The organism is Paenibacillus oryzisoli, from assembly GCF_001653565.1.
GTDB classification, from domain to species: Bacteria; Bacillota; Bacilli; order Paenibacillales; family NBRC-103111; genus Paenibacillus_E; species Paenibacillus_E oryzisoli.
The window spans coordinates 173,015-288,357 of record NZ_LYPB01000092.1 but is presented as its reverse complement, the minus strand read 5'-3'; the positions used below and the strand labels follow the sequence as shown (position 1 = coordinate 288,357).

The following is a 115,343-nucleotide window of genomic DNA, read 5'->3' as shown; positions in this document are numbered from 1 at the left end:
CTACTAGGATAGCGACTACTGCTGCATACATCGCATACCGCCAGCCGTAATCAGAAGTCACCTTTGCTATTAAAGGGAGGAATAACAGCTGCCCCGTTGCTGCGCTTGCTGTTAGTATGCCAACTACGAGTCCCTTGCGTTTGACGAACCATAGATTGCTGACCGTAATTCCAAGTACATTGGCCATCATTCCACTTGCAAGACCTGAAACGACTCCCCATAGCAAATCGAATTGCCATAAGGAAGTAATTAGCGGTGTGACGGCAAGGCTGGCACCTAAGACGGATAATGCGAGCAAAACAACCTTGCGGATTCCAAAACGTAATAACAGTGCTGCAGAAAACGGACCTACAAGTCCATATAACAAAATTCCGATAGAAGCAACACTGGATATCGCCCCGCGGCTCCAACCGAATTCTTCTTGGAAAGGGATCATTAAGACGCTGGGCATGGAACGGATGCCTGCTGACACAAGTAATGTGACAAACGTCAGCAATACAATGATCCAGCCGTAATGTATCTTGCTTTTTGTTTGATTCATCATCTACACCTCAACTTATATTTCTAATTTCTCACTGGCTGATTCCAAAGATTGCGTCAATATCGTCGCGACTTCATCTCCAAGAATAGCTTTATATGAACGAAGAAGTTCCTTCGAAGCTGCGCGAAGGGATGGCTCGAGTTCTAGCGCTTTTTCCGTAGGAAAGACGAGCACAGTTTTGCCCTTCACTTGGCGCTCTACGAGCCGTTTGTTTTCAAGCTTATCGATAAATCTGGTGAGCGTGGACGGTGTGATATAGAGCTTTTCTGAAAGTTCTTTCTGAGGAATGCCAGGTTTGGCGACAACCAGTCTGAGTAAATAACCGTAAGCAGGCGCAAGTCCTGTTGTTGCAAAGGCATCGTCAGCCATACGGCTAATTGCCCGACTAAGCCGATTCGTCGTGAAGTAGAGGCATTGATGCAAGAAAGCTTCATTGTCATTGGTTTCTGTTACTTGAGGTTTGTCAGTCATATGATTCCTCCGATTGTATTTTGTATGTACAACGAATATAAAGCAAGTTCATTTACCTGTCAATTGAATTTATTAAACAAGATTCGTGATCAGGGAAGAGAATGAGGAAATTTGAAGGATCCAGCACTTTTAACTAAATGATTGTAGGTAGGAGGAAGAACCTCTTTCTTGTGCAGCTATTATGGTGCGCGAGGGAGAGGTTCTTTGTATGGATTGTAAGAACATGAAAATGAAAATGAAAAAAGAAGGAGAGATTAAAGAGTGAAAAGACCGGTTGTTCAAGGTTGCTGTCTGTGGATAAGTGGCTATGTGCTCGCGATCTATACTGAGATCGCGTGGCTGACATGGATGACCAGCGCGCTGCTGCTAGCCGCGCTTTTAGTTATTTACGCGCTGCGGCTGCCTGGCCGCCAGCCGCTGGGCGCTCTGCTGCTGGTCTTAATAGCCTACGGCTATTATCAAGGGAACGACCAGCGCAATATCACTGCCCTGCCGCTGGCGCAGCAGGGGCAGGTGGGCGAGGCGGGCAGCGAGGTCACGCTGCTCGGTCGGTTTGCTAGCCCTGTCACCATTGACGGTGACAGGGCTAGCTTCACCCTGGAAGCGGAGTCCGTCCGCTTCCCAGAGGGCACCGCTTTCCCGCTTCGCGGGGAAAGCGTGCAGGTGTCGCTGCGCCTGATGGAGCAGGCGCAGCAGACCGTGGCGTCGGGCTGGCGCCGCGGCGACGCCCTGACGCTAACGGGGACGCTGCGCAGCCCGTCCCCGGCACGCAACTTCGGCGGCTTCGACTACCGCCGATACCTGCGCCTTCACCACACCCATTGGCTGCTTTCAGCCAAAGGGGTGGATCAGGCGCAGGTGCAGCCTGCGGCGGCGCACTTCAGCGTCGTCCAGCTGCTGCGCTGGAACGACGAGCTGCGCGCTGCGCTCAGCAGGCGAATGGACGTGATCTTTCCCGCGTCGCAAGCGGGATTCATGAAAAGCATGTTGATCGGCCTCACGGACGATCTGGATCCTGACCGTTTCCAGCAATTTTCGGAGCTGGGACTAACGCATATTTTAGCAATCTCAGGATTAAATATCGCTGTTTTCTTAGGTGTATGCATCTGGGTTTTGCGGCGATTTCAAGTGACGAAGGAAACCTATTTGCTCATATGCATGTGCCTGCTCCCGTTCTACGTTCTCGTCACTGGGGCATCACCGTCCATCGTTAGGGCAGGTCTCATGTCGATGATTGCGTTATATGCTGCGCGCCGAGGAGGAATGAAAGAAGTGCTGCACATCTTAGCACTGGCCGCTTGGTCGATGCTTGTATGGGACCCGTACTTCTTACTTGACGTCAGCTTCCAGCTTTCCTTCCTAGTCACACTCGGACTTATCCTTGGGGTACAGAGAGTAACGATCTTAATATCCCCATGGATGACTTCATCCACACTCAAAAACACCCTCGCCATCACACTCGTCTCCCAATCTGTTTCTTTTCCAGTTTCGATTTACTATTTCAATCAATTTTCATTGTTATCTTGGCTGGCGAATGCCGTGTTAGTCCCTGTCATCAGTATGATTGTGTTTCCAGCAGGGTTAGTCGCATTAGCACTTGGGTTAGTTTACATTCCGTTAGGTCAAAGAATTGGTCAACTCATCACATGGCTGAATCAAGCGATATTCTGGATTACGGATCAACTTCAGCAGATTCCTCATCTCACTATGATTTGGCCATCGCCAAGTATGGCATGGATCTGTTTTTACTATGGATTTCTCGTTATTATCTATCTACTCTGGCATCGCAGTTACCTAAGCTCGAAGGATGAGATACCAATCCAATTGGAGGTTGATCTGAAGGGAAGTGCACAGCGAATGCCGATTAAACTGAGTCTCTTTCTTGCAATAGCTGGCTTTCTTATCCTGTTATGGATGGGATATTCACCAAATCGGTTTCAGCGAACAGGTCTAGTCCAATTTATTGATGTTGGGCAAGGGGATGCGATTCTGATTCGAACGCCGTACGGTCGTCATATTTTAATTGATGGAGGAGGGACACTTACATTCCGTAAGGCGGGGGATGAGTGGAAAATTCGTAAGGATCCATTTGAAGTCGGGCAAAAACTGCTAGTTCCTCTGCTCAAAAAAAGAGGCATTCAAAGTCTTGTTCTTCTCGTACTTACGCATGAGGATGCGGACCACAGTGGTGGTTTACAGGCTGTTATTGAACAGATTCCCGTGAAGCAGTTTCTATTTAATGGCACATTTAAAGAGAGTAGCGCCATGACGACCTTTTTTTCCACATTGGTTCAAAAGAAAGTCCCCTTATTACCTGCGCAAGTAGAAGATTGGATTCCCATTGATCCCGTTACGAAATTGCAGGTGATTTACCCGCTTGAAACAAATTCAACGACGGTTGAAATTGTCAAAGAGCAGAATGCGAGATCCGTTGTCTTCTTGCTCGAAATGCAAGGAACTCGTTGGCTTTTTACAGGAGACATGGAGAAAGAATCCGAAGCGGCAGTACTGGAATATCTGCGTGATCCGCGCAATTCCCCTAGCACAGCCTCTGTCACTTAACCGATAAAATTGCCATCATTTATACCATAAGCTTGCCAAAATTGTAACTAAAACGGCGATTTCGATTAGCATGACCATTAGCCTTTGAACCATATAATTGCCAAAGTATAAAAATGGAAGCATAAGTACTTCGATATCATCAAAAAAGAAAACAAATTGGAACAAAAAAATAAGGATGGATAGTCCATCCTTATTTTTTATATCAACGTATTAAAAGTTATTTCGCTATTTGATGCAATGACTTCTTCATGTGGGTACAAATTTTAGCGATCGTTTCTAACCGTGGGGTTTGACCCTCACAAAAAATATTGATTACTTCTCTTTCTGGAACTCGTATCGCTTTTGAAAATTCTGATAGGTTACTCTTGTAATTTTTCTTTATATATCGACCTACTTTTTCGATGAAAGTTGTGCTGTTAGGTTGTGCTCCTTTTTTTTCATATGTTATTAATCTACCGATACAATTCGAAAGATCAAGATCGTTATTATTTTGAACTGCAATTAGATTTCTACTATCGCCAACGAACGCATTGCAGTTAACACAAAAAGCATATGGGCTTTTGCAATGGAAATATGGAGTTTGTTTTTTACAGATGGGACAATGATCCTCTAATTTAACATTATGAATAGTACAAACTCGTACACCTTCTAACGTCCACAGTAACGGTTCATAGGGGAGAGGGTACTTAGTGAGCTGGTCATGTATACATAAAGGACACCAGGCTCTAAACTCTCGAAAAAGTTTTTTTGCACTAATGATATTACACCAATAAATCATTGTCATTTGTTCAATATCTTCACGACGAGAGATTTGGCTTAAAGTGGCACATAGTCCAGATACAAAATCATGGCTTGTAACGTTAAGATTTATCAGGCGCTGTTTTGAACTAACTTTTCTTAGTTCAGGGTATAGAAGCTTTGATGCAAAAGTTGGCCATGACAAGCAGTGTGCATTAGTTAGTCTCTCTAAGTAGTTTGGTAAGCTCTCCACAAAGAGAGAGCCAGTTCCGAAAGGAGCGAGTGGATAAATTTTAGTTCTTTCGCATATTAACGTATCAGTTTCTGTGTAGGAGTTTATTGCAAATCAGCTCACCTTCAAAAGTTACATTCATAATCGTACGATTTATGCAAATTCAAATACCTACTTTATCTCTTTTTTTCTTCCGTTGATATGGTTTTCTTCCAGTACTCTTGAGGGCTTCTTTTGTGGTACTCTGTTCGGTGTTTGACTTTTCAAGATTCAATCTTTTCAGTAATTTAACTCTGTCATCAAGTGCATCATATAAGAGTCCTTCGCCTCGTTCGATCTCGTCCATCATAATCTCACACTGTTTAACTGAGTAAGCTGTGTTCTCAAAATGCTTTCCTGTAATTTCTGTTCCCAAATTATTCGGCTCATCGATGCATTCGTTTAGTGCCATTTCGAACCATTTTTTTAACACACCAACAAGGCCGAGACTTCTTTCATATATGAATTTCCACTGGTGTATTAAGTCATCTTTTTTTTGAACTGGAAGGTGGTCTATAAATGTTCTAAACACATGGGCAAAAGCTTCTCTTTCTTTTACGACCTCATATCTATATCGTGAAAGGTGCACGTCTTCGCTTCTATTACTAAGTTGGGCACTTAGATTTCTAAATACCAAGTTTTCATATGTCCCAGCTAAAATATGTGGTGTTCTCGTGATATTGGCTAAAGATTTTATAACATCCATCTGGTCTTGTAACTTACTGCCTCTTGCAACCCTTGCAAAATGTTGAGCTTCATCTACGATTACAGCCAACGTTTTTCTATGTTGTAACGCTAATTCGTAAGACCAACGAAGTGCAGAATGTGTTTTCCGAGACGATGAAGTTATTTCAAATGCTCCTAGTTGGGAGGGGACGATTTTATGTTCTATTAGTGGCTCATATAAGGCAATAAGAGCACTTCTAAAATAATCTCCCCAATTAAATTTGTCTGTAGCTTTAGCTTCCACGTAGATTGCTGGGATGAATCCTTTATTTATTTCCATCTCTTGCTGATTCATTGTTGTTATGTTTTCTAGTAATTTCTTAAGTAAGGTCGATTTTCCTACACCACTTGGTCCGAATAATAATACTATTGGAGTCCGATTGGTAAGGATTTTTTTAGTTACTTCATTTAGTGCGTTATTTAATTTTGGATGCTGAATAAACAAATTTTTGAAGTAAGTCTTTCGTTCATCACTAGATGCATAAAGCAATTCATTAGTGAATATGTAGGTTTTTCCATCTTGAGTCATGGCAATTTTTGCTCCCTTTAATGTATTTACATGATAGAAATATAGATTTCAGTTATCCATTATCTATACTTTCTTAAAAAAACTCTCCATATCGTACTCCACTATCTGTTGGAATCTCATCATCATGATCAATTTCAGCGATGGGAACTTGTTGTTCTATCGAATTTGAGTAGGAGGTTGTGTTATTGGTTTTTTTTCCACGGTTTACTTTAGAAGCATTTTGAACTTCACGATCCTTTGCCTCTTGTAATATAACTTCATCCGATTCACATTTTCTTAAGAATTCGGAGAGTTTTGTTTGATCCAATTTGAAGTTATGTGTATGGTTTTGGAATTTTTTCTTTATTTCTACTGAAGCAATTTTAATTTGTTTTTCGGTTTTACCATCGAATAGAAAGTTAGATCTACATTTGATCCATCTTTTATTCACATATGCGTAGCCTATTCCTATGTTATACGGATCATATCTTACTGGAATCTTCGTGTTTTCAATTTCGGGGTGTCTAAATTCATCGTTCCAATAATACAAATAATTGATTTTAAATCCCTTTCCTGGTTCGACCTTTGATTCTCCCTTGTTGGAAGTAGGTAAAGTTAAAATATAAAAGGTTTCATCGTATGGAATCATTGTGAAATTTCGTTCGCCAGTGTTTTGCATAGCAATGGTAAATGCATCCAATGGGGAATTCCCATCTAAAGCTGGATGTTTTATTTGATCATAAATCTGATAAGCATATTGGCTTAAACGATCAACAAACATTTCATATGTCCATATAGCTAAATTTTTAGGGTTATTCTTCTGCGTGATTTGTCGTACATTTTTAGTTATTTGAGTATTCCCAAGTAGGTTGTTAACAAAACGAGTATTTGTTGTTCCAAAAAGTCTCTCTAAGACAGAACCGAATCTCGGTTTACTTGCGGGTCGTTGTTTTTTTATTGATTTAAAAGCTGATAACACAGTTTCAAAGTAAACGCTCGAAAATTCTTTTCCTCCATCAACTACTATACATTCAGGTAATCGAGACCATTTTTTCACACATTCTCTTAAAACCATCATACAGGAACGATAAGATGGAGGATCAAATGTCACGTATAAAGCAAGTATTCTTCTTGTACAGCCATCAGTCATGAAAGTGAGCCAGGGTTTGCCCAAATTTTTTCTATTAGATGAATCAATTAATTCTATATCCAATAGGGTATGGTCTATATGGGCAATTTCAAAGGGGCGCTCCCCATGTCGAGTTGATGTCAATTGATATTCAAGGTAAAAAGATTCAAATGGGTAGGCCGCTTTTTCACCTTGTCGTTTCTTTACCTTTTCATACCTTGGACGTGCGTGTATTCTTTCAACAAATGTTTTATAGCTACATTCTTGAATGGTCTGATTCTTACATTCGAGAAGAAAGTCTCCATAGACGTGAAGTATCTTTTTTTGTTTGAACGTCTCATAATTATTTGAAATCCATGTTTCGACTAATTTTTCGGTTTCAGGATTTAGTTTCTTTGTTCGATTTCCCTTTTCATGATCCTTTGGAAAGAGACCTATAAATCCATTGCCATATATCTTTTCTGCTCTAAGAAAATTCTGCATCCACAATCTAATAGTTCGAGCGGAAACTGACTGAGCTGATTCGTTTACTGATTTATTACTCTTTAGAATTGGCTCAATAATTTCGTAACGTTCTCTTGCAATTCGAGACTGTATATTGTTGGCTTTTTTGAATGCCTCAAGTACATATGGGTGTTTTTGGCTGGAAAAGTCTATACCACTAATTTTTCCTACTTTGACGAGTGAGTTGATTTGTTCATAAGTAAGGTTGATGATATTTGCATTGGATAGTAAGGAAACTGCAGATTCCCCTAAGTTGATAATCTCCCAAAGCGTTCCATCCCAACTCACACTTTTTCCAATAATAAGCTCAAGCCCAACGATATTGTTAGAAGACCAATCCTTACTCGTGGATTCAAGATGAACGTAAGCTCTGGCTTTTTCAATATTTGCGAATACATGAGTGTATTGAGTTTCGCTCAAGTTGTACAGATTAAGATCAACATAGATCTCTCCTGTAGAGATTAATTTGTATATATAGTCTGATTTAATTTGTATTTCCTTAGCGTTATTCAAAAGGTCTTGTAATAATATGCCTGGTTCTTTCGTTACTATTGAGAGAATCTTTTCTTTGAAAAAAACATCGATTTCAAACTCATTATTGTAATAGTGCTCTAAGAATTTTGTGTTTCTTAGTAGTACCCAGTTGATTTCAGAACTACAAAATACTGAAAATTCAAGATTATGTTGTTTAGCATACACTTCCCCAGGTGGGCAACGCCAAATGCCATGACCATCTAGGTAATATCGATTTGGATCTTTATTGAAAAGTTTTATCAGGTCTTTTTCGCTTTTACACTCTACCCAACCCGCACGATCTTTTCTAATAACAAAATAGTCTGGGGTGTAATTGAAAGTTTTTCTTTTCTGTTTACCATCCGAAATACCAATATAATCGATCCTAATCTGACTTGGCTGACAATAAAATTCAAGGACATCGGAATCAAATTCTAATTGGTAAATAAAAGGTAGTTCTACTGTGTGGCTTTCGAATTGAATAGACTGGCCCATCTTTTTACTAGGATATTTTCCGCTAACATTGTTACTTCCACTTTGGACCCTGCGAACAGGTGGTGAGGTTCTTATTTGTTCTATTACTTTTTTTGTTTGTTCAGTAATTTGGTTTTCAATACACCAACCATCAAAATGTTGTTTTGACAACACGAATCTATCACCTCACGTTTTCATTTAGGATATGATTGCCCTAATGTATGGGAAATTATACCTACATAACATTTGAATTTTGATATATTTTATCATTTTCTCAATTCTCTCCAGATGCTTTTGTAGATTGGCTTCTGTAAGATACCAGGGCGTTTTAAGTGATCTTCAACTCGTTTTCTACTTGGATAAATGCCTTGATTGAGTAAATCTTGTATTGTGTTTCTTAAGTCTTGGCATGTATTCTCGGTTTTTTGTTTTGCATAAATACTTTTGAAAGAACTGTGCTGATGCTTTATTTGGGAAGTTAAATCTGGGAAGTTTTTTTTCAATGTTTTGGTTGTATATCCTAACCTTCGGGATAATTCCTGTAATGAAAGTGGAGGGGAAACTTTTTGTAGTAATTTTATTTTAGTTTTTATTTCTTCAATTTTGATTTTTTGATTTCTTAATTTATTGGCATAATGAATGACTGGAACGTCACGAAAAGTGGGGGAGAACTCTGTATCTGTTAAAAAATCGACTAATGATATGTTGAAATGAAAACAGATCATTAATATCGTGTGAAGTGGAGGAATAAAAGTACCATTACAATATTGCCACACATTTGACTTATGTAAAGTAAGCTCTTTAGCAAGTTGGTTCATGTTGTAACCAGTTGTGCTAAGTAATCTAAGAAAGCTCTTTTGCAAATTTTGTTCAGATAATTGTTTATGTGTTATATAGTGGTTTGTTTCAACCAATTTGTATAGTGAATTTGAAACCCACAGTAGTTTTTCCCAGCACACATTGATCTTCTGATTTGTTCCGTGAATGCCTAACCAGGTTAAACAAAAAGGGCAATATCCAATTATTGAATTCCGTTTTAAGAACGGTACTCTATTCCCGCATTGCGGATTAGGACATTTATTGTCTAAAAGTATGTTATGTATCGGACAAACCGCCATATCTCTAAAAGACCAAATAAGCGGTTCATATAACGGTTTATTAGAGGTTTTCCAATATTCAAAACAAAATGAACACCAAGCTTTTGATTGGTTAAGTAGATACTTGTTCACGATAACCTTTTTCCATGGTAATAATGTTAGTTGTTCGAGTGAAGCAAATGTTGTTAAATCATGAAGTGCTTCAACAATCTCCTGACTGAATTCTCCTACACCATTAATTGATATTGAACGTTCAAAAAATCTGCTTCCCCCTCGGTTCAGATCTTGTAAAAGGTATTTTTTGCCCAATAACGGTGCTACAACATGTTTAATCAGAGTATGCGGTAATACCTGATGTTCTTGAGCCAAGCGAGTTAAATACCCAGTCAGTCCTTCGCACTGTCCAGTGTTTATTCCTATAGGTTCAAGTCGGTAAAGTACGCTAACATTACTTTTGATAGGAGATAGTTCTTGTTGATTCTCCATGTTTATCCCTTCCTAATAAGTAGAAAAATTTATGCGGTGCCTCTTTTTTCTTTTCAATAATTCTTTGAATTGTTGCAAGCGTTGTTGATATTTGATTAATTCTGCTTGATCTAAAATTGGTGGAGGATTTAAAGCGTATGCATTAATTAAATATTCTTCATTTATTGGGATATAGATCTCTTTAAGGTTTGCTGGAGAATAATATACCAAAAGTTTAAATTTTCCTTTGATGAACCATTCCTTTTGTATTGCATATCCACAGGAATAATAAGTTCCGTTTAGAGGTATTCCTTGATTTGTTACTAGAACGATCTCAGAGAATAGTTGCTCTTTTTGATTTTTTCCAGACATTGATCTCCCTCCATGTATTCGGTGTTTATCTAAATGGAAGCATTTCCAAAAAACATAAAATGAATACATAATGATATCGCTTTGTGTTCATAAATGATCACAAAAATGCGTAGACCTCATCTTTAATTAGAGAGGTCTACGCATTTTTATCATTTTTCTCAGCAATGCTATTTAATGTTTTTGTCATTAGCTGATTTTATAAATTTAGCATTCTTTAGTGCATATTCAAGAGCAAGATTAATAAGTTCATTCCGTGAACGGTTACTTTTCTTGGCCAATTGATCAAATTGCCCTTGCATCGTTTTTTCAATCCGAATTGAAATTGTGACTGATTTATCTTCTTTAGGAGTAATGATAAAGTCGTCGTTACTCAATAATATCACCTCTATACTACAGTATAGAGGTATTCATAGTGTTAATAATATAACACAAATTGTGTTAATTTATGAATACATTTTGTGTTATATGGAAATGAATGAAGGTATATCGACTCGGAGGGTGTTCAAATTGAGTATTGAATTAATGAAAACATTCATAATAGACGGAAAGTATCTTGAAATGAAAACAATTGAAAAGGAGTTGACTTTAGTAAAAGATTTTATTAAAAAATCTTTAGATGATAAGGAATTAGAGTTTAGTCGATATGAGTGGAAAAGTTTGGGAATCGTAGCAAAATACACGAGGGTGTACAAATATGAGTGGAATAAAGAGGAACTACAGGAATTGCTTTATGATCTGGGTATTCTACCGCATGTTAGTAAAATTGATGAGAAACTGTTAACTCCAGATCAAAAAATATTACTAACCCCATTTGTATTAAATGATCGCAAAACAATTCGCTACTTCCCTAACAATCAGAGTAAATCAGTAGATGTGGTTTTAACTACTGTAGTTCAGGATTCTAAAGATTGTAGTTTGGAATTTTTCTTGTTATGGTGGAAAAAACTTAATGGGAAATATCATATTCTTTTGGCTGAGTGGAAGAAATTAAAAAGCATTGCGGCCATATCGCAATCATTTAGTGTGGAAACCAAAATTCATTGGGAGCTAGGAGTGTTTTGCTTACAATCGAAGTTGGAATACGATACGCTAAGAATATTCAAAAGTGATTTACATGATTTATTAATTAAGTGTTGCAAAGTTGAAATTTCAGAATTGGATAGATTTTTAGCAAAAGGACTAATTAATAAAAGAGAGATTGATAACTTTCGAAAAATTCAAGATATTTTTGTTAGGTTTACTCTTATTGAAAAAAGCAGAGAGAATAAAATTTTTGAATATCTTTCTAAAAGACGAAGCAAGATATTAAATTTTAATTTGTGAGAACGCTCTTCAATTTATTTTGAATTTTTGGGATATATACGTTCTAACTTTCTTTGCTCGAAAATAATAAATGCCAACTATTTACAAAAAATAATACCAATGATATGATAGAGACAAATCCGAAAGCATCGGTGAAAAAGATCTGTGGAAAAGCATTCCATAGATCTTTTTTTTGTCTCGATTCCCTTACTTAATTTTTGCTCTGTTAAATTTTATTGTTAATTTCATCAACTATCGAGTACTCTAGTGTAATTGTTTGGAAAAACAAAATGATTGAAAATGATTTAATAACTATCGAACTTACATGTGCTAGCAGAGGGAGAAAATCATGTTCAATGGAGGAATAAAATGATTTCTCAAAGATATGTCGGAATAGATTATTCTGGGGCAGATTTGCCAAATAAAAAGCTATCTGGGATTCAAGTGTATGAGGCAGTGGGATCAAATCAACCCATTCGCAAACAAAGTGATGGGAAAAGAATTATGTGGTCTAGGGAAGATGTATACCATTATGTAGAAAATATTACGAAAGAAAATGTAAAAACTATCATAGGAATTGATCACGGTTTTTCGTTTCCGAAGGAGTACTTTGAATCCCCCAAAAACAACTTAACTACTTGGGGTCAGTTTCTGACTCACTTTGAAAATCTTTGGAACACAAGATTTAATTCAGTTGATACATGTAAAAACAAAATTAATCCAGACTATGATAATTTAATTGAAAATAAATTTAGATTGATCGAGAAATACAATTCATCTGCAAAACATGTTTTAGATATTTCTGAAAAAAGAGTAGGACAAGGTAATGTTTCATATTCGACTCACGCAGGAATTCCCTGGATTGCAGAACTACGAAAAAATTGCGATTCGAAAATACACTTTTGGCCATTTGATGGATATGAAATTAGTGAAGAAAAAAATGTTGTAATTGCAGAAGTTTATCCTGCAATTTTTCACAAAAGATTCGAGTCTTTAACCGTTAATTTGACCGAACATGCTAGAGATGCTTTGGTTATTGCGTGTTGGTTACAAGAAAGAGATAACAATAATACACTCGCTCAGTACCTATTGTTAAAAACCTTAGATGCAACTGAAAAAAAACAAATTGCACTTGAAGGATGGGTACTTGGTGTCCTCTAGTATCAAGACTAGATTTTATTTATTATTGCACGAAAATGTTATTTCGATTAATCGCCTTATTTGGGCGGAACGAATGTTACCACTTGATAAAATCACAGGGCGTTTTGCTTGATCAATCTTTTCGATAACCAATTGCAAGTTCGAAGTGATTTTTTTTGGAAATAAAGGGAGAGGAATAAGGGTTAGATTGTTCCAGTGGTTATTGTTGTTATAACAAAAAGACATGGGGCTTGTTTACTTCACACCATGTCTTTAGTATTTAGTATAAATTTTATTTTTTGATGAAATCAATTTTCTTGTTTGAACAGTGAATATTAATCCCAAATGTCTCCAAAATAGTGTAACTTTATGCCTAGCCTTGTACAAAGCCCTTTTACAGAACTTTTCTTTTCCTTATCTAACCGATCAAATACAACATCCGTAATTTCCCTTTGCTTTTTATTCCGCTCAATTACTGCTTTGATCTCTTCAAAGGATAGATTTACTTCATCAATACAATATAGTGAAACCTCACCGTTTTCCTCTACATGATTTTTGAATTCTTCAAGTTTCTCCACGGTTACATCATTCATGTTAATTTTAAGCTTGTGCGATGTTAGGATTTTGTACAAAACCGTTTTGTTTTTTTCAAAGTGAAATAATAATGTCGCATTTCCTTGTTCTGCTAATTCTAATGCTTTCAGGTACATTTCTTCTTCTTTTTCGCCATATCCGAACGTAGCCATCGAATATCCCCCATTCATTTTGTCATTTCACTCAACTATCATCCCTATTTTTGGAATAAAAATCAAGTCCCCCTTCTCAGTATCCTCCTTTAATAATTCTTTCGAGGTATCTTCTTGCAGAAAAGTACCCCCTTCCAAAATTGTTTATGTCTAAAATGAATTATTTGTTATTTTATTCTCTTTTTCAAAACTTAAATTGTGCTGTATACTGATTAGATTAATTAATACGACATAGAAAACTTATGAGACTATCCAGGAGGAACAATAATGAATGAAAATGTTACATCACAACAAATAAATGCTGTTTTATGGCAGGCCGCTGATACATTCAGAGGGAAAATCGATTCCAGTACATATAAGGATTACATCCTCACAATGTTGTTTATCAAGTATTTGAGTGATGCATATAAAGAGCATGTAGAGGAATATACAATACGATACGATGGAGATCAGCAACGAATTGAACGTGCGTTATCCAGGGAGCGTTTTGTATTAGATGAGCTTTCTACATTTGATTATTTATATAGCAAACGGACTGATTCTGAAATTGGTGAAATCATCAATAAAGTATTGGAGCGATTGGAGAACGAGAACACAGGGAAACTGCGAGGCGTTTTCCGAAATATCGACTTTAACAGTGAAGCTACACTGGGTAAGGCAAAAGAAAGAAATGCGATGCTCCGTGCATTGCTGGAAGACTTCAATAAGCTCACTCTGAAACCTTCGGTTGTAGGTAGTGAAGATGTCATTGGTGATGCCTATCAGTTTATGATCGAACGGTTTGCTTCGGATGCTGGTAAAAAAGGTGGGGAATTTTTTACTCCTTCGATGGTGTCGGAACTGCTGGCTCGATTGGTTAAGCCAATAGAAAATGATCGCATTTATGACCCGACATGTGGATCTGGTTCATTGCTTATTAAAGTGGCGAACCAAGTGTCAAGCAAGAAAGTTGCGATCTATGGTCAAGAACGGAATGGACAAACGCATTCGTTGGCACTTATGAACATGTATTTGCATGGTATTGATGATGCGAAGATTGAGTGGGGCGACACGTTATCGAATCCACTTAATTTAGAAGATGGTAAGTTAATGAAGTTTTCGGTAATTGTAGCAAATCCCCCCTTTTCTTTGGACAAATGGGCGATAGGGTTTGCGGGTGAAGGGAACACAGATGAGAAGTTTAAAATGGATGCGAGCCTTGATCAGCATAGAAGGTTCGAATGGGGAGTACCACCTACATCTAAAGGTGACTACGCATTTGTTCAACATATGCTGTATTCATTAGCCGAAAATGGTCGCATGGCGACAATTCTTCCTCATGGGGTTTTATTCCGAGGGGCAAGTGAAGAGAAAATTCGTCAGCAAATTATCGAAATGAATTTTTTGGATGCTGTTATAGGGCTACCAGAAGGGCTATTCTTTGGCACAAGTATTCCAGCGTGTATTATGGTCTTCAAGAAGAATCGCAAGCGTAAAGACTTATTGTTTATTGATGCTTCGGGTAAAGGAAACTATGAAAAAGCTAAGAACCAGAACAAGTTGCTGGAAGAAGACTTGCAACGAATTATGGAAACATATGAGAAATATGAAGTAGTAGATAAGTATTCATATGTAGCTACAATAGAAGAGATTACGGAGAATGACTTCAACTTAAATATTCCACGATATGTGGATACCTTTGTGGAAGAAGAGCAAGTTGATATGGAGCAAGCGAAAGAGAAGATCATGAGTATTAAACAGGAAATTATAGAAGTAGAAGCACGAATGGAACAATACCTTAAAGAGCTTGGATTGTAGGTGAGTAAAATATGAACGAGATTACTAAGGAAAGATTACAATTGCTAAATACAGGTATACCACCTCAAGGATATATAGAAACTGGCTATGGGCTTTTTCCTGAAGATTGGAGAAATGTCCAGATTTCAGAAGTAGTTCGAGTTTTTCGGGGAGCAAGTCCGAGACCAAAAGGAGATCCAAAATATTACGGAGGAAGTATACCAAGGTTATTAATAGAAGATGTAAGCAGGGATGGTAAATACGTAATTCCATCCGTTGATAGTTTAACTGAAGAGGGAGCGAAAAAAAGTAGGTATGTACCTGAAGGTACTGTAGTATTAAGTTGCTCTGGAACAAGGGTTGCAATACCAGGAATACTCGGCGTACCTGCATGTATACACGATGGATTCTTTGGTTTTGATAATTACAAAGATTTATTACCTGAGTACCTATACTATTTTTTTGAACTCTTGCATGACAAGATGCAGTCTTCTGCTACTACAGGAGGCGTATTTAATAATTTAACAACGCAGATTATGAAAGAAATGCATATTCAGTTACCAGGTATTAAAGAGCAAGGGAAAATTATTGAGACAATCAACTCCTGGGATAAAGCAATCGAGTTAAAAGTAAAGCTGATCGAGCAGAAGAAAGAGCAGAAAAAAGGTCTAATGCAGAAGTTGCTAACGGGGAAGGTCAGAATTCCAGGATTTAATGGGGAATGGGTAGAATCAAGGTTAGGGGATTTATTCAAAGAAAGAAAAGAAGTTGCTTTTAATGAACTTGAGTTGTTGGCTATTACTTCTCAGAAAGGGATAGTACGACGTACTGAAGTCGAAATTAAAGATAATTCGAGTGAAGATAAATCAAAGTATAAACGCATAATGCCATTGGACATTGGTTATAACACTATGCGAATGTGGCAAGGTGTATCAGGTGTTTCCAAGTATGAGGGAATAGTAAGTCCTGCATATACTATTTTGAAGCCTACTAAACGAGTAGATTCAATTTTCATGAGTTTTTTATTCAAACTTCCCCATACAGTCAACCTATTTAGAAGGTATTCACAGGGTTTAGTTGACGATACTTTGAATCTAAAATATGAAAAATTTAAGGTAATCAAAGTGTTAGTGCCACAAGATGTTAGTGAGCAAAAGGCGATTGCAGGAGTATTACTCTCTCTGGATAACCAGATAGAACTCATGGGAATTGAACTTGAATATATTAAACAGCAAAAAAAAGGTCTTATGCAACTCTTACTAACAGGGAAAGTGCGGGTAAAGGTCTAACCTTTGCCCTTTTCTTCTAATCCTTATCTTGGAGGTGTGAATGTGGAACGACAGAATAGTTATGATGAGCGACTTATTAGCCAACAGCCAGCACTTGAGTTGTTACAGGGTTTGAAATATAAGCTTCTTAGTCCTGAGCAGGCTGAATCAATGCGTGGAAATTTCTATGACGTTTTGTTGAAAACGGTATTGGAAGAGAAATTGAAAGAGTTCAACTCATACGAATACAAGGGCGTTACGTATAAGTTCAGTCAGAAGAATATTGAGCAAGCGATTCGTGATTTGGATGAGCCTTTAACAGATGGACTTGTGAAGACGAATGAGAAGATCTTCGAGACGCTGATGTTAAAGCGAAGCTACACTGAATTTTTACCTGATGGCTCAAAGAAGTCATTTACAATTCAGTATATCGATTGGGATAAATTCGAGAATAACGTTTTTCACGTGGTTGAAGAATTTGCTGTAGAACGAATGGATGGACGAGGTACAATACGTCCCGATGTTGTATTGTTCGTGAATGGTATCCCGTTTGCGATTATTGAATGCAAGAAAGCATCAATCTCAATCGAACAGGGTATTGAGCAAATGATTCGTAATCAAGGGAAAAACTATGCCCCACAACTTTTTAAGTATGTGCAAATCGTCTTGTCAACGAACAAAAATGAGACGAAATATGCAACATGCAATACACCAAAGAAGTTCTGGTCGGTGTGGAAGGAAGAAAAAGAAGAATGGTTGCAGGCTATTTTGAATGAAACAGTTGATGGCCGCTTGCCAACGATGCAGGACAAGAATATCATTTCTCTGTTTCATCCAGAGAGGTTCCTGGAGTTGACGCACTTCTTTACTTTATTCGATAAAGACGTGAAAAAGGTCACTCGTTACCAGCAATACTTTGCTATCAAGGAAATCATCAAGACCATCCAGGATCGTGATGAAAACGGAAATCGTCAATCTGGTGTCATTTGGCATACACAGGGTTCGGGTAAGAGCCTAACGATGGTGATGCTGGCGAAATATATCCTCTCTGAGATGAATGAGCATAATCCAAAAGTTGTTATTGTAACGGATCGAGTTGAGCTGGATAAACAAATACAAAAGACGTTTAAACATACTAGGTTAAAGGCGAGCAGAGCAACATCAGGCTCACACTTAGTGGATCTCATTAATGACAATAATGCGGATATTGTAACGACACTGGTTCACAAGTTCGAGTCCGCTTCAACAAAGCAAAAGCCTATAGAATCCAGAGATATCTTTATCTTAGTTGATGAGTCACATCGCTCACAATATGGTGAACTTCATATTAAAATGAAAAAGGTTTTCCCTAATGCCTGTTATCTGGGGTTTACAGGCACACCTCTTATGAAGAAAGAAAAAAGCACTATGATTAAGTTCGGTAAATTGATTCATACTTACACGATTGCTGATGGTGTTAGAGACAAAGCGATTGTTCCTCTTTTATATGAAGGGAAGATGGTTGATCAGACCGTCAATCAAAAGGCGATTGATACCCGCCTGGAGATGATCACTCGTAACTTGAATGAAAAGCAAAAAGATGAGGTCATGAAAAAGTGGAGTCAGTTCGAACGAATTGCATCATCCAATCAACGGATTAGCATGATTGCCTTCGATATTAATCAGCATTTTCTTAATAATTATAAAACGCAAGGAAGTCAGTTTAAAGCAATGCTTGCAACCAACAGCAAGAACGAAGCAATTCGTTATCTGGAGGCTTTCGAAGAGCTTGGTGATTTTACCTGTGCAGTTGTAATATCTCCGCCTGATCAAAGAGAAGGGCATGAGGCTGTTGATGAGGTTTCCAGAGACAAGGTGCTTAATTTTTGGAATCGCATGATGAATCGCTACGGTGATGATCAGTCCTATGAAGATGCAATAAAAGAGGATTTCATCGATGGTGATGAGATCGAGCTGTTAATCGTTGTTGATAAGCTACTTACAGGTTTTGATGCACCGAGAGCTACTGTTCTATATATTGATAAGCCCATGAAAGAGCATACATTGTTACAGGCGATTGCAAGGGTAAATCGATTGTATGACGGTAAGGATTATGGATTAATTATTGACTACAGAGGATTGCTTGATAGACTAGATCAGGCATTAGAAATGTATTCTGGTGCGGGCCTTGAAAACTTTGATCCAAAAGACTTACAAGGGGCCATTTATGATGTGATTAGCATTATTGGTTCGTTAAGACAATATCATTCTGATTTACTACAAATTTTTTCTCCAATCAGGAACAAACAGGATACGGAAGAATATGAAGTGTGGTTAGAGGATGAAGAGCGTAGGCAAGAATTTTACGGAGTTCTATCTAAATTCGGAAAAAATCTTGGCATTGCTTTAGAATCTGAGAAAATCTATAACGCCTTGCCATTTGATGAATTGAAAAATTATAAAAAAGATTTGAAGTTTTTTCAGGAACTTCGCAAAGCAGTAAAGCTTAGGTATTCGGATACCATCGACCATAAAGAATATGAAGCAAAGATGCAAACTCTAATGGATCATTACATCTCTGCAGAAGAAGTTATTCGAATAACAAACCCTGTTGATATTCTCAACGAAAAAGCATTTGAAGATGAATTGGAGCGGTTAGAATCTAAACGTGCTAAAGCGGATGCCATTCGTACTCGCCTCACAAAAAGTGTAAATACTAAATGGGATGAGAATCCTGCCTATTATAAGAAGTTTTCCGAACGGATCAAGGAAGCAATTGATGCTTATAAGCAACAACGCATTTCCGAAGCTGAATATTTGCAGAGAATGAATGATCTCAAAAAGGAATATCAGAAAGGTGAACCTGTTGAAGATTATCACGATAGTATCAAGAAAAATGCAAATGCTCAGGCTTTCTATGGTGTGACGAATGACATCATGAAAGAGCATAAGATGGGCGACGAATTATTAGCCAAACTAGCATTGAAAATGGAGGATATTATTCGTGCTTACACTAAGGTGGATTGGCATGAAAACATTGAAGTCCACAATCGGATTGCTCAAGAGTTAGATGACCTTATATTTGATTTTACAAAAGAGCATAACGTGAAGCTGGGTTTTGATCAAGTGGATATGATTATTGAGCAAATAAAGACAGTAGCTTTACGTCGCTATTAAGGTAGTGGTAACATGGATAAACATCAGATCGTATACGCCGATCGAACAATTGAGTTTGTAATTGAACGAAAGAGTGTTAAGAATGTGAATCTTAACATTAAGCCAGATATGACGATTATGGTATCGGCTTCGGAGAAAGTCCCATTAAGTTTTATTTATGATTTCGTCAAAAGCAAGGGTGCATGGATCACTAAAAATGTAAAGATGTTTGAGAACGTTCAGCCTTATAAACAAAGTGAACGAGAATATGTAAGTGGAGAGTCCATTAAATATCTAGGTAAACAATATAGGTTACGTGTTCAGGATACAATTGAAGAAGAGAAAGTGAAATATTATCGTGGATTTATAGTCTTAATGGTAAGAGAACCAAATAATTTCGCTCGAAAAGCAGAACTTATTGAGGAATGGTATCAGGAGAAGGTACGAATTGTATTCGAAAAATCGTTGGATAAAATATATTCTTTGGTTCAGAAATATGGGATAGTACGACCATCTATTGATTTTCGAGTGATGAAGGCAAGGTGGGGGTCAGCTCTTATTGACTCCCAAACAATTCTCCTTAATTCCGAACTTATTAAGGCCCCAAAGCACTGCATCGAATATGTGATTTTGCATGAACTAATACACTTTAAGTACAATGATCATAGTGATAGCTTTTATAATATGCTGTATTCGCTAATGCCAGATTGGGAAAAACGAAAAACATTATTGGATGATGAGATTGTTCGGGACCTATAGGTAAGTATTCTATTACTACATACTCATCTCAAGTAATAAAAATAACCGCGGCCGCGGTTATTTTTATTATGCCAACTATTTAAATATCTCAAGTATTTCAAATTTTTGCATAAAGGCGATTTTTCTTCAATTTTAATTGTATGATTAGAATCATCAATTAATAAGAAATGAAGATTTAGATATATATGAAGATGTTGAGGTTTTTTTTATTGACTTACAAATTCATTCGTATGAGGTACTGCAATAGAATAACGACGATTTATGTTTGTTAATGAGGGTTGTTCCATTGATAACAACAATTGTCCATATGCTGAGTGAACCTTTTCACTTGCTTGTTTTGAGGATTCTCCTTCTTTTTCTCTTTTTTTACGTCTCATTATCAAGTATATATAAATGCCAATACTTGAGCGTATGAAGTAACATTTCCCTTGATTTTTCTTCAGGATTGATAAAATATTCTCATATCAATTGAGAAAATTCTCCATGTAATTCATATATTTCGAAAAATTATCACTCTTGATATCGCCATCCTCATTAATAAAGTTAGGCAATAATAAGTAGTATTCATCCCCGATCGGTGGGAATCCTGCGAGATGGAGTATGGAGTTTATTAGGTTTGATTCATTCCCATAATACCTTTTAATAAAATCTCCATCTTCGTACATGACCGCATTCTCATAGATCGGAATTTGACGACGTTCTACTCCTATATCAAGCAAAGTATTAATGACATCCCAACTATCTTTAAATATCATAAATTTCTCCTTAACCCCCGAACAACCGCTTCCAAACCGACTTATTCGCCATTATATTCTGTAATATGTTTAGGAATCGAATCAACACCTCGCTCGATTATTTCAAGTGCTTTACGTTCTGCATCCCGAATTTCCCGTTCGACTATCAGCACCATATCAATCGGCTGATTAACAATTCTTACGATTAGATTATAAGGAACCTCGTCCACTAACATGTCATGGATCGCACGGACAATAACTGCGGATCTATGTTTTTCGCCTATGTTCTCCACTCTTTTCTTCAAAACATAATCCCAATGAGAACCCATGTCAGCAATATTTTTGAATTCGGCTCGTATGACTGACTGTTCAGTTTTCACTTCACGAAGCGGTATTCCCATATATGCAACAACCTCGTCCTCATCCATCCCTCCTTCAAGAAGGTAGGACGCTACTCTTAGCCTCCCTTGAGGTGTATCATATTTTTCTTGGATAGTCGGAAGAGGTGGTATCGAATCTTCAACTGGTATGCCATTCTCCAGCTTCTCCTCAATTTTATCAACGACCTTCCAATAAGTGTCGTATTTTTCCTTTACCTCTTGTTTTGATTTACCCTCCTGTAAATCCTTACCTATCAAATAAAAGTTGACTCTCACCGATAAAGCTAACTTTTCTAGTTCCATGGTAAAGGACTCTTCACTCAACCTTGCAATAACCACATTTATATCCCCCTTACAAGTAAACCAGAGTCTCTTCCTTATCCGTCCAATACAGTGGGTGAATGAAGTTTTCTACCGATAAATTATGTCCCCTACATATTTATCAATTAGTGTATGATCGTGTGTATTAACATCATAAGAAAACTTAATCCAATATCCATTTCATTTTTCCCAAAAAAAAAAATTCATACATAAAAATATGTAATTCTTCGGAAAACTCTATTTTCCTGCCACTGTTAGCTCTCTTTTCAGAATGTCAGGGTATAAATAGGAAGGATTTTCCTCGAATTTGTCGAATTAATACGCCAAAAGGAGATGGGGAAATTGGCAACAAAGAGTAAAAACTTCTATGCATACCAGATTGATTTGCATTACTTAGATGGGCAAAGACAGGTGGACACGATTAAATGGGATCATACGATCATAAGTGACCTTTTTGATTATATTTCACAATTAACAGATACTGCAAAGACAAGGAGATTCCACGATTCATGGTTAATATATTTAGATCACTTTTCAATTGAGACAAATTATTTGTTTGGACGTTTTGCTTATGCCGAATACGGTACAACAGGAGAATTAATACATGCGGATAATCTTACAAGACGACCAAATCCGAAGAATCTGAGAGAGGGAGAAACCATATACACATATTTCTTGATTAGAAAAAGTGATGGTTTACTTCTTCTTCAGTCTCACATAAAATTAAATCGTCCTCGTATTGAGGAATATTTGGAGCAACTTGGTGATCCTGTCATTAGGCAAAACCAACTCACATATATACAGATATGCACTTTGTTAGATAATTCTTTTTTTGAAAATATAGAAGCTCTAAATTCAGTTAATAAAATTTCGATTGAGGTAACTACTGCTCACCCAGCGGCCGATGAAAATGTCGCTGTAAGAGCTTTACAGGATGAGGCGGGACTTACTGATGCAACAAGTGTTAAACTGGACTTTTCTGCTAAATTTAGAAGAAGTGGACTTGTGGGTGCAGTACCTTTTTTAAGGAGGTACAAAGATAAGCCAGGAGTATCGAAAATTGTTGTAAAAGGTAAGCTTGCAGGAGCAGAGAAGGTTATAAGGATGGATGAGTCACAGGAAAAATACAAGCGAAGTGTTGAAGTAGATGGAACTGGGCAACCTACTTTACGGTCTGCGGAGACCGTTCTTTTTGAGATTGCACAAAGAAGGGATCTACTAAGGGGAGAATAGGATGCAGAAGCTTAAAGCTTTTTATAAAGCAAACAACTTTCCAATTGTTACATTCGGTAAGTATTGGAGATATTCTTCCATTTCGGAACTAATAATCGATTTTTTCTTGCCGATGTTGATATCAATATTGTTATTATGGTTTACATCATTCTCAGTTGATAAGCTATCGACCTTGATTGAAAAGTTTCAACAGGTCAGTGGGCAAGTTATCGCCTCAATCTCGATACTTGCTGGTTTCAATATTGCGAGTATAACAATACTCTCTACGATTATTGGAGGTCCTACAGGTGTACTAAGGAGTATACGAACCAGTGATGGAGCAATGAATCTATATGATATTTTAATCTGCTTTTTTACGTGGGCGGTTATTATACAACTTATTGTAGTTTTTTTAAGTATTATCCTTTTTTACATCGGCTCATTCATTCCTCAGAATCTTAAAGAGTGGCAAATTTCATGGTGGGCATGGGTATTGGCAGGTTCTTGGCTTACGATAACAATTCATTCGGTACTTCTTTCGATTAGGAACATGAAAACACTTTTCCTATATGTAACTTATAAAGAGCCGAATAATAGTAATTCGGGTAACAATTAAAGAACAAGTCGCATTTAAAGCGACTTGCTCTTTGTGTAATTCATTGAAAATCAATTAATCAAATGTGAATTTTCAAAGGAAAAATCATCTGACGTTGGAAAAAATGACTATATTTAGTGGGGTTTTTACCGTTTTCCTCCTCAGATATCTTCTGAATTAATTAACCTTCCAACGAATTTACTATTTCTCATCTGATCATGTAGATGTTTTAATTTTGCTTTAAACTGGTCATGTTCCGAAATTAATTGGATATCATCTTCTGTTAAGAAGGTATTAATCCACTGAACTGTCCCGATAAGAATTCCAATATTAAGTGATCTCTTCAGTTCTGATTTCACATAATTGTCAACTCCAACTCTATTTATGTCTTTTCTAAATGTACCTATGCTGTTTACAGAATTTCCAAAAGAAATCCATTTGCTGTGCCATGTTGTTTTAGCTACACTTGATAAGAACTGAACAATTTTATCAATATACCTACTGTATAATTGATGCGTTGCGTTTTCAGCCCAAACCTTAAACTCTTCGTTCGATTTATTATATGCACCTAATTTATCTTTTTTAACCCATTCATGAAACCATAGGGAGTAGATTATCGCACACTTTTCACAATCCATAGTGCAGAAGGTTTCACAATTTTTATTGAAGTAATCATTCATGTAAGTAACATGGTCTTCATGGTAAGATGATTCCCCACAAGGACATTTAAAAGTCCTCCTACTTCTGAAATGTTCCTCATATTTATTTCCCATTTTACGCCTCCAGTTTTAGATCACTTCACTATTCTTTTCACTTTTATATATTGCGGTTTGAGCCTTTATATGTTCTGCATGTTTTTCTCTAAATGTAAGTAATAATTTGTTACACAATATGGTGTGATTGTAGAGGCCGCTACTAATTATTTCTAAATCAGGATTCCCTGATATTTGGCCTTTGAAAACATTGACGTGGTTCATTAAATTGTTTTCGATCCTGGAGAGTAGACCTAGAACATCAGAGTTTATGCTTTCCTTGAATAATAATGTGTCATGAATCAATTCTTTGTTAATTAAGTAGAAATGTTCGAGTGCTTCAAACCAGTTTTCGAAAATTACACGTTTACCGTGGTAGTATAGTTCGGCAGTATTGTGTGGATTGATTTGTTGTAGTGCGTTTTTAAAGTTATCCACGGTGAATTTATTTGGAAGTGTGATTGAAAGTTCTGTTAACAGGTTTAAGTTATTACTATAAATCGGAACAATTTTGTTGTTAACGTATATCATAACCTTGCTTTTAAGTCTTTCCGAGTGAATATGTACGTTTATGTAGAAGAATATAAACGAAGTAATGTATGCAAGACATACCTTATACCATAAGTTGGCTAATTTATTTGCATATGGGAACCATTCTGGTACATCGAATAACCAAAAGTCTAAAAGAAAAATAGAAATTACGGTAAAGTATAAAATAAGTTTTAGTTCTTTTCTTACTGTTTTGATCCAACTAAACAAATCCTTCATTGTAGGTCCCCCATTAGCTGTTGCATTAAATAAGCTAATAAATTATATCAGGTATTTATTGGTATGGAAATAAAAATACTATTAATTTCCACCTCGAAGACGCTAATGGATCGAGGTATTCCTTAAGACCTTAATTGAATCAGGGATGCGATAAAATTAAGCTCACGGATAAGGCTGGAATTCTATCGAAACTGTCAACCGAATTGGCATGTCTTAGAATAGATAAAAGAGTGGCATTTTGCCACTCTTTTATTTCAACTTCTGTTCTAAATAAAACTGTTTAAGTGCTTTATACTCCCGAATCAATTTTTCCATTCGCCAATCGTATATTCTTGTTGGCTGTTCATATTGATTACCTCCGTGAAATCCACATACTTCTTCGCTATGTTCGAACAGTAGTTCATCTAATTCATCGTTTGTATATAATTCATCCTCGTTCATTATTTTACACTCCATTTTTACGATCATTTTATATTATGATACCATAGTTTGAAGGAATACTATTAATAATAACTTCAGGTTGGACTTCTAAATAAAACAATTTATTTACAAAAAGAGGAAAAAAAGATTTAGTGAAATGATACAATTTTCAGAAAAGAGCAAACATAGTATATCTGCTTACGAAGCAAGAACTAATCCGAATATAAATGCATCTTTTTACAGACTTCAATATATATTTCTGAATATGGTGACATATGAGTTTTTCAAGATGGGATTAGAATTTTTAAAAGTTAGATGAAATTGTGGATTTATGAGGGCAAAATTGTAGAAACCTTGTAAACTTAGAATTTGAAAAACGTAAGTTATCAAGGGATTCAAAGTGCCAATAAAGTCTTTATGACTTTATCGGCACTTTATTTTTATTTTTACTAACTGGCAGTTAAGTGGAATAAAATGTATGTTATAATGGGTTCTGGTGGTTTTCTTTTGGTTTAAAACAATTTTAAGATCTATTATGGCTAATTTATAGAGTATTTATTGTTAATTCACTTAATTAAAGGTGTGTTGGGGTGGTATTGTTTGGATAAGGCAAAATATCAAGAACTTCTTATCTCTTTTGTAACTGATTTGAAAGCGGAGAGAGAAACTTCTTTCAAAAGAAAAATAAATAGTGTTTACGAAGGGAATAAAATTCGTGGAAATAACCCGACTTTTTCGTATATTTTTGAAGATATGTTTACTGATTTTTTGTGTGATTTATTTAAAAGGTCTGATTACAAGTACCTCGTAGATATGAATTTAACGACATGTTTAGACGGTAATATTCAATATTTCCGCCCTGATATTATCGTAGTAGAGCGGGAATCTAACGTTATTCTTGGTGTTTTTGAATTAAAGATTGATGATGCCAGGGCTGAGGATGATTGGGTATTAAAATCTCAATTAAAATTGGCAAGAATGAAAGATATCTATCAAAACATTAATCAGAAACAATCAGAAAGTGATAATTATATTAGATATAGTACACTATCATTGGATATAAATGGAGAGCCAATAAAAAATAAGAATGGAAAAATGAAGACGGAGAAACATTTTTTATATTGCGATATCGATGCTAAAATTGCTTGTTTAGCATTATGTGAAGAGAACAGTCGAATGAAAAAAGACAAAAAAGTGTATAGAACCACAGGTGAACTAGCAATGTACATATCGAAAAAACACTTCAATAATGCAAATCACTCTTTAGAACAATTATTGCAATCGAATAATTTAAACTCAGAAGAATTATTTAATCTTCTTGAAAAGATGCAGTTGGGTTAATTGTGGTAAGACTGATAAAAGAAGAATTATATTTTCCTTGTCAGTTCTTTCGATTTTTCCCAGGTTGTTCTTATTAAGAAGGAAGTAATTTCCTTGAAAAGTAGTAGATGATCCAGTGACGGCTCATTTATAAATGACTTGAGCATTATGTAAAACATTTTTGGAGGGATCGGTATGAAAAACTACTTTGAATATACACCACCTGAAATTTATGAGTTACAAGGGCTATTAAGACATGTCTCAGAAGAGAAATTAGTTTTGGACCTAGAATCATTCTCTAGTAAATCAAAAAAATACACTAAATTTTTATATATGATCTATAAGGAATGGTTCCCTAGTTCGAAGTCTTATTCAGATATTCATATCTCGGAGTGTCTATTTCAGTCAGATCTTGAGACTCCAACTTGGGTCAATATGAACCTGATTTCTCTTATAAAATCAGTAAAGAGAGTTCAAGAAAAAGTAATTTATTGCTTGAAAAATAACCAACCAGTAAGAGAAGGTGAAATTTTACTATTAGGAGAGATGATTATAGACTCAATCGAGTTTTTGAATTTAGGTTATGAATGTATTACAGGAATCAGCACAGGGAATGGAACCCATAGAAGAAGAAATATCATGAGCTATGAGATATTTAATGCATCGAAAAGTCTTCTTAGAAAAGAAGCTTATCTAAGTGATATCATTACATTCCCAAGTGCTGTTTTCTTTATAAGGCAGGCAATAGAAATAAGACTAAAAAATGCTTTTGGGATAGTATCGATAATAGATGAAAATGGGAAATTAATGAAAATTACTGGAGAGAATTTTTTAGCTTTAGTTGATGAAAACTCTTCTGATTTAGTGTTTCCAATAAAAAAGTCAATAGTAAAAAAAATACATAGTTGGACGAATTATTACATTCATGGGGCAATTATTAATTACACTTGGCAAATAGAATGGGCACATTATATGTTGCAACCTCTATTTGTTCCTGGTGAAGTCGAAGGGGTAGGATGGAATATTTCTGGATCAATAAAAATGAAAAGAAATTACTACAATAGCGTTGAACAAAAAATTACGAAATTCTTCAATTGTGAGAACGGAATAAAGGTCATTAGGATGAGACATCCAGAAGCGATAATAATCGAAGATTAATTTTTATAAAGATTATTTAAGACTCGAGGCTACTGAAAAAGTTTTCAAGAGTAATCTTTATATATGGTTTTACTGAATATAAAAATCCGTATTAAGCCTGTGAGATGGTTTTTACGGATTTTTTATTTTTTATTAGAATTCACAAATAAAAATCGACGATCTTCCAAACAAACAAGTTTATTAGTGGCGTCTAATATTCTTAGGAGTATTTATGTGCTCACACATTATGGATATTTATTGTTTTAAGAAGCATAAGCTTGCCAGAATAAATTGGAAGCATAACCTTACATTTAAGCAATCTTATAGGTTAAGTCACAGCCTCGAACAACAAGATCGATGTTCTTAAAGTTGCCCACCACGGCAGTAAAACTTCAACAACTTCGGAGTGGCTGACATATTGGAAACCTTCCGCAGCAGTTATCTCGGTAGGTGCAATGAATACTTACGGACATCCTTCACCAGAAATTATGGACCGCTTGTTAAATGCGGACGTTGCCATTTTTCGCACTGATCGAATGGGGGAAGTGCAGATGGAGGTACGGAATTCGGGGATTTTCACACGATTGAAATTATGGAACTAGTAATGACGTATTTCATAGATAGACACTGGTTAGTTGTTTGAAGATGGTTTTGGAGCAGGCCTTAGCAGCATTATTTCCTGAAGGAAATGGCTTCTAGGGCATTTTCTTTTGTGAAAATCGACGATTTTGAAACTAATTTTCATTTTTTACGTCTAAAAGATGTTATATCGCTTATTATTTGTTATTCTGATAGATGCAAGTTATTAATATATTTATTCTAAAAAAATGCAACCTTATGAGACGCGCTCACGTCTGTAAGAATGCAAGGGGGAGGGATCCCAGTGATAGCACCCGAACTGGTAAGATCAGCACAAGCCGGTGACCGTGATGCGCTCATTACCCTATTGCGAGAAATTGAGTCTCACGTTTATCGAACGGCTTTTTATATTTTGAATAATGAACAGGATGCGCTTGATGCTTCTCAGGAAGCTCTTCTTCGAATTTATACCAAAATTAATTCCTATGAAGAAAAAGCTTTGTTCAAAACGTGGGTTCAGCGGATAGTTACGAACATCTGCATCGATAAATTTCGCAGAGCGAAGCCGACGGTTTCAATGGATGAGCATGAGATGACTTTTACAGCTGATAATGATGTAGAACAAGAAATATTAACAGGCTACCTAGCTCAGGATATTAGAGAGGCCATTGAAAAGCTTCCCGAACACCATCGCACTGTAGTTGTTCTACGTTATTTGCAAGACTTTTCGTATCATGAAATTGCAGAATCGCTTAACTTACCACTCAATACGGTGAAGTCTTACTTATTCCGAGCTAGACACACCTTACAGTCGTTACTCCAAGATTATCAGAAAGGAGGTGTTCGGGGATGAAATGTCAAGAGGTGATGATGTACATGCAAAGACAGCTAGATGGAGATTTAGCTCCAGAAGAAGAAAATGAGCTGCATGCTCACCTACTGCATTGTTCGGACTGTGCACAGATGTTTGAGCGTCTAAGTGCATTGTCGAACGAATTGTCCCAGCTTCCTAAGGTTATGCCGCCTTTTAGTTTGGTTGATGCTATTATGCCACAACTGCTCCAATTGGATAAGCAAAATGAGACGAAAGTGGCAGACAATGTCGTTGTCTTCCCATCGATGGTTGCTAGGACAGAAGTAGAAGAAGACATGCCTAAGCTTACAGGCTTGAGCCGATTTAAAGAACAGTTCTCTTGGAAATTCGCAAGCGGCGTCGTTGCCGCGGGATTGATTATCGGATTCTTCGCATTTAACATGGGGAATCCTGTTATCGACAATGCGGACGGAATTATGTCGCGTTCAAGCTCTGATAGTAAAGCCGCACCTGAGAAGCGTGCAACGGCAACTTCACAAGAGAATCAAAGTATAGAGAACAATCATATCGCTAAAAACCAGGAAAACGCTGGTTCTAGTGTAGGATCATCTGTTGCCCCAACAACGGATGTGTTTGTAAAAGGAACAGACACAGCTAACACGCCTAGGGATAATGGTGGTAATTCGGCGCAAGCTACTTCCAATGCGCAATTAGAAAAACCAGGTGCTTATAGTTCACCAGCTAGTGGTGGTGAGGTAAAGACTAACAAGATTTTACCATCTACATCGGCTCCCGAGCGATTGAAAGATCCCGAAGTTTCGGTTCCAAAGTCAGATAAGGTTGACTCAACTTCAGAAGGCACAAGTCCTCCTGCGAGCTTAAACGTTCCGAAATCGTCGTTAGAACCGAAGCCGACAGAGTCATCTACCAAGAAACTAAGTCCGGTACCTTCCGTTGACCCATCCAATTCAGATCGAATAAGTGCAAGTCAAGGTATACTTTCATTTACAGTGCCTCAAGGGGATGTTAAATTGAAGTCACCGACGGGTATTTATGAGGCAACAATTGAAGATGCGCATGTGGTCATTCGACATACCCAAACACTTGAGCTTGTATATGCTTCCAAGCATGTTTGGCAGGCAGAGGATCAAATCAAGTTGTTGGAATGGTCGAAGGATGACAAGCTATTTTATGAGGTAACTAGCAAGGGATTGCTTCAAACGATTCTAATTGATCTCAAAGAGAAAACCGAAGCCAATAAATAAGTGAAAATACTATGCACCAATTTGGCTGACTTGCGTAAACTATCTTAGGGAACATGGAACAGTTCATTCATCCACACGAGTTAAGGTTTCTAGGGCCTTAAGTCGGTGTTTAAATAGACTGGCGAAGGGATTGCTTCAAAGTCTTCGGGCTTTGACGTAATCCCTTTGTTGTTGTTAAAATAAACAGGAGGGGTGAATGCAAGTCATGGATGCCAAAAGAGCATTGAAAGATATACAAGCAGGTCGCCCAGCACCTGTCTATCTGTGCTACGGACCTGAGAAATATAAAATGCGCGAATTTATTCAGATATTAACGGATTCACTCATGGGGCCAGAGGATCGGGAATTTGCAGTGAGTAAATTCGATTTGAGTGAAATGTCACTTTCCTCTGCGTTAGATGATGCCGAAACGTTACCTTTTATGGTGCCGAAGAAATTGGTTATTGCTAAAAATGCCTTGTTTTTCACAGGCGCTAAGGAAAATACGAAGATAGAGCACAATATGGATCGTTTGACTGCCTACTTAAAATCACCTGCAGAACATACGATTGTGGTGTTTACGGTAGATGCCGATAAGTTGGACGAGCGCAAGAAAATTGTAAAAGCGTTAAAAGACATGGAAGCCGCGGTGCCATTCCTTTCTTTGAGCCCAGAGGAATTGACACATTGGGTTGCTAAACAAGCGAGTGCGCTAGGCTTTGCCTTCTCAGGCGGCGCGGCTGATCAGTTGATCTTGTACACCGGCGGGAATTTGCAATCGTTATCTGCTGAACTCGAGAAAATTTCATTATTCATCGGTGCCGAAGGCGTAGCGTCGCCTGACGTTATTGATCAGTTGGTCGCTCGGAGCACGGAGCAGAACGTATTCATCCTTATTGAAGATATCGTGAATGTGAGGTTGGAGCGGGCTTTTGTGATCTTAGAGGAGCTTCTGAAGCAGCGTGAGGAGCCGATCAAAATCGCTTCACTTATCGCTAGGCAATTTCGGATCATGTTGCAGGTGAAGGAGCTTGGAAAACAAGGCTATTCACAGCAACAGATGGCTTCACAGATTGGTTTGCATCCTTTTGCAGTCAAAGTTGCCGAAGGACAGGCGCGAAAGTACGATGGGGAGAAGCTGAGTCGGATTATGGGCGAGCTGGCTGATCTTGATTTGCAGATGAAAACGGGGAAAATCGATAAAGTGTTAGGATTGGAATTATTTCTTCTTAGGCTCGCTGCCTAGGAAGACATTGTTTCATGTACCGTTACGCCGAAAAGTATAGGTCAAATGGAAAAAAGACTAATTCTCGTACGAGGATTAGTCTTCTGCTTTATGTCCGTTAATTACGCTTGAGCCGAAAGAGCGTTTAGCTTTTTAGCTAGACGGGACTTCTTGCGGTTAGCGGCATTTTTATGAATTAAACCTTTAGAAGCAGCTTTGTCTAATTTCTTAGAAGCAGAAACTAAAGCTTCAGGGGTCAAAGCTGTTTCGAAAGCTTTCACAGCAGTACGCAAAGCGGACTTGTGGGAAGCGTTACGAAGACGACGCTTTTCGCTAACTTTTACTCGTTTAATAGCGGATTTAATGTTTGGCATGAAATTCACCTCCTACTTACAAAACACGTTCAACGTTACATTTGTATGTTTGCTGACAACTTTAAGTATTCTACCACGCAATATTTCAAATTGCAAGAGCTGTCAATAGGTTTTCAGTGGTCATCAGTCGCTGCTCAGGGCCTCGCTGTCACATTAAGCTCATCCCTCTTTCACTTTCAGGCTTATGCTCTCCCCAGAATCTCCAATAGTCCGATTTTCCCGAACTAATTCAAGGATTCTTCCCTCAAAATGATGAATTGTCAGGTTTTGCCGAACTAAAATGCCATTTTTCACGCGTGGAGGTAGTTTGAGCTGATTTAGTTGTGTTTTTTCTGACTAATTGTAATTTGATGAGCTAGAAAGGTGATTTAAGTGGGCAAATTCGGACTAAATGGAGCAATTGCAGTAAGTGGAACATGTGCAGAAGTAGGAGTGAGTGCAGTAAGGGTAGCATGTGCATGTGCAGGAGTAGTGTGTGCAGTGGGGGAGTAAGTACAGAAGAAGTAGTGAGTGCAGTGGGGGAGTAGGTGCAGAAGAAGTAGTGAGTGCAGCGGGAGGAGCGAATGCAGAAGCAGGAGCAAGTGCAGAGGGTGATGTGGGGTCATGAGCGGGAATATAATGATTAAGCCTCAGGGAGCGCCGAAAAAGTTCCCCACACCGTCACAACAATGGCGGCCTGCGAGTCGTATCGACTATCCAAGTATGTATCCTAGCGGCGCCTTTGACTTCGGGAAGAAGCCATTTCTTTTCTTCTAAGCGTTTAATATACTTTCTGGCAGTATCATAACCGCAACACAACACGTCTTTCACATCGGCGAGCTTAATCGGACGATCCATTCGGAGCGCTAACCGCAGAATATCTCTTTCTTGGCCACTTAAGTGACTTGCAGTAGATTCGTGTTCCCCGAACAATCGACCAATTAGCTGCTGGAGCAACGCTTGCCATAGACGAGGACGCTCTCTTATGTCATCTAAACTGATTCGGATGATGATCCAACCGTCATTCACAAGGTGCATATGACGTACCCATTGATTCGAGTATTGTCTTCGATCCAATTTATCATAGTGAGTGCCATAGGGATCGATCTCAAGGGCAATGCGGATACCCGCACGAATATATGCGAAATCGAGATATCTTTTGCCATCCGCGAAGTCAACAATCTCATATTCCGGATGTAAATAATGAAAATGCCCAAATGCGATCCACCATAGTGAACGTAGAAACTCTTTTTCAGCAAAAGCATGTCCGGTTTGTAATTTCCTTAGCGCTTCGCCTTTCCTCTTGGCCATATGGGCATTCAGCCAAAGTTGGTGTTCGCAGTCAAATTGATTCAAGGTCATTCCAACACTCTCCTTCGAAATAAAAATAGCGCCGCTTCCACAACTCTAGTGAGAAGTAGAAACGGCGCATGCTTTGCGTGAGAATATCTAGTATTTTCAGTTGCAACGAGCATAACATTTCCATGCCATTTTAACAATCATTAACAATTTCCTTGTATTCACGGGTTGACAGCAATCTCACAAGTTAGAACGGTTTCACACAAGTTTTACATCTATCTCATAGGTTTGACCGCTATCACATAGATTCGGCATGCTATCACGCTGGTAGACAGCTACCACTTGGCACCCAGCACCCTGTGGAAGTTGTGCGCGATGTAGACAAATCTACTCCTTTTCAAGGGTTCCCATCTCTGAATAACGCCGAGGGATCTGTCACACAATATGCAATACAGCGCAAGTATGAAAGGGGACCTCCAATGGATTTAGGCATGTTTAACACACAGACCGATCTTGCACTTGATGCAAGGGATATGGCCCATGCAGCCAATCAGGGGCAGCCGATTCCTGGTATTGAACAGGAGTTCACACGGGAAAACGGGATTCGCGTAACCAAAATAAATGTCTTGAATGAAGAAGGCTCCAAAGCGCTTGGTAAGCTGCTGGGTCATTATATAACAATTGAAGTACCTGCATTGCGGGAGAAGGACAGTCAGCTTCAAGATCGTGTTGCCACGAAGCTAGCTCAGGAGTTTGAGCAGTTTCTAAGGCAAGTTGGAATTCCGAAAAATGCGAAAGCTCTGATCATCGGGCTGGGCAATGGGAATGTGACACCCGATGCGTTGGGACCTCTCGTCGTTGAGAATGTCATGGTGACTCGTCATTACTTTGAACTGGTACCTGAAGATGTGAGTCCAGGCTATCGAGCCGTGAGTGCTGTTGCGCCTGGTGTTCTTGGTACGACAGGGATAGAAAGCAGCGATATTGTACAAGGGATTGTGGATAAATCTAAACCTGATTTCATCATCGCCATAGATGCGCTTGCCTCTAGATCCTTGGATCGTGTCAACACGACGATACAGATCGCGGATACCGGTATCCATCCAGGTTCAGGCATCGGCAATAAGCGCAAAGGCTTGACGAAGGAGCAGCTAGGCATTCCCGTTATTGCAATTGGTGTTCCTACCGTCGTATATGCCTCGACTATTGTGAATAATGCCTTTGATCTTATGCAGAAGCATTTCAGCGGTCAGACGAGCAATACGGGGCAGATCTTTGGACTTCTGGATAATATCAACGAAGATGAGCGGCTTCAACTAGTGAAAGAAGTACTAAACCCCGTAGGACATGATCTGCTCGTTACACCGAAGGAAATTGACCAGTTTATTGAGGATATTGCCAATATCATCGCCAGTGGCTTAAATGCGGCCTTACATGACGCGGTAGATGTAGATAACGTGGCTGCCTATACCCATTAATGAAACGAAAGAACTGAGCCTACTAATGTGGGGCAGTTCTTTTTGGCGTTCGCATCTTCCCACATCGGGCAGCTCGGTTTCCTCTCCTTTTCTATTAAAAAAATCTAGCGAAAACTAGTTCTATCGTTCGGGCTCGTTTCATAGATTGAATTAAGATAGTTTAGGAGGATGGGTAACTATGAAATGGACATCAGCCACATGGAATTTCAGCCAAGTTCGCAAAACCTTTCAGAGCGCCAGTTCCGTCGGGAAAACGTTTATTGTTCTCAGCACCTCGACCTTAGCTCTATTCGTACTCATTGGTCTGGGTGGCGTCCTACAAAGCCGATTAATGTCTTCATCGCCTGTTTCATCCATGAAAGGTCTCGCCGCATCTGTCACGAATCAATTTTTTATCGATATGTTGGGTATGGAAGTCCCTCATTTAAATAAGGATCAGAAAAAGTTCACTTTCTCCCAACACAATGTGTTTCATTTCGCTTTTCAAATGATGACGGATATTAATCCCAGTGATCCAAAGAGCTTAGTCGCAAGTGAAGTGCCTGGTATGGAGTTAAATAAGTCGACGGTATTGGTAAGAGGGAGCGAAACGAATCCGAGTGCCCCCTACGATCTCAATCCAATATCCAAAGATTTGGAAGCAGAAGCTAAGAATCCACAGCCAACTGCGGCAGCGACCTTGGAGCCAACGCCAATTAACTCGCCTTCCCCATCGCCGAATGCCGTTGCACAACCACCCAAGACAGCTGGCGATAATATTGCTTTTATTTATCAAACGCACAGTAATGAATCCTTCCTACCAGAGCTTAAAGGTGTAACAGATCCAGATAAAGCCTACAGTGATAAAGTGAACATCATCTCCGTCGGGCAACGTTTAGCTCAGAACCTCGAGAGAGATGGCATCGGTGCAGTGCATAATTCAACGGTGTATCCAAGCACAGTTAAAGGTTTTGAATATCCATACTCCTACAAATATTCGGCCAAAACGCTTCAGGAAGCAATGGCCTCCCATAAGGATTTGCAGTATTTCTTCGATATTCATCGCGATTCAGCAGCCCGTAGCAAAACAACAGCCACAATCGAAGGCAAGGATGTTGCACAGGTGTATTTTATAATCGGTGGAAAAAACCCAAACTGGAAGAAGAATGAGGAATTTGCAAGAAAAATTCATCAAGTGTTGGAAGAGAAGCACCCTGGGGTCTCGAAAGGGATCCATGCGAAAGAAGCTAGCGAAGGCAATGGTTTGTATAACCAGAACATATCGCCAAATAGTATTTTGATCGAGGTGGGAGGGCCTTACAATACCCTCGAGGAATGCTACCGAACGACAGATTGGCTGGCAGAAGCGATTTCCGAAGTGATTTTGAATGCGAAAAAAGTAGATGCACCGATAACCACACCTAAAAGTTCGTAAGTGAGTTGAAATTAAGGAGGGGAATGAAATGAGGCTGAGGCACTTTTATATCAAGGTTGGTTTGTTCGGACTCTTGCTGTTGTTCTGTATCTTGTTCGGCGTCAGTCTGGCATCCAGCGGTATGGAACGAATAGAAGGTCCTCAGCCTTCCTCCAAAGCAACAGTACAAGCGGCGCCAACCAAAGCACCTGGCAAAGTAACATCTACAACAACGACAGGGACTGCGTCTAATTTGGCAAAAGCAACACCGACTCCTTCAGTTAAAGACACGGCAGCTAAAGCTAAACAACCCCCTGAGCAGCATACAGATCCAGTTGCCATTCAAGACCATTCGTTAAACCGTGTAGGGAATAAATTAGGTGATCTTTTACAAATAACCGCGCACCACGGCATTAAATTGTTTATTTCTTTGTTTGATGCGGTTTTAGGCAAAGGTTAGGTGTGCATTGCTCCGACTTCCCACAACTGCTATAATGAAAATTATTTGCATGTAGTGGGGGTTAGTCTTTAGCATGACGGACATTCGAGAAAGACAACAAAGAATTCGCAACTTTTCAATTATCGCTCATATCGATCACGGTAAATCAACACTAGCTGATCGTATTCTGGAATATACAGGTGCATTGTCTTCACGTGAGATGCAAGAGCAAGTTCTCGACCAGATGGATCTTGAGCGTGAACGGGGAATTACGATTAAACTTCAAGCGGTGCGATTAGGTTACCGCGCTGACGATGGTGTGGATTATATCCTTAACTTGATTGATACACCAGGACACGTAGACTTTACGTATGAGGTTTCACGAAGCCTAGCGGCTTGTGAAGGTGCATTGTTAGTTGTGGATGCGGCTCAAGGAATTGAAGCTCAAACACTAGCAAACGTATATCTTGCATTGGAAAATAACTTAGAAATTTTACCTGTTATCAATAAAATTGATTTACCAAGTGCGGACCCTGATAAAGTAAAGCAAGAGATCGAAGACGTGATTGGGCTTGACGCAAGCGATGCTGTACATGCTTCAGCTAAAGCAGGGATCGGAATTAAAGAAATTATTGAGCAAATTTGTTTGAAGGTACCAGCTCCACAAGGTAATCCTGACGCACCACTGAAAGCTTTGATTTTCGATTCACATTACGATAGCTACAAAGGTGTTATCGTGTACGTGCGTGTCGTCGATGGTTCAATTAAGGCTGGTTCCAAAATTAAAATGATGGCGACGAATAAGGTTTTCGAAGTAATTGAAGTTGGTGCGTTCAAGCCAAGAATGTCATCAGTTCCTTCTCTAGAGGTCGGAGATGTTGGTTTTATCGTTGCTGGTATTAAAAATGTTGGAGACACACGTGTCGGTGACACAGTAACGGAAGCAGATCGCCCTTCACCAGAGGCGTTGCCAGGTTACCGTCGCATTAATCCAATGGTCTTCTGTGGATTGTATCCAATCGAAACGACCGATTACAACGATTTGCGCGAAGCGCTGCAAAAGCTGGAATTGAACGACGCGTCCTTGCGTTTTGAGCCTGAAACCTCCACAGCGCTAGGGTTTGGATTCCGTTGTGGATTCTTAGGACTCCTACATATGGAAATCATTCAAGAACGTATTGAACGTGAGTTTAACATTCCGTTGATTACAACGGCACCGAGTGTTATCTACCGGATTACGTTAACGAATGGTGATGTCATGGAGATTGACAACCCATCGAACTATCCGGATCCGCAACGTATTGACTTCGTGGAAGAGCCTTATGTAAAAGCTTCCGTTATCGTACCGAATGATTATGTAGGTACAATTATGGAGCTATGCCAAGGCAAGCGCGGCGAATATTTGAACATGGAGTACTTGGACACGAACCGTGTGACATTGACGTATGAGATTCCGCTTTCGGAGATCGTTTATGATTTCTTCGATATGCTGAAATCACGAACGAAGGGCTACGCTTCCTTTGACTATGAAGTGAGCGGCTACAAGAAATCCAATCTTGTTAAGATGGATATCTTGCTTAATTCGGAACAAGTCGATGCGCTTTCCTTTATCGTTCATCGGGATACGGCGTATCACCGTGGTAAAATCATTTGTGACAAGCTCAAGGAACTTATCCCGCGGCAAATGTTTGAAGTGCCGATTCAAGCGGCAATCGGACAGAAGATTGTGGCGCGTGAGACGGTTAAGGCGATGCGTAAGAACGTACTTGCGAAGTGTTACGGTGGTGACATTTCGCGTAAGCGTAAATTGTTAGACAAGCAAAAAGAAGGTAAAAAACGCATGAAGCAAGTCGGTAGTGTAGAAGTGCCGCAAGAAGCGTTCATGGCGGTTTTGAAAATCGACGAATAGATGTTAGAACTCAAAGCTGGGGTGGCAGCGTACGCTGTCCCTTGGCTTTTTCCAATTCGCAAGCAAGTAGAAAGGAATACCCTTATGTTAGTTAACTATGCAACGCCTACAGCGGTGTACATCCATATCCCTTTTTGTACGAATAAATGTCATTATTGTGACTTCAACTCTTATGTGCTAAAGGGCCAACCTGTGATGGAATATTTAGACGCACTTGAGCGTGAAATGGAGCTTACCGTGCGGAGCCATCCACCACAGAAGGTGGAGACGATCTTCGTTGGTGGGGGAACACCTACGGTGCTTCTTCCTGATCAAATGGAACGCTTCTTACGCATCGTGCGGACGTATTTCCCAGCGGACAGTAAGGAAGTGGAATTCTCCATGGAAGCAAATCCTGGAACAACGGATGAGGATAAGCTAGCTGTGATGAAAGCAGGCGGTGTGAACCGCATTAGCTTCGGTGTGCAATCCTTTAACAATGATATCCTTGCGGCAATCGGCCGTATTCATAATACAGATGATGTGCATCGAAGCATCGCGAATGCCAAGAAGCTCGGCTTTGATAACTTATCCATTGACCTTATGTTCGGGTTACCCAAGCAAACGGTGGATATTATGCAGGCAACATTAGATGAGGCACTGTCACTCGACTTGCAGCATTACTCCATTTATAGCTTGAAAGTAGAAGAAAACACGTTATTCCATACCTTATTTAATAAAAATCAATTGCCGCTTCCCAGTGAAGATGAAGAAGTCGATATGTATGAGCTCATCATGAAAAGGTTGGAGGGTGCAGGTTACAAGCAATATGAGATCAGTAACTTCGCTAAACCTGGACGAGAAAGCAGGCACAACACGATGTATTGGCGTAATCGTTCCTATTACGGTTTAGGAGCTGGTGCTCATGGGTATATGAATGGGCAGAGACATGTCAACGTAAAGGGCATTCAACCTTACATCGATGCAACCAAAAACGGTCTGCCAATCATGGAACAATTTGAAGTAACGCCTCAGGAAGCAATGGAAGACTTCATGATGGTCGGATTACGACTACTAGAAGGTGTGCGAAAACAAGATTTCATCGACCAGTTTGGAGAGACCATTGAATCCCACTTTGGAGAGACGTTACAAGGCTGGATCAATAAGAAGCTGATCGAACAAACACCAGAAGGTTACCGTTTATCCAAACACGGGATTTTATTAGGAAATGAAGTCTTTGCCTCGTTCTTAAGCTAAACTGAATGAACACAAAAAACGCTTGTGCATTTATACGTTTCGTTGTATATTTATTCATGAATCCACAAGCGAAACAGCGGAAAGCCGCAGGGCGCTAGCGTGGCTTTTATGCATTTTTGTGTGATTGGTGGGTGAGAGAAGCATGAATACATCAACTACGGTGTCTGTAAGAAAAGCTTCGGTGGGTGATATCGATAAGCTTTATGAAATTATACAAGGGTATGCCAAGCAAGGCATCATGCTGCCGCGGAGCAGGGAAATGCTCCAAGATCAGATTGATACGTTTGTTGTCGCCGAATTGGATGGCTTGTTAATAGGCTGCGGTTCATTGACAAGGCTGGGGCCAGATCTTGTTGAGATTCGCTCACTTGGAATGACGCCTGGTTACAAGGGTCAAGGGATTGGTGGCAAGCTGGTTAATTTCTTAGTTGAAGAGGCTAGAAGCCAAGGAATCATTAAAGTTATGGCACTTACTTATGAAGTGGCTTTCTTCCAAAAAAACGGGTTTACACTCGTTCCGAAGGAGATTTTCCCAGAGAAGGTTTGGAGAGACTGCATGCATTGCAAAAAACAGTATTGTTGCGACGAAATCGCCGTACTTAAACGTTTGGATTGACTTGACAACAGACCTTAGGGTCTGTTATTTTTGTATTAGGATTTAGCACTCACTAAATACGAGTGCTAACGAAGGTGGCAAATAGTGAGAAGTGAGGAGGAGGGGTACTCATGTTGACAGAGCGCCAACGCATGATTTTAAGTGCAATCATTGATGATTACGTTCGTTCAGCGGAGCCAATTGGTTCGCGAAGTATTTCGAAGCGTGGGAATGTTGGGTTTAGCCCAGCAACCATACGGAACGAAATGTCTGATCTCGAAGAAATGGGTTATCTAGAGCAGCCCCATACGTCCGCAGGTCGTATTCCTTCACACAAAGGTTATCGCTATTATGTCGATCATTTGCTCCAGCACGGTTCCTTGCATAGTCATGATTTGGACTCGATGAAAGGGGCATTCGCAGAACGTATTCAAGAGATGGAAGGTGTTATTCAGCACGTTGCTGGCATGCTTTCCAGCCTTACGAATTACACCTCTATCGTGCTCGGTCCTGAGGTTTTTAGTACGACATTGAAGCATATCCAAATCATTCCGATCTCGGATACAACAGCTGTTGCGATTCTAGTGATGAATACGGGTCATGTTGAAAATAAGACAGTAACGATACCCGAAGGAATGCCGATGTCGGAAATCGAGAAGGTCGTTAACATACTGAACACTAGGCTTAAGAATGTGCCACTGGTTCAGTTTAAATCGAAGCTTTACAATGAGATTTCTAATGAGTTAAGCAAATATGTCACTGGCTATCAAGAGCTTCTCGGTTTGGTGGAGAGCGTGCTTCAAAGTGATGAGAAGGACCGTGTTTTCCTTAGTGGGATGACGAATATGCTCACACAACCTGAATTCAAGGATGTGGAGAAAGTGAAGAGCATTTTTGACCTGTTAGAAGAAGCACCAACCCTTATCAAGTTATTTACCCCGTCAAATGAAGGCATTGAGATTAAAATTGGTGCTGAGAATAGCATTGAAGCGATATCGAATTGCAGTTTAATTACAGCTTCCTATTCCATTGGCGGTACACCGCTTGGAACGATTGGTATTTTGGGACCTACTCGCATGGAATATGGCAGAGTCATAGGCTTAATGGAGCATCTATCGAAGCATATGGAATTGGTCCTAGGGCGATGGTATGGCAAATGACAGGAGTCAAACCCATGCACAGTGAAAGCGAAGAACGGTACTCAACGTTAGTTAATAATGCAGCAGCCGTCAGAGCGATTTGTTCGGCTGTCGAAGGAACCTTAGGACCTAAAGGTCTAGATACCATGTTAGTTGGTGGCCAAGGTGATGTTATTATAACTAATGATGGAGTGACCATTTTGGAAAAGATGGATGTTACCCATCCGGCTGCAAGGCTAATGATTCAGGTCGCTCGTAGTCAACAACGCCAGATTGGCGATGGGACGACGACAGCGACAGTACTTGCCGGAGCGATGGTGCAAGAGGGTGTCGCGCAAGTTACACGCGGCGTTCCTGTTGCCAAGGTAGTCACTGGCATGCTGCAGGGCATTGAATTGGCTGTAGCAAGTCTAGAGGGACGAAGTCGTAAGATCGCTGGCCTTACAGATCGCGCGCTACAGCGAATAGCTTATACGGCTGGGCGCGAGCAAACCGATATTGCTAAGCTCATCATTCAAGCGGCTGAAGCGGTGGGTGAAGGGAAATTGCGCGAAGAGGGCTATCGCTTCGCGGACAGCGTGCTCGCACATGAAGAAGCGAGCAGCGAAGTTTGGACCGGTATTCTGCTGAATGGGAAGCCGATGAACTTGCATCCGGTGCAGGAGCGCCACAATGCCCGTATTCTTGTGCTGCATGATGCCTTGGAGCCTGAAGTGGTCAGCGAGGAGTCGCTGGTCACCGAGGCAGGCTTCCAGCGCTACATGCAGCTCCGTGAGATCTTCCGCGGCTCCCTCGGCTCGCTGCTGGATCTCGGCGTCGGTCTGATTGCTTCAGACCGCGGGGTTGACCCTGAGGCGGAGCAGTTCTGCTCCGACCATGGCATCCTCGTGCTGCAGCGGCTGTCCCGCAGGGACTTGCAGCTGCTCAGCGAGCATACCGGCGCTAGGCCGGTGAGGCGCACGGCGCTGCGCAAGAGCGCGCCGGAGCTCAGCGCTGCGCTCGGTCACGCGGGCTATGCCGGGTATGACGAGCGGCTGGAGCGCGTGCGCGTGGCGCAGGGTCACGGCGAAGGCCACGTGACCGTGATCGTCGGCGCCGCGACGCGAGAAGCGGCGCATGAGCGCTCGCGCATCGCGAAGGACGCTGCGTCAGCCGTCCAAGCCGCGGTGCGCGGCGGGTACTTGCCTGGCGGCGGCGCAGCGGAGATGGCCGTTGCGCATGATCTGGAACGTGTGCGCGAGACGATGAAGGGCATGGAGGGCTTTGGTGTGGCTGCTGTCGCAGGCGCACTGCGCAAGCCGTTGTCCCAAATCGTTGTGAATGCAGGCTACAATCCGCTCGAGAAGGTTGAAGAACTGAAAGCGGCCCAGCTTGCGCAGGATACGGACAGCCTAGGTATCGATTGTGATACAGGGATGATCACGGATTTTGTGGAAGCGGGAATCATGGATCCGACAGATGTGAAAATTCACGCTCTGCAAGCGGCTGGTGAAGTAGCTGCCGCGGTGCTGCGTATCCATACAGTGATTAAGATGAAACAGCCTTTTGAAGAGAACTAAAGATGGGTAAACTAAGCGCATTTGAGTAGATTGGTCGTATGATGGTTTAATACATGTGTATTATGTTTAGGAGGTGAAGGACAATTGAGTACTGGAGATAACAAAACAGTCGAACAAGACATTGACACTACATACGCAGCCGACAACGAAGCAACAACTGAAGAAGCTGGTGCAGAAGTTTCTGAGGATGCTACAGTAACAAGCGAATTGGAACAGGCGCGTGTGCAAGCAGAAGAAAACTATCAGCGTTTATTACGCGTTCAAGCGGACTTCGACAACTTCCGTCGCCGTGCAAGAGCGGAGAAGGAAGATTTTGCGAAATATGCTTCGGTTAAATTAATTGAACAGCTATTACCGATTGTGGATAACTTTGATCGCGCGCTGTCTTCTAGCAAAGAGACAAAGGATTTCGATGCATTGGTGAAGGGCTTGGATATGACATACCGCGGGTTGGATCAAGTGTTATCTGCTGAAGGGCTTAAGCCAATCGAGGCAGTAGGTCAACCGTTCAATCCTGAATTCCATCAAGCCGTGATGCAAGTGGAATCTGAGGAGCATGAAGAAGGTATTGTCGTAGAAGAATTGCAAAAAGGCTATATTCTCAAAGACAAGGTCATCCGACCAGCAATGGTTAAAGTTAGCGTATAAGTCTAATTTCTTCTAAAAAAACAATGAAGTCCCTGTGGGACATAAGGAGGCATCTTTACAATGAGTAAAGTAATTGGTATTGACTTAGGTACTACGAATTCATGCGTTGCCGTTATGGAAGGCGGAGAAGCTGTTGTAATTCCAAATCCAGAAGGTAACCGCACAACGCCATCCGTTGTAGGTTTCAAAAAAGATGGCGAGCGTGTTGTTGGTGAAACAGCAAAGCGTCAAGCGATCACAAACCCAGACAAAACAATCTCCTCAATCAAGCGTCACATTGGTACGAACCACAAAGAGAACATCGACGGCAAAGACTACACGCCACAAGAAATCTCGGCAATCATCCTGCAAAAGCTAAAAGCGGATGCGGAAGCTTACCTTGGTCAAACGGTTACACAAGCGGTAATTACGGTTCCTGCTTACTTCAATGACAGCCAACGTCAAGCGACGAAGGATGCTGGTAAAATCGCTGGTCTTGAAGTTCTTCGTATCGTCAATGAGCCAACTGCAGCAGCACTTGCTTACGGTTTGGAAAAAACAGAAGACCAAACGATTCTCGTTTATGACCTTGGTGGCGGTACATTTGACGTATCCATCCTTGAGCTTGGCGATGGTTTCTTCGAAGTTAAAGCAACAAGCGGCGACAACAAACTGGGCGGAGATGACTTTGACCAAGTTGTAATGGATTACCTCGTTGCTGAGTTCAAAAAAGAACAAGGCATTGACCTTTCCAAAGATAAAGCAGCTGTTCAACGTTTGAAAGATGCTGCAGAAAAAGCGAAAAAGGAACTTTCCGGTGTTTTGACTACAACAGTTTCCCTTCCGTTTATCACGGTAGCAGACGGCGTTCCTCAACATTTGGAGTTGAACTTGACTCGTGCGAAGTTCGAAGAATTGTCAGCTAGCCTTGTTGAAAGAACACTAGGACCAACTCGTCAAGCACTTCAAGATTCCGGTTTGTCCACAAGCCAAATTGACAAAGTTGTTCTTGTTGGTGGATCCACACGTATTCCAGCGGTTGTTGAAGCGATCAAAAAATTGATCGGTAAAGAGCCACACAAAGGCGTTAACCCGGATGAAGTTGTTGCGCTTGGCGCAGCTGTTCAAGCTGGTGTCTTGACTGGTGAAGTGAAAGACGTTGTTCTTCTAGACGTAACACCACTTTCCCTTGGTATCGAAACAGCAGGCGGCGTATTCACCAAAATGATCGACCGCAACACAACAATTCCAACTACAAAATCACAAGTGTACTCCACTTATGCAGATAACCAAACTAGCGTTGAGATTCACGTACTTCAAGGTGAGCGCTCCATGGCTAGCGGCAACAAAACACTTGGCCGTTTCATGCTAGGTGACATTCCTCCAGCTCCACGCGGCGTTCCACAAATCGAAGTTAGCTTCGATATCGATGCGAATGGTATCGTTAACGTGTCTGCTTTGGATAAAGGAACAGGCAAAAGCCAAAAAATCACCATCACTTCCTCCAGCGGTTTAAGCGACGCGGAAGTTGAACAAATGGTGAAAGACGCGGAAGCACACGCGGAAGAAGACCGTGCACGTAAAGAGCTTGTAGAAGCTCGTAACGAAGCGGATCAATTGGTATACTCCGTTGACAAAACGATCAAAGATCTTGGTGATAAAGTAGATCAAGGCGAGATCGACAAAGCGAATGCAGCGAAAGAGAAAGTAACAGCAGCTCTTGCTGGAAACGATTTGGAAACGATTAAAGCTGCAACTGCAGAATTGACAGAAGTGATTCAACAACTTTCTGTTAAATTATATGAGCAAGCTTCGCAAGATCAAGGCCAAGGTCCTGATGCTGGCGCAGGTGAAGCTCCTAAAGGCAGAGAAAATGTTGTCGATGCTGACTACGAAGTGGTTGACGAACCTAAAAAATAAACATATTCTAACTAAATAGAAGTTTAAAGAAGTTTATTTAAACGCTGTTTGTTTAGTATGTATGGAACGTAAGAGTCAAAGCCAAGGGGAAATCTCCGTGGCTTTGACTTTCCGTTTGTAGTCTTGAACATGGGAGTGGAACAAGTGAGTAAACGTGATTATTACGAGGTATTAGGTCTCGGTAAAGATGCTTCACAGGATGAGATCAAGAAAGCTTACCGTAAAATGGCACGACAATATCACCCTGACGTGAATAAAGCCGCAGACGCTGAAGATAAGTTCAAAGAAGCGAAGGATGCGTACGATGTTCTGAGTGATGATCAGAAAAAAGCTCAGTATGATCAGTTTGGTCACGTTGATCCGAATCAAGGATTTGGCGGTGGTCAAGACTTCGGTGGCGGCTTCGGAGATATCTTTGATATGTTCTTCGGTGGCGGCGGCGGTGGTAATCGTCGTAATCCGAATGCCCCGCAACGTGGTAACGATTTGCAATACACAATGACAGTGGAATTTAAAGAAGCCATTTTCGGTAAAGAAATGGATATCAACATTCCACGAACTGAAAATTGCGATACTTGTAATGGTTCAGGTGCCAAAGCAGGAACTAAACCGGAAACATGTGGCGGATGTCATGGCAGCGGGCAGCAAGAAGTCGTTCAGAATACAGCATTTGGCCGTATTGTGAATCGCCGCGTGTGTACGTCATGTAATGGTTCTGGTAAAATCATCAAAGAAAAATGCGGAACTTGTCATGGCGCTGGTAAAGTGAAAAAGACGCGCACGATTCACATCAAGATTCCAGCTGGTGTAGATGATGGCGCTCAACTTCGCGTATCTGGCGAAGGTGAAGGCGGAACACGTGGAGGCCCTTCTGGCGACCTTTACGTAGTGATTCGCGTGAAAAACCATGAATTCTTCCAACGTGAAGGTAATGATGTGTACTGTGAAGTACCATTAACGTTCATGCAAGCGGCTCTGGGAGATGAAATCGAAATCCCGACGCTGACTGAGAAGGTGAAGCTCAAGATTCCAGCAGGTACGCAGACAGATACGTACTTCCGTCTCAAAGGCAAAGGCGTTCCGCATCTTCGCGGCTTCGGTCAAGGGGATCAACACGTGAAAGTCATCGTGATGACACCAACGAACTTGTCAGAAGATCAGAAGGATTTGCTGCGTCAGTTCGGCAAGCAAAGTGGCGAGCATACGCATGAGCAAAGTCAGTCTATTTTTGAACGTATGAAAAGAGCCTTCTTAGGCGACTAGCTCTCTATGGCACCTTGTGTGTGTGAAGGATAGATGCAATCTATCCATTCATGCGTATGAGGTGCTTTTTCTTTCAATAAATTGAATTAAGCCTATCCCCGAACATGAAACCAAAGTCTCCAGTTCAAATCAGCTTAGATGAGGTTAGGTAAATGCATGGCATTCCAGCAGTTGAGATATTAAGCGGAATACTGTTGGCGTGGGGTGAGGGAGGCATTGGGTTGATTTCTCTCAGTTGCGCCTTTTAGAAATGCAGAAATACAACCTTTTCTACCGTTTTATAGCTGATAAAGGTAAATAAGTGCAAAAAGGCAACTATTTTAACGTATTTCAACATAATCTCCTGAGATCATTCCCAAAAGATGCCTATTTGCATCAATTTCCACTAATTGCGAGTGAAACCCATGCGAGAAGTGCTCATTTGCATTTTTGACAGTTGGAGCGGACATAACTGGAATATTATTGGGAAAGTTGCAACCGTACTCCATTGGGCAATTCATTTGTTGCCTCTTTGACAGCAGCCAAGTGGCATATCTGGCAGATGAGGTAGTGATGCCGCCTCTGTTTATCATCTCTTAATAAATCCCGCCATTTTTACAAAACCTCCATATAACTTTGACGTTCTCCAAATCTATGAGCTTTATGCTAATAAAGTGAAATACTATTTTTGGAGGGAAAACATTTGAAAAAAGCGTTGAAGCAAATAATGGGTTCAGGAATGGCCGTTTCCTTATTAACACTAAGTTTAGCGGGAACAGTATCCGCTGCAGATTCAACAACACCAGCAACCGTTTCAGCGACCCCTGCATCTAAAAATTTGATTGTTCTCATCGGTGATGGGATGGGGCCGGCTGAAGTAACAGCTGCTCGTTACTACGCCAAGAAGTTCCTTAATAAAGATCGCCTTGAATTGGATGGCGGTTATTATGTCGGTAAAGCAACTACATACTCGCAAGCGAGTCCTTACACAACAGAGTCAGGTGCGGTTACGGATTCAGCCGCAGCGGCTACTGCTTTTTCTACTGGAAATAAAACGTATAACAATGCGATCAGTGTATCCAATGGGGATGTAGCTAAGCCATATGCATCCGTTATCGAAGCCGCGATGAAGCAAGGTAAAGCAACGGGTTTAGTATCAACGGATAATATTACGGGTGCAACTCCGGCCGTATGGGCGTCACATGTTCGCCAACGCAGCAACCAAAACGCAATTGCTTCCCAATATTTAAACAGTGGTGTAGATGTTATCTTCGGTGGAGGGAAAGTAAACTTTACAACCAAAGAGGATAAAGGTAAACGTACTGACAAGAATATCATTCCCGATTTTCAAGCAAAGGGCTACCAAACAGCTTTTGATAAAAAAGGTTTAGATGCGATCCCTGTAACAGCAGGCAAAGCACTTGGTCTTTTCGCAGATGCCGAAATTCCTTATGTACTTGACCGTGCGGATACGGTACCGTCATTACCACAATTATCCCAAAAAGCACTCGATATTTTATCCCAAAATAAAAATGGCTTCGTCTTGCTAGTTGAGCAAGGTCGTATTGATCACGCGGGTCATGCGAACGATCTTCCTGCGAATATTCAAGAAATGCTAGAGTTGGATGCCACTTTCAAAACGCTAGTGGATTGGGCCAAAAAAGATGGTAATACATCCGTTGTTGTTTCGGCTGATCATGAAACAGGCGGCTTGTCCCTCGCAAGAGATAATGTTTATGAATTGAATATTGATTTGTTTAACAAACAGAAGCATTCATACGAGTACATTGATGGTATCTTGAAAAAAGCTCAAACGGCAGATGATATTCGCAAAATCGTAGCAGACAACATTGGCTTCACAGATCTATCTGATGAGGAAGTACAATTGATTCTGAACGGCGATGGTTCATCTTATGGTCGTGGCGGCGGTTATAATGCAGTCGTGTCGAAGCGTCTAGCAGTAGGCTGGACAGGGCATGGTCATACAGGGGTTGATGTTGGTGTTTGGGCGTACGGTCCGATCGCTGGGCTTGTCAAAGGTGATATAGACAATACCGATATTGCTAAAAGTGGTGCGAAAGTGATCGGCGCCGATTTAACGGCGGCAACGAAAGAGCTTCAAGATAAATATCTGTATCCTATGTTCAAAGTAACGCGTGATTCCAAAACGTTGTTTACGGCAAGATCATTAGCAGAATCCCTCGACATTCAAGTAGCATGGGATGAAGCGACAGGTTCAGTAACTTTTACGAAGGATAGTCAGAAGGTGTCCGTGCTAGTATCATCAGGAGCAATCACTGTGAATGGTACAGCAAGTGCATGGGTTGGCAATGTGGATAATGGTAAGTTGTATTTGCCACTAGAAGCCTTTAACCAACTAACAGGTAAAACGTACACATGGGATTCCTTTAATGAGCGTATCGTGAAAAATTAATCAGTGGAGCAGACGGACATGGGGAGCTCCTTCCCTGTGTCCTCTTTTCTTTTGGAGTCGAATGGAAGCGAGGGGCATATGGATGATAACTCTACAAGGAATATCGAAATCTTTTCATCTGCATGGTCAACACTTACCTATCTTGCAGGTAGCCCAGTGGCAAATTCAAAAAGGGGAAAGAATTGCTCTGATGGGTGCGAGCGGCTGTGGAAAAAGCACACTTTTACATCTGCTTAGTGGTGTCATAACGGCTGATCAAGGAGAGATTTGGGTCGCTGGACGCCCCGTTCATCTCCTCAATGAAAGTAAACGTGATCGCTTTCGAGCGGAGAACATCGGTTATATTTTTCAAGATTTCCATCTCATTGCTTCACTGACTGTTAGGCAAAATATTGAACTAGTTATGCCTAACACCGGTACGAAGCAGGAGAGTAAGAGGTTGCTTGACGATTGGTTGGAGCGTGTAGGCTTACAGAATCGTGGAAATCATCTACCTTCTCAGCTATCTCGAGGTCAACAGCAAAGAGCGGCCATCGTTCGAGCGTTAATTACCAAGCCTCCTCTGCTTTTGGCGGATGAACCTACGGGAAGTTTGGATTGGGAGACGGCGAGCGAAATGATGACGTTGCTGCTTGATATTTGTAGAGAAGAAAAATTGACATTGCTGACAGTAACGCATGATCGACATATCGCTGAGATGTTCCCTAAACGTGTGTATATGCAAGAATTGAATGAACTTCTTAGGAGTGTTTCCGTATGAAAGTAATTTCCTTGCTGTGGAGTCACATCTGGCATCGCAAAACGCTGTCACTCTTAACCATTAGCTCTGTAGCAATTACAGCAGCACTTGTTGTCTTTCTTCTGTTATGCAGTCAAGGCGTGGAGCAAGGAGCTGAGAAAGGCTACGGCCCTTTCGAAGTCACGATTGGCGCAAAAGGAAGCGCGTCACAACTTGCGCTGAATACCTACTACCATATTGGTGCGCCGACGGGCAATATTCCGATTACTGTTCTGGAAGATGTTAGCAAAAATGAATTCGTCGATTCGGCCTATGCGATGACGACCGGCGATAATTATAATGGGTTTCCGATTGTTGGGATGGAACCCGGTTATTTCTTAACACGTTATGGTGCTGCCAAACAAATGGCACAAGGGAAGCTCTATAGTAAGCTAGGGGAAGCCATTGTTGGTTCCTATGTGGCAAGCTCAAAGGGTCTTCGTGTAGGAGACACTTTTGCTGGTGCACATGGGCTTATTCAAGGTTTGGAAGAAGAGGAAGACGGAGAAGAAGAGGAACATCATCATGCCTTCACCTATACGGTAGTGGGTATATTGCCACCCCTCCACACATCAGATGATCGGGCTGTATTCACAACGTTGGACTATGCGTGGGCTATCCACGAAAGTCAGCCTGACAAGGCGAAAGAAATTACGTCGATCGTCGTAAAACCGAAATCACTACTAGGTGCCCAGTCAGTCAAAACAGTATTCGCACAATACAACAATGTGCAGGCTGTTTATACAAGCAAGGCGATTGCCGATGTGGTTAATGTGGTTGATCAAGGGACACAGGCTGTGAAGTTCGTGACGATGATCTGTATTCTGCTTGCTGCAGGATCCATTCTACTATCTTTGACAGCTGCGGTACATGAACGCAAGAGAGACGTCGCACTGTTAAGACTCATAGGGAAATCCAAGTATTTCATCTGGCTTTCGCTTATTGGTGAAGGTGTTATTTTGACCTGTATTGGTTTAATGTTGGGTCTTGTCGCTGGACATCTTGGAGGCTATGTGAGCCGAGATGTGGTGTTTGCGAATACAGGGCTACAAATACAGGCGGGGGCTTTCGTTCCCGGTGAATCCTTACTAATTATCTTTACTTTGTTGATCGCGATTATCGCATCCGTTGGCCCCGCCATTCAAGCATATCGTGTGGATTCCTTGCAATTATTCCGTTCTTGAGGTGAGATGAAGATGAAAAGTACATATACAATGACTGGGCTGGGCTTGTTAGCCTTCGTCATTATCCTATCGAGCTGTGGTCAAAAGGAGGCCATGCTCCAAGGGCAAGCATTCGGTAGCATCGCCTCGAATGTAGCGACTGTCACACCCGCGATACCGAAGGCTACTATCTCCTCCAAGGAGACAGCGGAAGCAAGACCTACTGAGACAGCTTCCCAGACACCTGATGTAACACCTGTAACACCCATAGCAACACCCATTCCAACACCAATTGTGACCCCAAGCTCAAGCGCTGTTGTTCAAAAAGAGACATCTACAGCTACGTCATCCCTAACTCCAACGCCAGCTCCGCAGACGCAGATCGAGAGTAGTAAGACAACACCTGTAGTGAACATTACGAAGCCTGCAGAGAGTGTAGTGGCGTCTCCTACGAAACAACCACAACAGTCGAATGAACTCACATGGGATGAGTTTTTCGATTCGGATAAACAAGATACACCCTCTAATAAGTTTTGGGATTTAAATGGGAAAACGGTCCACATCAAGGGCTTTATGGGGGAAGTACTTTCTTTCGATAAACACTGGTTTCTCCTAATTCCTAAACCTGGTGCCGAGTGTCCCTTTGATAATGGAGATGAAACGTACTGGAATAAAATTATGATTGTTTATGTGCCTGATACCATTAAACTCAGGTATACGTCTGGCCCGTTGCAACTAACGGGGCGGCTAGATGTTGGCATAAAACTGGATGAATCGGGTTACAAGACGATGTTCCGTTTATATGATGCTTCTTTTGAGAAAATAAAGGAATAGACGAGATCTGTCTCTTGCATAGAACGATGATCTTTCGCAAATGATAAATGGGGCTATCATGAAAGAAATTAGGAATATCTGGAGGCATGACAACATGAATCAGAAGAACAACAGCCAAGGAAGAAATAATTTACCTGTTGCAAAGCAAGAGGATGTAGAATTTTCAGCGGAAGTAGCAGATAGAGATGATTTCGAGGCTGCTGAGCGCGCGAAAGCGGCGGATGATCGTCAGGAAGATCAGTAATGGCTGAACGAGGGATTCTTGCCTATTTTCATTCCCCCGAACAAGCGGAAGGCGTTGCTTCCAAACTGAGAGCTTTGCGTGCCTTGGATGTGCAGGTGGAACGTTTCACGAATGATATCGGTACTGGGATTGAAATGTCCATGGCGGATAGCATGATAAGTAAAGATCTTGAGGTTGATACAGTGGGACTTGATATAGTATTAGCCGCAGTCATTGACGAGCAATGTTATGAGCAGGCTATCCGCGTGATCGAAACAGCAGGCGGTTCAGTTTAAATAAGAAGCACCTATTCCATCGAACTCCAATAGTGGGGTCCGACGGGGCAGGTGCTTTTTACCATTGTGCACAAGAACCTATTTATTCAACGCTCATCAATTTGACGAGCTTATCTGGATAGTTTGTAATAATACTGGTCACACCTAGAGCTAACATGCGTCTCATCATTCTCGTATCGTTAACAGTCCAAACATAGACTTCTTTACGGTGGGACTCAGCAAGCCGCATGAAAGCGTCATTTACTAGAGGGTAAGCTGCAGAAATGACGTCATAATCAGAACTTTTCATAAGTTGTTCGAGATCTTCAGTTTTTTGACCAACAATGAGGCCAGTTTTGATGGAATTGTTGAGTGTTTTCACTTTATGCAATAGATCTGCATCGAAAGAGGTCACCGTGCATTCCTTTACAAAATTATGCGATTGAATGATATCTACTGTTTTTTTGGCAAGGTCCACAGTGTGGCCGTTATTTTTCAACTCGATATTCAGCTTCATATGACCTTTGGCGAGTGTAATCACTTCATCTAGCGTAGGGACGCGCTCTTTTTGAAAATCCTTATGATACCAACTTCCAGCACTTGCTTGTTGGAGTTCCGTAGAGGTGACTTCCCACATATTCTTGGAGATGCCTGTTGTTCTATTGGCATTGTCATCATGCATAACCATGACGACTCCATCAGCGGATTCTTGAATATCTAACTCGGCGTAACCAGCATGATCAAGTATAGCTTGTTGAAACGCAGCAAGTGTATTCTCAGGTGTACTCCCAGAACTTCCGCGATGTGCGGTAACCTGACTGTAATTATCAGCCATCATAGTTTGGGTCGTCAGAGGTGCGATAAGTGCCATCGCTAGGAAAATAGGAAGAACCATAAGTATTTTGCGCATAAGATGTCTCCGTTCTTACGATACATAATGATGATGACCAATTCAATGTAGCATGCAAGTGTTAGGACTGTGTTAAGAAAATAAAAAAGCGCTTACATTTATGGCTCCATTTTACCCCAGAAGCGAAGTGTAGTACAATACTCTTTGTGAAAATAGACCTATAAGGGTCATTTTACATAGGGAATAACCGACAGGAGGAGCAATACCGATGCTTTGGCAAGAATTAACTGTACATACGACAGAAGAAGCAATTGAAATGATAACCAACTTTGTTCATGAATTGGGAGCCGGAGGTGTTTCCATTGAAGAATCAGGAACTTTAAATAAAGAGCGAGATACTTCATTTGGTCAATTATACGAAACGCCATTTAACGATATCCCGGAAGGAAGAGCTGTGATTAAGGGATACTTCTATCATGGCACCGACATGGAGCCTGTGCTGGCGAATTTGAAGGCTTCCGTGGAACAATTGACAGACTTCGATATTGATACGGGGAACCCGACTTTTGAAGTCGTTGAAGTCGATGATGAAGACTGGGCGCATGCTTGGAAAACATATTTTAAACCAATTCGTGTATCGGACCGCTTGACGATTAAACCTACTTGGGAAGAATACACGGCTTCACCAGGTGAGTTGATTTTGGAACTCGACCCAGGTATGGCGTTCGGAACAGGTACGCATGCAACCACTTCACTTTGCTTGAAAACGTTAGAGAAGGTACTTCAACCTGGCGACGATGTCATCGATGTAGGGACCGGCTCAGGTATTTTGTCCATTGCAGCAGCTAAGCTTGGCGCGAAGCATGTACTTGCTGTGGATCTGGATCCCGTAGCGGTTACAAGTGCGTTGGATAATACGAAGCAGAACCAACTTGAAGATCAAATTACAGTGAAACTTAGCGATCTTCTTGGCGTACTTAAAGAAAGCGAGTCCGAAGGGGATGCGGGATTAGGTGTTTCCATTCCTGTTCAGCTTGTAGTTGCGAATATTTTGGCTGAGGTTATTGTTATGTTCGTTGATGATGTATACGAGGTGTTGCAGCCCGGCGGTTATTACATAACTTCAGGAATCATAACGAACAAGGAAGCGGATGTAGAAAAAGCGCTGGTTGCAGCCCAATTCACGATCGTAGAGAAAAACTATGATTCGAATTGGGTTGTGATCGTAGCTAGAAAGCTGTAGGTGTAGCTCATGGGAGGCTTATTATTTTACGATTGGAATACGTTGCCGTTTGTTATCCTCGTACTCGTGCTTTCATTTACGATACATGAGTGGGCTCACGCGTATAGTGCCTATAAATTAGGAGATGATACGGCATATAAATTTGGGCGTGTCTCTTTAAATCCAATGGTCCATCTGGACCTATTCGGGACGATTATGCTGTTGATCGCTGGTTTTGGTTGGGCGAAGCCCGTGCCTGTTAACCGTGGCAATTTCAAGCGTCCTCGCTTGTTTGGGATTATTGTGACCGCGGCGGGGCCGATTAGTAACTTGGTTATGGCCTTTATTACATTATTTATTTTTGCGCTTTTCCAGAAGTATGGTTGGCTGGATGGGATGAGTAAAGGCAGTAGTGACGCAATTAACATTTTTTTTCAACTGATGGTCACGATTAATCTTAGATTATTCTTGTTTAACTTAATTCCAATTCCACCTTTAGATGGGTACAGAATTATTCAAGATGTAGTTAATTTAAGATATACAGATAAGCTTGTAAAATTTGAACAATGGTCTTCAGTAATTTTCCTTTTAGTAGTTTTCATTTCTCCAATTAGAAGAGTTACATTAGATCCGTATTTAAGGCTAATTTACGATATTGCCGACGCTCTTGCGAAACCTATATTTTGGATTTTGGGCATGTAGCACTGTCCAGATAGTACCATATAGATTTTCAGGTTCAAACGAGGTATGATGGTGTGTGGAAGTTCTACTTGCAACGCTGTTTAAATGAAGTTCACATGAGCGAAGATAGAGAGGCTTGACTATGCAACGTTATTTTTTACCGCCCCAGCAGTTCCATGCTGCTACACAATCAGTCACCATTGAGGGTGACGATGCTCATCATCTTGGTCGTGTCATGCGAGCAGAAGTCGGGGATCAGGTGATTTGCAGCAATGGCGTGGATCGCGAGGTTCTCGTTCGCATCACTCACTTGGATAAAGGAGCTGTTACAGCGGAAATCGTGGAGGAACTTGCGATGGATGCGGAAGCAGCTGTTGACGTGTGGATTGCACAGAGCTTGCCCAAAGGCGATAAGATGGAGCTTATCATTCAAAAAGGTACCGAGATCGGGGCAGCCCGGTTTCTTCCTTTTTTATCGGAACGAACTATTGTACAATACGATGCGAAGAAGGAAGCTAAGCGCACAGAGCGTTGGCAGAAAATCGCGAAAGAAGCAGCAGAACAAGCCCATCGAAATCGTGTTCCGCAGATTGAATCCGTCTACTCGTGGAAGCAACTTCTGCAGCGGGCGAAGGAAGCGGACGTGGCTTGGATTTGTTATGAGAAAGAAGATGGTCAACAACTGAAACCTGCGATTCAGTCGGCGATTGCAGCTGGGCAGATCGAACCAGGCAAGCAAGTGTTGATTGCGGTTGGCCCCGAGGGCGGATTCACGGAGCAAGAAATTAAGCAAGCTGAAGAAGCTGGCTTTCGCTCGGTTTCGCTGGGGAATCGTATTCTACGAACGGAGACGGCAGCTATGGTAGGTCTTACGTGTCTGTTCTATGAAACCGGAGAAATGGGAGGATAAGCGATAATGGCAACGGTAGCGTTTCATACACTAGGATGTAAAGTAAACTTTTATGATACAGAAGCAATTTGGCAGCTTTTCAAAAATGAGGGCTATGAGCAAGTTGATTTCGAACATACAGCGGATGTCTATGTAATCAACACATGTACGGTTACGAATACCGGAGATAAGAAAAGTCGCCAAATGATTCGTCGTGCGATTCGTCGTAATCCAGAAGCGATCGTCGCAGTAACCGGTTGTTACGCACAAACATCACCAGCTGAAATTATGGCTATTCCAGGTGTAGATATGGTAATCGGGACGCAGGATCGTGACAAAATCATTCCGATTGTGAAGCAATTTGAGTCGGATCGTCAACCGATTAACGCAGTTCGTAACATTATGAAAACCCGTACTTTTGAAGAATTGGACGTGCCAGATTTTGCTGATCGTACTAGAGCTTTTCTGAAAATTCAAGAGGGCTGCAACAACTTCTGTACGTTCTGCATTATTCCTTGGTCTCGTGGACTTATGCGTAGTCGGGAACCGCAAAGCGTAATTGCACAAGCAGAGCAGCTGGTAGCAGCAGGCTATCAAGAAATCGTGCTTACAGGTATTCATACTGGGGGCTATGGCGAAGATATTGAAGACTACAGCTTAGCGAAGCTTCTCAAAGATTTGGATAAAGTGGAAGGCTTGAAGCGTATTCGTATTTCTTCCATTGAAGCGAGCCAAATTACAGATGAAGTGATTGATGTTCTGAAATCTTCGGACAAAATGTGCCGTCATTTGCATATCCCGTTGCAAGCGGGCGATGACCAAGTACTTGCGCGGATGCGTCGGAAATATACGACTGCTGAGTTCGCTCGTAAAATTGAGCGTCTGCACGAAATTATGCCCGATGTCGCCATCACAACAGATGTGATCGTTGGTTTCCCAGGTGAAACAGAAGAGATGTTCCGTGACGGATATAAGTTCATGGAGCAAATGAAATTCTCCGAAATGCACGTATTCCCTTATTCCAAGCGGACAGGTACACCTGCTGCGCGGATGGAAGATCAAGTAGATGAAGAAATCAAAAACGCACGTGTTCACGAACTCATTGACCTATCCGAGAAAATGCAATTGGCGTATGCGCAGAAATTTGTTGGGCAAGTGCTGGAAGTCATTCCAGAACGAACGTACAAAGGCGCTCCAGACAGCGGGTTGTATAGTGGTTATTCGGATAACTATGTGCAGTTAGTTTTTGAAGGCTCGGAAGAAATGATCGGTCAAGTATGCCGTGTGAAGGTTACGGAAGCCGGTGTAAATGAAAGTAAAGGTCAACTTGTACGCATTCTTGAAGGCGTAGTGAATTTGTAAGTGAAGGAGTAAGGCATCTACCTACCTCTACGCGTGGTCGTTCCTTAGAATGACCGCGATAGAGGTTTTCTCCATTACACGGAGCTTAGAACTATGAGTGAAATAATTTAATCTGATGAGGTGCTTCATAATGACATTGAACGCGAAAGAAATTGCTAGTTATATTGACCATACGTTATTGAAAGCAGATGCGAGCACAGCGGCGATTCACAAATTGTGTGAGGAAGCTGCGCAGCATCAATTTTTCAGTGTGTGCGTGAATTCGCAGTTTGTAGCAACAGCTGCCAAAGCATTGGAAGGAACAGGTGTTAAAGTTGCAGCAGTCGTTGGTTTTCCACTTGGCGCGAGCTTGAGTGAAGTTAAAGCCTTTGAAGCGGCTAAAGCTGTTGAAAACGGTGCCGCTGAAATCGATACCGTTTTGCCGATTGGTTTACTGCTTGAAGGACAACTGGATGCGGTTCGTTCAGATATTAAGCAAGTCGTAGACGCGGTCCAAGGGAAAGCTATCGTCAAAGTAATCATGGAAACAGGGTTCCTAAATGATGAGCAGAAAGCAACAGCTTGTCGTCTTTCCGAAGAAGCGGGTGCTCATTTCGTGAAAACATCGACGGGCTTTGGTCCTGGTGGAGCTACGGTAGAAGATGTTCGCCTAATGCGTCAAAATGTATCAAGTGCGATTGGTGTGAAAGCTTCTGGCGGGGTTCGCGACGCAGCAACGGCAATTGCGATGATTGAAGCGGGAGCAACGAGACTAGGGACAAGCTCTGGTGTAGCTATTGTGAACGGAACTCAAGGCGCTTCCACATACTAAGATAGCAGAGCGGCAGAGCGACAAGGGATCCTACGATATTGAAAATGGTTTGGGAACGAGCAATTTGTGAAGCTGCGTCATCAGCGAGTAGTGCTGAAAGACTTACGAGCGCATGGATAATCGGGTAAAAGAGGATCGCTCCTCCGACATTCAGCAGCACATGTGACCAAGCGACGTATCGCCCTGCGCGAGAACTGCTCATGCCGGCAATCAGGGCGGTGACACAGGTGCCGACATTGGCACCGATTGTGATCGCAACCCCGAGTTCGACGGGGATGGCGCCCGTGGCGGCGAGGCTCATCGCCATCGCAATGACGGCTGCGCTGCTATGCACGAGCGCAGCAACTGCAGCGCCTGCGAGGATGCCCCAGAGCAGGCTCGTTTGCGCTTGGTGCACGAACCAGGCGAACAGGCCGCGGGACTGCAGCGCAGGCCCGATGGTTTGCATGATCTCGATGCCGAGCAGCACGAGAGAGAAACCAGCCACCGCGAGCGATCCGTAGCGGACGCTGCGCAGCCATTGGCGACCGCCGTGCTGTGCGGCGGTCTGAGGTTGTGCCGCGGCGGCCCAGCGCGCGGCTGTGTTGTGGGGGCCGCCAGCCTGCGGCAGCGGCCCGGCTAGCCAGCTCGCCAGCCAGACGCTGGCGCTGGCGATCAGAATCGGCACGCCGATGCCACCCAAGCTGAGCCCGATCAGCTCAGTGGTGAGGCACGTGCCAATGTTCGTTCCGAGAATTACGCCAAGTGTTCTCGGGAAGGACAAGACGCCAGCGCCGACGAGGCCGATGGCGATGACTGTGATGGCGGTGCTGCTCTGCAGCGCCGCGGTGAGCACGGTGCCGGTGATAAGGCCGCGCACCGGTGTTCGGGTGAACCGCTCCAGCCACAGCTGGAGGCGGGGGCCCGCCCAGGTCTGAAGGGAATTTTCCATAAGCTTCATCCCAAGCAGAAATAAGATAAAGCCTGTAGCAACAGGCAGTATAATAGCATGAATCATGAGAAGATCTCCTTTTCGTGAGTGCACGACGTTTTCAACCAATATATGTGACCGTAAAGACAAGCATGACAAGCCAGATGGTATAGGTGAACGGTTTCACGCAAAGGACGGCTAAAATAATGGCAGCAGTAGTACTACATAAGAAACGCAAACCACGCTTGGAGCAAGGACATCCATGGGTGTATAAGAGTGAAATTGAGCGCACGGACGGAGACATTGAACCTGGACAGCTTGTATCTGTTCAAAATCACCTAGGCAAATATCTAGCAACTGGCTATTACAACGAAGCATCGCAGCTTACGGTGCGCATTGTATCGTATAGCCCCATTGAGGCGATGACGACGGAGTTTTTCATTGAACGATTTACACGTTGCTTCCTACATCGTCAGCGTTTTGTGAAAGGTGCGCAGTCGTATCGTCTGGTTTATGGAGAAGCTGACTTCTTGCCTGGACTTATTGTTGATAAATTCGAGAACACGTTGGTAGTTCAGCTATTGACCTTGGGGATGGACCTCTGCCGAGACAATATCGTAGAAGCCCTGGTACATGTGATGAAGCCGGTAGGGATTTATGAACGAAGTGATGTTTCTATTCGTGAACTGGAAGGTCTGAAGCAGACGAAGGGACTTCTGTATGGCGATTGTGCGAAGCATGTTGATATTTTGGAAAATGGCCTTCGCATCCGCGTTGATATTGAAGAAGGTCAGAAGACGGGGTACTTCTTCGACCAACGGGAGAATCGCGCGGCGATCGCTCCGTTGATGACTGGCTGGGGTCACCGCAGCGGCATCAACTTGACGGAAATCGAAGAGAATGGCGTAACGCAAATCCTCCCTGTGAACGCGAATGGCAAAGTAGTAACATTTCCTCTGTGGGATGGTGCTTCCGTGCTGGAATGCTTCTCACATACGGGGAGTTTTACACTAAATGCTTGCCAATTTGGCGCGAAAAAAGTAACGTGTCTCGATATCTCCGAGCATGCGATTGAAAGTGCACGCATGAACGTTGCATTGAATGGCTTCGAGGATCGCGTTGAATTCGTCGTCGCAGATGCCTTCGAGTACTTGCGTACGCAAGTGAAGGGATTGGATGAGCGCAAGCTTCGCGCTGTGGCTGGTGCAGCAGGACAAGCCAAGATCGACACCTCGAAGCCTGTAGGCACGGGCGGACGTACATGGGACGTCGTCATCCTCGATCCACCTGCCTTCGCCAAGACCAAAAGTGCGGTGGAAGGAGCTTGCCGCGGCTACAAAGACATCAATTTACATGGCATGAAGTTAGTGAATGAAGGTGGTTATCTCGTCACAGCAAGCTGTTCATACCACATGCACCCTGAACTATTCCTTGAAACGATTCATGCAGCAGCAACCGATGCAGGTAAACTGTTACGCCTAATTGAGTTCCGCGGAGCAGGTATGGATCACCCGCGTATACTAGGTGTAGATGAAGGACATTATTTAAAATTTGCGATTTTTGAAGTTCGCAGCAAATAAATTGAGTACAGAAAGCAAAGCTGGTTAATTTGGCTTTGTTTTTTTGTTGTGTTTGCTGGTGTTGATTGGAAGAGGTTACGGGGCAATGTAACTAAATTACTAACTTGTATTAGGAGGACGAGTACCTGTTCTGTAAGTCCAATAAATAGAGTTACAGTAGAGAATTAGTGTGTTTACATCTCCGTAAGTCGAAAAAATCGAGTTACGGGAGAGAATCAGTGTGTCTTCATCTCCGTAAGTCTAATAAATCGAGTTACAGTAAAGAATCAGCATGGCTTCAGCTCCGTTAGTCGTATCATTCGAGTATCAGCAGAAATTGTAGTGTGCATACAACTATTACAACCTTATAAAAATATTAAGCTATGAAACCCCTAGCCTGAATAGTTTTCAACGCTTACTCCTTTTTGTTTTTTGCTATCCATGCTATAATAATAGAATATACGTTCGTATATCAAACTCCAATTAAACGCCTCCGATCCTCCTCCATCATCTACCACGCCGACTCATTACTAGAAATATGATAGAATAGAGAGATAGAAAAAGAGAATTGCTTACGAAGCAAGCTTTCCGACGGAAAGTGTTAGGAGGCCATGAATGACCATTCGATTCGTGATTGGTAGAGCCGGAAGCGGCAAGAGTGAACGTTGTCTGACTGAAATGAAACAACAGCTGGCAATGGCGCCAGAAGGTGATCCGTTGATTTTGCTTGTTCCTGAACAGGCTACTTTTCAAGCTGAGCACGCACTTGTATCGGATCCAAGTATTCGGGGAATGATTCGCGCGCAAGTCTTAAGTTTTCATCGTTTAGCATGGCGTGTTATGCAAGAAGAAGGCGGGACAGCGCGTCTGCCGATTGATGATACAGGCAAGAAGCTGCTGTTAACGAGCATTTTACATAAATATAAGGATAAACTCCGATTATTTGGCCACTCTGCTGAGCAAATGGGTTTTGTGGATCGACTGAACCAGCTCTTTACAGAAATGAAACGTTATTGCGTGACGGCAGAACAGTTGGAAACGCATGAAAATAAACGAGTAACTCTCCTTGGTGAACATGGTTTGCTTAGGGATAAAATGCATGATATTCAACTGGTGTATCGTCAATTTGAGGAGGAGCTTGCGAGACAGTATTTGGACGGCGAAGATTACTTAACACTGCTCGCAGAGCAAGTTAAGAACTCGGTTTATTTGCGTTCAGCATCCCTCTGGATTGATGGATTTCATGGCTTTACACCACAAGAATTCAATGTACTTGGTGCATTGTTTGCTGCTTGCAAACAAGTGACGATTACGTTGTGCTTGGATCGCGAACTGCAAGCAGGGGATAGTCCGGATGAATTGGATTTGTTTCATCCTACAGCTACGACGATGGTACGTCTGCAAGATATGATATGGCAGCTTGGACTTGGTGCGGCTGAAGTGATTCATCTCTCCCCCGAGCGTTCGCCTCGATATGAAGATAGCCCTGCACTAGCTTATTTAGAGCAGAATTTTGACCGTCGAATCGGTGGTGGGGCACCTAAGTACAAGACTTTGCCTGGAGAAAAGATCGAAGATCAGCTCGTTATTAGGGAAGCGGTTCATCGTCGTGCAGAAGTTGAAGGCGCAGTGCGTGATATGCTTCAGCTAGTTCGAGAGCATGGCGTGCGTTGGCGTGAAATGGCCATCATGGTGCGGAACATGGAAGGGTACCAAGACTTGTTAAACATGGTACTTACGGATTATGAGATACCGCACTTTTTTGATCAGAAGCGTTCGGTGCTTCATCATCCACTCGTGGAATTCATTAGGTCTGCACTCGAGGTTATTCAGCATAATTGGCATTACGATGCGGTGTTCCGGTGTATTAAAACGGATTTACTTTTGCCTGCTGGAGCGACAACGCTACGGACTGAACTAGATAAATTAGAGAATTATGTACTTGCATTTGGAATTCAAGGCTATAGATGGACGGATGGCAAGCCATGGACGTATAAATTTCGTGCCAATTTGGAGCAAGCAGATGTTGAGGTAAATGAACAATCCACTGAGCTTCAAGCGCTGAATACGAGTAAATCGTGGGTCGTTGGTCCATTATTGGCGTTATCCAATCGCCTTGCTCAAGCGCGTACGGTCAAAGCTCAGGTCGAAGCGATTTATGAATTATTGGTGACTGTACAGGCACCAGAGAAGTTAGAAGCATGGACACAGCAAGCAACTAGGGATGGAAAGCCAGAAAAGGCTCGCGAACACGGTCAAATGTGGAACAGTGTGATGGATATGCTGGATCAATTAGTGGAAACCATGGGCGATGATGAACTATCTTTGGAGTTGTTTAACGGTCTAATTGAAACAGGGATGGAAAGCATGAAACTGAGGTTAGTTCCACCATCCATGGATCAATTACTGATTGGTAGTATGGACCGAACACGCTCAAGCGGGATTCGGTATGCGTATATTTTGGGAGTAAATGACGGGGTTATTCCTGCCCAAATGGCTGAAAAAGGTGTGCTCACAGAAGCAGAACGCAGTGTTCTCATGGACTCTGGACTGCCAATGGCGGATGGAAGCCGTCGAAAGCTGTTAGATGAGCAATTTATTGTGTATACATCATTAACTGTTCCAGGCAAGCGGCTTTGGATGAGTTATTCGTTAGCAGATGAAGAAGGGAAATCGTTATTGCCTTCGGAGTTGATTAGACAGATGCGACAGCTTTTTCCAAGTACGGATCAGTCGCTGCTTCTAGCAGAACCTTCTGCGGAAGCCTCTGAGAGTGAGCAAGCTGCTTATCTGGCGCATCCAACACAGGCGATCTCTTATTTGGCTGTGCGTATGAAGCATTGGATGCTAGGGGGGCGCATGTCGGAATTATGGTGGGATGCTTACAATTGGTACGCGGAACGACCGGACTGGCAGTTGAAACTGCAATCGGTTGTGCAGGCATTGCAGTATACGAACAAAGAGAAGGGGCTGTCCATCCCTACTAGCCAGATGCTATATGGGCAACACTTACGTGCCAGTGTTTCACGAATGGAGAAGTATGTGGCTTGTCCGTTCTCGCATTTCATTTCTCATGGTCTAAGGCTGCAAGAACGTCGCGTCTATCGCTTAGATGCTCCGGATATTGGACAGTTATTCCACGCAGCGTTGAATCAATTCGTCCAGAAGCTGCAGCAGGATCAGTTAGATTGGGGTTCACTTTCTGCTGAGCAATGTATGGAGAGATCTGCACAAGTTGTAGACGAGCTTGCACCCAGATTACAAGGAGAAATTCTACTGAGTTCGAGCCGCTATGCTTATATAGCTAGAAAACTAAAACAAGTGGTCGGCAGAGCAGCAGTCATTTTAGGAGAACATGCGAAACATGGTCAATTTCAACCACTCGGTTTGGAGATAGATTTTGGGCCAGGCAAGGATTTACCGTCACTTACATTTGAATTGGAAAACGGTTGTACCATGGAGATTATCGGCCGAATCGACCGTGTGGATCGAGCGGATGGCGAGAATGGCGTGCTTTTACGAGTAATTGATTATAAATCCTCTCAAACAGCTCTGCAGCTTTCGGAAGTGTACTATGGATTATCCCTGCAAATGCTGACTTACTTGGACGTTATTCTTACACATGCAGAGACATGGCTTGGTGTCCAAGCGAAGCCTGCAGGTGTGCTCTATTTCCATGTGCATAATCCAATGTTACAGCAAAAAAATGCGCTTGATCCGGCTTCCATCGAGAAGGAGCTACGTAAACGTTTCAAAATGAAGGGGTTAATTACCGCTGATGCTGAAGTAGCTGGATTGATGGATGATGAGCTCATCCATAGTTCAGGCCATTCACAACTTATCCCAGTTGCTCTAAAGAAAGATGGGAGTTTTTACTCGACTTCATCTGTAGCGACGGACGAGCAGTGGGACACGCTGCGCACTTATGTACGCAAACAAGTAAAACAAATTGGTACGAACATTACAGATGGGCATGTGGATATCGCTCCTTATCGGTTGGGGAAAAAATCAGCCTGTCAGCACTGCTCGTATTCATCGATTTGTCAAATAGATCCCTTATTTGAAGGGAATGACATCCAAGTCTTTCGACCGCGTGCGAAGGATCAAATTTGGACGGATTTGGCTGAGCAGGTTAGCCAGTCTTGAAGGTAGAAAGGAGCGTACAAGGTGACACAACAGCAAGAACCTAAGCCTATTGGAAGTACATGGACGGATGATCAATGGGACGCGATAACCCTCAAGGGTCAGAACATGCTAGTTGCCGCTGCTGCGGGCTCTGGTAAGACAGCGGTACTCGTCGAACGTATCATTCGACGGATTTCCAATGAGTGGGAGCCCATCGATGTTGATCGACTACTCGTTGCTACCTTTACGAAGGCTGCAGCTTCCGAAATGAAGCATCGGATTCGAGAAGCGCTTGAGAAAGAACTTATGAAACAACCTCATTCGCAACATCTGCGTAAACAGCTAGCACTTATGGGGAAAGCATCTATCACGACACTGCATTCCTTTTGTTTAGAAGTTGTACAACGATATTTTAGTCTAATCCAATTAGATCCTGGTTTTCGGATTGCGAATGAAACTGAAGCTGATTTGCTGCGTCAAGATCTGCTTGGAGAGATGCTTGAGGAATATTATGCGGCGAGTACTGAGAACAGTGCTTTTTGGCAGTTAGTGGACTCATTCAGTGGTGAACGCAATGATAGTGCGATTATGCAGCTCATCCAGAAGTTATACGATGTATCGCGCAGTCATCCTTGGCCAGAGCACTGGTTAAGAGGCACGGCATCTATGTTCGGGTCACGCGTACAAGAAACTAATCATGTGAGTATGGGTGAATCAACCGAGGTGGTGGAAGAAGCATTGCCTTATGTTGCTGCGACATCTGCACCTGTGGACTATTCACTGTGGGAACAAAGTCTTATTCGAGATCTTTCCCTCGAACTTGAGGGAGCCGCGGACTTGCTAAGGCAAGCCCTGCATATTGCTGAATCACCGGGAGGCCCTGCTCCTTATCTCGATAATTTACGGGAAGATTTATTGCTCGTTCAGAACCTGCTGGAAACAACGACATATCCATGGTCTGTCTTGTATCTTGGTTTTCAAACAGTCGAATTCGGCAAGCTCAAAGCTTGCAAAGGCGATGATTTTGATAAAGGACTGCAGGAAGAAGTAAAAGAGCTACGGAACAAGGCCAAAGACCAAATAAATAAATTAAAAGAAGAATTGTTTGGCCGGACACCAGAGCAATTTCATCTGGAAGTTGCCCAAATGGCGCCTTTGTTGCATGTTCTTGTTGATCTCATCGTTGATTTTGGTCAAAGATACCAAGCGGCTAAAGCGGCAAAGGGTCTGATTGACTTTGCTGATTTGGAGCATTACTGTTTACAAATTCTTAGTGCACCTGGTTCTATGCCAGGCGAATTATATCCTTCGGAAGCAGCGCAAGCGTATAGGAAGCAATTTGCTGAAGTCCTCCTGGACGAATATCAGGATACGAATCGTGTCCAAGAAGCTATAGTTGAGTTGATTTCGACAGCCAAACCTGGGAATCGATTCATGGTCGGCGATGTAAAGCAAAGTATTTATCGGTTTCGACTGGCAGAGCCAGGGTTATTTCTAGAGAAATACAAAGCGTATCGTTCTAATAAAGAATCAGCGTCTGATGGAGAAATGAACGGTGGAAGAATTGACTTAGCTCGAAATTTCCGCAGTCGACTTCAAGTCGTCCATGCAGTTAACTTTATTTTCAAACAAATGATGAATGAGACAGTTGGTGAAATTGCTTACGATGAGCGGGCAGAACTGGTGTACGGGGCTGGGTATCCGCCTTCGGAATCAGATTGTTCGGTTGAAATGCTAATCATAGACCGTGCGAAAGACGGAGCCGATAAAACTGAAGCGTTTATGGATGATTCTGATGAAAACGGGGACGAATCGAACCCTGATGTCACCGGAAGCGGGACTGATCCCGCTATCGAAGCAGAAGAACTGGAAACTGCACAGCTAGAAGCACGTACCATTGCGCGTCAAATCAAGGGCTTGTTAGGTGCTGATAATCAAGAAGCTTTCCAAGTATTTGATAAAAGAACGGGAGGCAATCGGCCAGCAACGTATCGAGATATTGTGATCCTACTGAGAGCAACTCAAGCATGGTCTCCGATCATAATCGATGAACTCAAGAAACAGGGAATTCCGGCTTACGCTGAGCTCAGCACGGGGTACTTCTCGGCAACTGAAGTCGAGACGATGCTTTCTTTATTGAAAGTTATTGACAATCCGTATCAGGACGTACCTTTGGCTGCTGTACTGAGATCGCCAATAGTGGCGCTATCTGCTGAAGAATTGGCACAAATTCGAGTTGCGGATAAAGCTGTCGCTTTCTATGAGTCTGTACTGCGAACCGCTGGGCCAAATATCCCTAATGAGAACGAGCAGTTGTCCTTGAAATTGGCTGCTTTTCTCGAACATTTGGAACAATGGCGAAATGATGCGAGGCAAGGCTCTCTCGCAGACTTGATCTGGCGTATCTTTAGACAAACCGGTTATTACGATTTTGCTGGGGGTTTGCCTGGTGGTATGCAAAGACAAGCCAATTTAAGAGCGCTATATGATAGAGCTAGACAATACGAAAGTACTTCCTTACGTGGCTTATTCCGTTTTTTACGATTTATTGAGCGGATGAAAGAGAGTGGAGGAGATCTTGGAACCGCTCGTGCGTTGGGTGAACAGGAAGACGTTGTACGAATTATGTCTATTCATAAGAGTAAAGGACTGGAATTTCCAGTCGTATTCGTTGCAGGTATGGCCAAAATGTTTAATCAACGGGATTTGAATGAAGCTTTTTTGTTGCATAAAGAGCTTGGCTTTGGACCGAGATTTGTAGATACGACGCTGCGTGTCAGTTATCCGACACTACCTTCTCTTGCCATAAAAAAGAGACTGAAATTAGAACTTTTAGCAGAAGAAATGCGTGTCCTCTATGTAGCACTTACAAGAGCACGCGAGAAACTATATTTGTTAGGTACTGTGAAATCTCTCGACAAGCTCCTGCGTGGATGGGGGCGTCATTTATCAAGGGAGGCTTGGTATTTACCCGATTTTGAGTTGGCTAAAGCGAAGAGCTATCTGGATTGGGTAGGACCGGCGTTACTTCGTCATCCTGATGCTGTATTATGGCGAGAAAAAATTGGCATAAGCGAGATATCTTCTGATATACGTTTACTGAGGGATGCCTCGCAATGGAAGCTGTCTGTCATTACGCCAGAAAACTTGCAGCAATTGGAGGTACTAGAGGATTCCACTTTCGTGCCGGATCAAGATCGATTTATGGCGATTCAGCAACGTGAGGTTATTACTACATCGGGGAAATGGAAAGATGTTTTAAGTGAGCGCTTATCTTGGCAATACAAGTTCCAAGATGCACCTAAATATTTTGCCAAGACGACAGTTTCTGAGATGAAACGTTTATCTGAGGTCAATCGCATCGCGGATGAGTTAGAGTTACCTTACGCTATGGAAACTGTGCCAACTCTGGGGGAAGCAGCAGTAACTCAGCAACCGGCTCCTTTAATTTGGCGTCGACCAAGATTTATGGAAGAGAAGAAGCTAACGGCGGCAGAGAAAGGGACAGTTGTTCATGCCGTTATGCAAAATATGTCTCTAGCAGAGTTGCCTACTGAGGCAAGTATTCAAGGCACTCTTCAAGAAATGATAGACAAACAGACCATGACGCAAGAGCAGCGTGATGTCGTAGATATTCCGGTTATTTTGAAGTTTTTTGAGACATCCGTTGGCAAAAGATTAATTCAGTCACACCATGTTCAGCGCGAGGTTCCATTTAGCTATGGGCTCCCTGCAGTTGAGGTATACTCGGAGACGGACTCATCTACGCTTGGTGAGACCGTACTCATTCAGGGTGTAATTGATTGTTTATTTGAAGATGAGCTAGGTCTCGTTCTCGTGGATTATAAAACGGATGCGGTTCGTGGCAGCTCGGATTCCGAACTTCAACTTCGGTATGAGAAACAAATAGGTTTGTATGCACGAGCTGTGGAACACATTTGGAAACGTCAGATACACGGGAAGTACCTCTATTTCTTTGATGGAGCCAAGTTAGTAGAGATGTAGTTAAATCATAGGCAAGTGAGGCCAGAACAGGAAGGAGATGGGACATGCGAATTTTGCACACAGCGGATTGGCATTTTGGACGAGCTTTGGAAGGTCGAAGCCGGATGGAAGAACAGGTCGCTTTTATGGATGAACTCGTACGTATCGTGGAAGATCAAGCGATTGATCTGGTGTTGATTGCAGGAGATATTTACGATAGTGTGAATCCTCCTGCTGCAGCGGAACAGTTGTTTTATGAGGGCATTGCGAGATTAGCTGATGGCGGGAAAAGGTATGTGGCGATAATTTCTGGCAATCATGATCATCCTGATCGGCTAGCAGCTTCAGGTCCTCTAGCAGCAACCCAAGGAATTACATTGATAGGTTTACCAATTCAAGAGATTCAGTCGATTGGCATAGCTCGTACAGGTGAGCTTGCGCGTCTAATCGCATTGCCTTATCCCTCGGAATCACGTTTGAAAGAGTTGTTGTCGGAAGTCGCTGAGGAAGAAGTGCTGCGCAGCAAATATTCGGAACGGGTTGGGGCACTTATTCGGAAACAGGCTGCTTTATTTGAATCGAGCACGGTGAATTTAATTATGAGTCACTTATATGTCCTTGGAGGTCAAGAAACGGAATCTGAACGACCTATTCAGGTTGGGGGTGCTTATACAGTCGATACAACGGCTTTGGCAGCAGGTGCGCAATACGTGGCACTTGGTCATTTGCATCGTCCACAAAATGTGAAAGGGGCATCACCCATTCGTTATAGTGGATCCCCACTAGCTTATAGCTTCTCAGAAGCAGGTCAAGCCAAATCGGTTACGATACTTGATCTTGCCCCAGGACAAGCAGCTGAGCCCGAGGAGATTTTCTTGACATCTGGACGCCCGTTAGTGAGTTGGAAAGCGAAGGAAGGCATTGGTCAAGTCCATCAATGGTTAGATGAGCAAAGGGATAGCACGGCATGGATTGATTTGGAGATTACAATGACCTCGGCCATGTCGATTGAACAAATACAATCGTTGCGCAAGTCGTATGAAGGTTTCATTCACATTCGCCCAATTTATCCGGAAATGGAAGTTGTCCGCTCGACGATGCCCAGAGCAGCAATTTCGATGGAAGAGCATTTCACGCGCTTCTATGCGCGCCAAACAGGAGGAGCCCAGCCAGAGCCTGCACTAATTCAATTATTTTTGGAGCTGCTGCAAGAGAAAGATCTTGGAGATACAACTGGCGGCGAGTAATTGGGCTGGGATGCATGAACATACGTGAGAGGGTGGCAGGCAAAGTATTTTCCCCAGCGAATACTTGTGGATAACTTTGCAGTGAATGAAAGGAGTACATTAGAATGCGTCCAATTCAGTTACAAATGTCTGGTTTGCAAAGCTATCGAGAACTGCAAACGATTGATTTTAGCCAACTCGTGGATGCAGGCGTGTTTGGTATCTTTGGACCAACGGGCAGCGGGAAATCATCCATCTTAGATGCGATAACGTTATCCCTCTATGGCAAAGTGGAAAGAGCAAGCGGCGGCACGCAAGCGATTATGAATCATGCGGAGCAAACGCTGTTCGTTTCTTTTACATTTGAACTGACGAACGCCTCAAGCACAGCTCGCTACCGAGTAGAGAGGCAATTCAAGCGCGGATCTGAAATGTCAATTAACGGAACGATTTCACGTCTCTTACATATTCGAGATCAAGAAACCATTGTGCTTGCGGATAAGGCTGGCGAAGTCAATCTCCAGATTCAGAACATTTTGGGTCTGTCGATGCAGGATTTTACAAGAGCGGTCGTGCTTCCGCAAGGAAAGTTTGCTGAGTTCCTAACTTTGACAGGTAAAGATCGTAGGCAAATGCTACAGAGGCTGTTTCATCTTGAAGCCTATGGGGATCAATTAAGTGCAAAAGTAAGTTCTAAAGTAAAGGAAACGGACAGTGTCATTAAACAGCTCGCTGCTGAGCAGCAAGGCTTGGGTGATGCGACCGCAGTAGCTTTGGAAGAGGCGAACAGAAGACTTCTTGAAGCGGAACAAGAAGCTGTTCGAAGCCGACTTCATTTGGAGGCGCAGGAGAAGGCCTATGAAGAAAACAAACAAGTCTACCAATGGATAAAAGAATCAGAAAGTCTTGAACATGAGCAGGGGAAGCATCATGAACAAGAAGGGTTTATTACGGAGAAAGAACAGGTTCTGAAACTTGCGGAACAAGCGGAGCGGGTTATTCCTTACTTGGATCAACATCAACTAGCTGCTACGGATGTGACGGCAACCGAAACACTTCTAGTAAACGCAACGTCTTCCTTAGCACTTGCAGAAACAGATTATAAGCGAGCATCGCTTGCTTTTGATAAAGCAGGGCAGGATCTTCTAGAGCAAGAAGGGCCGTTGTTGCTGCGATTGGATCAATTGGAACAAGCGCTTGTGATTGGGCAAGAGCTTGAACAAGTACAGTCGCAAATTCAAAAGGCACAAACACAAGAAGCTGAAGTGAAATCAGCATTATTGACTTTGCAAGGAGATCTGTTTAAAGCGAACGAAACGAAACAGAAAGCAGTAGCCAAACAAACAGAACTGAAAGCCCAATTAAAACAGGTTGAAACGGATACTGCGAAGAGGCACCAGCTGCAAAGGGCTGTGCAGGAGAAAAAAGCCATACTTCTTCTTCAAGCCCAAGAGCTAGAAGCACAAAGAAATAAAGAGGATAAAATAAAGAAATGTAAATCTGTGGAGCACTCGAGAGAACTGATTAGGGATAAACAGAGGGTGTTGTATGCCCAGGTTTTAAGTTGGATTGAAGTTAATGCTTCGAGTGAAGGGCAATTGCAGAATCAACAAGATCTATTTACAGCTTTTTCGACGGGGCTGCAGGGGTGGTTGGAGGAGCAAAGAAAGCAATTGAAGCATCAAGAACGTCATGCCTTGGCTGCATTGTTGGCTGCTGATTTAGAGATGGGGGAATCGTGCCCCGTTTGCGGTTCCCTAGAGCATCCAGCTATTACTAAGAATGGTGAGAACGCAGCGAATGTGGATACAGGGGAAGTTTCCGAAAGTGAATTGCAACGTATCGAACCTTTCTTGCAGGGAGCAAAAGAACGACAGTATCTAGGGGTGCAACTCATTCGAAGAATGAGCGATCAGCGAAAGCAAGCAGCGCAATTAAGTTTCCCTGAAGAAGTCATAAGTAGGCAACAGGTTGATAAGATTGAAAATAATCTAGGGCTTCAAGAAGCTGCGGCTGCTCAAGAAGTAGCAACTCAAGTAAGTTCATTTAACGATTGTATCGGCATGAGCTTGGCAGATTGGCAGAAGGCTTGGCACAATGTGAATTCAGATTCACAAGTCGTAGTTACTCAAGTGGAAGAGTCTGAGAAGGCTTATGAACAATTGCTCAAAGATCACGTACAATTAACACAACAGGATCTAGTCTTGGGTGCGCAAGTGGAAGCGGCGGCTAGTTTGGTTGTGGAAGCTGAAGCTAGACTAAGGAGTTTAAAGGATGGAATTCAAGATCAGGTTCGTCAGTGGCAAGAGGGATTCGCAGAGCTGAGTTGGGATACTGTTGAAGCACAACTACAACAGCTCTTAGAAAATGAACGAATAGCCGATGAGCTGCGCGGTCGTATTGAGAAGAGTGTTCCTTTCCTCGAAGAACTTCTCGTCAACATTGAGAAGCTTCAGCTTGCTGCGCAAGAGCACGATCGAACAGCCTTGCAGCTCCATGAGCGGCTGCAAGGGCTCGCGCAGCTCGCCGCCGACAAGTCGCGGCAGCTCGCTCTGCGCGCGCCTGGCGCGGCGGTGCCGCAGCTCATCGCGGAGGCGACCTCCGCGCTAGCGCAGCTGCGGCAGCTCGCGCAGCAGACCAAGCTCGCGCACGCTGCTGCGCAGCGCGAGCAGTCCCTGGCGGCGCAGCGCCACAGCGCCGCCGCCGAAGCCGCTGCCGCTGCGGCGCGGCAGCTCGCGCAAACCGAGCGCGCGCTGGCCAGCGCGCTCGAGAGAGGCGGCTTCGCTTCGCGCGAAGCCGCAGAGGCAGCGGCGCTGGCGCCTGAGCAGCGCCGCCAGTGGGCGCTGCTCGCGGCGGAGCATCGCGAGCGCGAGCAGGCGCTGCGCGCCCAGCTGGCGCAGCTGGCAGCGAAGCTGCAGGGCCGCGTGCTGAGCGCGGCCGAGTGGGCGCAGTCGCAGGCGCAGCTGAGCGACGCGAAGACCGGCGCCGAAGCTGCGCTGGAGGCGCGAGCCAAGGCGGCGCAGGGGGCCAGCGAGCTCGCTGCGCGGCACTTGCGCTGGTGCGAACTCGAAGCGCAGCGCGTTGAGCAAGCGACGCTGCTAGAGCGGCTCGGCAAGCTGCAAGCCGTGCTCAAGGCCAATGCCTTCGTCGAGTACCTTGCCGAAGAGCAGTTAATGCAAGTAAGTCGTGCGGCATCCGAGCGACTGGGTGAGTTGACACGTCGACGTTACGGGATTGAAGTCGACTCTGGTGGTGGTTTCGTTATTCGCGATGATGCGAATGGCGGTGTAAAGCGACCCGTGGGCACGCTATCTGGTGGGGAAACGTTCCTTACCTCGTTAGCCTTAGCCTTAGCTTTGTCTGCCCAGATTCAACTAAAAGGCGAATATCCCTTAGAATTTTTCTTCTTAGACGAAGGTTTCGGTACGCTGGACCAAGAGTTGTTAGACATGGTTATTGGTGCACTAGAGAAACTTCATACAGATCGATTAGCAGTAGGTGTCATTTCTCACGTACCTGAGCTTCGTGCGAGGCTTGTCCGCAAATTAATTGTTCAACCTGCAGAACCGTCCGGTCGTGGGAGTCGCATTTCGCTCGAAGAACTATAAAGGGTTGCTTGCAAAAGCCACTATTGAACGCGAAATAGTCAATGGAGCGTAGCATTCACACTGCTGAGCTCAACATTTCTTTTAATCCAATTAAGGCTAATGATGGATGATCGGTCATTAGCCTTTTTTTGATTTCCTACCTGCCCCTTAGGTAAAGGCATCATGCCGAAACGTACAAGTTGGCATACACTGCACCAACTTGACGAAAAAGGGGAATGTGCATGGCAACATTTCATGAAGCACTGAAACATAAGAATCGCCTCTCGCCTGTCTTATTGAAGAGGGCAGAAGTTATGGGAGTAGGCGTTGGATACGCAAATCCCAAAAAGCCAACCGCGGGTGCAAGCGTCATTGTTTACACCCACCAGAAAATCGTACCATCGGGTTTAAACAATCTTAAAAGTGTTGCTTCGAAATTAGGTTCATCAGTTCCTGTGCGCTTTCTCTCTGCGGATTCATTCAAAGCACATGTGGTAAAGGCCCCTAAACCCAAAATGTACAAGGTAACTACGTTTCAAAGTAGGAATCGTCCAGTGCCTGGCGGCGTGAGTATTGGCAAAACAAATCCTTCCTCGACTGGAACTGCGGGATTAATCGTAATTAAAAATAATCAACTTTACATCTTAAGTAACAACCATGTGTTAATCAGAGATAATTCTTCCGCATTCTCTGAAACGGTTCAACCTGGCCCAGCAGATGGCGGTAGTTCAGGGACAGACCGTGTGGGAAGAGCGTATCAATTTGTGCCGTTACGTCCTGGTGAAGTTAATTTTCAAGATTCATCGATTGCCCTTCCAACTTCAAATAGTCTACTAAACCCAAGGTATTTACGGAATGCATCAGGTGATTTAATTACAGTGCCAGGCCATCTTCTGAGTTATCCAGTCGGACTTCAAGTGTTTAAATCAGGTCGTACAACAGGTGCTGTTAGAGGAACCGTAGAGTCTAATAATGTGGATGTACGTGTTTCTTATGGCGGCAGCTTAGGTACGCTGCTGTTTCGCAATCAGACGGTCATTGTAGGAACTTCGGGTCCGGTATCACTTCCAGGTGACTCAGGCTCAGTCTGGCTGCGTTCCAGCGATCGTTATGCGGTAGCACTTAATTTCGCCGGTCCAGCAGATGGTTCTCGTTCCATTAGTAATCCGATTGGTGTGGTTATGGCTTCTTATGGTGTACGTACGGCAATTCCAGCAGCGGGTGGCACATATACGGCCGGTAAAGTGAAAGGAACTGCACCTCGTGGGGATGCTTCCTATGTGCAGCCTTTGACGGAGCAGCAACGGAAGCGTACTAGAGCAATTTTGGTGAAATCACACAAATAAAAGCCTGAACGTATAGCTCAGAAATCTAGCATTGGTTAGCTGAATAAGCAAAAGGAATTACGATGAGTTGACGCCATCGGTAATTTCCTTCTACATATTTCCAGATTGTGTATGTGTGATACTCACTTACTGGCGTATCCAATTTCTGGCCGAATCGTCTGCCCTTCAAGTTCCACACCATATGAAATAGATTTCAAATAAGCTAATTGCTTTTCTTCATAAGCTGTGCCCTTCGAAACGATTTGATTTTTCTCAATGTAAAAAGGTTGAAACGAAAGCTCGATTTGCCCTTGATCAAACTTCAAATGAAGCAGTCCCGTGTCCGCTTTGGGACCCGATACATAGTCTGGGAACAGAAAATTGCCAATGGAATACGCAATTGGCTTGCCTTTGTAATACTCGAAACCTTGCAGTACGTGCACGTGACTCCCGATGATGGCATCAGCACCAGCGTCTATCATTTGTTTGGCGAATTCACGCTGCCATGCCTCAGGTCGATTGTTCATCTCCACGCCCCAATGCAGATAGACGAGTACATAATCGGCGCCTTCGCGTTCCCGAGTAATTGCCTCGAGCACAGGCTTTCTATCATAAGCTTGCGCAATACCAGGTTTGTTCGTACCTGCGAACCAATCTCCGGTTGGGATGAACCGAGAAAAGGCGAGGAATTTCACTGATTTTCCCTTCAAATTCACGCTCTTTGCTCGATACGCTTCTTGTGCATTGAGACCCCCTCCCACATAGAGTAGGTTAGCCTTATTGAGATGAGTTAGTGTGTCGAGAAATCCCTTTTGCAAGAAATCCATAGAATGATTATTGGCTACGGATACCATGTCGAAACCAGCATTTTTCAGGCCTGTAAGGGATTCAGGATTGGATTTGAAATTATAGATCTGATTCGTATCCTTCTCTTTCTCTAATGTAACCGCCGTTTCCAGATTGACGAAAGAGAAATCAGCTTGAGCGATCTCGGATTGAATATGCAGGAAGGGATAATCAGGCCCATATTGATTAATAGCGTCTTTGACAGACCAATCGAACATCGCATCACCGGCATAGAGGATATGCAACGATTCCGATATATCTGGTTTTTTTGGTGTTGGTTGTACATATACGACAGGGGGAGGAGTCTCGCTGCCACTTGTGCTTGAATCAGATGGAGGTGTGTGGCTGCCATTTTCGGTTGGTTCTGGCAAGATGACAGATGATGAGGGAGGCAACACGAATGGACTGCTTAAGTCCTCTGTAATTTCAGATGAGTTGGAGTCAATTGGAACTGATTTCATTCCAATGGGCAATGGATCAATGGAGGCTTCACAACTAACCAATAACGTACTTAAACAAACTGCCATCAAGATTATTACCCTTTTACTTGTCATGGGTTGGTAACCCCTTCACACGCGATTTCACTATATTCTAACAATGGTTAATTGCAAAAGGGATCGAACCGTTGTAGTGATAACATTAAATTCAGATTAATTTTGCGTGATAGGCAGAGGGCTTTTGTAATTTTTTTGATTTTTATGCTACTTTTTCGTTGCTCATAACGTATCAAGTAGATGCGAATAACATAGAACAACATGAAAGGGAGTCTATATTTCTTGAAAATGAATAGGCGAATAGGAATTTTATCACTGGCAGTAGGTATTCTTGCAGCAGGTATGGTGGGGGCGCCCGGACCAGCGCGTGCGGATGTTGTTTGGGATCATTGGAAACAAGCGGACTCGTTGCAAGCGTCTGGAAATTCGAAAGCAGCGGTTCCCCATTGGATATATTTGGCTGATTACTATGCAAGTGCGGGGGACTGGGAGAATGCAGCCCTCTTCAGTGGCAAGTTGGACAAGTATTTTGATGATATCGGTGACTATGATCAAGCGATTCGGTATTATGAGCAGGAAAATCAATATTGGGTCAATGCTGGCAAGGATTGGGGCGCTGTCAAATTGCAGCGTGCGGATCAAATTCGGACAACAGTTGAATTGTATCGGGAAGAGAATAGCGAGACCATCGTCCAAGAACGTACTTCCCCAGACGGCACACGTTTGGCTAAGTTTGAACCTGCATACGGGACGTATTTGGGCATGTATTCAGAACAAGACCCTAAAGTCGGGAATACATTTACCAAGATGCAATCGGTCTACGGCAAAAAGCATGCAATTTACCTAGCCTATGCGCATTGGGGACAAGGTTTTCCGTCTACTTATGCGAAGCGGGCCAAAGACGCTGGAGGTGCTTTGCAAATCGCTTGGGAACCAGATAATGGCCTAGATCCTGTTACAGACGGAGCTTATTTGCGGAGTTGGGCCAAAGAGGCGAAAGCCGCTGGAATTCCAATTTTTCTGCGATTTGCAGGGGAAATGAATGGCGCTTGGGTGAAATGGCATGGGAATCCTGCACAGTATATTGCGAAGTTTAGAATGCTGCATGATGTATTTGCGGCAGATGCGCCTAATGTGGCTATGGTCTGGAGTCCAGGCGATGTGCCGGCCAACGATATCGATCCCTACTATCCGGGTGATGCGTATGTCGACTGGGTTGGTGTCAGTTTATACATTGAACCTTACGAAAACGGAGATTCATCACTTCCGTCCATGCTTGCGACAAGCAACGTAGAAAGACTTACAAGGTTGTACAACACCTATGCGGATCGGAAGCCATTAATGCTGAGTGAAACAGGTGTTCCGCATTATTCACATTCGGCTGGTGAGGATTACACGGAATGGGCGAAGTTAAACCTGCAACGTTTGTATGAAATTATGCCTTACAAATATCCCAGATTGAAAGCAATTACGTATTTTAATGTGGATCAGCAAATGAATAATGCCAAGAATGATTACTCATTATCGACTTCCTCTGATATTCAAGGCTATTACAGCAAGTTGATTGCTAATCCTTATCTTCTTTCTGAGGTGAAGGATGGAGCAAAACCAGCAGATCACGTAGGATATGTACCGATTGATGCTAAACATCAATCATTTACGAAGCAAACGAGAATCATTCCTTTTATCAAAATACCCCAAGTCTATATTGGAAAAGTGGAGTATCTCCTAAATGGGCGAGTTATTGCTTCCCAAACGAGTTTGCCATACGGAATCGATTTCAAAGCTGGTGAGGTGCCAGAAGGTTCCGTTCTGCAGCTTCGAATCATGAATACATCTGGGCAACAAGTAGCCCTCCGTACGTTTGGCATATCCTCACAAGTTTCCGTGAATATCAATGGTGCTGTTCAACAATTTGAACAAGCTCCTGTTATTGTGAATGGTTCAACATTTACGCCGCTTCGTGCGATATTTGAAGCGATGGGAGCCAAGGTGGATTATGATGCGTCAACACGATCTGTCACAGCAACCAAAGGAAGTACAACAGTGAAGTTGACGCTTGATCAAAGAACAGTTTATGTCAATGGCAAGTCGTTGGAGTTGGAAGAACCAGCCCGATTAGTGAATGGTTACACCCTCGCACCTGCTAGATTCGTAGGTGAAACCTTTGGTGGTAACGTCAATTGGGATGGAGCAACGAGAACGGTGTCCATTACCAGCAAATAAAGCGAAAAAAGCTGTTTCAATTTCTGACGACAAAGTCAAATCTTGAACAGCTTTTTGTTTGCTAACTCATTTTCAGCAATTTATACGTTCTGTAAAGCTTGTTCCACTTCCTGTACGATGGCTAATGCTGCGCTGCGCGCACTGGAGAATGCACGTTCAGCAAGCTCGCCTTTACCTGTGCAGCCGTCTCCACAGAAGTAGAAGGGAATATTTTCAACACGAGTTGGCAGAAGTCGGTTGGTTGCAATGTTTTTCACACTGGATACCATTGCTTTCTTCGAAACCCGCTTAACCGCAGTAACATCACGCCAGCCTGGGTAATGTCTATCGAATAGGGCTTCCATTTGCGAAGTTTTATTGTCCAAATACGCTTTGCGTTCCTCGTCGTTATCAAATTTATCACTAAGGTAAGCAATGCCTTGAAGCAATTGTCCACCTTCAGGAACTAATGTATGGTCTGTTGCGGAAACATCACTGATGAATAGTTTATTATCCATGTCGCTAATGTAACTGAATGGTCTAGCAACGACGCGGCTTAAACCTATGTCATATACCATAACTTCGGTCGCCGTATTGGATTCGTAAGGAGCTAAGAAGGGTTCCCAAGCCGAACCTTTGAGTAATTTGACTACTTGTTGAACAGGCATTGCGAAGATGACTTTATCAAATGCCATTTCACGCGTTTTCGTTTTCAGTACAAACTTACGATCCTCATAACGAAGTCCGTCGACACCTTCCTGTAAGGCGATTTCCCAATTGCCAGAAGTGGTCAATTTCTGCTTCAGTTGATTTGTAATAACAGCCCAGCTGCCTAAGACATAGTTGACAGGTTTGCTAGACAAGAACAAGTTATGGTAATACTCGCTAATCACGGCGCCGGATACGTTGCGTGCATCCTCCGGAGTAATGAAGAAGTTGGAACAAACCAAATGCTCCCATAGCTCTTTGACATCTTCATCCGCATTGGATTCGGCAAGATAGTCGGCCAATGTAGCGAAGTTCTTAATATTGTGGATATTCGCAATAATGGCCGCGATTTCACCAACAAAACGAACTTTTTGAATCGTGCTAAGCAAATCCGTTTTGAGGAGGTTAATCGCATCTAATGGTGCGGTTGTAAGTTGGTTATGTTTAGCATAGACGACTTTGCGTTTATCGACTTGTTTAGAGGAGAAGGAAAGCCCGAGCTCGCGTTCCATTGTAGTTAAAGTATGACGATCAATACCGTAGATGGCATGCGCGCCGTAATTTAGCGTGAAACCTGCTTTCTCATACGTAAAAGCTCGGCCTCCAAGCTGTGGACTACGCTCAAATAGAATACCTTCTACATGCGGGTTTTCTGATAAATACGCGGCAGCTGTTAACCCAGCTAATCCTCCGCCAATAATGGCTACTTTCATTCGCTTATCCTCCTTGGGGATGGGTTCTACCTGCAGCGATGCGTAAGGTTCTTCAGAACGAAGACCTATCCATAGCCAGGCTAAGTTGTTTTTCATCATGGAGAGCAGATCGGCATCATCTTGATTGCACCAAGTGAGAATCGTTCCGGTATACATGCATACGAGCAGTTCGATCTTTTTTGGCTCTGGGAGCCAATGCTGTAGGCTTTGAGACAAGACTTTCAATTGCTGGAGCTCTTCCGTTTTTACTGTATCATTCTGTAAAGAAAGTGCCTGCAAACTGCGAATGAGTCGGGGTGACATTTGAATATTCGACGCTAAGTCTAGAAATAGACGATTAATATGGCCTTCTAGCGACTGTACCTTTGAAGGTGGTTGTTTTACCCACTCTTGAATCAGTTGTATTTGTTTACTGTATAAAGCTGAAATAATGGCATCTTTACTTTTGAAATAATGATAAAAGGTTCCTTTGGAAGTGCTGGTAGCCGCGATAATATCATCAACAGATACGTTTTCGTACCCTTTCTCCATGAACATCGCTAGGGCAACTTCCATCATGACATCACGTTTTTTGCGGGTTGAGGCTCTCATGAATTGACTCATCCGCTCACTCCATTCAAACAATCCGTTTACACCTATTATATGCAAAAATAGACTTGCAGTCTACAAATGAATTGACCGGCGTCAAATTGGAAGCGCGGATTAAATAATCTAAATCATTCTTTCCCGTGTGAGGCTTCTCCGTTCGGTATATACTTCACTTTAGAACTACGTGAGAGGATGAATTAAAGACTTGAACAAGACAGATTTAGGTTGGCATGTAAGTTTCGATAAAGCATTTGAGCCTTTTCTAAATGAAGAAGGATTTGTCGCAGGCCGCGTCTCCTTAGAACATAAACATATGTATCGCGTTCAGACGGAAGTTGGCGAAGTGTTAGCCGAAGTTTCTGGCAAAATGCGTCACCAAGCTCTGCGTCGTGAAGATTACCCAGCGGTAGGCGATTGGGTAGTGATATCACTACGAGAAGGGGAGCAGCGTGCTGTCATCCATGCTGTACTTCCTCGTCGAAGTAAGTTTTCCCGTAAAGTGGCTGGTCAAGTCACGGAAGAGCAAATTGTTGCAACCAATGTAGATACGGTATTTTTGGTGAATGCATTGAATCAAGATTTTAACGTTCGACGTATAGAACGCTATCTGGTCCTAGCATGGGAAAGTGGTGCGAATCCTGTCATCGTGTTAAGCAAGTCTGATCTTTGCGCTAACCCAGATGAGTTGGCAGCTGAAGTGGCTGCCGTAGCTATTGGCGTACCGATTCATATTATTAGCTCTGCTGAAAATCGTGGCTTAGATGAGCTTGCTTCTTACATGACCCGTGGTCAGACAGTGGCTCTGTTAGGATCATCAGGGGTCGGGAAGTCAACCTTGGTTAACCGGATTTACGGCAGAGATATATTGAACACAGGGGATATTCGATCAGGAGATGACAAAGGGAAGCATACAACAACGCACCGTGAGCTGATTCTACTGCCGGATGGCGGTATCCTAATTGATACACCAGGGATGAGGGAGCTGCAGCTATGGAGCGCTTCTGAAGGCTTGAGTACATCTTTCCAGGATATTGAGGAATTCGCCGAGCAATGCTTCTTTCAAGACTGTAAGCATGAGAATGAACCGAAGTGCGCGGTGAAATCAGCACTAGATTCAGGAACATTGTCCGCGGAGCGTTTTCAGAATTATGTGAAATTACAGAAGGAACTTGCTTATTTGGCTCGCAAAGAGGACAAAGGACTTCAAGCAGCTGAGAAAGCAAAATGGAAGAAGATTCATCAATCCCTCAAAACTCAACCTCACCGCTAAATTCGATAAGATTTGGATTGGATTTTTTGTGTGCTTTCCGATAAACTTATAGGTAAGTAGGATAACACTGTCGGGAGGACGAATAGATCAATGAGTGATTGTATTTTTTGTAAAATCATTGCAGGGGATCTTCCCTCTAAGAAAGTCTATGAAGATGATCAAATTCTAGCTTTTCATGATATTGAGCCAGCGGCACCGATTCATGTCCTGATCATTCCGAAGAAACACTTTGCTTCTTTAGCAGCGGGTCAGCCGGAAGATTGGGCGATCGTAGGACAAATGCAACGTGTGGCCGCGCAAATTGCTAGAGAACTAGATGTAGAAGAATCCGGTTATCGTGTGATTACGAACGTTGGAGCAAACGCGGGTCAAATCGTTCACCATTTGCATTATCATTTGATGGCAGGAGCTAGGTTGGCACCGCTTGGGGTCCATAACTAATCTTTCTAGTAGGAAAGATTAGTTTTGCGATTGACACCCTAATTACTATCACCTATAATGAGATTTGATGAACCGTTTTGTCTTAGATGGTCTGTTCGGAGGGAGGGAAAACTGTTGTCAGAAACTCGAGTTCGTAAGAACGAAACTATAGATGCTGCACTTCGTCGCTTTAAGCGTTCCATCGCTAAGGATGGCGTACTTGCAGAAGTTAAGAAACGTAAGCATTATGACAAGCCAAGCGTTAAGCGTAAGCTTAAATCTGAGGCTGCTCGTAAAAGAAAGTTCTAGGAGGCAACATGAGCTTAAGCGATCGATTGAACGAAGATATGAAACAAGCGATGAAGAGTCAGGACAAGTTTAAGCTCTCTGTAATTCGAATGGTACGTTCTACGATTAAGAATTCTGAGATTGATCTGAAAAGACCCTTAGACGACAATGAAGTGCTTGATGTTCTAACTCGTGAGATCAAACAGCGTAAGGATTCCCTCCAAGAATTTACCAAGGCAGGTCGTGATGATCTAGCCGACAACCTGAGTGCAGAACTTGTTATTCTAGCTGAGTACATGCCGCAACAGCTTTCTGAGGAAGAAGTGAAAGCCATTGTACAGCAGACCATCCAGCAAATTGGTGCTTCTTCCAAAGCGGATATGGGCAAAGTGATGACGGCATTGATGCCTCAGGTTAAAGGACGTGCTGATGGTAAACTTATCAATCAGTTAGTTCAACAATTATTAGGTTAATACCAAATATGTTTTGTGAAGATCGAGTGGACATTTCTGCTCGGTCTTTTTTCTTTACAGATGAATCCGCTACAATTTCTGCGAAATTCTGAAACAGTTCATAAGTTGTTGCGTACATATCTAGTGAGTCGTAAGTAAGAAGGGAAGGAGTGAACGACGATGTTTCTTGATAATCTATCCGCGTTTCTGACTCACCCTGTCACTGGTACTGTCTTATTAATGGTCGGAATTATTGGGATTGCACTCGAGTTGCTTTTTTTCAGTAGTGGCTTGCTTGCCTTGGCGGGAGTTGCTGGCTTTGGTTTATATTTCCTGGGTTTTTACTTAGCTGGCTTTGCGAGTTTTGGCGACTTAGCTGTTTTGGGACTTGGCTTGGTTCTCTTGATTTTAGAATTAGTTGTCCCTAGCTTCGGTATTCTAAGTGTATTAGGAGCGATTTGCCTATTCGGCGGTGTGCTCATGGCATCTTCAGATCCCAAGGAAGCAGCGTATATGCTAATTATTGCTTTATTAGTCGCAATCGTGGTCATCATTGCAGCAATTAGAACGTTTAAACATCGCGGCGTTTGGAACCGTTTCATTCTGAAGGAGCAGCTAACGACGAGCAAGGGATTTACATCGAGCCCTGATCGATCTAATTTAGTTGGTTTGATAGGTGAAGCAATAACGCCATTGCGACCTGCTGGAACAGCATTGATTCAAGGAGAACGCGTTGATGTTGTCACGCATGGTAGTTTTATTTCGGTAAATAAAGCCATTGTTGTTGTGGAAGTTGAAGGCGTTCGAGTTGTAGTGAAAGCTGTGGATGACCAACCTAATCAATAGGAGGATACAAACAAATGACGATTGAACCAGGTTTATATTTGGTGTTGCTAGCAGCGGTTATTATTATCGTTTTGTCTATTTTACTCAGCGTGGTTCCAGTGATGTTATGGATATCTGCGCTGGCTTCCGGCGTAAGAATTAGCATTATTACTTTAATTGCAATGAGACTGCGTCGGGTAACACCAAGCCGTATTGTAAACCCAATGATTAAAGCTACGAAAGCGGGCATTGATCTTAGCGTGAACCAACTGGAAAGTCACTATCTGGCAGGCGGTAATGTTGATCGAGTTGTGAACGCTTTAATTGCTGCGCATCGTGCCAAAATTCATTTGGAATTTGAACGCGCGGCTGCCATTGATTTGGCAGGTCGTGATGTATTGTTGGCTGTTCAAATGAGCGTAAACCCACGTGTCATCGAAACGCCGAACGTCTCTGCAGTAGCGAAGAATGGTATTGAGGTGAAGGTTATTGCAAGGGTTACGGTTCGTGCAAACATTGATAGACTCGTAGGTGGTGCAGGTGAGGAAACGATTATTGCCCGTGTAGGCGAGGGGATCGTAACGACCGTAGGTTCTAGTGAATCACATAAGGATGTATTAGAAAATCCAGACATGATTTCTCGCACTGTTTTAGGCAAAGGTTTGGATGCGGGTACAGCTTTCGAAATCCTGTCTATTGATATTGCGGATGTCGATGTTGGTAAAAATATCGGAGCACATTTACAAACAGAGCAGGCAGAGGCAGATAAACGGATTGCCCAAGCCAAAGCTGAGGAACGCCGCGCAATGGCTGTGGCAGCTGAACAAGAGATGAAGGCACGGGTAGTTGAAATGCGTGCTAAGGTTGTTGAGTCAGAGTCACAAGTGCCTCTTGCTATGGCTGAAGCTTTGCAAAAAGGGCAATTAGGTGTCATGGATTATATGAATCTCAAAAATATTGAATCCGATACGCAAATGCGTTCCTCTCTAGGTAAAATTAACGATGGAAAAAATGAAAAAGAGTAAGGTGTGTGAGGTGATCAAATGGAACAGCTTATCGCATTCTTATTTAAGAACTGGTATTTGGTCATTATAGCGTTAACCTTCTTCTATCAGCTACAGAGCAGGCGGAAGCGTACTGAGCAGAGTGCGCAAAGGAAAGGTATGCCAACCTTTGGCAACGGCCCAAACGACGCCAGAAGGCCTGTAGAAGCGAAGAACACGCAACCAGGTCATCTAGGTTCATCGAGTCATCAGGAACGTTCACGAGATGAGTTTAAACAGTCTGGGCTTGGCACAACAATGGCAGCAACACAGAAACAGAAGGCTTCACCCTTTACGCCACAAGTGGTCAAAAGTGCAACGGCAGTGAGTTCGCCTATATATGCAGATGAGATCTCAACGGCAAGCCAATTTCCAAATCAACCGAATCGGGATCAAGTTCTTCAAGGCGTTGTTTGGGCAGAGATACTAGGCCCGCCTCGTGCCAAAAAGCCTTACGGTAGATGATAGGATGTAAGTAACGCCCTTTTGCAATTGCAAAAGGGTGTTTTTTTGTCCATTTAAATGAATATGACTGGAAAGCTACATACGTCCAAAGAGGACGGTACCAGTCTTTTAATCAGCATAAAAAGGGCCTCTGCCGCATAATTTGGTAGAAAGTCTATGCGCCTTTTCTGCATTCTCGATCTTCTAGTTAGAGGGGGTACTGCCCAGCTATGCGTCGCTTGACCCGCAAATGGAACCAGTTCACGGCCAAGATCCTTGATCTTCCCCAAGATGTTGTACAGGATTTGCCGCGAATCACGATGATCGGCAACGTACAGCTTTATGTTGAGAACCACCGGGGCGTACTGCATTTTTCCAGTGAGATTCTGAAGCTGGAGTTAGCGAAAGGAACGCTGGAAGTATGCGGCCAACAGTTGGTCATTAGAGCGATTCTTTCGGAAGAGGTATTCATTGAAGGCATTATCGATCATGTGAAATATATGCCTTAATATTGTGGTAGTGCGAATGAGAATTGGAGGCTGAGTCATGAAACAATCCCTATTCATTGCCCGTTTGCGTGGCTATGTACGCATTCAAATTAGAGGCAAGGACTGCGAAAGGTTGATTCGTCCCATGATGGAGGGGGGTTACTCCATATGGGATATTCAAGCTGGCAAGGATGGGAAACTAGAGATTTACATCCTTATCAAGGACTTCTTTCGACTTCGGCCGCTTTTGAAACGGACAGGCTGCAGAGTCCATGTGGTAGGGCGGTTTGGTCTGCCATTTTTTATGGATAGAATTGGACGGAGAAAAGTGCTTTTCGGCGGTATAGCTGCGTTCATTATTAGTCTTTATGTACTCACCTCATTGGTGTGGCAAGTCTCTGTGGACGGCAATGACCGCATTGCCTCGACTGACATATTGCAGGCCGCATCCAAGCAAGGAATACATAAGTTTCAGTGGAAATTTAAGTTGGACAAGACCGAGGAGCTTTCTCGTGCTATTCAACAGCAACTACCGAGTGCGGCATGGGTTGGCGTCGAAATTCGCGGGACACATATCACGATAAAGGTTGTTGAGGCAACTATTCCCGGGAAAGATCCGTTGAAAAATCCGAGAAACATTGTGGCTTCCAAGAGTGCCCTCGTAACGGAAATACAATCGGTCAAAGGTAAGCCGATGGTGAAACCGAATACATATGTTCGCAAAGGGGCTGTATTGATCTCGGGTACGATTGGTGATGAGCAAAATAGTCAAATTGTGGTCGCAGATGGTAAGATAAGAGGAGTGGTCTGGTATACCTCCCGAATCGAAGTTCCCCTTACGAAACAATATAAAGTCTTCACAGGAGAAACCGAACACCGGAGTTACCTTGTAGTCGGATCAAGAGCGTTGCAGCTTACAGGTTATGGGAAGACGGCCTATGAACATTTTGAAACTTTGCCAGATCGCAAAACATTAGCCTGGCGGTCATTTTCAATTCCTATAGGTTGGCTGCATGAGAAAATAATGGAGGTCCATGTCGTAGATGAGCCGGTGGAAGCGGCGAACGCGAAAAAAGTGGGTATCGAACAAGCAAGAATCAAATTATTGGCGTCTGCAGGTGAGGACTCGAGGATCGTCGGAGAAAAAATTTTGCATGAAAAAACAGAGAATGGTAAAATTTATATAGACGTTCATTTCGAGGTCGAAGAAAATATTGCTGAAGAACAACCAATTGTGACACAAGGAGAATGAGGCCCTGTTGATAGAAAATGCGCAATCCATCCAAATTACATTGAAAAACCCAAATGAAGGATTAGCTTTGTTTGGTCCGCAGGATAAATTTTTGCATATCATCGAGCGGGAAATTGAAGCTCAGATCTTTACGCGCGAAGCCGAAATAACCATTCAGGGCAGGGCTGCGGAAGTGAACTCACTTCAGCAGCTTTTTGAAGTTCTACTGCAGTTAATCCGTAATAATTACACGGTAACGGAACGAGATGTGCTGTATGCTGTTGAGCTAGCGAAACAAATGAAAGCTGAACAATTGTTGGACTTATTCAAGGGCGAAATTACATCAACTCACAAAGGCAAGCCAATTCGTGTCAAAACGATTGGACAAAAGAAGTACGTAGATACTATCAAGAAGAAGGATATTGTATTTGGGATAGGTCCGGCTGGTACAGGTAAAACGTATTTAGCTGTCGTTCTTGCTGTGACTCGATTGAAAGAAGGCGCAGTGAAACGCATTGTCCTCACACGTCCAGCAGTCGAAGCAGGGGAAAGCTTAGGGTTTCTGCCTGGGGACTTACAGGAAAAAGTTGACCCTTATTTACGCCCATTGTATGATGCTCTTAATGATGTCCTCGGGCCTGAGCAAGTTGCAAAGTCACTAGAGCGCGGACTCATCGAGATCGCTCCTTTGGCCTATATGAGAGGGCGTACACTAGATGATTCTTTCATCATTCTAGATGAGGCACAGAATACGACGCCAGAGCAAATGAAAATGTTTCTAACGAGGCTTGGCTTTGGTTCCAAGATGGTTATTACAGGCGATGTGACACAGATTGATTTACCTAGAGGAAAATCTTCTGGGTTGGTCGAAGCATCTCGTATTCTTAGCGGTATTGAAGAACTAGGCTTTATTCACTTTGATGAGGGTGACGTTGTACGTCATTCACTTGTTCAGAAGATTATTGTTGCCTATAATGCTGAAATGAATAAATAATCATGCTAGGTTGGATAGATAGAGAGGAATGACCTCCGTAATGAAAAATGAAGTTCAAATGAAAGGCAAATTTCATTATCGGCTGAGCGGATGGAAATACAATACAGGCTTAAGAATAATCTTATTTCTCATCTTGGGATTGATCTTCTACGCCACGTTGTATGCTAAGCTCGTTCCACAAGTATTCGATATTACCTTAGGGATGAAGAGTGAAAAGACGATTTATGCACCTGAGCAGATTGAGAACGCTGTCGCAACAGAGCAAGCCAAAGAAGACGCTGCGAAGCGCGTTCAGCCTGTTTATCGGAACGTTAATCTCAAGAACGAAGTTATTAGTGATGCTATTTTTGATAAATTATCTCAGATTAATGCCGATGAAGAAGTGAAGTTTGATGATAAAGTGAGTATTTACCGTCGCGTGATCCCTCAAATCATAAGCGATCTCACGAACGATACAATTAAAGCATTCCGTAATAGTGGACAGTACAATGACTTGTTATTGGAACAAATTCAGCTCGGGCTTGCAGACCAGAAATATCCACTTCCCGAAGAAGTATATTTTAAACTGCCAAGGTTGACCAAGGAAGATCTTGCGGAGATGCGTCCTGTGACTAGAGATATTCTTACCAAGCTAATGTTGAACGAGCAGATCTTGGATGCGCAGACAGCGCGGGCGAAGGTCGCCGAAGTTGTGAATACTTCTACATTAGCGAAGAACACATCCCGAGAGATGGTAACCGAGATTGCCAGAGCGTTGATTACCCCGAATAAGTTTTTTGATCAAAAGGGTACCGACGATGCCAAAGGACAAGCAAGGGCTAATATGAAGACCGTATATATTAATAAGAATGATGTCCTGGTTAAAGCTGGAGATGTGATTACGGAAGAAATATACACGCGGTTGGAAAAGCTGAAGCTATTGAAAGATAAAGCCAATCATTTGCCTCAGCTTGGGCTTGGCATCCTTTGTGCACTCTTATCATTTGTGATATTTATATTTGTTAGGCAGAGTAATTTACAGGTCAAATACAATAATTCTCAGCTAGTCATGTTAGTTCTCATCTTTGTGATGAATATAGCTGGAATGAAGATCATTTCACTGTTGCAGAATTTTGATTATCCCTTTATCGGCTATTTGGCTCCGACAGCACTCGGCAGTATCTTGATCGCAATTTTACTGGATGCACCGCTTGCTTTTATTTCATCGGTTTTATTCTCTATCATTGCCAGTATCATTTTCAATACAGAGCACGATTCGTTGTTCGATTTTCGGTTTGGTTTAGTTAGCTTAGTTATTTGTTTTAGCGGGGTATTTACGATTCAACGTGCAAGTCAGCGTGCGACGATTTTGAAAGCAGGATTAATGATCGCCTTTTTCTCCATGTTAACGATAACTGCGATGCTGTTGGTTGAAGATCATTTTCAACAAAGAGAAGCATTGATGTCCTTATCTTTCGCTACGGCTGGAGGACTTGTAACCGTTGTGTTCGTCATTGGGCTGCTTCCATTTTTTGAAACATCTTTCGGAATCCTTTCTCCCCTTAAGTTGGTAGAACTCTCGAATCCGAATCATCCACTGCTGCGTAAGCTGCTAACGGAAACACCAGGTACCTATCATCACAGTGTGATGGTAGGTAACCTATCTGAAGCGGCAGCGGAATCCATTGGTGCAGACGGACTTCTGTGTCGCGTCGGATCGTACTACCATGATATTGGCAAAACTAAGCGGCCTAGCTATTTTATTGAGAATCAAACGAATATCGAGAATCCTCATGATCGGATAGATCCGAATCTTAGCAAGTCCATTATTATTGCGCATCCGCGCGATGGTGTCGACATGTTGAAGGATTATAAAATGCCTAAACCGATCCGCGATATCGCAGAACAACATCATGGGACAACGCTCCTGCACTTCTTTTATCATAAAGCGAAGAAGCAAGCGGAAGAAGAGAACAGTGAGAAGGAGATACGTGAAGAAGATTTCCGTTATCCAGGACCTAAAGCACAGTCGAAGGAAGCGGCAATTGTCGGTATTGCTGATAGTGTTGAAGCAGCGGTACGCTCATTGCGCAACCCGACCCTTGAACAAATTGATTCCATGGTAACCAAAATTATTAAATCACGCTTGGACGATGGTCAATTCAACGAATGTGATCTCACATTGAAGGAACTTGATAAGATTGCCAAAACACTGAATGAAACATTGTTAGGCATCTTCCATTCTCGCATTGAATACCCAAGTGAGATAACGGCTAAGAAACCAGGCGCATAAGAAGGAGGGTTTATCCCTATGGCAAGTGTAGATTTGACATTAGCATGGAGCAATGAACAGGAAGAGAAAGAAATATCGGAGGCATTCATTGAGAAGCTCGAGGAGCTTCTCAAGCTTGCGGGAGAGCTAGAAGGCGTTTCTGAGGGTGAAGTTGCCCTCACATTCGTTGATGATGAGACGATTCAAGATCTGAACAAGCAGTATCGTGATTTAGACAAGCCTACAGATGTCCTATCTTTTGCAATGAGTGAATTTGGCGATGATGAAATTCAAATTAACTATGAAGATGATGGTGACGATACTGATGACGGCGAGCTTGAAGAGGGTGAAACCGTATCAGAGGCGTTCATCGAGCCGCTTGGTGATATTATCATCTCAGTCCCACGTGCGATTGCACAAGCAGAAGAATATGGTCATTCTGTTGAGCGTGAGCTGGGCTTCTTATTTGTCCACGGCTTCTTGCATCTAATTGGATATGATCACCAGAGTGAAGAAGAAGAGAAAGTGATGTTCGCTAAACAAGAGGACATTTTACAGAAGGCAGGCTTGACACGCTAATGTCTGGCGGCTTCCGTAAATGGCGTAGAAGCTTTCGGTATGCCTATGAAGGAATTAAATATGCACTAGATACGCAGCGAAATATGAAATTTCATTTTTCCGTTGCGTTTCTTGTGTTATTAGCAGCTCTTTTTGTTCATTTATCCAAAACCGATATTTTGTTTATTTTGTTGGCCGTCACGCTCATGATTGTCACGGAATTAATTAATACGGCTGTCGAGAAAACGGTGGATCTAGCTATGCCTGATCGCCATCCATTAGCCAAAATTGCGAAGGACGTCGCCGCGGCGTCCGTATTAGTGTCTGCTATGTTTGCAATCGTTGTCGGTTTAGTTGTTTTCTACGAGCCCATCGATCAATTATTACGGCATGCCAGACTCGAAGAAACTCCGATGTCGGCGGGAGCGATATGGGTCTTAATTGCCCTTGTCATGCTGACCGTCATCGTTATCGAAACAAGGTTCTCGGACAAAGGGAAGTTAGTTAGACCGAGTTTACTAACGGCGATTGCATTTGCGATTGCAACTGTCATCTTGGTACTAGTTACTGAAACGATTGCCGCGTTACTAGGGTACACCTTGTCTATAATTATCCTTATTGTTTTGTACGATAAGAAAACAAGGCCATTCCCAGCACTCTTTTTGGGAGCATTGATTGGCATTGTCGTGACGCTCCTCGCTTTTTCCTGCTTAAACATGCTATAACTTAACTATTACTAATAAATAAAAGGGTGGATGGCTATGAATCCGCAAGAACTCATTGAATTCGCTAAAGAAGCGATGAAGCGAGCCTATACGCCTTATTCCAACTTTCAAGTCGGTGCCGCGTTACTGGACGCGAATGGAAATGTGCATTTAGGTTGTAATGTCGAGAATGCAGCCTATGGACCGACGAACTGTGCTGAGAGAACTGCGTTATTCCGTGCTATGGCAGATGGGCATCCAAGGGGTTCCTTTCAAGCTATCGCGGTAACTGGAGATACGGAAGGGCCGATTTCACCATGCGGCGTTTGTCGTCAAGTATTAATAGAATTGTGCGAACCTGATATGCCTGTTTATTTAAGCAATCTCAGAGGAGCTTTCGTGCAAACAACAGTGTCTGCTTTATTGCCAGGTGCTTTTACAACGAAAGATTTGCACACAAATGGAGGATAATTAGAAGTGGCCAAAAAAGTATTTAAATCAGGGTTTGTCGCGATTATCGGACGACCGAATGTCGGAAAATCAACACTCATGAATCAAATTATCGGACAGAAGATTGCGATCATGTCGGATAAGCCGCAAACAACTAGAAATAAAATTCATGGAGTGTACACATCGGATAATGGGCAAATTGTATTTCTAGACACGCCAGGTATTCATAAACCTACGTCTAAGTTAGGCGATTACATGAGTAAAGTTGCTCATGGGACACTTGGTGAAGTAGATGCTGTCTTGTTTTTAGTTGACGTTGCTGATGGCATTGGCGGCGGAGACCGTTATATTATTGAACAATTGAAGCATATTGAAACACCTGTTATTCTCGTGCTGAATAAAATTGATCTGGTCCAACCTGAAGCATTGCTAGCGATAATTACCAATTACAAAGACCTGTACAATTTCGCTGAGATCATACCTGTATCGGCGTTGAAAGGCAATAATATAACGACGCTTCTTGAACAAATTATTCGTTATTTGCCGGAAGGACCGCAATATTACCCTGCGGATCAAATTACAGATCATCCGGAACAATTCGTTTGTGCGGAGCTTGTACGCGAGAAAATTCTGCACATGACTCGGGAAGAGATTCCACATTCTATTGCCGTTCAGATTGAGGATATGCGCGTTGAACCGAACGGGATCGTTCATATCTCCGCGGTCATTTTCGTAGAGCGCGAGTCGCAAAAAGGAATCGTCATCGGCAAACAAGGTGCGTTGCTGAAGGAAATCGGTCGTCAAGCCCGCCGTGATATTGAAACACTGCTAGGTTCCAAAACTTTCTTAGAATTATGGGTGAAAGTGAAGAAAGATTGGAGAAATCAAGATAGAGTTCTTCGTGATCTTGGTTTCCGTCACGAGTAATTTTTTTCCTAAGAGTACCAGTTTTTACATCGCATACTGAAGCGGTCAATGCACATCCTATGAACATCACGTTCGATGGGGAGGATGCTGAACATGAAAGATTTTTCGTGGACGTATTTTTCAAAGACCGGTGATGTGGACGCCTATCTGCTGTACAAACAAGTTACGGGAGAACCCGGCATGGATTCGGAAGTGCAAGAAGAGGATCAAAGTAACGAAGAACCGCTCGATGGTCTGAATATGTGAGGGGAGAACTCATGTATTCAGAGCGGCCTTCATGGGGGAAGCTATTTGCTGCATAGCGTTCAAGGTATTGTCATTCGTAGTATGGACTACGGAGAGGGTAACAAAATTATTCGTTTATTCACCCCCGAGCTGGGGAAAGTTGGAGTCATGGCTCGTGGTGCGAAGAAACTGAAAAGCAAACATGGCGCCGTTACGCAGCTGTTCACGTACGGCGATTTTGTTTTTTTCAAACAACGAGGTCAGATGGGTTCTCTCAACGGAGCCGAAATTATTGAGGCTCACCACGCGTTGCGTGAAGACTTACACAAATCGGCATATGCTTCGTATTTGGCAGAGATGACGGATCGTATGCTTGGCGATGAAGAAGGAAACAACTACATATTTGAACAACTCAAGGCTGGTTTAATGGCCATCGAAGAGAATAAAGATATGGAAATTGTTACCCATTTCTATGAAATGAAAATGTTTGATTTGGCAGGTTATTTACCAATAACAGATGCTTGTGTTGCTTGCGGTGAAACAACTGGCATCACGGCTTTCGGTCCCAACATGGGCGGTACATTATGTAGTCGTTGTCGATTTAAAGATCCCTCTGCGATTGTCATTGGTGAAGGTGCCCAGAAGCTGCTTAGACTTTTTCCTAAAATGGACATGCGCAGATTGGGCACTGTTCAAGTGAAAGCGGAAACGAAAACACAGCTTAAACGATGCATGCGTGCCTACATGGATGTTCATATCGGTGTACAGTGGAAATCGAGAGGTTTCATTGAACAAATGGAGAAGTACAATATTTAAGAGGCTAGGGATTGAATTGACAGGTGTTTCTCCCTTTGATATGATGTGGTGGAAAACACCTCGCCCTTGTGCTGTCCGCATATCGGTGAGGTTTTTCTCATGTTGTCGTTCAGTTCAGGTGTACTTTACATACAAATGCTAGAGTAGGGTCTGTCCCTGCAGAAAGGGGGTAGGAATATGGAACATCCACAACCTACTCGTGTTTACGTTGTTTCGGATTCTGTCGGTGAAACAGGCGAATCTGTCGTTCGGGCAGCTGCAATGCAATTTCATCCCGTGCCGGTTGAAATCGTACGTGCGCCATTCATTCATGACTTCGAAGGAATCGATAAAGTAATGAATGGGATACGTACACATGGAGGAATCGTTGTTTTTACACTGGTTATTCCCGAACTGCGGGATGATTTGATAGCAAAAGCGAAACAATACGATATCCCCTATATCGATTTGCTGGGGCCTGTTGTGACAACGCTTGGGAAAGCATTGCGGCAAGAACCGCGTAGACAACCCGGGATGATTCATCCGTTGGATGAAGACTATTTTAAGAAAGTAGAAGCTGTTGAATTTGCTGTAAAATACGATGATGGTCGGGATTTTAGCGGCATTCAGAAAGCAGATATCATTCTACTGGGTGTGTCGCGTACATCCAAAACGCCGTTATCTATGTATTTGGCGCACAAACGACTGAAAGTTGCGAATGTGCCACTAGTACCGGAAATGCAGCCGCCAGCTGCCATTTATACCGTGCCAAGAGATAAGATCATTGGCCTGCGGATTGATCCTGATAAATTAAATGTAATTCGGCAAGAACGACTCCGTACACTTGGACTTGCAGAAAATGCAACCTATGCGAATGTAGAACGTATTAAAATAGAACTGGATTTTGCTGATAAAATTATGAGTAAAATCGGTTGTGTCATCTTTGATGTATCGAATCGTGCTGTTGAAGAAACAGCCAGTTTAATTATGGATCACATTGAACATATCTAGTAAGCTTTTATGTTCTGGCTTGCAGGATTTTTTGTAAGTCCATCGTATATAATAGTACGGTGAGATTTCTTCAGAAGGCAGGGGCTAACACTTGAGTGCAAGAAGTATTATTGTTGATGCCGATGCTTGTCCTGTAAAGTCGGAAATCGCACAGGCAGGTAGACAGTTTGGCGTACAAGTTGTCCTAGTTGCTTCATTCGATCATAAGATGAAGGAAAATCCAGGTGTGAAGGTAGTTCAAGTAGATCGTTCCGATCAGTCTGTCGATTTATATATTGCCAATCAGATTCGGTCAGGAGATATTCTGGTAACACAAGACTTTGGACTTGCCGCATTAGGACTCGCGAAAGGTTCCATTTGTTTGACGAATCGGGGGCAGGAATATACCGATAGTTCGATTGATTATCTGTTGGAACGCCGCCATGCTTCCGCCAAAATGCGAAGAAATGGTAAGCATACGAAAGGGCCAAAACCCTTTACAGAGACGGATCGTAAAAATTTTCTACATGGTTTGACAAATCTTTTGAAAAATTTGCAGGAAATCGAAAATGAATAGCGAATAGTAATTAGTCGGAAAAGCGACCTGAATTGTAGGTGGATTGAAATGAGGTACGGACGCATACCTGAAGAGGTTATTGAGGCTGTACTGAAGCGCCATGATATCGTAGACGTCATCGGCAGACATGTACATTTAAGTAAACAAGGGCATTATATGAAGGGACTATGTCCTTTCCACTCAGAGAAAAGTCCTTCTTTCACGGTTACACCGGAGAAACAGATCTATCGTTGCTTTGGTTGCCAGGCTGGCGGAAACTTAATTCGCTTCATCATGGAAATCGAGGGATTAAGCTTCGCAGAAGCCATCACCAAGCTTGCAGAAGACGCAGATATCCCGATAACATGGGAAGAAGTATCCGACGAGCAGAATGAGCAGCAGCAAGAAAAAGCTACCCTTTTGAAGGCCTATGAGTTTGCAGCGAAGTTCTATCATTATGTTGTGGGTAATACAGATCAAGGTAAAGCGGCTAAAGGCTATCTAACCTCTAGAGGAATATCCGATAAGCTGATTGATACGTTTCAGATTGGTTACGCACCTTTAATGTGGGACACGCTCGTTCAACAATTGGACAAACGGGGATTTGATTTAGCTCTTATGGAAAAAGGCGGTTTGATTTCCGCGAAACATGAAGGTCATGGCTACGTGGATAAATTCCGTGAACGTATCATGTTCCCTATTTGTGACTCTACGGGGAAGGTTATTGCCTTTGCTGGCAGAGCCATGGGGGATGCGCAACCCAAGTACTTAAATAGTCCCGAATCCATCCTTTTCAATAAAAGTCGAACTTTGTACAATCTGCACTTATCTAGGCCGAATATGCGCAAGCTTCAGCAAGCCGTTATTTTCGAAGGATATGTGGATTTGATCAAAGCTTGGGAAGCGGGCATTACGAATGGTGTTGCGACGATGGGCACGGCATTAACTAAAGAGCATGCAGCTTTATTGAACCGCAACGCGGATGAGATCGTCATTTGCTATGATGGTGATAGTGCAGGACAAACTGCTGCTTTCAAAAGTATTCCTTTATTGGAAGACACCGGAAGCCGAGTCACAGTCGCGATGCTGCCTGATGGCAAAGATCCAGATGATTATGTTAGACAATATGGGTTTGACCGATTCGCAAGGGAGATCATTGGAGCTTCCGTGCCATCGATGAAATATAAGCTATTATATATCCGCAAAAATTTTAAATTGCATGAGGACGGTGAACGATTACGTTATCTGCAATCCGCTGTGAAGTTAATTAGTCAGTTGCAATCTCCAATGGAACGCGAACATTATCTCAAACAGTTAGCTTCAGAGTTTCCGGATTCTTCCTATGAAGCGATGAAGTTAGATCTCCATGAAATCTTATTGCAATCGGAAAAAAACCGACCAGATGGGGATAATAAACCAATTCTGTGGAATAATGTTATGAATAATGGGAGACCAGCGGAACGAACAAAGAAAAAAACGCCCTCGTTACTACCCGCATATCATAATGCAGAGCGTTTGATTTTAGCCGTAATGATGCACGATCGTGAAGTATGTGCTCATGTTGAAGCGCAATTGGGTGATCAGTTTAATGTTGAAGCTCACGCAGTCTTAGCTGCTTATTTATATGCTTACTACGCTCAGTATTTGGAGCCCGATGCAAGCCGATACATTGCCATGCTGCAAGATGAACAGCTGGAGAGCTTGGCTAGTTCCATCGTTATGATGGGAGCCGGTCATGGACTAAACGAACAAGTGATTGACGACTATATTCGCCAAATTCGCAAAGTTCCAATGCAAGAAGAAGTTGAACGTAAGAAAGAAGAACAGGCTCGCGCAGTACGCGAGGGAGACCATCTTAGAGCTGCACAAATTGCAATTGAAATTATTGCCCTAGAAAAACAGTTGAAGTCATCATAATTTGACTGACATGACTAGGGAGGAGGGAGTCCGTACCATGGCGAATGATCAGCGTACAGAATTAGAGACAGAATTGACCCTGGACCAGGTGAAAGACCAACTTATAGAGCAGGGGAAGAAACGGTCTTCACTAACTTACAAGGATATCATGGAGAAATTAGCTCCCTTCGATCAGGATCCTGAACAAATCGATGAGTTCTTTGAACAGCTCTCCGAGCAAGGTATTGATGTGGGGAATGAATCAGATGAAGATTCGATGAATCCGGAAGAAAACGAGCGCGATGAATTTAACTTCGATGATGATCTGGCTTTGCCGCCAGGGATTAAAATTAATGATCCAGTTCGGATGTACTTGAAAGAAATTGGTCGCGTGCCGCTTCTTTCCGCGGAAGACGAAGTGGGCTTGGCTAAGCGTATTGAAAACGGGGACGAGGAAGCGAAGCGTCGTTTAGCAGAAGCTAACTTACGTCTCGTTGTAAGTATTGCCAAACGTTATGTAGGTCGCGGCATGCTGTTCCTTGATTTGATTCAAGAAGGTAATATGGGGCTTATTAAGGCTGTGGAGAAGTTCGACCATACCAAAGGGTACAAATTCAGTACCTATGCAACTTGGTGGATTCGTCAAGCGATCACTCGCGCGATTGCCGATCAAGCGAGAACGATTCGGATTCCGGTACATATGGTTGAAACGATTAACAAATTGATTCGTGTTTCTCGTCAATTGCTGCAAGAATTGGGGCGCGAACCTACGCCAGAAGAAATTGCAAAAGAGATGGATTTGAGCACGGATAAAGTGCGTGAAATCATGAAAATCGCTCAAGAGCCAGTTTCTTTAGAAACACCGATCGGTGAAGAAGATGATTCACACTTAGGGGATTTTATCGAGGACCAAGAGGCGCTCGCACCAGCGGATGCTGCTGCTTACGAGCTTCTAAAAGAACAGCTTGAAGATGTATTGGATACGTTAACTGAAAGAGAAGAGAATGTGCTTCGCTTGCGTTTCGGACTTGATGATGGGCGAACAAGAACATTAGAAGAAGTCGGTAAAGTATTCGGTGTTACAAGGGAACGGATTCGTCAGATCGAAGCAAAAGCGTTACGTAAATTAAGACATCCGAGCCGTAGCAAACGCTTGAAGGACTTTTTGGAATAAAATCGCTAGGAGTGGGCCCTGCCAAATTCGGCGGGGTCTTTTTTTGTGGTTTGCCACAAAATTCACTAAAATCTGAGCATTGAATCACCGATAAAGTAGCTAGGAAGGTGAGCGAATAGATGGATGCTGAGAGAAGAAAAGTGATAGTAAGAGAAATCGATCATTGGCGCCGGAGCAAATTGCTACCCGAGCATTATTGCGATTTTCTAATGAATTTGTATGTGGATGATATGACCCCTAAACCGGCTTCACTTATGGGAGTTTCGGCTACGGCTGTAACAAACAGTAATTGGAAAATATGGTTATTCGCATTAGTGGCTATTGCCGCTCTTGCCTTATCTGCTCTTAATTTTAACTCTTTTGGATTGCCATTGCAAATTGGTATTTCCACACTTTTTGTCTTCATTTGTTATGCATTTGCTTATAGGTATAGGAGTCGTACGCCTGTTATTTCTTATGTCTTGTGCGGCATAGCATCTGTTGCTATGTTACTTTTGGGATTACATATTATGGATTTATCGGACGTTCATAAATCTACAACGTATATCGGATATTTGGCATTTTGCAGTTGTATATGGTTGTTTAATGGTTTAGTCGGTCGCATGGCGATTTTCCAGATTTGTGGATGGCTAGGTCTTATAGGGACGTATAGCTGGTTATTGATTCAAAAGTTAGAGAATCCTTCTTGGTTTTCACTTGAAGCCAGCTGGATTCCTGTGAGTGTTGTTCTCATATGGATGGCTTGGCTTGCACATCACACGAATAAACAAGCGGCTAGCGTGCTCATGCTAGTAGGAGGATTGGTTTGGTTCCTCCCTGAGGCAATGACCTTCGTCGTGGATACAGACATGAGCTCGCGTCTCATTCAATTATCATTTACGGCCAAATTAGTTTCAGTAGGCGTAGCATTATTTTTGCTGCGAAAAAAATGGGTAGAGTGGGTAATGTAGCATATGGTTAAATTATCGAAAAGACTTCAAATGATTGCTGATCGTGTACCAGTGGGCTCGAAAGTAGCCGATATCGGTTCGGATCACGCTTTATTGCCAACCTATTTGGCACAGCAAGGAATTATTGTAGCTGCGGTAGCTGGGGAAGTAAACCCGGGGCCGTTCGAAGCGGCACAAAGACAGGTACTCGAAAGTGGTTTATCTAAGGTCATTCAAGTAAGATCTGGAGATGGGCTTGCCGTAATTGAGGCAGGCGAAGTCAATGTTATCACTATCGCTGGCATGGGCGGAAGCTTAATGGCGAGTATTCTAGAGGAAGGCAAATCGAAACTTGCTGGCGTTCAGCATTTGATTTTACAGCCGAATGTCGGTGAAGATCATGTGCGACGTTGGTTGCTCTCCAATGGTTGGAAGCTAGAGTCAGAATCTATTCTCGAAGAAGATGGCAAGATCTATGAGATCTTAACGGCGGCGACCGTTGGTACAGAGGAGCGCGAAGCTTTAGAAGCGCTCTATGACGAGCGTCTTCTTCCTGATGGAGTTACTGTGTCGAAGGAACGTTTGCAACAAATGGGCCCCTATCTGATGAATGAGGCACCAGAAGTCTGGTTTACAAAGTGGGAGAGTGAGCTGAAGAAGCTAGCCATGATTGTTGACCAGCTTAAGCTATCTACAGCGGAAGCATCTATTGCGAAAGCGGAGCAAGTAAGCCGAGAAATGCAAGAAATAAAGGAGGTACTGGCGTGTTTGCAAAAGGTCAAACCGTAATCCAGTTTTTTGAACAGCTGGCTCCTAAGCATTACGCGATGGCAGATGATAAAATCGGCCTGCAGCTTGGTTCCCTTCAGAAAGAGATCACGAAAGTGCTCGTTGCACTTGATGTCACCGATGCGGTTGTTGATGAAGCCATTGAAGTTGGCGCGAATTTAATTATTGCGCATCATGCGATTATTTTTAGACCGTTGGCACATCTTCAGACCGAGACACCTGCTGGCCGTTTGTATGAGAAATTAATCAAAAATGATATCGCTGTATATATTGCTCACACAAACCTAGATGTAGCTGAAGGTGGGGTTAATGATCTGCTGTCGGAGCAACTAGGTTTAACTGACATGACACACTTGGAAGACGTACATACAGAGAAGCTTCAGAAGCTCGTTGTCTTCGTACCGGAGACGCATCATCAAGTCGTGCTGGATGCCCTGTTTAAGGCGGGGGCTGGCGGGATTGGCCAGTACAGCTCCTGCTCCTTCAATATCCCCGGGACGGGCACGTTCCTACCGCAGGAAGGAGCGACTCCGTTTATCGGGGAAGTTGGGAAGCTGGAACGCGTACAAGAGGTACGCGTGGAGACGATCGTAACCGCTAGCGTACAGCGCAAAGCGGTTACGGCCATGTTGAAGGCCCACCCTTACGAGGAGGTGGCCTATGACCTCTACCCGATGGACCTCAAGGGTAGAGTGTTCGGTTTGGGCCGCGTGGGCAGGCTGCCCGCGGCAATGACGCTTCGCGAGCTCGGCGAGCACGCGAAGGTGGTGTTCGACGTGCCGACGGTTCGCGTCGTCGGCGATCTATCACGGCCCATCCGCAAGGTGGCAGTGCTGGGAGGCTCTGGCGGCCGCTACATGCGGCACGCCATGTTTGCCGGCGCCGATGTGCTGGTCACCGGCGACATCGACTACCACACCGCGCACGATGCGCTTGCGGCGGGTTTAGCCCTACTCGACGTTGGACATAACGTCGAGAAGATCATGAAGCGCGGCGTTGCGGATTATCTCGCCGCGCAGTTGGCTAAGACAGATACACAGGTGCTCGCATCCGCAATCATTACCGAACCTTTCCAATTCATTTAGGCAGCGCTTCACCTGCTTCTGGAAAGAAAGGAAACGACCTTGTGTTGTAATTCGTTGGCATTCCTAGTATACTAGCCTATGCAATGGAAAGTTTGACAGACAATCGCTGGCTATGGGTAAGCCATAGCGAGAGGAAAGTCCGGGCTTCATAAGGCAGGGTGCTGGATAACGTCCAGTCAACGCGAGTTGAAGGATAGGGCCACAGAAATGGACCGCCGATGGCTTGAAATATAGCACAGGCAAGGGTGGAACCGTGGTGTAAGAGACCACGAGGTTCTATGGTGACATAGATCCTGGTAAACCCCACTTGGAGCAAGACCTAATGGAACGCTAGCTGCTTTCGAGGCAGCAGTCTTCGCCTGAGACGCGTTCGGGTTGGTCGCTTGAGCTGTGCAGCAATGTACAGCCTAGATAGATGATTGTCGCTTCAATAGTGGCAGGGGAGCAGACGCCCGTTATGACCACTGGAAGTACAGAACCCGGCTTACGGCAAACTTTCCACTCAGTCGGTTACCCGCAAGGCTTTGGCTTTGCGGGTATTTTATTACAAAATCAATAAAACCTTCAATCCCGCCCAAAATAGGGGATTGAAGGTTTTTAACTGTGCATGGAAGGTGGTGAGTGTTCTATTTCTCAAACCCCAAGCTGCCCGCATACTTCTTCGGTACGAAATGTAATTGGCGCGCCAAATCCTGCGGCCAGTAGGACAATGGGGCGGCCGTATTCTGCTTCGCCATCTCGAGTGCTTTGACGACATCGATTACGCCGTATCCAAAGTATTTGTCATGGCCTTTATCACCCAAATCCTGAGCGGACTGCCTCATAATTTCATAAACGTCCGTATTTTTCAAATCGGGATTAGCCGATCGAATTAAGGCAGCGAGTGCTGTCACATGGGGACTAGCCATGGATGTACCTGATAAGGCTGCATATTGATTGTTGGGATACGTACTGGCAATGGTGACGCCAGGGGCGGTTACATCGATATAATCGCCGTAATTGGAGAATGGTGCTTTCTCATTCTGTGAATCGATTGCGGCAACCGCAAAAACCTCGGAGTAAGCCGCGGGGTAACCAGGCTGTTCGGTATTGTCATTTCCGCTAGCCGCAATGAGGGCAACGTCTTTATCATAGGCGTATCGAATAGCATCGTGAAGAAATCCGGAGTCCGCATAATTGCCGAGACTGAGATTCATGACCTTTGCGCCATGATCTGTTGCCCAAATGATTCCTTGAGCTACTGAATACGTACTTCCTGCACCTGTCTGATCTAAAACTTTAACGGGCAGCACTTTATTAAACCAAGTCATCCCTGCAACACCTAATTGATTGTTGACGAGAGCAGAGATGACGCCTGTAACATGTGTACCATGACCAACATCATCTTGAGGATTGTCACTTCCACTAATGACATTGTAACCCGGCAACAACTGTCCTTGGAGGTCTGGGTGTGCCAAGTCTACACCCGTATCAACAACGGCGACAATGACATTGTTCGCACCACGATTAATCTGCCAACCTTGCAATGTTTCAATCAAAGGCAGATTCCATTGATACTTTTGATATAAATTATCATTGGGCATGAAGTTGGATGAGACTGGTGTTTGATTGCTGTCTGAATGGGTGCTGGATGGGTTGGAATCCCTTCGTTCTTGATCATCATAGTAGTCATTGGTCATATAAAGAAAGTGTGGTTCAACATACACGACGTCCCATTTGCCAAAATAGGCGATTAATGATTTAGCATCTCTATCATTCGTTCGAAATACGTACGTATAACCTAGTTTTTGTGCAGAAGTTGCATGAATCTCGCTTTTAATTTGATTGAGCTGAGCCTCTGTCGGATCTGTTTTGAAACGGACAACGACTTCATTCTGTTGATAGTGGCTGGTTCCTTGGTTATCTTCAGGATGATCGACAATTTTGTCTTGGAGCGTATTTGTTTCAACGGCTTTTACTTTCCAACGATTGTCATTGGGATAAGGTTCTAGTCTTAAATTTTTCATTTGATGATCGGTCACTTGTGCTAGTACATCTTGATGAATGACCCCAACAAGCGAATCTTCACCATGGGATGAAGGGGTTCCTTGGACGAAATAAACGTGATGTCCAGCACCAAACTTAGGCGACTGGTAATGTTTCCCTTCATCTACGGCTGTTTTTGCTTCTTTTAGATAGGCTGTGGACTGGTCATTATAAGAAGCGGGTAGATCGCCAGATTTGATGCCCTGCTCCCAGGATTGGCCGCGTTTGGACCAGACAAGTACATCCATTTTTTCATGATGGCTTCGCATGTTTTTCAGAACATTGGTTACAGGCTCACCGCCTTCAATCCGACTGAGCATGGTTGCGTAATCAATCGCGCATTGACTTCTGCACAGTTCATCTGTTAGCTTCACATCTTGTTCGAGCAGTGCAAGCTTGGACGTTGTTTCATACTTGGCGCTATAAACCTCAGGACCAGGCTTAGAGCGTTGTTGATGCTGACCAGGAAAGAGGACAACCCCCAATCCTAGAACAACCGCGACGGTAGAGAGATAACGCCACATGATCATGCCCTCCTTGTTGTTTGTAGAAAAGCCAGCGCATAAGTGATAAACATATTTATCTTATAGTAGGGTTAGGCGAGCGGTAATCTTTTATGCATGGTAACTGGTGTTTTACATATACCACTTCGGGATAAATTATGGTAGGATAGAAGTAGCGCAATTATAGGAGGTCTTCTAACATGGCTGTTTTTAATGTAAAAAATGTTTGTGATTCCACGCGTACGAAACTTAAAGAAACGACTGCCAAAATGGAACTGTTTCTTAATCAACATTCGCTCTCACTGTTAAATGTGGAAAATGATCCAGCAATGGATGAATTTTACCGCGGATATTTGCAGGACACTCGTCATCTTTTAGTTTTCTGTGAAGTGGCTTATGAGAAATTGGGCGTAAGTTTGAGACGTCCTACTTTTAATGTTGATTTTTCGGAAAAAGTGCTCTATGAGGTATACCATACATGTGTTAATACCTTTTTCTATCCTAAGAACGAGTGCTACTCTGAGGATGGTCGTTACGCTTACACTGGACAAGATGCGATTCGTTTCCGTAAGAAGCCATCACGTGAAGTGCGTGATCTAACGATCGAATTGTCCAAAGTATTCGAAGAGCTTCGTGAAGATCTTGCTTACTATGAAACAGATTACATCACACAACGCCGTATGCAAGGCGAAAAAGTTTAGTCAACCACAAATTAACCTACAAAGGGATGCGGATAACCACGCATCCCTTTTCATTTAAAAGGGAGGAATTCAGTATGGAGCTAGAACAATTAGTCAGCATTAGCAAGGACATCATTAAGTTGAATCAACATCCTAGCGGTGGTTATGTAGCTTCTCCTCTTTTTTCAACCTATTCCTATAGTTGGCTGCGGGATGGCACGTTCATAGCGAATGCAATGGACCGTGTAGGAGAAACGAAAAGTGCGGAGCAATTCTATCGCTGGGTACATCGAGTCCTGAAAGACAAACGACCGCGGCTAACGGAGCTTATGCGCAAACACGAGAATAGAGAATGGATTGATCGTTCTGAGTTCTTGGGAACCAGATATCACTTGGATGGACGAGATGATCATTCGGAGTGGGGTCACTTTCAATTAGACGGTTATGGGGCTTGGATTTGGGGACTTGTCGAACATATTCGCATAACGGGTCATATGACGCTTCTGGAAGAGTTCAGGGAAAGTATTGAGATAACCATAGATTATGTTATGACTTTCTGGCACTATCCGAATTTTGATTGCTGGGAGGAATATCCCGATTATGTCCATCCTGCAACATTGGCTTGTTTATTTGGAGGACTGAAGGCACTAGGTGAGCTGGAGGGACGTCCAGCCTTGATCGAGAAAGCTGACCTCATTCGTCAATTCATACATACCCATGCCGTTCACGAAGGACGTTTCGTAAAATCTATTCATTGTGTGAATGAAGTCTGGCAACCTGCACTGCACGGTGTTGATGCAAGCCTCATGTGGCTCGCCCTGCCATTTGGTGTTTGTGAACCAAGTGATCCTATCATGCTAAAAACGATTCATGCCATTGAAGGGGATCTTAAACATGAAGGCATTCAGCGGTATATCGAAGACAGCTATTACGGCGGCGGTGAATGGCTGCTCTTAACGGCATGGTATGGTTGGATCCAGCTGGAGCTAGGTAATAAACAAGAAGCAGAGCGTTGTTTGTCTTGGATAGCAAGCAAATCTGATTCGCTTGGACGATTACCTGAGCAAGTGGATGATCATCTCCGTGAACCCCGTGTATACGGGGAATGGATTGAGAAACACGGTGGACCTGCGCTTCCACTTATATGGTCGCATGCGATGTTCTTGGTCTTATCTGACAGACTTAAGTAAGCATAGATCACTCCTGAGGCGGGCAAATTGTTAAGGGGGTGATAATGATGCCAGCAGTCAAATGTGCAGTAGCGAATTGCGAATACTGGACACAAGGAAACAACTGTCATGCGGATACGATTATGATTGAAATCGATGGGCACGCGAATGCAAGCTACAATGAAGAATTTGCTTCTGAGGAATCGTTTGATACTACTCATCATGATACTGCAACTAAAGCGGCTAATACGTGTTGCCACACGTTTAAAGCTGCAACCAAACATTAGGTATGCGTAACACGGAGGTAGCATGAATAAAGAGGACAGTTCTTTAGACAATGCCACCAAGGAGCGATTCCAGAAGAGTCAGCTTCATCTCGAAAGCGGACTTCATGCTGGGGAAGAATATGCAGCTGAGATTGCTGTACCTCAGTCCAGAATAAGCCGAGATTATAAGTCTAGTTCGTCTTCGACTGTCTCTGATGAGGAAGTCGCTGAGCTCGTAGAAGCTGTAACTCGCAACAAAGCAGTAGGTTATGTGGCACTGTTTGTTGCTCTGGCCTCCTTATTTGTATGGCCAGTATTGCTTGGAATTTCAGGCATTATTCTCGGAGTTATTGCATTTGTAATGGGGAATAAGAGCTTGGGTTCTTGGTCTGTTGTACTTGGTTTAATTGCTGTTGCCGCCTATTTCTTATTAATTCCATATTATTCCTAACAAGGAAAGCAAGCCGAGAAATTCGGCTTGCTTTTATTTTATTTCTGAAAAAAAGGTGAAAATCAGCTTTAGAAAGCCATTTTTCCCTTGTAAAAGCGCAAGAAGGGCTCATTTTAATGTGTTTACGCCCATTTGCTCGTACTATTTGGCTTGAAGTGTCATATTCGCACCTTTGAATGATTACAGTATTATTATATAATGAGTATTGATATTTCATCATTTTAAAATCGAAAATTAAGGGAGGTGTACCTACTCTCCTGGGTGCAGTTATTGCGCTTGTAAGGGGATAGGTAAGGTATTGGAAGATCCTTTGCCCGAAACGTTAATCAGTTTTCTGTTAATGTTTGGACTAGTGTTGTTAAACGGTTTTTTTGTCGCAGCAGAATTTGCAATGGTGAAAGTGCGTGGAAGTCGAATTGAATCGCTTGTCGGTGAAGGCCGGCGGAATGCCAAGTTTGCTCAAGGAATTATGAATAACCTGGATGCTTACCTCGGGGCATGTCAATTAGGAATTACGCTCACTTCATTAGGACTTGGTTATGTTGGTGAACCGACGTTTGCCAAAATTCTGGAGCCATTATTTGCGCCACTGGGATTACCGGACACCGTTTTTCACACGATTACTTTTATTATTGCTTTTTCATTAATGACTACACTTCACATCACATTAGGTGAACAATTTCCTAAAACGTATGCGATTCGTAAAGCCGAACAAATTACGTTGCTATCTGCAGGACCAATGGTATTATTCTACAAAATGATGTACCCGTTTATTTGGATTTTGAATGGCATTTCGAATTGGATGCTGCGCCGTGCCGGGATCGAGCCCGCAACGGAACATGAATCTGCGCACACGGAGGACGAAATTCGAGTCCTGATGCAAGAAAGCCACAAAAACGGACTAATAGATAACACAGAGCTCACGCTTGTTGATAATATATTCGGATTTGCTGAGACGACAGCACGCGAGATTATGATTCCTCGAACAGAAATGGAATGCTTGTATGCAGGACTTTCTTATGCCGAGAACTTAGCTATCGCGATCAAAGAGATGCGAACGCGTTACCCTGTTTGTGATCCAGATAAGGATAACATTATCGGATTCGTTCACATTAAGGATTTGCTGAAGCCAGATGCCAACTTGAAAGGCATTAAGAAAATCATTAGACCGATTACTACGGTACCGGATTCCATTCATATCAGTGATCTGCTTAAAATGATGCAGAAACGCAAGAGCCAAATGGCTTTGCTCATTGATGAATACGGGGGCACGTCAGGTCTAGTCACACTTGAAGACATTATGGAAGAGATTGTTGGTGAAATCCAAGACGAGTTCGACGAGGAGCGACCAACGATTGAAATGAAAGATGAGCATACATTCTCTATCGATGGATTGTTGTTAATTGATGAGGTCAATGAATATTTCGGACTTGAAATCGAGTCGGATGACTATGATACCATTGGTGGGTGGATTTATTCCCAAACAGAGATTCCCCCTAGTCGTAATCAACAGGTAAGTTATAACGATGAGTTTATGTTCATCGTGGAAGAAACCGACCATTTGCGCATATCACGTGTCACAGTGAGAAGATCATTGAATGAGAATGAAATGCTGCATCAGAATATTTCTTGAAAGGCAAGAGGGGACAGTCAATAGACTGTCCTTTTTTCTATGCAAGCGAATAAAAGTATGGTCGTCAGGGCTCAAAACGTGTACAATGGAAACATCGAGAATGAAAAAGTGAGGTCTGAGAATGAACAGCATCACGAATACGCAAGGCATTGACCCTAGAGTGTTGAAGGAACTGCTTCAGCTTCAGACGATGAGTAAGATAAGTCTTTTCGCAGATAATCCCTCATCTTCAAGCATAGACGAATCTAGTGATTTTAGTGAGCTTCTGAACACTTTGTTGGGCCAAGGAGTGAGTTCAGGCGTTGATACGCTAGACGAATCTAATCTTAATCTATCGTTAAGTAGCCTGCCAAGCGCGTTAGGCGCTTTGAATAAATCGTATACACCGTTGCAGTCCCTTACACAGTCAACAGCTGCACCGCAGTTTGAGGGGCTCATTGGGCAAGCTAGTTTGAAATATGGGGTAGACAGCTCTTTGGTTAAAGCGGTTATTCAGCAAGAGTCTTCGTTTAACCATCAGGCGGTTTCATCCGCAGGTGCCAAAGGTTTAATGCAGCTTATGGATGGAACCAGCAGCGGGTATGGGGTAACGAATCCTTTTGATCCTAAGCAGAACATCGATGCAGGAACGAATTTCTTAAGTGGCTTATTGAAGAAATACAATGGTAACGAAGGCGTTGCACTCGCTGCTTATAATGCTGGACCTGGTCGTGTTGATCGTTTGGGGATAAAGACAGATCAGGATTTGACAGCTAAGCTTCAGTTTTTGCCAAAAGAGACACAAGCGTATGTTTCGAAAGTCCTTAATCATCGTACTAATTTTGCTCAATAAGCAAGGTTCTAATGGGCTGGTTTTCGCATGTGAGATGCGGAGATCGGCTTTTCGCATTGTGGCCGCTTACTTGAGTTCTCTAAGGATATAAGTTTTAATAGGGAAAGCATCCCGAATAACAAGTAAGTAGGGGGATAAAGGGGAATCTGCAAACCATGCTTTATATGGATTACGCGGCGACGTCGCCGTTATATGAAGAAGTCATAGAAACAATCACGGAAGTAATGAAATCCCATTATGGAAATCCATCCTCGATTCATCGGCTTGGTGTAGAAGCGGAGAAGTTGCTGCAGAGCGCGAAAGGCGTTATTGCATCCTCTTTAAAAGTAACAGCCAGTGAAATCATCTGTACTTCTGGGGGCACGGAGAGTAATAACTTAGCGATTAAAGGCGTAGCCTACCATTATCGGCACAGAGGTAATCATCTCATTACTACCCAGATTGAGCATCCATCCGTTAAGGAAGTATTTGCAGGTCTTGAGCAGGAGGGGTATCGCGTTACCTATCTGCCTGTTACTAAGTCTGGGTGCGTACAATTGGAAGATCTTCAAGCTGTTATTTGCGAGGATACGATCCTTGTTAGCGTTATGTATGTGAATAATGAAATCGGCACAATTCAACCGATTCAAGCTATAGGTCAATATCTTGCAGATTTTCCGAAAATCATATTTCATGTAGACGCCGTACAAGGTATTGCTAAGCTTCCTCTAGATCCGAAGTCGTGGGGAATCGATTTATGCAGTGCTTCTGCACATAAATTTCGAGGGCCGAAAGGTGCAGGATTCCTGTATAAGAGAACGGGTATTCAGCTCAAACCACTGCTTGCAGGAGGGGGGCAAGAATATGGTGTTCGTTCAGGTACGGAGAATGTCCCTTTGATTGTGGGGATGGCCAAAGCACTCCGAATCAGCATGGATAATCTTACATCCAAAATAAGTCGTAAGCATACGTTACGGAGGCAATTGCTGGCCGGTATCGCGGCCATACCTGAGCTATCGATTTCAGGTTCGGTACTAGAACACGAGATGGCCCCGCATATTGTTCATTTTGCATTTGCAGGCATGAAAGCAGAGGTCGTCGTGCACGCCTTAGAGCAGAGGGAAGTCTACATCTCAACGAAGTCCGCATGTTCATCTGGCGAATCGGAGCCTAGTGAGGTCATGCTGGCACTGGGATATCCGCGGGAAGTAGCGGCTAGCGGCTTGCGGATAAGTTATTCTGATGAACATCAAGAGCAAGATATCGCGCTATTCCTGCGCTCATTACATGAGGTGGTCAAGGAGCTTGCTCCCATGAGAAATCCATCTGTCATTCATAGGGGGAAGCGAAATTGAAACCGGATTGTTTAATATTGCGTTTTGGCGAAATGATGTTGAAAGGTAAGAATCGGAAACGATTTGAACGAAGTGTTATGATTCAAATTCGTAAAGTTTTGAGTTCTTTTCCTGAGGTTAGGTATATTCCTGAGTTTGGACGCGTATATGTGGAGCTAGGGGGTGCCGCTTACGAACAGGCTTCTGCTTCCTTACAGCGTGTTTTTGGACTTGCATCTTTCAGTCCAGCTTACCATGCGCCGTTAGAACTAATGGCTATTCAAGAGACAGCGCTGGGGATGATGCAGGCATTACCTAAGCAACCGAAGACATTTAAGGTGACAGTTCGCAGAGTCAATAAAGCATTTCCACATGACTCTCAGCAGATGAATTACTTAGTTGGTGGCTATGTGCTTCAAGCGATCCCCGGACTACAAGTCGATGTTCGAAATCCCGAGGTTGAATTGCGAGTAGAAATCCGAGAAGATAAAGTGCTTTTATATGTTGAAGTCATTGAAGGGGCAGGGGGATTTCCATCGGGTACAAGTGGCAAAGCGCTGCTCATGTTGTCCGGAGGTATTGATAGCCCTGTTGCAGGTTGGTTAGCGATGAGAAAAGGGTTGACGATGGAGGCTATTCATTTCCATAGTTACCCCTATACAAGCGAGCGAGCCAAGGATAAGGTGATCGAACTTGCCCATCAGTTGGCAGGCTACACGGACTCTTTAAAGCTGCATATGGTGTCCTTCACAGAGGTTCAAACTTCTATTCACCGTGCGTATCAAGATAACTTGCTGGTAACTCTCATAAGGCGAGCCATGTATCGAATTGCAGAGCGGATAGCGCAGCGGGAAGGACTTGGAGCTCTTGTTACAGGTGAGAGTTTAGGGCAAGTGGCAAGTCAAACGCTACCGAGTTTACATGCGATTGGTCATGTGGTTACGATGCCGCTCTTACAACCGTTGATGATGATGGACAAGCAAGAAATTATCGGAATTGCTGAATCGATTGGAACTTTTCCCATTTCGATTTTACCCTATGAAGATTGCTGTTCCTTATTTCTTCCGCCATCGCCAAGTACGAATCCCAACTTACGTCTTGTGGAGAAGCTAGAAGACAGTATGACATTCTTAAATGAGCTTATTGATAAAGCTGTTCTAGAAACGGAAACTATTGAAGTCGTACATGGACAATTGAAACAGGAAACTAACGCCCATTTATTCTAACTCCTCGATGCCGCTGTGATCGCAACCGTTCCAATCATTTGCTCTCCGTGTTCGTCAGGAGGTCGTGAAGCTATGATTGATGCGCTTTTATTATTTCTCCAAATTATGTTAATTAACATCGTTCTAAGCGGTGATAATGCTGTTGTCATCGCCTTAGCTAGCAAAAATCTCCCACTGGAGCAGCGAAAGCTTGCGATATGGTGGGGGGCGTTCGGTGCTATCGCCTTGCGCTTAATACTGACACTTGTAGCCGTGAGTCTGCTTTCTATTCCATTTATTCAAGCTGGCGGCTCTATCTTGCTGTTATGGATTGCAATAAAGCTGCTTACGGATGAAGATGGGCATTCGAATGTCAAAGAAGCTTCAACGCTTGGCAAAGCGATTTGGACGATTATTGTCGCAGATTTCGTGATGAGTTTGGACAATGTATTGGCTATTGCAGCCAAAGGAAATGGCAATAACACGGTCATTATTCTAGGTATTGGACTAAGTATTCCGATTATTATTTGGGGAAGTACACTCGTAATGAATTTATTACAGAAATACCCGATTCTAGTTTTTATCGGAGCGGGGATACTTGGTTATACCGCAGGGGAAATGTTTGTAAAAGATGAGAAAATGATTGACTGGCTGTTGCATGATTATGAGTTTTTACATATTTGGATCCCCATTATGGCGACTGTAGTCGTAATTGCTTCTGGTGTCATCGCCAAGGGGGTTCGTATGTTTCAACTCAAAACACGGAATGAATGATTGCTTAGCACGCTGACCCTAGGTCAGTGTGCTGTTTTTTTGTGCCATGTGAAAGTCCATATAGACCAGCCATAGATCAAGAGGAATAGAACTATTAATGCTGTGGAATATCGATACATCATGGCGTAACTGCCACTCCAGTTAGCTAGTGCCCCTAGCGCCATAGCTCCTAAGCCTATGCCTAAATCGTTGGCAGAGAAGAAAGTTCCATTGGCTGCGCCTCTCCGTTCAGGGGAGGAACGTTGAATCGTCCACGCCTGCAACGCGGGTTGAATGGAGCCAAATCCAACGCCATAACATAAGGCTGCAATAGCGAGGTTAGTATTGGAGTGCGCAAACGAAAGCAATACGAGGCCTATAATCGTGAATACTGCCCCAGGGAGCAGAACCCACTCTGGCCCTTTGCGATCAAATAGTACACCGGTGAGGGGCCTTACAAGTAGTACCATACTTGCATTGCATAAAAAGAATAAACCCACATTGGGGATGCCTGCTTCTAACCCAAATAAAGTAATGAAGGTTACAATTCCTCCGTAACATATCGCGCTGCATAGGAGCAAGACGGAAGGAAGGAGGGCACTTTGTTCCCATAGGCGATCTACAAAGCGTGGTTGGAGATGAGGTTTCTCAGGTAGAAGCGGTTTCGGATATGTAATGAAAAGCGAGCTAAACAGCGATAAAATAGCAAGAATGGTTGAGATTAAAAGCACATAAGAAAAGCTAAATGACTGCATAACCCATAAACCCGTTAAGGGACCGACTGCCATGGCCAAGGTGTTGGATAACCCATAATAGCCCATTCCCTCGCCGCGGCGTTCCGGAGGGATGATATCTGCAATGACGGTTCCGAGTGATGTCGTCGACAGTCCCCAGCCGATCCCATGAACAAAGCGTGCCGCTAGAATAAGTGTAACTGCAGCGATATAAGAATAACCAGCAATCGTAAGAGCGCAGATCGCTAATCCAACTAACAGAACATGTTTTCTGCCTAAAAGATCTAATGCTCTACCTGCGAATGGTCGTGTTAGAAGGGAGGAAATAGTGAAGATCCCAATAACAAGCCCAACCTGAACGTTGTCCCCGCCTAATTGTGAAAGATGAGTTGGTATCGTAGGAATGAGCATTTGAAAGCTGAAAAAAAGCAGTAAATTTGCGAGTGATGTAATCAGAAAGGCTTTGGTCCAAAGTGGTTTTCGTACAGATTTATTGCTCGTAATAGTTCGTTTCATGATACCTCCCCAGTCGAACATCAGACGACCATTGTCAAGGCAAAGGGTCTGCGCGAGCTTTAGTATACCCCGTCAATTGGAATTGAACGCAAAGAACGCCAACGAGAAACACCTAGCAATTCCATGTCATGTAAGCTAAAATATTTGTTGAAGGGTGTCGATGTATTGACCGCTTTCAACCTATTTAATATTTTTCACTTTAGGAGGGGTTCGTATCGCTAGAAATAGCTACTCCATTGGTCTTGTATTTATTGGCTTGGCTGTCTTATTGCTGCTAGGCAAATTAGGAGTCTTCCAGTTGCTGATCTCCTTCTTTTGGCCGCTTGTCTTACTCGTGCCTGGGCTCCTCTTTCATTTGTTGTATTTTAATCGTCGTTTACCAGCTGGCGTACTCGTTCCTGGTGGCATTTTAACCTTATACGCACTTATGTTTTTCTTCTGTAACTTATTTGGATGGGGCTCCATGTCTTATATTTGGCCCGGCTTCATTCTAGGTCCTGCTATTGGTTTGTACGAGCTTCACTTGTTTGATCGGGGGAGTGATCGAGGGATTTGGATTGCTGCTATGGTGTTAGGCATTATTTCAGCAACGCTTTTTGCTTTGACTTTGCTAGTCAAATTAGGGATTTATGTAATCGCTTTGATCCTTGTGGTTGTTGGACTTTCCATGATTTTCCGAAAGCGAAGACTATGGTGATCTTACTTCTTTCCAGTTAAAAGTTTTGTTAAGTGTGCCTTTTGTCTTGCATAATGTCGAGAAACTGCGTATACTAAGGGTAAATGTCAAGCGTCGGCGCTTATGTCCGACGCTTGTTTTATGAACAGAGACGAAAATTATAGGGTAGAGAGGGTTTGACATTCATGCATGCAAGAGACAAGATTCGCAATATTGCTATTATCGCACACGTTGACCACGGTAAAACAACACTCGTAGATAAATTGCTTCAACAATCCGGAACATTCCGCGATAACGAAGCTATTCAAGAAAGAGCGATGGACTCCAATGATCTAGAAAGAGAACGCGGTATTACCATCCTTGCCAAAAATACGGCGATTAACTATAAAGATTACTTGATTAACATTGTAGATACACCAGGACATGCTGACTTCGGTGGAGAAGTTGAACGTATCATGAAAATGGTAGACGGTGTATTGTTGGTTGTAGATGCTTTCGAAGGCACAATGCCACAAACGAAATTCGTTCTACGTAAAGCACTTGAGAGCAACTTATCTCCAGTAGTCGTTGTAAACAAAATTGACCGTCCGAATGCTCGTCCACAAGAAGTTGTTGACGAAGTTCTAGACTTGTTCATTGAACTTGGTGCTACTGACGAGCAACTTGATTTCCACGTTGTTTATGCTTCCGCATTGCAAGGTACTTCAAGTCTTGATCCAGAGAAACAAGATGATAACATGGAAGCAATTTATGAGACAGTAGTCCAACATATCCCAGCTCCAACGGAAGATGTGGAACAACCGCTTCAATTCTTAGTTACATTG

The 115,343-nt window shown here is 43.0% G+C and carries 103 protein-coding genes and 1 other RNA gene (2 of these 104 running past the window's edge); 81 read left to right on the top strand and 23 right to left on the bottom strand.

Annotation, left to right across the window (positions count from 1 at the left end; all coding sequences use genetic code 11):
- Both A8708_RS32685 and A8708_RS32680 read right to left on the bottom strand, forming a co-directional pair.
- Window positions 1–541, bottom strand: the 5' end (the start) of a protein-coding gene (locus tag A8708_RS32685; protein WP_082927952.1) for an MFS transporter. 722 nt of this gene lie to the left of the window's left edge; the window shows 541 of its 1,263 coding nt (coding positions 1–541); the start codon lies at window positions 539–541; its stop codon lies off the left edge, out of view.
- 15 nt (window positions 542–556) lie between these two features.
- Window positions 557–1,012, bottom strand: coding sequence for a MarR family winged helix-turn-helix transcriptional regulator (locus tag A8708_RS32680; RefSeq protein ID WP_068670897.1), 456 nt, complete (start codon window positions 1,010–1,012; stop codon window positions 557–559).
- Window positions 1,013–1,273: 261 nt separating this feature from the next.
- On the opposite strand from A8708_RS32680, the gene A8708_RS32675 reads away from it, so the two are divergent.
- Window positions 1,274–3,574 carry a ComEC/Rec2 family competence protein gene (locus A8708_RS32675; protein WP_068670895.1) on the top strand — a complete coding sequence of 767 codons (2,301 nt, stop codon included), beginning with the start codon at window positions 1,274–1,276 and terminating at the stop codon, window positions 3,572–3,574.
- A gap of 217 nt (window positions 3,575–3,791) precedes the next feature.
- Here the strand turns inward: A8708_RS32675 and A8708_RS32670 are convergent, their stop codons facing one another.
- The 6 genes from A8708_RS32670 to A8708_RS35715 all read right to left on the bottom strand — a co-directional run bounded on the left by A8708_RS32670 (window position 3,792) and on the right by A8708_RS35715 (window position 10,745).
- Window positions 3,792–4,565 (bottom strand): TniQ family protein, encoded by a 774-nt coding sequence (locus A8708_RS32670; RefSeq protein WP_167355950.1) that lies wholly within the window; start codon window positions 4,563–4,565, stop codon window positions 3,792–3,794.
- A 142-nt stretch (window positions 4,566–4,707) separates the two neighbouring features.
- Window positions 4,708–5,838, bottom strand: coding sequence for a TniB family NTP-binding protein (locus tag A8708_RS32665; protein WP_068670891.1), 1,131 nt, complete (start codon window positions 5,836–5,838; stop codon window positions 4,708–4,710).
- A 73-nt stretch (window positions 5,839–5,911) separates the two neighbouring features.
- The gene (locus A8708_RS32660) at window positions 5,912–8,611 is read right to left on the bottom strand and encodes a TnsA endonuclease N-terminal domain-containing protein (RefSeq protein ID WP_068670889.1); all 2,700 of its coding nucleotides are present in this window, start codon (window positions 8,609–8,611) and stop codon (window positions 5,912–5,914) included.
- A 92-nt stretch (window positions 8,612–8,703) separates the two neighbouring features.
- On the bottom strand, window positions 8,704–10,020 hold the full coding sequence (locus A8708_RS32655) for a TniQ family protein (protein ID WP_068670887.1): 1,317 nt from the start codon (window positions 10,018–10,020) through the stop codon (window positions 8,704–8,706).
- A 12-nt stretch (window positions 10,021–10,032) separates the two neighbouring features.
- The gene (locus tag A8708_RS32650) at window positions 10,033–10,371 is read right to left on the bottom strand and encodes a hypothetical protein (RefSeq protein ID WP_068670885.1); all 339 of its coding nucleotides are present in this window, start codon (window positions 10,369–10,371) and stop codon (window positions 10,033–10,035) included.
- 167 nt (window positions 10,372–10,538) lie between these two features.
- A complete protein-coding gene (locus A8708_RS35715; protein ID WP_068670883.1) occupies window positions 10,539–10,745 on the bottom strand; it encodes a CopG family ribbon-helix-helix protein in 207 nt (68 codons plus the stop codon).
- A 133-nt stretch (window positions 10,746–10,878) separates the two neighbouring features.
- On the opposite strand from A8708_RS35715, the gene A8708_RS32640 reads away from it, so the two are divergent.
- Window positions 10,879–11,694: a hypothetical protein gene (locus A8708_RS32640; RefSeq protein ID WP_157265155.1), complete on the top strand. Its 816-nt coding sequence runs from the start codon at window positions 10,879–10,881 to the stop codon at window positions 11,692–11,694.
- Window positions 11,695–12,042: 348 nt separating this feature from the next.
- Window positions 12,043–12,834: a hypothetical protein gene (locus A8708_RS32635; protein WP_068670879.1), complete on the top strand. Its 792-nt coding sequence runs from the start codon at window positions 12,043–12,045 to the stop codon at window positions 12,832–12,834.
- A 314-nt stretch (window positions 12,835–13,148) separates the two neighbouring features.
- Here A8708_RS32635 and A8708_RS32630 read toward each other — a convergent pair whose 3' ends face one another.
- Entirely contained in the window at window positions 13,149–13,559 is a 411-nt protein-coding gene (locus tag A8708_RS32630; RefSeq protein ID WP_068670877.1) for a hypothetical protein, read from the bottom strand.
- Between the two features lie 267 nt (window positions 13,560–13,826).
- On the opposite strand from A8708_RS32630, the gene A8708_RS32625 reads away from it, so the two are divergent.
- Genes A8708_RS32625 through A8708_RS32610 form a run of 4 tightly spaced genes read left to right on the top strand, consistent with a single transcriptional unit; the run spans window position 13,827 to window position 20,497 of the window.
- Window positions 13,827–15,356: a type I restriction-modification system subunit M gene (locus A8708_RS32625; RefSeq protein ID WP_068670875.1), complete on the top strand. Its 1,530-nt coding sequence runs from the start codon at window positions 13,827–13,829 to the stop codon at window positions 15,354–15,356.
- An 11-nt stretch (window positions 15,357–15,367) separates the two neighbouring features.
- A complete protein-coding gene (locus A8708_RS35110; protein WP_082927950.1) occupies window positions 15,368–16,624 on the top strand; it encodes a restriction endonuclease subunit S in 1,257 nt (418 codons plus the stop codon).
- A 42-nt stretch (window positions 16,625–16,666) separates the two neighbouring features.
- Window positions 16,667–19,759 carry a type I restriction endonuclease subunit R gene (locus A8708_RS32615; protein ID WP_068670873.1) on the top strand — a complete coding sequence of 1,031 codons (3,093 nt, stop codon included), beginning with the start codon at window positions 16,667–16,669 and terminating at the stop codon, window positions 19,757–19,759.
- A 12-nt stretch (window positions 19,760–19,771) separates the two neighbouring features.
- Window positions 19,772–20,497, top strand: a complete 726-nt coding sequence (locus tag A8708_RS32610; RefSeq protein WP_068670871.1) for a M48 family metallopeptidase — start codon at window positions 19,772–19,774, stop codon at window positions 20,495–20,497.
- 206 nt (window positions 20,498–20,703) lie between these two features.
- On the opposite strand, the gene A8708_RS36270 is transcribed toward A8708_RS32610, so the two are convergent.
- From A8708_RS36270 to A8708_RS32600, 3 genes are all read right to left on the bottom strand, one after another.
- Entirely contained in the window at window positions 20,704–20,874 is a 171-nt protein-coding gene (locus tag A8708_RS36270) for a hypothetical protein (protein WP_204787686.1), read from the bottom strand.
- A gap of 87 nt (window positions 20,875–20,961) precedes the next feature.
- Entirely contained in the window at window positions 20,962–21,252 is a 291-nt protein-coding gene (locus A8708_RS32605; RefSeq protein ID WP_068670869.1) for a hypothetical protein, read from the bottom strand.
- Between the two features lie 41 nt (window positions 21,253–21,293).
- Window positions 21,294–21,950: a hypothetical protein gene (locus tag A8708_RS32600; protein ID WP_068670867.1), complete on the bottom strand. Its 657-nt coding sequence runs from the start codon at window positions 21,948–21,950 to the stop codon at window positions 21,294–21,296.
- Window positions 21,951–22,274: 324 nt separating this feature from the next.
- Here A8708_RS32600 and A8708_RS32595 point away from each other — a divergent pair, with 324 nt between their 5' ends.
- Window positions 22,275–23,165: a hypothetical protein gene (locus tag A8708_RS32595; RefSeq protein WP_068670865.1), complete on the top strand. Its 891-nt coding sequence runs from the start codon at window positions 22,275–22,277 to the stop codon at window positions 23,163–23,165.
- Window position 23,166: 1 nt separating this feature from the next.
- A complete protein-coding gene (locus tag A8708_RS32590; protein WP_068670863.1) occupies window positions 23,167–23,760 on the top strand; it encodes a hypothetical protein in 594 nt (197 codons plus the stop codon).
- Window positions 23,761–23,900: 140 nt separating this feature from the next.
- On the opposite strand, the gene A8708_RS32585 is transcribed toward A8708_RS32590, so the two are convergent.
- From A8708_RS32585 to A8708_RS32575, 3 genes are all read right to left on the bottom strand, one after another.
- Window positions 23,901–24,512, bottom strand: a complete 612-nt coding sequence (locus A8708_RS32585) for a hypothetical protein (RefSeq protein ID WP_068670861.1) — start codon at window positions 24,510–24,512, stop codon at window positions 23,901–23,903.
- 15 nt (window positions 24,513–24,527) lie between these two features.
- Window positions 24,528–25,259: a hypothetical protein gene (locus tag A8708_RS32580; protein ID WP_068670859.1), complete on the bottom strand. Its 732-nt coding sequence runs from the start codon at window positions 25,257–25,259 to the stop codon at window positions 24,528–24,530.
- A gap of 249 nt (window positions 25,260–25,508) precedes the next feature.
- The gene (locus A8708_RS32575) at window positions 25,509–25,700 is read right to left on the bottom strand and encodes a hypothetical protein (RefSeq protein WP_068670857.1); all 192 of its coding nucleotides are present in this window, start codon (window positions 25,698–25,700) and stop codon (window positions 25,509–25,511) included.
- A gap of 579 nt (window positions 25,701–26,279) precedes the next feature.
- On the opposite strand from A8708_RS32575, the gene A8708_RS32570 reads away from it, so the two are divergent.
- The 5 genes from A8708_RS32570 (at window position 26,280) to holA (ending at window position 32,019) form a co-directional block, all read left to right on the top strand.
- Entirely contained in the window at window positions 26,280–27,020 is a 741-nt protein-coding gene (locus tag A8708_RS32570) for a hypothetical protein (protein ID WP_068670855.1), read from the top strand.
- A 174-nt stretch (window positions 27,021–27,194) separates the two neighbouring features.
- The gene (locus tag A8708_RS32565; protein WP_068670853.1) at window positions 27,195–28,157 is read left to right on the top strand and encodes a hypothetical protein; all 963 of its coding nucleotides are present in this window, start codon (window positions 27,195–27,197) and stop codon (window positions 28,155–28,157) included.
- Window positions 28,158–29,019: 862 nt separating this feature from the next.
- Window positions 29,020–29,568, top strand: coding sequence for an RNA polymerase sigma factor (locus A8708_RS32560; protein ID WP_056609807.1), 549 nt, complete (start codon window positions 29,020–29,022; stop codon window positions 29,566–29,568).
- Complete coding sequence (locus A8708_RS32555; protein ID WP_068670851.1) at window positions 29,565–30,794, top strand: anti-sigma factor family protein; 1,230 nt, start codon at window positions 29,565–29,567, stop codon at window positions 30,792–30,794. The genes A8708_RS32560 and A8708_RS32555 overlap by 4 nt, the downstream gene beginning before the upstream one ends.
- 196 nt (window positions 30,795–30,990) lie before the next feature.
- On the top strand, window positions 30,991–32,019 hold the full coding sequence (holA, locus tag A8708_RS32550) for a DNA polymerase III subunit delta (RefSeq protein WP_420848651.1): 1,029 nt from the start codon (window positions 30,991–30,993) through the stop codon (window positions 32,017–32,019).
- A gap of 101 nt (window positions 32,020–32,120) precedes the next feature.
- Here holA and rpsT read toward each other — a convergent pair whose 3' ends face one another.
- Window positions 32,121–32,372, bottom strand: coding sequence for a 30S ribosomal protein S20 (rpsT, locus tag A8708_RS32545; protein WP_056609803.1), 252 nt, complete (start codon window positions 32,370–32,372; stop codon window positions 32,121–32,123).
- Window positions 32,373–32,847: 475 nt separating this feature from the next.
- Between rpsT and A8708_RS36925 the strand changes: the two genes are divergently transcribed.
- Window positions 32,848–32,979: a hypothetical protein gene (locus A8708_RS36925; RefSeq protein WP_275667948.1), complete on the top strand. Its 132-nt coding sequence runs from the start codon at window positions 32,848–32,850 to the stop codon at window positions 32,977–32,979.
- Window positions 32,980–33,032: 53 nt separating this feature from the next.
- Here the strand turns inward: A8708_RS36925 and A8708_RS32540 are convergent, their stop codons facing one another.
- Window positions 33,033–33,713: a hypothetical protein gene (locus A8708_RS32540; RefSeq protein ID WP_068670849.1), complete on the bottom strand. Its 681-nt coding sequence runs from the start codon at window positions 33,711–33,713 to the stop codon at window positions 33,033–33,035.
- Window positions 33,714–34,129: 416 nt separating this feature from the next.
- Between A8708_RS32540 and gpr the strand changes: the two genes are divergently transcribed.
- The 17 genes from gpr (at window position 34,130) to A8708_RS32455 (ending at window position 52,915) form a co-directional block, all read left to right on the top strand.
- On the top strand, window positions 34,130–35,128 hold the full coding sequence (gene gpr, locus A8708_RS32535; protein WP_068670847.1) for a GPR endopeptidase: 999 nt from the start codon (window positions 34,130–34,132) through the stop codon (window positions 35,126–35,128).
- 178 nt (window positions 35,129–35,306) lie between these two features.
- Window positions 35,307–36,542 carry a stage II sporulation protein P gene (spoIIP, locus tag A8708_RS32530; RefSeq protein ID WP_068670845.1) on the top strand — a complete coding sequence of 412 codons (1,236 nt, stop codon included), beginning with the start codon at window positions 35,307–35,309 and terminating at the stop codon, window positions 36,540–36,542.
- A 28-nt stretch (window positions 36,543–36,570) separates the two neighbouring features.
- Window positions 36,571–36,981, top strand: a complete 411-nt coding sequence (locus tag A8708_RS32525; RefSeq protein WP_068670843.1) for a DUF3679 domain-containing protein — start codon at window positions 36,571–36,573, stop codon at window positions 36,979–36,981.
- A 73-nt stretch (window positions 36,982–37,054) separates the two neighbouring features.
- Window positions 37,055–38,869, top strand: a complete 1,815-nt coding sequence (gene lepA / locus A8708_RS32520) for a translation elongation factor 4 (RefSeq protein WP_068670841.1) — start codon at window positions 37,055–37,057, stop codon at window positions 38,867–38,869.
- 84 nt (window positions 38,870–38,953) lie between these two features.
- On the top strand, window positions 38,954–40,105 hold the full coding sequence (hemW, locus tag A8708_RS32515; protein ID WP_068671064.1) for a radical SAM family heme chaperone HemW: 1,152 nt from the start codon (window positions 38,954–38,956) through the stop codon (window positions 40,103–40,105).
- Window positions 40,106–40,247: 142 nt separating this feature from the next.
- On the top strand, window positions 40,248–40,721 hold the full coding sequence (locus A8708_RS32510; RefSeq protein WP_068670840.1) for an N-acetyltransferase: 474 nt from the start codon (window positions 40,248–40,250) through the stop codon (window positions 40,719–40,721).
- Between the two features lie 110 nt (window positions 40,722–40,831).
- Window positions 40,832–41,860 carry a heat-inducible transcriptional repressor HrcA gene (gene hrcA / locus A8708_RS32505; protein WP_068670838.1) on the top strand — a complete coding sequence of 343 codons (1,029 nt, stop codon included), beginning with the start codon at window positions 40,832–40,834 and terminating at the stop codon, window positions 41,858–41,860.
- On the top strand, window positions 41,857–43,398 hold the full coding sequence (locus tag A8708_RS32500; protein ID WP_068671062.1) for a TCP-1/cpn60 chaperonin family protein: 1,542 nt from the start codon (window positions 41,857–41,859) through the stop codon (window positions 43,396–43,398). Before hrcA ends, A8708_RS32500 begins: the two co-directional genes overlap by 4 nt.
- Before the next feature lie 84 nt (window positions 43,399–43,482).
- Window positions 43,483–44,046 carry a nucleotide exchange factor GrpE gene (gene grpE / locus A8708_RS32495; RefSeq protein ID WP_068670836.1) on the top strand — a complete coding sequence of 188 codons (564 nt, stop codon included), beginning with the start codon at window positions 43,483–43,485 and terminating at the stop codon, window positions 44,044–44,046.
- Between the two features lie 60 nt (window positions 44,047–44,106).
- On the top strand, window positions 44,107–45,945 hold the full coding sequence (dnaK, locus tag A8708_RS32490; RefSeq protein WP_068670834.1) for a molecular chaperone DnaK: 1,839 nt from the start codon (window positions 44,107–44,109) through the stop codon (window positions 45,943–45,945).
- A 129-nt stretch (window positions 45,946–46,074) separates the two neighbouring features.
- The gene (dnaJ, locus tag A8708_RS32485; RefSeq protein WP_057314836.1) at window positions 46,075–47,208 is read left to right on the top strand and encodes a molecular chaperone DnaJ; all 1,134 of its coding nucleotides are present in this window, start codon (window positions 46,075–46,077) and stop codon (window positions 47,206–47,208) included.
- 682 nt (window positions 47,209–47,890) lie between these two features.
- Entirely contained in the window at window positions 47,891–49,621 is a 1,731-nt protein-coding gene (locus tag A8708_RS32475) for an alkaline phosphatase (RefSeq protein ID WP_068670830.1), read from the top strand.
- Between the two features lie 82 nt (window positions 49,622–49,703).
- Window positions 49,704–50,381 (top strand): ABC transporter ATP-binding protein, encoded by a 678-nt coding sequence (locus A8708_RS32470; protein WP_068670828.1) that lies wholly within the window; start codon window positions 49,704–49,706, stop codon window positions 50,379–50,381.
- Window positions 50,378–51,583, top strand: coding sequence for an ABC transporter permease (locus A8708_RS32465; RefSeq protein WP_068670826.1), 1,206 nt, complete (start codon window positions 50,378–50,380; stop codon window positions 51,581–51,583). The genes A8708_RS32470 and A8708_RS32465 overlap by 4 nt, the downstream gene beginning before the upstream one ends.
- Before the next feature lie 12 nt (window positions 51,584–51,595).
- The gene (locus A8708_RS32460; RefSeq protein ID WP_068670824.1) at window positions 51,596–52,396 is read left to right on the top strand and encodes a hypothetical protein; all 801 of its coding nucleotides are present in this window, start codon (window positions 51,596–51,598) and stop codon (window positions 52,394–52,396) included.
- Between the two features lie 94 nt (window positions 52,397–52,490).
- A complete protein-coding gene (locus tag A8708_RS35105) occupies window positions 52,491–52,640 on the top strand; it encodes a YfhD family protein (RefSeq protein ID WP_082927949.1) in 150 nt (49 codons plus the stop codon).
- Complete coding sequence (locus A8708_RS32455; RefSeq protein ID WP_068670822.1) at window positions 52,640–52,915, top strand: hypothetical protein; 276 nt, start codon at window positions 52,640–52,642, stop codon at window positions 52,913–52,915. Before A8708_RS35105 ends, A8708_RS32455 begins: the two co-directional genes overlap by 1 nt.
- An 82-nt stretch (window positions 52,916–52,997) precedes the next feature.
- On the opposite strand, the gene A8708_RS32450 is transcribed toward A8708_RS32455, so the two are convergent.
- Window positions 52,998–53,804, bottom strand: a complete 807-nt coding sequence (locus tag A8708_RS32450) for a glycerophosphodiester phosphodiesterase (RefSeq protein WP_068670819.1) — start codon at window positions 53,802–53,804, stop codon at window positions 52,998–53,000.
- A 208-nt stretch (window positions 53,805–54,012) separates the two neighbouring features.
- Between A8708_RS32450 and prmA the strand changes: the two genes are divergently transcribed.
- The 5 genes from prmA to deoC all read left to right on the top strand — a co-directional run bounded on the left by prmA (window position 54,013) and on the right by deoC (window position 58,709).
- A complete protein-coding gene (gene prmA, locus A8708_RS32445; protein ID WP_068670817.1) occupies window positions 54,013–54,987 on the top strand; it encodes a 50S ribosomal protein L11 methyltransferase in 975 nt (324 codons plus the stop codon).
- A 9-nt stretch (window positions 54,988–54,996) separates the two neighbouring features.
- Window positions 54,997–55,668: a site-2 protease family protein gene (locus A8708_RS32440; RefSeq protein WP_068670815.1), complete on the top strand. Its 672-nt coding sequence runs from the start codon at window positions 54,997–54,999 to the stop codon at window positions 55,666–55,668.
- Window positions 55,669–55,789: 121 nt separating this feature from the next.
- Window positions 55,790–56,557 carry a 16S rRNA (uracil(1498)-N(3))-methyltransferase gene (locus A8708_RS32435; RefSeq protein ID WP_068670813.1) on the top strand — a complete coding sequence of 256 codons (768 nt, stop codon included), beginning with the start codon at window positions 55,790–55,792 and terminating at the stop codon, window positions 56,555–56,557.
- Between the two features lie 6 nt (window positions 56,558–56,563).
- On the top strand, window positions 56,564–57,898 hold the full coding sequence (mtaB, locus tag A8708_RS32430) for a tRNA (N(6)-L-threonylcarbamoyladenosine(37)-C(2))-methylthiotransferase MtaB (RefSeq protein WP_068670811.1): 1,335 nt from the start codon (window positions 56,564–56,566) through the stop codon (window positions 57,896–57,898).
- Window positions 57,899–58,028: 130 nt separating this feature from the next.
- On the top strand, window positions 58,029–58,709 hold the full coding sequence (gene deoC / locus A8708_RS32425; RefSeq protein WP_068670810.1) for a deoxyribose-phosphate aldolase: 681 nt from the start codon (window positions 58,029–58,031) through the stop codon (window positions 58,707–58,709).
- Here the strand turns inward: deoC and A8708_RS32420 are convergent.
- On the bottom strand, window positions 58,672–59,706 hold the full coding sequence (locus tag A8708_RS32420) for a Na/Pi cotransporter family protein (protein WP_068670808.1): 1,035 nt from the start codon (window positions 59,704–59,706) through the stop codon (window positions 58,672–58,674). The two genes, deoC and A8708_RS32420, sit on opposite strands and share 38 nt — an antisense overlap.
- 119 nt (window positions 59,707–59,825) lie before the next feature.
- Here A8708_RS32420 and A8708_RS32415 point away from each other — a divergent pair, with 119 nt between their 5' ends.
- From A8708_RS32415 to A8708_RS32390, 6 genes are all read left to right on the top strand, one after another.
- The gene (locus tag A8708_RS32415; RefSeq protein WP_068670806.1) at window positions 59,826–61,199 is read left to right on the top strand and encodes a class I SAM-dependent rRNA methyltransferase; all 1,374 of its coding nucleotides are present in this window, start codon (window positions 59,826–59,828) and stop codon (window positions 61,197–61,199) included.
- Window positions 61,200–61,793: 594 nt separating this feature from the next.
- Window positions 61,794–65,324 carry a helicase-exonuclease AddAB subunit AddB gene (gene addB / locus A8708_RS32410; protein WP_068670804.1) on the top strand — a complete coding sequence of 1,177 codons (3,531 nt, stop codon included), beginning with the start codon at window positions 61,794–61,796 and terminating at the stop codon, window positions 65,322–65,324.
- A 21-nt stretch (window positions 65,325–65,345) separates the two neighbouring features.
- Window positions 65,346–69,308 carry a helicase-exonuclease AddAB subunit AddA gene (gene addA, locus A8708_RS32405; RefSeq protein ID WP_068670803.1) on the top strand — a complete coding sequence of 1,321 codons (3,963 nt, stop codon included), beginning with the start codon at window positions 65,346–65,348 and terminating at the stop codon, window positions 69,306–69,308.
- A 44-nt stretch (window positions 69,309–69,352) separates the two neighbouring features.
- Window positions 69,353–70,534 (top strand): exonuclease SbcCD subunit D, encoded by a 1,182-nt coding sequence (locus A8708_RS32400; protein ID WP_068670801.1) that lies wholly within the window; start codon window positions 69,353–69,355, stop codon window positions 70,532–70,534.
- 104 nt (window positions 70,535–70,638) lie between these two features.
- Window positions 70,639–74,121 carry an AAA family ATPase gene (locus tag A8708_RS32395; protein WP_068670799.1) on the top strand — a complete coding sequence of 1,161 codons (3,483 nt, stop codon included), beginning with the start codon at window positions 70,639–70,641 and terminating at the stop codon, window positions 74,119–74,121.
- 221 nt (window positions 74,122–74,342) lie between these two features.
- The gene (locus A8708_RS32390; RefSeq protein WP_068670797.1) at window positions 74,343–75,446 is read left to right on the top strand and encodes a chymotrypsin family serine protease; all 1,104 of its coding nucleotides are present in this window, start codon (window positions 74,343–74,345) and stop codon (window positions 75,444–75,446) included.
- A gap of 122 nt (window positions 75,447–75,568) precedes the next feature.
- Here the strand turns inward: A8708_RS32390 and A8708_RS32385 are convergent, their stop codons facing one another.
- Window positions 75,569–76,669, bottom strand: a complete 1,101-nt coding sequence (locus A8708_RS32385) for a CapA family protein (protein ID WP_275667949.1) — start codon at window positions 76,667–76,669, stop codon at window positions 75,569–75,571.
- Here A8708_RS32385 and A8708_RS36685 point away from each other — a divergent pair.
- Together A8708_RS36685 and A8708_RS32375 are read left to right on the top strand one after the other, a co-directional pair.
- Entirely contained in the window at window positions 76,590–76,835 is a 246-nt protein-coding gene (locus A8708_RS36685; RefSeq protein WP_068670793.1) for a hypothetical protein, read from the top strand. The two genes, A8708_RS32385 and A8708_RS36685, sit on opposite strands and share 80 nt — an antisense overlap.
- A 218-nt stretch (window positions 76,836–77,053) precedes the next feature.
- Window positions 77,054–78,991 (top strand): stalk domain-containing protein, encoded by a 1,938-nt coding sequence (locus A8708_RS32375; protein WP_204787685.1) that lies wholly within the window; start codon window positions 77,054–77,056, stop codon window positions 78,989–78,991.
- An 80-nt stretch (window positions 78,992–79,071) separates the two neighbouring features.
- Here the strand turns inward: A8708_RS32375 and A8708_RS32370 are convergent, their stop codons facing one another.
- The gene (locus A8708_RS32370; RefSeq protein ID WP_239696919.1) at window positions 79,072–80,982 is read right to left on the bottom strand and encodes an FAD-dependent oxidoreductase; all 1,911 of its coding nucleotides are present in this window, start codon (window positions 80,980–80,982) and stop codon (window positions 79,072–79,074) included.
- Window positions 80,983–81,184: 202 nt separating this feature from the next.
- On the opposite strand from A8708_RS32370, the gene rsgA reads away from it, so the two are divergent.
- The 25 genes from rsgA to rnpB all read left to right on the top strand — a co-directional run bounded on the left by rsgA (window position 81,185) and on the right by rnpB (window position 102,265).
- Entirely contained in the window at window positions 81,185–82,249 is a 1,065-nt protein-coding gene (gene rsgA / locus A8708_RS32365; RefSeq protein ID WP_068670788.1) for a ribosome small subunit-dependent GTPase A, read from the top strand.
- A 90-nt stretch (window positions 82,250–82,339) separates the two neighbouring features.
- A complete protein-coding gene (locus A8708_RS32360; RefSeq protein WP_068670786.1) occupies window positions 82,340–82,690 on the top strand; it encodes a histidine triad nucleotide-binding protein in 351 nt (116 codons plus the stop codon).
- A 114-nt stretch (window positions 82,691–82,804) separates the two neighbouring features.
- Window positions 82,805–82,978 (top strand): 30S ribosomal protein S21, encoded by a 174-nt coding sequence (gene rpsU / locus A8708_RS32355; protein WP_028558020.1) that lies wholly within the window; start codon window positions 82,805–82,807, stop codon window positions 82,976–82,978.
- Between the two features lie 8 nt (window positions 82,979–82,986).
- Window positions 82,987–83,430 carry a GatB/YqeY domain-containing protein gene (locus A8708_RS32350; protein ID WP_057314579.1) on the top strand — a complete coding sequence of 148 codons (444 nt, stop codon included), beginning with the start codon at window positions 82,987–82,989 and terminating at the stop codon, window positions 83,428–83,430.
- A 159-nt stretch (window positions 83,431–83,589) separates the two neighbouring features.
- Window positions 83,590–84,255 (top strand): NfeD family protein, encoded by a 666-nt coding sequence (locus A8708_RS32345; protein WP_068670784.1) that lies wholly within the window; start codon window positions 83,590–83,592, stop codon window positions 84,253–84,255.
- Between the two features lie 14 nt (window positions 84,256–84,269).
- On the top strand, window positions 84,270–85,259 hold the full coding sequence (gene floA / locus A8708_RS32340; RefSeq protein WP_275667947.1) for a flotillin-like protein FloA: 990 nt from the start codon (window positions 84,270–84,272) through the stop codon (window positions 85,257–85,259).
- An 18-nt stretch (window positions 85,260–85,277) separates the two neighbouring features.
- Window positions 85,278–85,742, top strand: coding sequence for a hypothetical protein (locus tag A8708_RS32335; RefSeq protein ID WP_068670782.1), 465 nt, complete (start codon window positions 85,278–85,280; stop codon window positions 85,740–85,742).
- Between the two features lie 209 nt (window positions 85,743–85,951).
- Window positions 85,952–86,230, top strand: a complete 279-nt coding sequence (yqfC, locus tag A8708_RS32330) for a sporulation protein YqfC (protein ID WP_056609736.1) — start codon at window positions 85,952–85,954, stop codon at window positions 86,228–86,230.
- Between the two features lie 37 nt (window positions 86,231–86,267).
- Entirely contained in the window at window positions 86,268–87,461 is a 1,194-nt protein-coding gene (yqfD, locus tag A8708_RS32325) for a sporulation protein YqfD (RefSeq protein WP_068670780.1), read from the top strand.
- A 7-nt stretch (window positions 87,462–87,468) separates the two neighbouring features.
- Window positions 87,469–88,434, top strand: a complete 966-nt coding sequence (locus tag A8708_RS32320) for a PhoH family protein (RefSeq protein ID WP_068670778.1) — start codon at window positions 87,469–87,471, stop codon at window positions 88,432–88,434.
- A gap of 40 nt (window positions 88,435–88,474) precedes the next feature.
- Complete coding sequence (locus A8708_RS32315; protein WP_068670776.1) at window positions 88,475–90,706, top strand: HD family phosphohydrolase; 2,232 nt, start codon at window positions 88,475–88,477, stop codon at window positions 90,704–90,706.
- Window positions 90,707–90,724: 18 nt separating this feature from the next.
- The gene (gene ybeY, locus A8708_RS32310; RefSeq protein ID WP_068670774.1) at window positions 90,725–91,264 is read left to right on the top strand and encodes an rRNA maturation RNase YbeY; all 540 of its coding nucleotides are present in this window, start codon (window positions 90,725–90,727) and stop codon (window positions 91,262–91,264) included.
- On the top strand, window positions 91,264–91,968 hold the full coding sequence (locus A8708_RS32305; RefSeq protein ID WP_068670772.1) for a diacylglycerol kinase: 705 nt from the start codon (window positions 91,264–91,266) through the stop codon (window positions 91,966–91,968). Before ybeY ends, A8708_RS32305 begins: the two co-directional genes overlap by 1 nt.
- A gap of 36 nt (window positions 91,969–92,004) precedes the next feature.
- Window positions 92,005–92,418 (top strand): cytidine deaminase, encoded by a 414-nt coding sequence (gene cdd, locus A8708_RS32300; protein ID WP_068670770.1) that lies wholly within the window; start codon window positions 92,005–92,007, stop codon window positions 92,416–92,418.
- 6 nt (window positions 92,419–92,424) lie between these two features.
- Entirely contained in the window at window positions 92,425–93,324 is a 900-nt protein-coding gene (gene era / locus A8708_RS32295) for a GTPase Era (protein WP_068670768.1), read from the top strand.
- 93 nt (window positions 93,325–93,417) lie between these two features.
- Entirely contained in the window at window positions 93,418–93,570 is a 153-nt protein-coding gene (locus tag A8708_RS35100; RefSeq protein ID WP_082593664.1) for a YqzL family protein, read from the top strand.
- Window positions 93,571–93,615: 45 nt separating this feature from the next.
- Window positions 93,616–94,365: a DNA repair protein RecO gene (gene recO, locus A8708_RS32290; RefSeq protein ID WP_068670766.1), complete on the top strand. Its 750-nt coding sequence runs from the start codon at window positions 93,616–93,618 to the stop codon at window positions 94,363–94,365.
- A gap of 177 nt (window positions 94,366–94,542) precedes the next feature.
- Window positions 94,543–95,355, top strand: a complete 813-nt coding sequence (locus tag A8708_RS32285) for a pyruvate, water dikinase regulatory protein (protein ID WP_068670764.1) — start codon at window positions 94,543–94,545, stop codon at window positions 95,353–95,355.
- Window positions 95,356–95,446: 91 nt separating this feature from the next.
- A complete protein-coding gene (locus A8708_RS32280; RefSeq protein ID WP_082927945.1) occupies window positions 95,447–95,911 on the top strand; it encodes a YaiI/YqxD family protein in 465 nt (154 codons plus the stop codon).
- Between the two features lie 48 nt (window positions 95,912–95,959).
- A complete protein-coding gene (dnaG, locus tag A8708_RS32275) occupies window positions 95,960–97,807 on the top strand; it encodes a DNA primase (protein ID WP_068670762.1) in 1,848 nt (615 codons plus the stop codon).
- A 37-nt stretch (window positions 97,808–97,844) separates the two neighbouring features.
- Window positions 97,845–98,960, top strand: a complete 1,116-nt coding sequence (gene rpoD, locus A8708_RS32270; protein WP_028558036.1) for an RNA polymerase sigma factor RpoD — start codon at window positions 97,845–97,847, stop codon at window positions 98,958–98,960.
- A gap of 209 nt (window positions 98,961–99,169) precedes the next feature.
- Window positions 99,170–99,910: a hypothetical protein gene (locus A8708_RS32265; protein ID WP_204787684.1), complete on the top strand. Its 741-nt coding sequence runs from the start codon at window positions 99,170–99,172 to the stop codon at window positions 99,908–99,910.
- Window positions 99,911–99,913: 3 nt separating this feature from the next.
- On the top strand, window positions 99,914–100,678 hold the full coding sequence (locus tag A8708_RS32260; RefSeq protein WP_068670758.1) for a tRNA (adenine(22)-N(1))-methyltransferase: 765 nt from the start codon (window positions 99,914–99,916) through the stop codon (window positions 100,676–100,678).
- Window positions 100,654–101,763, top strand: coding sequence for a Nif3-like dinuclear metal center hexameric protein (locus tag A8708_RS32255; RefSeq protein WP_068670756.1), 1,110 nt, complete (start codon window positions 100,654–100,656; stop codon window positions 101,761–101,763). Before A8708_RS32260 ends, A8708_RS32255 begins: the two co-directional genes overlap by 25 nt.
- Before the next feature lie 87 nt (window positions 101,764–101,850).
- Window positions 101,851–102,265, top strand: an RNA gene (gene rnpB / locus A8708_RS32250) — RNase P RNA component class A.
- 124 nt (window positions 102,266–102,389) lie between these two features.
- On the opposite strand, the gene A8708_RS32245 is transcribed toward rnpB, so the two are convergent.
- Window positions 102,390–104,312, bottom strand: a complete 1,923-nt coding sequence (locus tag A8708_RS32245) for a S8 family peptidase (protein ID WP_068670754.1) — start codon at window positions 104,310–104,312, stop codon at window positions 102,390–102,392.
- A gap of 179 nt (window positions 104,313–104,491) precedes the next feature.
- Between A8708_RS32245 and A8708_RS32240 the strand changes: the two genes are divergently transcribed.
- The 9 genes from A8708_RS32240 (at window position 104,492) to A8708_RS32200 (ending at window position 112,614) form a co-directional block, all read left to right on the top strand.
- Complete coding sequence (locus A8708_RS32240; protein ID WP_028558040.1) at window positions 104,492–104,992, top strand: YpuI family protein; 501 nt, start codon at window positions 104,492–104,494, stop codon at window positions 104,990–104,992.
- 74 nt (window positions 104,993–105,066) lie between these two features.
- The gene (locus A8708_RS32235; protein ID WP_068670752.1) at window positions 105,067–106,161 is read left to right on the top strand and encodes a glycoside hydrolase family 15 protein; all 1,095 of its coding nucleotides are present in this window, start codon (window positions 105,067–105,069) and stop codon (window positions 106,159–106,161) included.
- 47 nt (window positions 106,162–106,208) lie between these two features.
- Window positions 106,209–106,427 (top strand): DUF1540 domain-containing protein, encoded by a 219-nt coding sequence (locus A8708_RS32230; RefSeq protein WP_068670751.1) that lies wholly within the window; start codon window positions 106,209–106,211, stop codon window positions 106,425–106,427.
- A 22-nt stretch (window positions 106,428–106,449) separates the two neighbouring features.
- The gene (locus A8708_RS32225) at window positions 106,450–106,857 is read left to right on the top strand and encodes a hypothetical protein (protein ID WP_068670750.1); all 408 of its coding nucleotides are present in this window, start codon (window positions 106,450–106,452) and stop codon (window positions 106,855–106,857) included.
- A 340-nt stretch (window positions 106,858–107,197) separates the two neighbouring features.
- A complete protein-coding gene (locus A8708_RS32220) occupies window positions 107,198–108,490 on the top strand; it encodes a hemolysin family protein (protein WP_068671056.1) in 1,293 nt (430 codons plus the stop codon).
- Window positions 108,491–108,611: 121 nt separating this feature from the next.
- A complete protein-coding gene (locus tag A8708_RS32215; RefSeq protein WP_068670749.1) occupies window positions 108,612–109,322 on the top strand; it encodes a lytic transglycosylase domain-containing protein in 711 nt (236 codons plus the stop codon).
- A 155-nt stretch (window positions 109,323–109,477) separates the two neighbouring features.
- Entirely contained in the window at window positions 109,478–110,656 is a 1,179-nt protein-coding gene (locus tag A8708_RS32210) for a cysteine desulfurase family protein (RefSeq protein WP_068670748.1), read from the top strand.
- Complete coding sequence (thiI, locus tag A8708_RS32205) at window positions 110,653–111,861, top strand: tRNA uracil 4-sulfurtransferase ThiI (protein ID WP_082927944.1); 1,209 nt, start codon at window positions 110,653–110,655, stop codon at window positions 111,859–111,861. The genes A8708_RS32210 and thiI overlap by 4 nt, the downstream gene beginning before the upstream one ends.
- A 72-nt stretch (window positions 111,862–111,933) precedes the next feature.
- Window positions 111,934–112,614, top strand: coding sequence for a TerC family protein (locus A8708_RS32200; RefSeq protein ID WP_068670747.1), 681 nt, complete (start codon window positions 111,934–111,936; stop codon window positions 112,612–112,614).
- Window positions 112,615–112,637: 23 nt separating this feature from the next.
- Here A8708_RS32200 and A8708_RS32195 read toward each other — a convergent pair whose 3' ends face one another.
- Window positions 112,638–113,843, bottom strand: a complete 1,206-nt coding sequence (locus tag A8708_RS32195; protein WP_068670745.1) for an MFS transporter — start codon at window positions 113,841–113,843, stop codon at window positions 112,638–112,640.
- Between the two features lie 256 nt (window positions 113,844–114,099).
- Between A8708_RS32195 and A8708_RS32190 the strand changes: the two genes are divergently transcribed.
- On the top strand, window positions 114,100–114,540 hold the full coding sequence (locus tag A8708_RS32190) for a hypothetical protein (RefSeq protein ID WP_239696917.1): 441 nt from the start codon (window positions 114,100–114,102) through the stop codon (window positions 114,538–114,540).
- A gap of 164 nt (window positions 114,541–114,704) precedes the next feature.
- Window positions 114,705–115,343 carry the 5' portion of a translational GTPase TypA gene (gene typA, locus A8708_RS32185; protein WP_068670741.1) on the top strand. The gene runs 1,203 nt beyond the window's last position, so 639 of the gene's 1,842 nt are visible here — the first part of the coding sequence; it begins with the start codon at window positions 114,705–114,707; its stop codon lies off the right edge, out of view.

Bases quoted from the DNA above. Each gene is read 5' to 3' on its own strand.
- A8708_RS32635 (WP_068670879.1), top strand. From the start codon at position 12,043: ATGATTTCTCAAAGATATGTCGGAATAGATTATTCTGGGGCAGATTTG.
- A8708_RS32450 (WP_068670819.1), bottom strand. From the start codon at position 53,804: ATGCGCAAAATACTTATGGTTCTTCCTATTTTCCTAGCGATGGCACTT.
- A8708_RS36270 (WP_204787686.1), bottom strand. From the start codon at position 20,874: ATGAGACGTAAAAAAAGAGAAAAAGAAGGAGAATCCTCAAAACAAGCA.
- A8708_RS32225 (WP_068670750.1), top strand. From the start codon at position 106,450: ATGAATAAAGAGGACAGTTCTTTAGACAATGCCACCAAGGAGCGATTC.
- A8708_RS32245 (WP_068670754.1), bottom strand. From the start codon at position 104,312: ATGTGGCGTTATCTCTCTACCGTCGCGGTTGTTCTAGGATTGGGGGTT.
- A8708_RS32375 (WP_204787685.1), top strand. From the start codon at position 77,054: ATGAATAGGCGAATAGGAATTTTATCACTGGCAGTAGGTATTCTTGCA.
- A8708_RS32580 (WP_068670859.1), bottom strand. From the start codon at position 25,259: ATGAAGGATTTGTTTAGTTGGATCAAAACAGTAAGAAAAGAACTAAAA.
- A8708_RS32460 (WP_068670824.1), top strand. From the start codon at position 51,596: ATGAAAAGTACATATACAATGACTGGGCTGGGCTTGTTAGCCTTCGTC.
- A8708_RS32240 (WP_028558040.1), top strand. From the start codon at position 104,492: ATGGCTGTTTTTAATGTAAAAAATGTTTGTGATTCCACGCGTACGAAA.
- A8708_RS32235 (WP_068670752.1), top strand. From the start codon at position 105,067: ATGGAGCTAGAACAATTAGTCAGCATTAGCAAGGACATCATTAAGTTG.
- A8708_RS32610 (WP_068670871.1), top strand. From the start codon at position 19,772: ATGGATAAACATCAGATCGTATACGCCGATCGAACAATTGAGTTTGTA.
- A8708_RS32470 (WP_068670828.1), top strand. From the start codon at position 49,704: ATGATAACTCTACAAGGAATATCGAAATCTTTTCATCTGCATGGTCAA.
- A8708_RS32390 (WP_068670797.1), top strand. From the start codon at position 74,343: ATGGCAACATTTCATGAAGCACTGAAACATAAGAATCGCCTCTCGCCT.
- dnaG (WP_068670762.1), top strand. From the start codon at position 95,960: ATGAGGTACGGACGCATACCTGAAGAGGTTATTGAGGCTGTACTGAAG.
- A8708_RS32575 (WP_068670857.1), bottom strand. From the start codon at position 25,700: ATGAACGAGGATGAATTATATACAAACGATGAATTAGATGAACTACTG.
- A8708_RS32565 (WP_068670853.1), top strand. From the start codon at position 27,195: ATGAAAAACTACTTTGAATATACACCACCTGAAATTTATGAGTTACAA.
- A8708_RS32315 (WP_068670776.1), top strand. From the start codon at position 88,475: ATGAAAAATGAAGTTCAAATGAAAGGCAAATTTCATTATCGGCTGAGC.
- A8708_RS32555 (WP_068670851.1), top strand. From the start codon at position 29,565: ATGAAATGTCAAGAGGTGATGATGTACATGCAAAGACAGCTAGATGGA.
- A8708_RS35105 (WP_082927949.1), top strand. From the start codon at position 52,491: ATGAATCAGAAGAACAACAGCCAAGGAAGAAATAATTTACCTGTTGCA.
- hemW (WP_068671064.1), top strand. From the start codon at position 38,954: ATGTTAGTTAACTATGCAACGCCTACAGCGGTGTACATCCATATCCCT.
- A8708_RS32435 (WP_068670813.1), top strand. From the start codon at position 55,790: ATGCAACGTTATTTTTTACCGCCCCAGCAGTTCCATGCTGCTACACAA.
- A8708_RS35100 (WP_082593664.1), top strand. From the start codon at position 93,418: ATGAAAGATTTTTCGTGGACGTATTTTTCAAAGACCGGTGATGTGGAC.
- A8708_RS32415 (WP_068670806.1), top strand. From the start codon at position 59,826: ATGGCAGCAGTAGTACTACATAAGAAACGCAAACCACGCTTGGAGCAA.
- spoIIP (WP_068670845.1), top strand. From the start codon at position 35,307: ATGAAATGGACATCAGCCACATGGAATTTCAGCCAAGTTCGCAAAACC.
- holA (WP_420848651.1), top strand. From the start codon at position 30,991: ATGCAAGTCATGGATGCCAAAAGAGCATTGAAAGATATACAAGCAGGT.
- prmA (WP_068670817.1), top strand. From the start codon at position 54,013: ATGCTTTGGCAAGAATTAACTGTACATACGACAGAAGAAGCAATTGAA.
- ybeY (WP_068670774.1), top strand. From the start codon at position 90,725: ATGGCAAGTGTAGATTTGACATTAGCATGGAGCAATGAACAGGAAGAG.
- rpsT (WP_056609803.1), bottom strand. From the start codon at position 32,372: ATGCCAAACATTAAATCCGCTATTAAACGAGTAAAAGTTAGCGAAAAG.
- A8708_RS32260 (WP_068670758.1), top strand. From the start codon at position 99,914: ATGGTTAAATTATCGAAAAGACTTCAAATGATTGCTGATCGTGTACCA.
- A8708_RS35110 (WP_082927950.1), top strand. From the start codon at position 15,368: ATGAACGAGATTACTAAGGAAAGATTACAATTGCTAAATACAGGTATA.
- A8708_RS32650 (WP_068670885.1), bottom strand. From the start codon at position 10,371: ATGTCTGGAAAAAATCAAAAAGAGCAACTATTCTCTGAGATCGTTCTA.
- gpr (WP_068670847.1), top strand. From the start codon at position 34,130: ATGGATTTAGGCATGTTTAACACACAGACCGATCTTGCACTTGATGCA.
- addB (WP_068670804.1), top strand. From the start codon at position 61,794: ATGACCATTCGATTCGTGATTGGTAGAGCCGGAAGCGGCAAGAGTGAA.
- A8708_RS32395 (WP_068670799.1), top strand. From the start codon at position 70,639: ATGCGTCCAATTCAGTTACAAATGTCTGGTTTGCAAAGCTATCGAGAA.
- A8708_RS32220 (WP_068671056.1), top strand. From the start codon at position 107,198: ATGTTTGGACTAGTGTTGTTAAACGGTTTTTTTGTCGCAGCAGAATTT.
- A8708_RS32540 (WP_068670849.1), bottom strand. From the start codon at position 33,713: ATGACCTTGAATCAATTTGACTGCGAACACCAACTTTGGCTGAATGCC.
- A8708_RS32305 (WP_068670772.1), top strand. From the start codon at position 91,264: ATGTCTGGCGGCTTCCGTAAATGGCGTAGAAGCTTTCGGTATGCCTAT.
- A8708_RS32350 (WP_057314579.1), top strand. From the start codon at position 82,987: ATGAGCTTAAGCGATCGATTGAACGAAGATATGAAACAAGCGATGAAG.
- floA (WP_275667947.1), top strand. From the start codon at position 84,270: ATGACGATTGAACCAGGTTTATATTTGGTGTTGCTAGCAGCGGTTATT.
- cdd (WP_068670770.1), top strand. From the start codon at position 92,005: ATGAATCCGCAAGAACTCATTGAATTCGCTAAAGAAGCGATGAAGCGA.
- A8708_RS32285 (WP_068670764.1), top strand. From the start codon at position 94,543: ATGGAACATCCACAACCTACTCGTGTTTACGTTGTTTCGGATTCTGTC.
- A8708_RS32370 (WP_239696919.1), bottom strand. From the start codon at position 80,982: ATGAGAGCCTCAACCCGCAAAAAACGTGATGTCATGATGGAAGTTGCC.
- deoC (WP_068670810.1), top strand. From the start codon at position 58,029: ATGACATTGAACGCGAAAGAAATTGCTAGTTATATTGACCATACGTTA.
- A8708_RS32455 (WP_068670822.1), top strand. From the start codon at position 52,640: ATGGCTGAACGAGGGATTCTTGCCTATTTTCATTCCCCCGAACAAGCG.
- A8708_RS32590 (WP_068670863.1), top strand. From the start codon at position 23,167: ATGCAGAAGCTTAAAGCTTTTTATAAAGCAAACAACTTTCCAATTGTT.
- dnaJ (WP_057314836.1), top strand. From the start codon at position 46,075: ATGGGAGTGGAACAAGTGAGTAAACGTGATTATTACGAGGTATTAGGT.
- dnaK (WP_068670834.1), top strand. From the start codon at position 44,107: ATGAGTAAAGTAATTGGTATTGACTTAGGTACTACGAATTCATGCGTT.
- A8708_RS32500 (WP_068671062.1), top strand. From the start codon at position 41,857: ATGACAGGAGTCAAACCCATGCACAGTGAAAGCGAAGAACGGTACTCA.
- A8708_RS32420 (WP_068670808.1), bottom strand. From the start codon at position 59,706: ATGATTCATGCTATTATACTGCCTGTTGCTACAGGCTTTATCTTATTT.
- A8708_RS32665 (WP_068670891.1), bottom strand. From the start codon at position 5,838: ATGACTCAAGATGGAAAAACCTACATATTCACTAATGAATTGCTTTAT.
- hrcA (WP_068670838.1), top strand. From the start codon at position 40,832: ATGTTGACAGAGCGCCAACGCATGATTTTAAGTGCAATCATTGATGAT.
- A8708_RS32265 (WP_204787684.1), top strand. From the start codon at position 99,170: ATGAATTTGTATGTGGATGATATGACCCCTAAACCGGCTTCACTTATG.
- A8708_RS32335 (WP_068670782.1), top strand. From the start codon at position 85,278: ATGGAACAGCTTATCGCATTCTTATTTAAGAACTGGTATTTGGTCATT.
- A8708_RS32400 (WP_068670801.1), top strand. From the start codon at position 69,353: ATGCGAATTTTGCACACAGCGGATTGGCATTTTGGACGAGCTTTGGAA.
- A8708_RS32625 (WP_068670875.1), top strand. From the start codon at position 13,827: ATGAATGAAAATGTTACATCACAACAAATAAATGCTGTTTTATGGCAG.
- A8708_RS32680 (WP_068670897.1), bottom strand. From the start codon at position 1,012: ATGACTGACAAACCTCAAGTAACAGAAACCAATGACAATGAAGCTTTC.
- A8708_RS32215 (WP_068670749.1), top strand. From the start codon at position 108,612: ATGAACAGCATCACGAATACGCAAGGCATTGACCCTAGAGTGTTGAAG.
- A8708_RS32655 (WP_068670887.1), bottom strand. From the start codon at position 10,020: ATGGAGAATCAACAAGAACTATCTCCTATCAAAAGTAATGTTAGCGTA.
- A8708_RS32465 (WP_068670826.1), top strand. From the start codon at position 50,378: ATGAAAGTAATTTCCTTGCTGTGGAGTCACATCTGGCATCGCAAAACG.
- A8708_RS32585 (WP_068670861.1), bottom strand. From the start codon at position 24,512: ATGGGAAATAAATATGAGGAACATTTCAGAAGTAGGAGGACTTTTAAA.
- lepA (WP_068670841.1), top strand. From the start codon at position 37,055: ATGACGGACATTCGAGAAAGACAACAAAGAATTCGCAACTTTTCAATT.
- A8708_RS32605 (WP_068670869.1), bottom strand. From the start codon at position 21,252: ATGATATTTAAAGATAGTTGGGATGTCATTAATACTTTGCTTGATATA.
- A8708_RS32210 (WP_068670748.1), top strand. From the start codon at position 109,478: ATGCTTTATATGGATTACGCGGCGACGTCGCCGTTATATGAAGAAGTC.
- yqfC (WP_056609736.1), top strand. From the start codon at position 85,952: ATGCGTCGCTTGACCCGCAAATGGAACCAGTTCACGGCCAAGATCCTT.
- A8708_RS32230 (WP_068670751.1), top strand. From the start codon at position 106,209: ATGCCAGCAGTCAAATGTGCAGTAGCGAATTGCGAATACTGGACACAA.
- mtaB (WP_068670811.1), top strand. From the start codon at position 56,564: ATGGCAACGGTAGCGTTTCATACACTAGGATGTAAAGTAAACTTTTAT.
- A8708_RS32195 (WP_068670745.1), bottom strand. From the start codon at position 113,843: ATGAAACGAACTATTACGAGCAATAAATCTGTACGAAAACCACTTTGG.
- A8708_RS32525 (WP_068670843.1), top strand. From the start codon at position 36,571: ATGAGGCTGAGGCACTTTTATATCAAGGTTGGTTTGTTCGGACTCTTG.
- rpoD (WP_028558036.1), top strand. From the start codon at position 97,845: ATGGCGAATGATCAGCGTACAGAATTAGAGACAGAATTGACCCTGGAC.
- A8708_RS32200 (WP_068670747.1), top strand. From the start codon at position 111,934: ATGATTGATGCGCTTTTATTATTTCTCCAAATTATGTTAATTAACATC.
- yqfD (WP_068670780.1), top strand. From the start codon at position 86,268: ATGAAACAATCCCTATTCATTGCCCGTTTGCGTGGCTATGTACGCATT.
- A8708_RS32510 (WP_068670840.1), top strand. From the start codon at position 40,248: ATGAATACATCAACTACGGTGTCTGTAAGAAAAGCTTCGGTGGGTGAT.
- A8708_RS32630 (WP_068670877.1), bottom strand. From the start codon at position 13,559: ATGGCTACGTTCGGATATGGCGAAAAAGAAGAAGAAATGTACCTGAAA.
- A8708_RS32345 (WP_068670784.1), top strand. From the start codon at position 83,590: ATGTTTCTTGATAATCTATCCGCGTTTCTGACTCACCCTGTCACTGGT.
- A8708_RS32440 (WP_068670815.1), top strand. From the start codon at position 54,997: ATGGGAGGCTTATTATTTTACGATTGGAATACGTTGCCGTTTGTTATC.
- A8708_RS32360 (WP_068670786.1), top strand. From the start codon at position 82,340: ATGAGTGATTGTATTTTTTGTAAAATCATTGCAGGGGATCTTCCCTCT.